At 71.5% G+C, this 114,762-nt stretch carries 99 protein-coding genes, 3 pseudogenes and 3 riboswitches (1 of these 105 only partly in view); of the genes and pseudogenes, 64 read left to right on the forward strand and 38 right to left on the reverse strand.

The features are described 5' to 3' along the window. Window positions 1-1,109: 1,109 nt before the first annotated feature. On the reverse strand, window positions 1,110-2,351 hold the full coding sequence (locus AQJ64_RS00005; RefSeq protein ID WP_055638935.1) for an IS701 family transposase: 1,242 nt from the start codon (window positions 2,349-2,351) through the stop codon (window positions 1,110-1,112). A 105-nt stretch (window positions 2,352-2,456) separates the two neighbouring features. Continuing rightward, window positions 2,457-2,909: a hypothetical protein gene (locus tag AQJ64_RS00010; RefSeq protein WP_055638934.1), complete on the reverse strand. Its 453-nt coding sequence runs from the start codon at window positions 2,907-2,909 to the stop codon at window positions 2,457-2,459. Window positions 2,910-2,943: 34 nt separating this feature from the next. Between AQJ64_RS00010 and AQJ64_RS48840 the strand changes: the two genes are divergently transcribed. Continuing rightward, window positions 2,944-3,573: a hypothetical protein gene (locus AQJ64_RS48840; protein ID WP_157881203.1), complete on the forward strand. Its 630-nt coding sequence runs from the start codon at window positions 2,944-2,946 to the stop codon at window positions 3,571-3,573. A 137-nt stretch (window positions 3,574-3,710) separates the two neighbouring features. Here the strand turns inward: AQJ64_RS48840 and AQJ64_RS00015 are convergent, their stop codons facing one another. Next, window positions 3,711-4,241: a TerD family protein gene (locus tag AQJ64_RS00015; protein WP_055638933.1), complete on the reverse strand. Its 531-nt coding sequence runs from the start codon at window positions 4,239-4,241 to the stop codon at window positions 3,711-3,713. A gap of 153 nt (window positions 4,242-4,394) precedes the next feature. Between AQJ64_RS00015 and AQJ64_RS00020 the strand changes: the two genes are divergently transcribed. From AQJ64_RS00020 to AQJ64_RS00030, 3 genes are all read left to right on the forward strand, one after another. After that, the gene (locus AQJ64_RS00020) at window positions 4,395-5,000 is read left to right on the forward strand and encodes a YdbC family protein (protein WP_059202291.1); all 606 of its coding nucleotides are present in this window, start codon (window positions 4,395-4,397) and stop codon (window positions 4,998-5,000) included. Window positions 5,001-5,130: 130 nt separating this feature from the next. After that, a complete protein-coding gene (locus AQJ64_RS00025; protein WP_055636198.1) occupies window positions 5,131-5,814 on the forward strand; it encodes a histidine phosphatase family protein in 684 nt (227 codons plus the stop codon). Beyond that, entirely contained in the window at window positions 5,804-6,709 is a 906-nt protein-coding gene (locus AQJ64_RS00030) for an ADP-ribosylglycohydrolase family protein (protein ID WP_055636197.1), read from the forward strand. The genes AQJ64_RS00025 and AQJ64_RS00030 overlap by 11 nt, the downstream gene beginning before the upstream one ends. Window positions 6,710-7,051: 342 nt before the next feature. Here AQJ64_RS00030 and AQJ64_RS00035 read toward each other — a convergent pair whose 3' ends face one another. Then, window positions 7,052-8,599, reverse strand: coding sequence for an MFS transporter (locus AQJ64_RS00035; protein ID WP_055636196.1), 1,548 nt, complete (start codon window positions 8,597-8,599; stop codon window positions 7,052-7,054). A gap of 189 nt (window positions 8,600-8,788) precedes the next feature. Between AQJ64_RS00035 and AQJ64_RS00040 the strand changes: the two genes are divergently transcribed. The 3 genes from AQJ64_RS00040 (at window position 8,789) to AQJ64_RS00050 (ending at window position 10,902) form a co-directional block, all read left to right on the forward strand. Continuing rightward, window positions 8,789-9,412, forward strand: a complete 624-nt coding sequence (locus AQJ64_RS00040) for a TetR/AcrR family transcriptional regulator (protein ID WP_055636195.1) — start codon at window positions 8,789-8,791, stop codon at window positions 9,410-9,412. A gap of 93 nt (window positions 9,413-9,505) precedes the next feature. Beyond that, entirely contained in the window at window positions 9,506-10,207 is a 702-nt protein-coding gene (locus AQJ64_RS00045; RefSeq protein ID WP_055636194.1) for a ribonuclease HII, read from the forward strand. Between the two features lie 68 nt (window positions 10,208-10,275). Further along, entirely contained in the window at window positions 10,276-10,902 is a 627-nt protein-coding gene (locus tag AQJ64_RS00050) for a hypothetical protein (RefSeq protein WP_079061378.1), read from the forward strand. 374 nt (window positions 10,903-11,276) lie between these two features. Here the strand turns inward: AQJ64_RS00050 and AQJ64_RS00055 are convergent, their stop codons facing one another. Further along, entirely contained in the window at window positions 11,277-11,897 is a 621-nt protein-coding gene (locus AQJ64_RS00055; protein WP_055636192.1) for a hypothetical protein, read from the reverse strand. Window positions 11,898-12,154: 257 nt separating this feature from the next. Then, window positions 12,155-14,320, reverse strand: a complete 2,166-nt coding sequence (locus tag AQJ64_RS00060; protein WP_055636191.1) for a RecQ family ATP-dependent DNA helicase — start codon at window positions 14,318-14,320, stop codon at window positions 12,155-12,157. A gap of 131 nt (window positions 14,321-14,451) precedes the next feature. On the opposite strand from AQJ64_RS00060, the gene AQJ64_RS00065 reads away from it, so the two are divergent. The 7 genes from AQJ64_RS00065 to AQJ64_RS00095 all read left to right on the forward strand — a co-directional run bounded on the left by AQJ64_RS00065 (window position 14,452) and on the right by AQJ64_RS00095 (window position 25,722). Beyond that, the gene (locus tag AQJ64_RS00065) at window positions 14,452-16,089 is read left to right on the forward strand and encodes a DUF4192 domain-containing protein (protein ID WP_079061379.1); all 1,638 of its coding nucleotides are present in this window, start codon (window positions 14,452-14,454) and stop codon (window positions 16,087-16,089) included. A gap of 497 nt (window positions 16,090-16,586) precedes the next feature. After that, window positions 16,587-18,512 carry a glycogen debranching N-terminal domain-containing protein gene (locus AQJ64_RS00070; protein WP_055636012.1) on the forward strand — a complete coding sequence of 642 codons (1,926 nt, stop codon included), beginning with the start codon at window positions 16,587-16,589 and terminating at the stop codon, window positions 18,510-18,512. A gap of 132 nt (window positions 18,513-18,644) precedes the next feature. Then, a complete protein-coding gene (locus AQJ64_RS00075; RefSeq protein ID WP_055636011.1) occupies window positions 18,645-19,403 on the forward strand; it encodes an NUDIX hydrolase in 759 nt (252 codons plus the stop codon). A gap of 143 nt (window positions 19,404-19,546) precedes the next feature. Next, window positions 19,547-21,658: an ABC transporter ATP-binding protein gene (locus AQJ64_RS00080; protein ID WP_059202292.1), complete on the forward strand. Its 2,112-nt coding sequence runs from the start codon at window positions 19,547-19,549 to the stop codon at window positions 21,656-21,658. Window positions 21,659-21,821: 163 nt separating this feature from the next. Beyond that, the gene (locus AQJ64_RS00085; RefSeq protein ID WP_079061380.1) at window positions 21,822-22,709 is read left to right on the forward strand and encodes a FadR/GntR family transcriptional regulator; all 888 of its coding nucleotides are present in this window, start codon (window positions 21,822-21,824) and stop codon (window positions 22,707-22,709) included. A gap of 434 nt (window positions 22,710-23,143) precedes the next feature. Further along, the gene (locus AQJ64_RS00090) at window positions 23,144-24,691 is read left to right on the forward strand and encodes an RNA polymerase sigma factor (RefSeq protein ID WP_055637825.1); all 1,548 of its coding nucleotides are present in this window, start codon (window positions 23,144-23,146) and stop codon (window positions 24,689-24,691) included. Window positions 24,692-24,867: 176 nt separating this feature from the next. Further along, window positions 24,868-25,722, forward strand: a complete 855-nt coding sequence (locus tag AQJ64_RS00095; RefSeq protein WP_055637812.1) for a S1 family serine peptidase — start codon at window positions 24,868-24,870, stop codon at window positions 25,720-25,722. A gap of 165 nt (window positions 25,723-25,887) precedes the next feature. On the opposite strand, the gene AQJ64_RS00100 is transcribed toward AQJ64_RS00095, so the two are convergent. Beyond that, entirely contained in the window at window positions 25,888-26,118 is a 231-nt protein-coding gene (locus tag AQJ64_RS00100) for a DUF7455 domain-containing protein (protein WP_030790025.1), read from the reverse strand. Window positions 26,119-26,562: 444 nt separating this feature from the next. Between AQJ64_RS00100 and AQJ64_RS00105 the strand changes: the two genes are divergently transcribed. The 6 genes from AQJ64_RS00105 to AQJ64_RS00130 all read left to right on the forward strand — a co-directional run bounded on the left by AQJ64_RS00105 (window position 26,563) and on the right by AQJ64_RS00130 (window position 33,598). Continuing rightward, window positions 26,563-28,686, forward strand: coding sequence for a DNA gyrase/topoisomerase IV subunit B (locus AQJ64_RS00105; RefSeq protein WP_055637813.1), 2,124 nt, complete (start codon window positions 26,563-26,565; stop codon window positions 28,684-28,686). A gap of 321 nt (window positions 28,687-29,007) precedes the next feature. After that, the gene (locus tag AQJ64_RS00110; protein ID WP_055637814.1) at window positions 29,008-29,532 is read left to right on the forward strand and encodes a DUF1453 family protein; all 525 of its coding nucleotides are present in this window, start codon (window positions 29,008-29,010) and stop codon (window positions 29,530-29,532) included. After that, window positions 29,529-30,680 (forward strand): sensor histidine kinase, encoded by a 1,152-nt coding sequence (locus AQJ64_RS00115; RefSeq protein WP_055637815.1) that lies wholly within the window; start codon window positions 29,529-29,531, stop codon window positions 30,678-30,680. The genes AQJ64_RS00110 and AQJ64_RS00115 overlap by 4 nt, the downstream gene beginning before the upstream one ends. Then, window positions 30,677-31,360, forward strand: a complete 684-nt coding sequence (locus tag AQJ64_RS00120) for a response regulator transcription factor (protein ID WP_055637816.1) — start codon at window positions 30,677-30,679, stop codon at window positions 31,358-31,360. Before AQJ64_RS00115 ends, AQJ64_RS00120 begins: the two co-directional genes overlap by 4 nt. A 79-nt stretch (window positions 31,361-31,439) precedes the next feature. Beyond that, a complete protein-coding gene (locus AQJ64_RS00125; RefSeq protein ID WP_055637826.1) occupies window positions 31,440-32,009 on the forward strand; it encodes a DUF485 domain-containing protein in 570 nt (189 codons plus the stop codon). Then, the gene (locus AQJ64_RS00130) at window positions 32,006-33,598 is read left to right on the forward strand and encodes a solute symporter family protein (protein ID WP_055637817.1); all 1,593 of its coding nucleotides are present in this window, start codon (window positions 32,006-32,008) and stop codon (window positions 33,596-33,598) included. Before AQJ64_RS00125 ends, AQJ64_RS00130 begins: the two co-directional genes overlap by 4 nt. A gap of 20 nt (window positions 33,599-33,618) precedes the next feature. Here the strand turns inward: AQJ64_RS00130 and AQJ64_RS00135 are convergent, their stop codons facing one another. Continuing rightward, window positions 33,619-34,311, reverse strand: coding sequence for a response regulator (locus AQJ64_RS00135; RefSeq protein ID WP_055637818.1), 693 nt, complete (start codon window positions 34,309-34,311; stop codon window positions 33,619-33,621). A 161-nt stretch (window positions 34,312-34,472) separates the two neighbouring features. On the opposite strand from AQJ64_RS00135, the gene AQJ64_RS00140 reads away from it, so the two are divergent. The 3 genes from AQJ64_RS00140 (at window position 34,473) to AQJ64_RS00150 (ending at window position 37,298) form a co-directional block, all read left to right on the forward strand. Then, entirely contained in the window at window positions 34,473-35,288 is an 816-nt protein-coding gene (locus tag AQJ64_RS00140) for an ABC transporter ATP-binding protein (protein WP_055637819.1), read from the forward strand. After that, window positions 35,278-36,141, forward strand: coding sequence for an ABC transporter permease (locus AQJ64_RS00145; RefSeq protein ID WP_055637820.1), 864 nt, complete (start codon window positions 35,278-35,280; stop codon window positions 36,139-36,141). Before AQJ64_RS00140 ends, AQJ64_RS00145 begins: the two co-directional genes overlap by 11 nt. A gap of 101 nt (window positions 36,142-36,242) precedes the next feature. Next, on the forward strand, window positions 36,243-37,298 hold the full coding sequence (locus tag AQJ64_RS00150) for an ABC transporter substrate-binding protein (protein WP_055637821.1): 1,056 nt from the start codon (window positions 36,243-36,245) through the stop codon (window positions 37,296-37,298). A 21-nt stretch (window positions 37,299-37,319) separates the two neighbouring features. Here the strand turns inward: AQJ64_RS00150 and AQJ64_RS00155 are convergent, their stop codons facing one another. The 4 genes from AQJ64_RS00155 to AQJ64_RS00170 form a co-directional block, all read right to left on the reverse strand. Then, window positions 37,320-38,000 carry a response regulator gene (locus AQJ64_RS00155; protein ID WP_055637822.1) on the reverse strand — a complete coding sequence of 227 codons (681 nt, stop codon included), beginning with the start codon at window positions 37,998-38,000 and terminating at the stop codon, window positions 37,320-37,322. Next, the gene (locus tag AQJ64_RS00160; RefSeq protein WP_055637823.1) at window positions 37,997-39,667 is read right to left on the reverse strand and encodes an ATP-binding protein; all 1,671 of its coding nucleotides are present in this window, start codon (window positions 39,665-39,667) and stop codon (window positions 37,997-37,999) included. The genes AQJ64_RS00155 and AQJ64_RS00160 overlap by 4 nt, the downstream gene beginning before the upstream one ends. A 131-nt stretch (window positions 39,668-39,798) precedes the next feature. Then, window positions 39,799-40,740, reverse strand: a complete 942-nt coding sequence (locus AQJ64_RS00165; protein WP_055637824.1) for a ferredoxin family protein — start codon at window positions 40,738-40,740, stop codon at window positions 39,799-39,801. A gap of 189 nt (window positions 40,741-40,929) precedes the next feature. Beyond that, the gene (locus AQJ64_RS00170) at window positions 40,930-42,183 is read right to left on the reverse strand and encodes a citrate synthase (RefSeq protein WP_059202293.1); all 1,254 of its coding nucleotides are present in this window, start codon (window positions 42,181-42,183) and stop codon (window positions 40,930-40,932) included. Between the two features lie 119 nt (window positions 42,184-42,302). On the opposite strand from AQJ64_RS00170, the gene AQJ64_RS00175 reads away from it, so the two are divergent. Then, the gene (locus tag AQJ64_RS00175) at window positions 42,303-43,496 is read left to right on the forward strand and encodes a citrate synthase/methylcitrate synthase (protein WP_055638216.1); all 1,194 of its coding nucleotides are present in this window, start codon (window positions 42,303-42,305) and stop codon (window positions 43,494-43,496) included. A gap of 165 nt (window positions 43,497-43,661) precedes the next feature. On the opposite strand, the gene AQJ64_RS00180 is transcribed toward AQJ64_RS00175, so the two are convergent. Together AQJ64_RS00180 and AQJ64_RS00185 are read right to left on the reverse strand one after the other, a co-directional pair. Further along, a complete protein-coding gene (locus AQJ64_RS00180; protein ID WP_099054135.1) occupies window positions 43,662-43,901 on the reverse strand; it encodes a hypothetical protein in 240 nt (79 codons plus the stop codon). A 212-nt stretch (window positions 43,902-44,113) separates the two neighbouring features. Beyond that, window positions 44,114-44,650 (reverse strand): DUF6082 family protein, encoded by a 537-nt coding sequence (locus tag AQJ64_RS00185; protein ID WP_338060020.1) that lies wholly within the window; start codon window positions 44,648-44,650, stop codon window positions 44,114-44,116. A 342-nt stretch (window positions 44,651-44,992) separates the two neighbouring features. On the opposite strand from AQJ64_RS00185, the gene AQJ64_RS00190 reads away from it, so the two are divergent. Further along, on the forward strand, window positions 44,993-46,114 hold the full coding sequence (locus AQJ64_RS00190; protein ID WP_079061382.1) for a CobW family GTP-binding protein: 1,122 nt from the start codon (window positions 44,993-44,995) through the stop codon (window positions 46,112-46,114). Here the strand turns inward: AQJ64_RS00190 and AQJ64_RS00195 are convergent. After that, a complete protein-coding gene (locus AQJ64_RS00195; protein ID WP_055638213.1) occupies window positions 46,111-48,567 on the reverse strand; it encodes a DNA gyrase/topoisomerase IV subunit A in 2,457 nt (818 codons plus the stop codon). The genes AQJ64_RS00190 and AQJ64_RS00195 overlap by 4 nt on opposite strands. A 268-nt stretch (window positions 48,568-48,835) precedes the next feature. On the opposite strand from AQJ64_RS00195, the gene AQJ64_RS00200 reads away from it, so the two are divergent. The 4 genes from AQJ64_RS00200 (at window position 48,836) to AQJ64_RS00215 (ending at window position 53,598) form a co-directional block, all read left to right on the forward strand. After that, complete coding sequence (locus AQJ64_RS00200) at window positions 48,836-50,185, forward strand: M16 family metallopeptidase (protein ID WP_055638212.1); 1,350 nt, start codon at window positions 48,836-48,838, stop codon at window positions 50,183-50,185. Next, a complete protein-coding gene (locus tag AQJ64_RS00205; RefSeq protein ID WP_055638211.1) occupies window positions 50,182-51,570 on the forward strand; it encodes a M16 family metallopeptidase in 1,389 nt (462 codons plus the stop codon). The genes AQJ64_RS00200 and AQJ64_RS00205 overlap by 4 nt, the downstream gene beginning before the upstream one ends. Window positions 51,571-51,786: 216 nt before the next feature. After that, a riboswitch (cyclic di-AMP (ydaO/yuaA leader) is annotated at window positions 51,787-51,948 on the forward strand. 11 nt (window positions 51,949-51,959) lie between these two features. Beyond that, window positions 51,960-52,703 carry a M23 family metallopeptidase gene (locus tag AQJ64_RS00210; protein WP_055638210.1) on the forward strand — a complete coding sequence of 248 codons (744 nt, stop codon included), beginning with the start codon at window positions 51,960-51,962 and terminating at the stop codon, window positions 52,701-52,703. A 199-nt stretch (window positions 52,704-52,902) separates the two neighbouring features. Beyond that, a complete protein-coding gene (locus AQJ64_RS00215) occupies window positions 52,903-53,598 on the forward strand; it encodes a GntR family transcriptional regulator (RefSeq protein ID WP_055638209.1) in 696 nt (231 codons plus the stop codon). Window positions 53,599-53,814: 216 nt separating this feature from the next. Here the strand turns inward: AQJ64_RS00215 and AQJ64_RS00220 are convergent, their stop codons facing one another. Continuing rightward, the gene (locus AQJ64_RS00220) at window positions 53,815-54,096 is read right to left on the reverse strand and encodes an HPr family phosphocarrier protein (protein WP_055638208.1); all 282 of its coding nucleotides are present in this window, start codon (window positions 54,094-54,096) and stop codon (window positions 53,815-53,817) included. Between the two features lie 193 nt (window positions 54,097-54,289). Here AQJ64_RS00220 and AQJ64_RS00225 point away from each other — a divergent pair, with 193 nt between their 5' ends. The 4 genes from AQJ64_RS00225 (at window position 54,290) to AQJ64_RS00240 (ending at window position 59,702) form a co-directional block, all read left to right on the forward strand. Continuing rightward, complete coding sequence (locus AQJ64_RS00225; RefSeq protein WP_059202294.1) at window positions 54,290-57,112, forward strand: bifunctional acetate--CoA ligase family protein/GNAT family N-acetyltransferase; 2,823 nt, start codon at window positions 54,290-54,292, stop codon at window positions 57,110-57,112. A 75-nt stretch (window positions 57,113-57,187) separates the two neighbouring features. Next, on the forward strand, window positions 57,188-57,784 hold the full coding sequence (locus tag AQJ64_RS00230) for a DUF5998 family protein (RefSeq protein WP_055633546.1): 597 nt from the start codon (window positions 57,188-57,190) through the stop codon (window positions 57,782-57,784). Next, window positions 57,784-58,974, forward strand: a complete 1,191-nt coding sequence (locus tag AQJ64_RS00235; protein WP_055633547.1) for an alkaline phosphatase family protein — start codon at window positions 57,784-57,786, stop codon at window positions 58,972-58,974. The genes AQJ64_RS00230 and AQJ64_RS00235 overlap by 1 nt, the downstream gene beginning before the upstream one ends. A 68-nt stretch (window positions 58,975-59,042) precedes the next feature. Continuing rightward, window positions 59,043-59,702, forward strand: coding sequence for a thymidine kinase (locus AQJ64_RS00240; RefSeq protein WP_055633548.1), 660 nt, complete (start codon window positions 59,043-59,045; stop codon window positions 59,700-59,702). A 609-nt stretch (window positions 59,703-60,311) separates the two neighbouring features. Here the strand turns inward: AQJ64_RS00240 and AQJ64_RS00250 are convergent. Then, window positions 60,312-61,115, reverse strand: a complete 804-nt coding sequence (locus AQJ64_RS00250; RefSeq protein ID WP_055633550.1) for a VOC family protein — start codon at window positions 61,113-61,115, stop codon at window positions 60,312-60,314. Between the two features lie 221 nt (window positions 61,116-61,336). Between AQJ64_RS00250 and AQJ64_RS00255 the strand changes: the two genes are divergently transcribed. Further along, a complete protein-coding gene (locus AQJ64_RS00255; RefSeq protein ID WP_055633551.1) occupies window positions 61,337-62,188 on the forward strand; it encodes a sulfurtransferase in 852 nt (283 codons plus the stop codon). A 137-nt stretch (window positions 62,189-62,325) separates the two neighbouring features. On the opposite strand, the gene sepH is transcribed toward AQJ64_RS00255, so the two are convergent. The 3 genes from sepH to AQJ64_RS00270 all read right to left on the reverse strand — a co-directional run bounded on the left by sepH (window position 62,326) and on the right by AQJ64_RS00270 (window position 66,321). Continuing rightward, a complete protein-coding gene (gene sepH / locus AQJ64_RS00260; RefSeq protein ID WP_055633552.1) occupies window positions 62,326-63,363 on the reverse strand; it encodes a septation protein SepH in 1,038 nt (345 codons plus the stop codon). Between the two features lie 440 nt (window positions 63,364-63,803). Continuing rightward, window positions 63,804-65,123, reverse strand: a complete 1,320-nt coding sequence (locus AQJ64_RS00265) for a D-arabinono-1,4-lactone oxidase (RefSeq protein ID WP_055633553.1) — start codon at window positions 65,121-65,123, stop codon at window positions 63,804-63,806. After that, window positions 65,083-66,321, reverse strand: coding sequence for an MFS transporter (locus tag AQJ64_RS00270; RefSeq protein WP_055633572.1), 1,239 nt, complete (start codon window positions 66,319-66,321; stop codon window positions 65,083-65,085). The genes AQJ64_RS00265 and AQJ64_RS00270 overlap by 41 nt, the downstream gene beginning before the upstream one ends. A gap of 250 nt (window positions 66,322-66,571) precedes the next feature. On the opposite strand from AQJ64_RS00270, the gene AQJ64_RS00275 reads away from it, so the two are divergent. Together AQJ64_RS00275 and AQJ64_RS00280 are read left to right on the forward strand one after the other, a co-directional pair. Next, a complete protein-coding gene (locus AQJ64_RS00275; RefSeq protein WP_055633554.1) occupies window positions 66,572-67,699 on the forward strand; it encodes a ferrochelatase in 1,128 nt (375 codons plus the stop codon). An 8-nt stretch (window positions 67,700-67,707) separates the two neighbouring features. Next, window positions 67,708-68,523 (forward strand): inositol monophosphatase family protein, encoded by an 816-nt coding sequence (locus AQJ64_RS00280; protein ID WP_055633573.1) that lies wholly within the window; start codon window positions 67,708-67,710, stop codon window positions 68,521-68,523. Between the two features lie 86 nt (window positions 68,524-68,609). Here AQJ64_RS00280 and AQJ64_RS49500 read toward each other — a convergent pair whose 3' ends face one another. Next, on the reverse strand, window positions 68,610-68,783 hold the full coding sequence (locus AQJ64_RS49500; protein ID WP_166663599.1) for a hypothetical protein: 174 nt from the start codon (window positions 68,781-68,783) through the stop codon (window positions 68,610-68,612). Between the two features lie 416 nt (window positions 68,784-69,199). Here AQJ64_RS49500 and AQJ64_RS00285 point away from each other — a divergent pair, with 416 nt between their 5' ends. From AQJ64_RS00285 to AQJ64_RS00300, 4 genes are all read left to right on the forward strand, one after another. Beyond that, the gene (locus tag AQJ64_RS00285) at window positions 69,200-69,853 is read left to right on the forward strand and encodes a response regulator transcription factor (protein WP_003993508.1); all 654 of its coding nucleotides are present in this window, start codon (window positions 69,200-69,202) and stop codon (window positions 69,851-69,853) included. Window positions 69,854-69,858: 5 nt separating this feature from the next. Next, window positions 69,859-71,112 (forward strand): sensor histidine kinase, encoded by a 1,254-nt coding sequence (locus AQJ64_RS00290; RefSeq protein ID WP_055633555.1) that lies wholly within the window; start codon window positions 69,859-69,861, stop codon window positions 71,110-71,112. Between the two features lie 396 nt (window positions 71,113-71,508). Beyond that, window positions 71,509-71,805: a DUF4193 domain-containing protein gene (locus AQJ64_RS00295; RefSeq protein WP_003993510.1), complete on the forward strand. Its 297-nt coding sequence runs from the start codon at window positions 71,509-71,511 to the stop codon at window positions 71,803-71,805. Window positions 71,806-71,818: 13 nt separating this feature from the next. Then, on the forward strand, window positions 71,819-72,766 hold the full coding sequence (locus AQJ64_RS00300) for a hypothetical protein (protein WP_079061383.1): 948 nt from the start codon (window positions 71,819-71,821) through the stop codon (window positions 72,764-72,766). A gap of 18 nt (window positions 72,767-72,784) precedes the next feature. Here the strand turns inward: AQJ64_RS00300 and AQJ64_RS00305 are convergent, their stop codons facing one another. After that, complete coding sequence (locus AQJ64_RS00305) at window positions 72,785-73,249, reverse strand: DUF3093 domain-containing protein (RefSeq protein ID WP_055633557.1); 465 nt, start codon at window positions 73,247-73,249, stop codon at window positions 72,785-72,787. Between the two features lie 58 nt (window positions 73,250-73,307). Between AQJ64_RS00305 and AQJ64_RS00310 the strand changes: the two genes are divergently transcribed. The 8 genes from AQJ64_RS00310 (at window position 73,308) to AQJ64_RS00345 (ending at window position 81,275) form a co-directional block, all read left to right on the forward strand. Further along, on the forward strand, window positions 73,308-73,892 hold the full coding sequence (locus AQJ64_RS00310; RefSeq protein WP_055633558.1) for a PaaI family thioesterase: 585 nt from the start codon (window positions 73,308-73,310) through the stop codon (window positions 73,890-73,892). Next, a complete protein-coding gene (gene dut / locus AQJ64_RS00315; RefSeq protein ID WP_055633559.1) occupies window positions 73,889-74,431 on the forward strand; it encodes a dUTP diphosphatase in 543 nt (180 codons plus the stop codon). The genes AQJ64_RS00310 and dut overlap by 4 nt, the downstream gene beginning before the upstream one ends. A 1-nt stretch (window position 74,432) precedes the next feature. Continuing rightward, window positions 74,433-75,200: a DUF3710 domain-containing protein gene (locus tag AQJ64_RS00320; RefSeq protein ID WP_055633560.1), complete on the forward strand. Its 768-nt coding sequence runs from the start codon at window positions 74,433-74,435 to the stop codon at window positions 75,198-75,200. 208 nt (window positions 75,201-75,408) lie between these two features. Then, window positions 75,409-76,575: an alginate lyase family protein gene (locus AQJ64_RS00325; RefSeq protein WP_055633561.1), complete on the forward strand. Its 1,167-nt coding sequence runs from the start codon at window positions 75,409-75,411 to the stop codon at window positions 76,573-76,575. 174 nt (window positions 76,576-76,749) lie between these two features. Continuing rightward, window positions 76,750-79,353, forward strand: coding sequence for an ATP-binding protein (locus AQJ64_RS00330; protein WP_055633562.1), 2,604 nt, complete (start codon window positions 76,750-76,752; stop codon window positions 79,351-79,353). Beyond that, on the forward strand, window positions 79,347-80,063 hold the full coding sequence (locus AQJ64_RS00335) for a response regulator (RefSeq protein ID WP_055633563.1): 717 nt from the start codon (window positions 79,347-79,349) through the stop codon (window positions 80,061-80,063). The genes AQJ64_RS00330 and AQJ64_RS00335 overlap by 7 nt, the downstream gene beginning before the upstream one ends. 51 nt (window positions 80,064-80,114) lie before the next feature. Then, complete coding sequence (locus tag AQJ64_RS00340) at window positions 80,115-80,513, forward strand: OB-fold nucleic acid binding domain-containing protein (protein WP_055633564.1); 399 nt, start codon at window positions 80,115-80,117, stop codon at window positions 80,511-80,513. A gap of 3 nt (window positions 80,514-80,516) precedes the next feature. Continuing rightward, the gene (locus AQJ64_RS00345) at window positions 80,517-81,275 is read left to right on the forward strand and encodes a DUF3159 domain-containing protein (protein WP_055633565.1); all 759 of its coding nucleotides are present in this window, start codon (window positions 80,517-80,519) and stop codon (window positions 81,273-81,275) included. An 81-nt stretch (window positions 81,276-81,356) separates the two neighbouring features. Here AQJ64_RS00345 and AQJ64_RS00350 read toward each other — a convergent pair whose 3' ends face one another. Beyond that, on the reverse strand, window positions 81,357-82,025 hold the full coding sequence (locus AQJ64_RS00350) for a potassium channel family protein (protein ID WP_055633566.1): 669 nt from the start codon (window positions 82,023-82,025) through the stop codon (window positions 81,357-81,359). Continuing rightward, window positions 82,025-82,693: a potassium channel family protein gene (locus tag AQJ64_RS00355; protein ID WP_055633567.1), complete on the reverse strand. Its 669-nt coding sequence runs from the start codon at window positions 82,691-82,693 to the stop codon at window positions 82,025-82,027. Before AQJ64_RS00355 ends, AQJ64_RS00350 begins: the two co-directional genes overlap by 1 nt. Before the next feature lie 413 nt (window positions 82,694-83,106). Between AQJ64_RS00355 and AQJ64_RS00360 the strand changes: the two genes are divergently transcribed. The 3 genes from AQJ64_RS00360 (at window position 83,107) to AQJ64_RS00370 (ending at window position 87,793) form a co-directional block, all read left to right on the forward strand. Then, complete coding sequence (locus AQJ64_RS00360) at window positions 83,107-85,260, forward strand: APC family permease (RefSeq protein ID WP_079061384.1); 2,154 nt, start codon at window positions 83,107-83,109, stop codon at window positions 85,258-85,260. 102 nt (window positions 85,261-85,362) lie between these two features. After that, window positions 85,363-86,691, forward strand: a complete 1,329-nt coding sequence (locus tag AQJ64_RS00365; protein WP_055633568.1) for a class I SAM-dependent RNA methyltransferase — start codon at window positions 85,363-85,365, stop codon at window positions 86,689-86,691. 361 nt (window positions 86,692-87,052) lie between these two features. Beyond that, window positions 87,053-87,793 (forward strand): transposase family protein, encoded by a 741-nt coding sequence (locus AQJ64_RS00370; protein ID WP_079061385.1) that lies wholly within the window; start codon window positions 87,053-87,055, stop codon window positions 87,791-87,793. 18 nt (window positions 87,794-87,811) lie between these two features. Here AQJ64_RS00370 and AQJ64_RS52170 read toward each other — a convergent pair. Beyond that, window positions 87,812-88,456 (reverse strand): annotated as a pseudogene (locus tag AQJ64_RS52170) (NAD(P)/FAD-dependent oxidoreductase); the annotation flags it as partial. Window positions 88,457-88,624: 168 nt separating this feature from the next. On the opposite strand from AQJ64_RS52170, the gene AQJ64_RS00385 reads away from it, so the two are divergent. Genes AQJ64_RS00385 through AQJ64_RS00400 form a run of 4 tightly spaced genes read left to right on the forward strand, consistent with a single transcriptional unit; the run spans window position 88,625 to window position 94,504 of the window. Beyond that, window positions 88,625-89,935: a bifunctional glycosyltransferase family 2/GtrA family protein gene (locus AQJ64_RS00385; RefSeq protein WP_055633571.1), complete on the forward strand. Its 1,311-nt coding sequence runs from the start codon at window positions 88,625-88,627 to the stop codon at window positions 89,933-89,935. Then, window positions 89,932-92,151 (forward strand): ArnT family glycosyltransferase, encoded by a 2,220-nt coding sequence (locus tag AQJ64_RS00390; protein ID WP_059202297.1) that lies wholly within the window; start codon window positions 89,932-89,934, stop codon window positions 92,149-92,151. The genes AQJ64_RS00385 and AQJ64_RS00390 overlap by 4 nt, the downstream gene beginning before the upstream one ends. Before the next feature lie 50 nt (window positions 92,152-92,201). Continuing rightward, complete coding sequence (locus tag AQJ64_RS00395) at window positions 92,202-92,945, forward strand: response regulator transcription factor (RefSeq protein ID WP_055632048.1); 744 nt, start codon at window positions 92,202-92,204, stop codon at window positions 92,943-92,945. Between the two features lie 29 nt (window positions 92,946-92,974). Next, complete coding sequence (locus AQJ64_RS00400) at window positions 92,975-94,504, forward strand: sensor histidine kinase (protein ID WP_055632049.1); 1,530 nt, start codon at window positions 92,975-92,977, stop codon at window positions 94,502-94,504. On the opposite strand, the pseudogene AQJ64_RS50405 reads toward AQJ64_RS00400, so the two are convergent. The 3 genes and pseudogenes from AQJ64_RS50405 to AQJ64_RS00405 form a co-directional block, all read right to left on the reverse strand. Next, a pseudogene (locus AQJ64_RS50405) lies at window positions 94,454-94,692 on the reverse strand (helix-turn-helix domain-containing protein); the annotation flags it as partial. The gene AQJ64_RS00400 and the pseudogene AQJ64_RS50405 overlap by 51 nt on opposite strands. Before the next feature lie 177 nt (window positions 94,693-94,869). Next, window positions 94,870-95,523, reverse strand: coding sequence for a LysR substrate-binding domain-containing protein (locus tag AQJ64_RS52175; protein ID WP_079061386.1), 654 nt, complete (start codon window positions 95,521-95,523; stop codon window positions 94,870-94,872). A gap of 560 nt (window positions 95,524-96,083) precedes the next feature. Beyond that, a complete protein-coding gene (locus tag AQJ64_RS00405; RefSeq protein ID WP_397804560.1) occupies window positions 96,084-97,466 on the reverse strand; it encodes a hypothetical protein in 1,383 nt (460 codons plus the stop codon). Window positions 97,467-97,581: 115 nt separating this feature from the next. Between AQJ64_RS00405 and AQJ64_RS00410 the strand changes: the two genes are divergently transcribed. Continuing rightward, on the forward strand, window positions 97,582-98,811 hold the full coding sequence (locus tag AQJ64_RS00410) for a molybdopterin-dependent oxidoreductase (RefSeq protein ID WP_055632050.1): 1,230 nt from the start codon (window positions 97,582-97,584) through the stop codon (window positions 98,809-98,811). 316 nt (window positions 98,812-99,127) lie between these two features. Here the strand turns inward: AQJ64_RS00410 and AQJ64_RS00415 are convergent, their stop codons facing one another. Genes AQJ64_RS00415 through AQJ64_RS00425 form a run of 3 tightly spaced genes read right to left on the reverse strand, consistent with a single transcriptional unit; the run spans window position 99,128 to window position 101,201 of the window. After that, complete coding sequence (locus AQJ64_RS00415; RefSeq protein ID WP_055632051.1) at window positions 99,128-99,883, reverse strand: class I SAM-dependent methyltransferase; 756 nt, start codon at window positions 99,881-99,883, stop codon at window positions 99,128-99,130. Then, complete coding sequence (locus AQJ64_RS00420; RefSeq protein ID WP_055632052.1) at window positions 99,880-100,500, reverse strand: TIGR04282 family arsenosugar biosynthesis glycosyltransferase; 621 nt, start codon at window positions 100,498-100,500, stop codon at window positions 99,880-99,882. The genes AQJ64_RS00415 and AQJ64_RS00420 overlap by 4 nt, the downstream gene beginning before the upstream one ends. After that, window positions 100,497-101,201, reverse strand: a complete 705-nt coding sequence (locus tag AQJ64_RS00425; RefSeq protein WP_055632053.1) for a glycosyltransferase family 2 protein — start codon at window positions 101,199-101,201, stop codon at window positions 100,497-100,499. Before AQJ64_RS00425 ends, AQJ64_RS00420 begins: the two co-directional genes overlap by 4 nt. Before the next feature lie 115 nt (window positions 101,202-101,316). On the opposite strand from AQJ64_RS00425, the gene AQJ64_RS00430 reads away from it, so the two are divergent. Then, the gene (locus tag AQJ64_RS00430) at window positions 101,317-102,042 is read left to right on the forward strand and encodes a response regulator transcription factor (protein ID WP_055632054.1); all 726 of its coding nucleotides are present in this window, start codon (window positions 101,317-101,319) and stop codon (window positions 102,040-102,042) included. A 2-nt stretch (window positions 102,043-102,044) separates the two neighbouring features. Continuing rightward, window positions 102,045-103,154, forward strand: a complete 1,110-nt coding sequence (locus tag AQJ64_RS00435; protein ID WP_055632055.1) for a sensor histidine kinase — start codon at window positions 102,045-102,047, stop codon at window positions 103,152-103,154. Window positions 103,155-103,173: 19 nt separating this feature from the next. Here the strand turns inward: AQJ64_RS00435 and AQJ64_RS00440 are convergent, their stop codons facing one another. Then, window positions 103,174-104,187, reverse strand: a complete 1,014-nt coding sequence (locus AQJ64_RS00440) for an NAD-dependent epimerase/dehydratase family protein (RefSeq protein WP_055632056.1) — start codon at window positions 104,185-104,187, stop codon at window positions 103,174-103,176. Window positions 104,188-104,312: 125 nt separating this feature from the next. On the opposite strand from AQJ64_RS00440, the gene AQJ64_RS00445 reads away from it, so the two are divergent. After that, window positions 104,313-105,032, forward strand: a complete 720-nt coding sequence (locus AQJ64_RS00445; RefSeq protein ID WP_055632057.1) for a flavodoxin family protein — start codon at window positions 104,313-104,315, stop codon at window positions 105,030-105,032. Window positions 105,033-105,093: 61 nt separating this feature from the next. Here AQJ64_RS00445 and AQJ64_RS47595 read toward each other — a convergent pair whose 3' ends face one another. Beyond that, the gene (locus AQJ64_RS47595) at window positions 105,094-106,425 is read right to left on the reverse strand and encodes a tetratricopeptide repeat protein (protein WP_240512486.1); all 1,332 of its coding nucleotides are present in this window, start codon (window positions 106,423-106,425) and stop codon (window positions 105,094-105,096) included. Window positions 106,426-106,535: 110 nt separating this feature from the next. Between AQJ64_RS47595 and AQJ64_RS47600 the strand changes: the two genes are divergently transcribed. The 3 genes from AQJ64_RS47600 to AQJ64_RS00465 all read left to right on the forward strand — a co-directional run bounded on the left by AQJ64_RS47600 (window position 106,536) and on the right by AQJ64_RS00465 (window position 108,702). Next, window positions 106,536-107,270 (forward strand): PhzF family phenazine biosynthesis protein, encoded by a 735-nt coding sequence (locus tag AQJ64_RS47600; protein ID WP_107103373.1) that lies wholly within the window; start codon window positions 106,536-106,538, stop codon window positions 107,268-107,270. Window positions 107,271-107,510: 240 nt separating this feature from the next. Further along, a riboswitch (cobalamin riboswitch) is annotated at window positions 107,511-107,666 on the forward strand. A gap of 36 nt (window positions 107,667-107,702) precedes the next feature. Next, entirely contained in the window at window positions 107,703-107,924 is a 222-nt protein-coding gene (locus AQJ64_RS00460; RefSeq protein WP_055632059.1) for a CbtB domain-containing protein, read from the forward strand. 19 nt (window positions 107,925-107,943) lie between these two features. Then, window positions 107,944-108,702 carry a CbtA family protein gene (locus AQJ64_RS00465; protein WP_055632060.1) on the forward strand — a complete coding sequence of 253 codons (759 nt, stop codon included), beginning with the start codon at window positions 107,944-107,946 and terminating at the stop codon, window positions 108,700-108,702. A 47-nt stretch (window positions 108,703-108,749) separates the two neighbouring features. Here the strand turns inward: AQJ64_RS00465 and AQJ64_RS00470 are convergent, their stop codons facing one another. Genes AQJ64_RS00470 through AQJ64_RS00485 form a run of 4 tightly spaced genes read right to left on the reverse strand, consistent with a single transcriptional unit; the run spans window position 108,750 to window position 112,235 of the window. Beyond that, window positions 108,750-109,328: a histidine phosphatase family protein gene (locus tag AQJ64_RS00470; RefSeq protein ID WP_055632061.1), complete on the reverse strand. Its 579-nt coding sequence runs from the start codon at window positions 109,326-109,328 to the stop codon at window positions 108,750-108,752. Beyond that, on the reverse strand, window positions 109,325-110,140 hold the full coding sequence (locus AQJ64_RS00475) for an ABC transporter ATP-binding protein (RefSeq protein WP_055632062.1): 816 nt from the start codon (window positions 110,138-110,140) through the stop codon (window positions 109,325-109,327). The genes AQJ64_RS00470 and AQJ64_RS00475 overlap by 4 nt, the downstream gene beginning before the upstream one ends. Then, window positions 110,137-111,195: a FecCD family ABC transporter permease gene (locus AQJ64_RS00480; protein WP_055632063.1), complete on the reverse strand. Its 1,059-nt coding sequence runs from the start codon at window positions 111,193-111,195 to the stop codon at window positions 110,137-110,139. The genes AQJ64_RS00475 and AQJ64_RS00480 overlap by 4 nt, the downstream gene beginning before the upstream one ends. After that, entirely contained in the window at window positions 111,192-112,235 is a 1,044-nt protein-coding gene (locus AQJ64_RS00485) for an ABC transporter substrate-binding protein (protein WP_055632064.1), read from the reverse strand. Before AQJ64_RS00485 ends, AQJ64_RS00480 begins: the two co-directional genes overlap by 4 nt. A gap of 87 nt (window positions 112,236-112,322) precedes the next feature. After that, a riboswitch (cobalamin riboswitch) is annotated at window positions 112,323-112,471 on the reverse strand. Between the two features lie 192 nt (window positions 112,472-112,663). Between AQJ64_RS00485 and AQJ64_RS00490 the strand changes: the two genes are divergently transcribed. Beyond that, window positions 112,664-113,110: a molybdopterin-dependent oxidoreductase gene (locus AQJ64_RS00490; RefSeq protein WP_055632065.1), complete on the forward strand. Its 447-nt coding sequence runs from the start codon at window positions 112,664-112,666 to the stop codon at window positions 113,108-113,110. Here the strand turns inward: AQJ64_RS00490 and AQJ64_RS45075 are convergent. Then, a pseudogene (locus tag AQJ64_RS45075) lies at window positions 113,092-113,235 on the reverse strand (DUF397 domain-containing protein); the annotation flags it as partial. The gene AQJ64_RS00490 and the pseudogene AQJ64_RS45075 sit on opposite strands and share 19 nt — an antisense overlap. A gap of 230 nt (window positions 113,236-113,465) precedes the next feature. Between AQJ64_RS45075 and AQJ64_RS00495 the strand changes: the two are divergent. After that, a protein-coding gene (locus tag AQJ64_RS00495) for a TIGR02677 family protein (RefSeq protein ID WP_059202298.1) crosses the window boundary here: on the forward strand, window positions 113,466-114,762 show its 5' portion. The gene runs 281 nt beyond the window's last position; only the first 1,297 of its 1,578 coding nucleotides appear in the window; the start codon lies at window positions 113,466-113,468; its stop codon lies beyond the right edge, outside the window.

Consider the following 114,762-nt stretch of genomic DNA (forward strand, 5'->3'; position numbering starts at 1 on the left):
AAGTCTCAGACAGTTGATGGCCCTGTTTGTGATCGGTGCTATAGCCGGCCTGAGCGTTTGTGCAGTCGGTGTGGGCGCATCATGCAGATCGCAGCACGCGGTCAGGGTGATCAAGGTGACCAATGCGTGAGCTGCTATAGAGGTCAGGTGGCTTCGTGTTCTGTATGTGGGCTCGAAAAGCCATGCAAGGGCGCGAAGAGCGGTCGACCGATTTGTGCTACATGTTCACCCAAGTCTCCCGTACCTCAGGTGCCGTGTGCCGAGTGCGGTCGTGTTCGGCCAGTCACAATTCGATGGCCGATTGGGCCTGTTTGTATTACTTGCTACAAGCGAATCCGCGGCAGGGCTGCAAAGTGCCCCGTGTGCCATAACATTCGCCCTCTGATCGGTAGCACCGATGGAAGTCAGCGGTGCTGCGGGCCTTGCGTTGGGGTCGACCTGACGTACACCTGCATCAACTGTGGTGCATGCGGTGATCTCTATCGACGTGGGGAGTGCGCCAGGTGTGTACTTCGGCGTGAGCTTAATGAGTATTTTGAGCCGAGTCGCAATACTCGGCTTGCTTCCTTAGTCTCCGAGCTCGAGACAGTAGAGAATCCGCGCACCGTTCTCTTCTGGCTCCGCTACCAGCAGGGTGGAGCGCATCTATTGAAGGAACTAATGAGTTCTGGACGTCCGCTCAGTCATGAGCTCCTTGACGAATTTCCGCATAGGCAGGCAGCCACACATTTGAGGCACATCTTGGTGCATATGGGCGCTCTTCCTGCTCGGGACGAGAATGTTGCCCGGACAGAGCAGTGGGTTGAGGACTTCCTGAGTGAAGCAGAGCACCATCGGGCCGTGGTCCAACCTTATGCTCTCTGGGTTGTTCTGCGTCGAGCGCGCCGCCGAGCTGAGACGCGCGGGCTCACTCGCGCCGGGGCCAATTATGCAAGGGCCCTAATTTCCACTGCTCTAGCTTTCTTGCGATGGCTTGACGAAGAGGGGACCAACCTTGAAGCGGTAACGCAAGGAGAAGTTGATCGATGGTTGTCCGAAGGTGCCACGTCGCGATATCGGATTGCGGATTTCTTGAACTGGGCTAGTACTCCAGCCGTAGATCGTGATCTTCATGGTTGGAGTGCCGCTTGCCTCCGGTAGTGGCACTGGCGTGCACGGGCTTGGTGCCGTCGTCGCCAGTGTGACCAGCGCAGTCGGTGCGCGAGGTCGTGGACGGGGCTGACCAGGGCCGCGAACAGGTGCTGGATCTCGTTGCCGGTCAAGGGGATCAGGCCGTCGGGGGTAGGTCGGTCGCGGCGTTCAGTGGCTGCGGTGATGGCGAGGAAGGCGTGGGCGAGCATCGCGAGGGTGACCCAGCGGTGCCAGGAGGTCCAGCGGCGGACCTGGTGCTCGTCCAGACCGGTCAGGCCCTTGCCGGCCTGGAACGTCTCCTCGACCGTCCAGCGCCGTCCGGCCACCCGCACCAGCTCGGACATCGGCACCGGGCGGGGTGAGAAGCAGCGGTAGAAGGCGAGTTCTCCGGTGAGGCGGTTGCAGCGGACCAGCAACCACCAGTGGCCGGGCCGACCAGCGGGGCCGTGGATAACGATCTGTGCCCAGTCGTAGTACCGCTCGCCCTTCGCGCCCGCTCCGGCCGACAGTCGCTGCCAGGCCCGCTTCGGGACCCGCGCGGCCAGGTTCTTGGCCTGAAACTTCCCGGCGTGCGTGACGACGGGGTGGGTGCTGGAGACGGCCAGGACATAGCCGGTCTGGCGATGTTCCAGGGCAGTCCGCAGGTGCGGGTTGTCTCCGTAGACCTCGTCTCCAGCGACCCAGCGCGCGGGAGTTCCCGCGTCCAGAGCTCGTTGGACCATGCGGGCGGCGAGTTGGGGTTTGGTGGCGAACGCCAGACCATCCGGGATGCCCGCACGCCGGCAGCGGTCCGGGTCCTCGGTCCACGAGCGCGGCACGTACAGGGCCCGGTCGATGGCAGCGTGTCCGCGGGAGGCCGAGTACACGAGATAGACGGCGACCTGGGCGTTCTCGATGCGGCCGGCCGTGCCGGTGTACTGGCGCTGGACGCCGACGGTCGCCGTGCCCTTCTTCAGATCGCCCGTCTCGTCGACCACGAGCACCGCCTCCGTGTCGTGCAGGTGCTCGACCACGTAGCCGCGTATGTCGTCACGGATCGCGTCGGCGTCCCATTTCGCGCGGTGGAGCAGGTGCTGCATACCGTCCGGGGTCGCGTCACCCGCGTGCTCGGCCAGGGTCCAGCAGTTCTTCCGCGGCAGGTCCGACAGAAGCCCGGAGACCAACCGCCGCACCCGGCGACGGGGCTCAACTCGGGCGAACCGGCCCGCGATCCGGCTCATCAGAGCCTCGAACGCCGCCTGCCAGTGGGCAGGTACTACGCTGGCGTCCGAGGCCGCCACGCGATCATTGGTTGTCCACACAACACCTAATGATCAACGGCGGCCTCACCTGCCTGGACGCCACCGGAACCAGTAGTCGAGACCCTCGACCCGGTAACGGGCGCCGGCGTCGAACCGCAGCTCGCCCACAAGCCGCCTCGCGCCGTCCGGCGCCTGGCGGTACGGAGCCAGTAGCAGGGCCAGCTCGTCGTAGCGGACGTCGGTCCCACCCTGGCCCGGATGGGTTTCCGACCCCACCGTCCCTGCTTCATAGCGCTCGTTCCACCTGGCGAAGATCGCCCACTGCTCGCGCTCCAGCTCCACCGCAGCATCGCTGGCGGGCCAGACGCGGTACTCGTCCGCTTCGTCGGCATCGTCCCAGTCGTAGCCCTGGAAATAGTGGGGCCTGCCGTCGACATCGGCCAGGCCGGCGCGTGGCCCGCTGCACCACTCCAACTCGACGTACACACGCTCGAAGCCGTCCGCCATCAGCTGCACTTCGTCCCAGGTCTCAGCCACACGCGCAGGCTACCGACGAGCGGCCTCCGCATCCATGATCGCGATCTACGGCTGGAGTACTAGGCGATGTCGACTTTGTTGTGACCTGAGTGTTCCAGCCCGGGCGTCTGGCGATCCTGTGAATTTCCATTCGGAAGAGGATCAGGTCAAGCTTCTGATTCGATGTGTTCAGGACACAGAGCTACCGATGGATGTTCGGGCAGCAGGCGCGTTGGTGCTGCTATATGGGGTTCCTGTCAGTCGCATTTCTCAATTAACCGTGGATCATCTCAATAAGCGGAGTGACGGTACCTATCTGACTCTTGGTGAGCATCCGGTATTGCTGCCCCCCGCCGTCGCGAAGCTGATCATTGAACAAGCATCTCGCATCCCAAGATCAGTAGTGAGTCGAAGCGACGCGGGAATGCACTGGCTATTCCCGGGAAATCTGGCTGGCAAGGCAATTGGCGCCACTCCATTGGCGCAGAGCCTCACAAATCATGGAATTGGTGTTCGTGCGGCCAAGAACACTGCGGTTCTGTCACTCGCATCTGATCTGCCAGCTCCTGTGCTCAGTCAGATCCTCGGGGTGCACATCAACACAGCCGTGCACTGGGTTAAGTACGTGAAGCGAGACTGGGCCAGCTACGTCGAGAGCCGCAGGCATACGGCACGTCGAGAATAAGTGGTCTCCGCCAGTATCCCCGCCGTGCCGGTCAGGTCCCCGTGATCTGGCAAGGGCGGTGGAGCCGGTCCCCGGCTCCACCGCCCTCGGTGTTTCCTGCCCTCTGCTGCCCGGTGCGTTCTCTGTTCTCGACGGGATCAGGACCGGCGTACCTGGCCCATGACCCTGGTGAACGTCACCGGGTCGTCCTCGAATCCCTGGACACCCTGGTGGAACGTCCAGCCGTCGGACTCGCGCACGAACTCCGCGACCGTCGCCGCCGTCGCGCCGAGCACACCACCGAACTCGTCCTCGTCCAGAACCGTGTAGCCCTCCCGTATCCGGAAGGCGGGGTTGAGGACGCTGACGAAGGTGCGGTGCGCCGGATGCTGCTGGATGACGACACCGACCACCACGCGCGCGTACCGCGCGTCCAGCCGCTCGAGCTCCAGCGTCATGACCTCGTCCCAGCCGAAGCCCTTGCCGTCCTTGCTGTCCCGGTTGAGATAGATCGTGCCGTCCGGCGAGCGGCTGTCGAAGTGCACCACATAGGCGGGCGCCCCGGACGGATCGCTCGCGAGGTACGTCGCGGCGACGATGTCCAGATCGGTGGCCGCCTGTCCCGCCGGACTCGGGTCCCACTTCAGCGCCATCTCGACCTTGCGGATCCCCTTGTTGATGCCGCTCACGGACGTCCCTCCCCGTTCACCGTCTGACCTCACCCCGAACTGCCCGATCATCAGGGCCGGTTGTCCATCCTGCCACGCGCGCGTGGCTCACGGCATGGCTGCTCTGCGCCAGAGAGTGACCGACGCCACGCCCTGTGGCCTTACCATGGCGCGGTGCTGGTCAAGTGGATTCGCTGCACCGTGGTGGACCGCCGCGGTTTCGAACGGGGGCAGCGAAAGTGGGCGGGGCTTCTGGGGGAGCCGGGATTTCGGGGACAGGGCGGGGGCTGGAGCAGGAGCCGGCCCTCCGTCGCGCATGTCTTCGCCTTCTGGGAGAGCCGTGCCTTCTACGACTCCTTCATGGCGCGTTCCCATGACCGGCTGGCCGCGGCCCAGGCGGGCACGTTCAAGGACGCCCAGGTACGGCTGTTCGACCACCGCTTCGACGTGAAGACCGGCTTCGAGCCCCGTTTCACCGACTCCGACCTGCTGCGCGTGGCCCTGTGCAGGGTCCACGAGGAGCGCGCCGAACACTTCACCCTGATGCAGGAGAAGGTGTGGAACCCGGCCATGGCCGGCTCGCCCGGCATGATCCGCGGGCTGTTCGCCGAGGCGCCCGGCCATGAGTTCATGGTCCTGTCGATGTGGCGTTCCGAGGCCGAGCACGGAAAGTACCGCACCGAACGCGTGGAGCGGCTCGCGCTGCGCGCCCAGACGGAGGCGGACATCGCCGCTCTCACCGGTGACATCATCGAACTGGAGACGACCTGGACCGTATGAGCACTGGTCCTGACCACTTGTGGTGGAAGATGTGCACTCCTGTGACTCATGGTGCTCGATCCGTGTGACCTACGCCGTATGGGCGCCGTACGAGTATTCGATCTGCCGCATCCCGATCTAGGGTTTTGGCATGGCACGACCACGGCGCATCGTCCTTGTCCGGCACGGGGAATCAACGGGCAATGTTGATGACACCGTCTACGAGCGTGAACCCGACCACGCGCTGGCCCTCACCGACCGAGGCCGGCGGCAGGCCGAGGAGACCGGCAAAAGGCTCCGGGAGGTACTCGGCGACGAGCCGGTCAGCGTGTACGTCTCCCCCTACCGCCGTACGCACGAGACCCTCCGGGCCTTCCATCTCGATCCCGACCGCATCAGGGTGCGGGAGGAGCCCCGGCTGCGTGAGCAGGACTGGGGGAACTGGCAGGACCGCGACGACGTACGGCTCCAGAAGGCCTACCGGGATGCCTACGGGCACTTCTTCTACCGTTTCGCGCAGGGTGAGAGCGGAGCCGATGTGTACGACCGGGTCGGCGGCTTCCTGGAGAGCCTGTTCCGCAGCTTCGAGGCCCCTGACCATCCGCCGAACGTGCTCATCGTGACCCACGGCCTCGCCATGCGGCTGTTCTGCATGCGCTGGTTCCACTGGACGGTCGCCGAGTTCGAGTCGCTGTCGAATCCGGGGAACGCCGAGATGCGCATGCTCGTTCTCGGGGACGACGGGAAGTACACCCTTGACCGGCCCTTCGACCGGTGGCGAGATCCTGAGTCCTACGGGGGTCACCGGATAGAGTGGCAGGGCGATGACCGCTGACTCCTCTCCCGACGGGCGCCTGGAGCGCGCTCTCGCCAGTCTGCGCGGACTCGCGGTGGGTGACGCCCTCGGGTCACAGTTCTTCGTGCCCGCGAACTACCCGCTGCTGAAGGACCGCGCCCTGCCGCCCGGCCCCTGGCAATGGACCGACGACACCGAGATGGCCTGCTCGGTGGTGGCCGTCCTGGCCACCCACCACCGTATCGACCAGGACGCCCTGGCCCGCTCCTTCGCGGAGCACCACGACTTCGACCGAGGCTACGGCCCCGCGGTCAACCGCCTGCTGCGGCTGGTTCGCGAGGGCGCCGACTGGCGCGAACTGTCGGCGGCCCTGTTCAAGGGACAGGGATCCTGGGGCAATGGCGCGGCGATGCGGATCGCCCCCCTGGGGGCCTGGTACGCGGACGACCCCGAGCAGGCCACCCATCAGGCCGAGATCTCCTCCTATCCCACGCATCAGCACCGGGAGGCCGTGGTCGGTGCCATGGCCGTCGCGGCGGCCGCCGCGCTGGTCGGCGCGCCCGGCGGCCCGCCCGGTCCCGGGGCGCTGTTGGACGGGGTCATCGCCCTGGTGCCCAAGAGCGCCGTCGGCGCCGGTCTGCGGCGCGCCAGGGACATGCTCGACTACCGCGACGCGGGCACGGTCGCGGCCGTGCTGGGCTGCGGACGGCGTACGTCCGCCCATGACACCGTTCCCTTCGCGCTCTGGTCGGCCGCGCGCGCCCTCGGCGACTACGAGACGGCGTTCTGGACGACCGCGCAGGTCGGCGGGGACGTCGACACCACCTGCGCCATCGTGGGCGGCGTGCTGGCCGCCGGGAAGACCGGCATGCCTCCGGCCACCTGGGCGGAACAGGTGGAGGCGCTGCCGGGGTGGGTCGCCACGCCCGTCTGACCGGTCGAGCGGGGGAGGTCCCCTGCGTTTCGTGTGGCGTCTCATGGCCGATTCAGGGGCGTTCAGCCCGGGACGGCTGTCTCCCGTGTTCCGGAGTGAAGACTCTGCGTGTCCGTCGGGAACTCTGCGTAATCACTCGGGCGTTGTCCTGTCATCCGCTGTGCGGTGTGTGAAGGCACGGGCGGGTGACGGGGAGCGGCTGTTCAGGGGGTGGTGGTCATGTGGTTCAGCGTGTTCGCGCTGACGGCCGGGTCGGTGTTGTGGGCCGTCGGCGCACTGCGGATGGCCGTGGCACCGCCCCTGCGGGCCGCGCTCGGGGCGACGCCGGGCCATCCGCGCGCTTCACCCCGCCGTGGGCCCCGCCGTCCCGGACAGGGCGTCCAGATCGCTCTTGCGGACCCTGATCACGAACCAGGCCGTGACCAGGGCCATGGAGGCTATCGCGGCGGCCGGGACGAAGGCGGTGGAGATGCCGTGGGCGAGGACCTCGTGTCCCCAGGGGGCGGGCAGTTGATGCGTCTTGGCGAACTCGGCCTTCTGCTCGGCCGTTCCGTCGGCGAGGAAGCCCGGCAGCTGCTTCTCCGCCTCGTCCTTGCTGGCCGAGCCGAAGACCGTGGTCAGGATCGCCAGCCCGAGCGAACCTCCCACCTGCTGGGTGGCATTGAGCAGTCCGGACGCGGCGCCGGCTTCGTGCGGGGCGACGCCGGAGACGGCGGTGACCGTCGCCGTCACGAAGTTCAGGCCCATGCCGAAGCCGAACACCAGCATGGGGCCGAGCACTCCGCTCAGGTAGGAGCTGTCGGGGTTGATGAACGTCAGCCAGGAGAGGCCGGTCACGACCAGCGTGGCCCCGGCGAGCATGAACGGCTTGGGTCCCAGGGTGGGCAGGAAGCGCTGGGACAGTCCCGCGCCGACCGCGATCGCGGCTGTGATGGGCAGGAAGGCGAGCCCGGCGCTGATCGGGCTGTAGCCGAGCACGTTCTGCACGAAGAGGACGATGTAGAAGAACATGCCGAACATCGCCGCGGCCAGGCTCAGCATGATCAGGTACGTGCCGGAGCGGTTGCGGTCGGCGAACATCTTCAGCGGAGTGATCGGCTCTTTGGCCCGCATCTCGGTGAACACGAAGGCCAGCAGCAGGACCAGCGCGGCACCGAAGGCCACGAGCGTCAGACCGTCCCGCCAGCCTTCGCCGGCAGCCCGGATGAACGCGTAGACCAGGGAGGCCATACCGGCCGTCGAGGTCACCGCGCCCGCGATGTCGAAGCGCCCCGGATGCCGCTCCGACTCGTTGATGTAGAGCGGTGCGAGGGAGGCGATGAGCACGCCGATGGGCACGTTGACGAAGAGCACCCACCGCCAGTCCAGCCATTCGGTGAGCATGCCGCCCGCGAGCAGGCCTATGGCACCGCCGCCCGCGGAGACGGCGGCGAAGACACCGAAGGCCCGGTTGCGTTCCGGGCCTTCGGGAAACGTGGTGGTGATGAGTGCCAGCGCGGTGGGCGAGGCGATGGCGCCTCCCATCCCCTGCAGGGCTCGCGCCGCCAGCAACTGCCAGGGCTCCTGAGCCAGTCCGCCGAGCAGCGAGGCGAAGGTGAAGAGCAGGATTCCGGTCATGAACACCCTGCGTCGGCCGAGGATGTCACCTGCTCGGGCGCCGAGCAGGAGCAGACCGCCGAAGGTGAGTGTGTAGGCGCTGACGACCCAGGTGAGGTCGGTGGTGCTGAATTTCAGCGCGTCTTGAATGTGCGGGAGTGCGATGTTCACAATCGTCGCGTCGAGTACCACCATGAGCTGGCAGGCCGCGATGACGGTGAGCGCGATGCCGGGATGCCCGTCCCGGCGGGCCGCACCCGGTTTCTGGTCCTGAATCAACTGAGAGGTTGTCACTATGGGTCCCCCACAACTGCTTTAGTGAACGCTGGCGTTCACTCTCGCGTCCACGGTAGTGAGTCCCCAGTAGTGAACGCAAGCGTTCACTTTTAGGGTGCCCGTCGGCACGTCCCCCCGCTGTCGCCGCGGCCGCACCCCGCACCGCTTCGAACTCCCCGCCCCCTCTGCTCGCCTGGAGACACTCGGATGGTTACTTCGCGCTGGACGGCCGCACCTGCCCGGACGGCCTCCCCTCGCCGGCGTGGCGCCGTGCTCGAACGCGCGATTCTCGATGCCGCGCTGGAACAACTCGGCACCGTCGGCTGGAACGGCCTCACGATGGAGGGAGTCGCCGCCGGGGCCCAGACCGGAAAGGCGGCCGTCTACCGTCGCTGGCCCTCCAAGGAGGATCTCGTCGCGGACGCGCTGAGTGCCGAGCTGCCCCCGTTGGATGCGGCGCCCGACCTCGGGAATGTGCGCGAGGACCTGGTGGCGCTGTGCCGGACGGCGCGTGACGCGATGTTCTCGCGGCCTGGCTTCGCGCTGCGGGCGATCATTCACGAATGCGATCCATCGCAGTCGGAGCGGTTCCAGGCCCTGATCGTCCAGGGGGTCGTGGAGCCGGCCGTCAGGATGCTTCATGAGGTCATCACGCGTGGAATCGAGCGGGGAGAGGTACGGGCCGGAGCTGCGAACAGCTATGTCTTCGACGCCATTCCGGCCATGATGATGTACCGATCCAAGGTGTGCGGAAGTGAATGGAGTGATCAGGATCTCGAAGAGATGATTGACCGGCTCATGCTTCCGCTGCTGCGTCCGGAAGCCTCCTGACCGCGGTGGGGACGGGCCTGTCGGGGACGGACGGGCGGTCGCGGCCAACCGGGGTGTCGCGAGGGGATCTCGGCGGCGTACGCTAAGGGCGCCATGCCGTACGAACCACCCACCCACACCGTCGAGCGCTCCCTCCGCGCAACGACCGGAGCGAAGGTCATTGCCGGTGTCGACGAGGTGGGCCGCGGCGCCTGGGCCGGCCCCGTCACCGTCTGCGCGGCGGTCACCGGACTGCGTCGCCCGCCCGCAGGTCTCACCGACTCCAAGCTGCTCACCCTCAAACGGCGCACCGAGCTGGCCGAGGTGCTGCGGACGTGGGTGACGTCCTACGCCCTGGGGCACGCCTCCCCGGAGGAGATCGACGACCTGGGGATGACGGCCGCGCTGCGGCTCGCCGCAGGGCGGGCGCTGGAGGCGCTGCCGGTCCGGCCGGACGCGGTGATCCTCGACGGGAAGCACGACTACCTCGGCGCCCCGTGGCGGGTCCGCACGGTCATCAAGGGCGACCGTTCGTGCGTGGCGGTCGCGGCGGCCTCGGTGATCGCCAAGGTTCAGCGCGACAAAATGATGGCCGAACTGGGTGTCGAGCATGCACACTTCGGTTTTGCGGACAATGCCGGGTATCCGTCGCCCGTGCACAAGGCCGCACTGGAGGAGCGGGGCCCCACCCCGTACCACCGGTTGTCGTGGGCGTATCTTGATGCGCTGCCCCAGTGGCGGCACCTCAAGAAGGCCCGCAGCTGGGCGGACGGAAGCGTTCCGGAGATCGAGGGTCAGCTCGGCTTCGACTTCTGACGATTCCGCTCGCACTGATGTGCCACCCACCGGCGCGAGCCGCACCAACGTTTGATAAAAATCAGCCCATGCCTCTCATTCCCGAGGAGCCTCAGATTCACGAGAGTGCCCAGGGTCCCCGCGCCACTCCGGCCAGCGGCCGTACAGCGCCGACCCCTCGACCCGTACCCGGCCCCCGTCCCGCGGCTCCGTCGCGTCCCGGTCGTCCCGGCCCCCTTCGGCCCGCGCCGCCGGTGCAGCGCACCCCGCGTGACACCGCCCCCAAGCCCGGGCCCTCGGCCCCGGCCGCTCCCGCGCCCGCTTCGGCGACTCCCCAGATCCAGCTGATCCCGGCCTCGGCCCAGGGTGCCCTGGACGCCGCAGAGGAGGCCGTGGACCTGCTCCTGGACTCGGGACGCGCCCCAGGTGACGTACTGGTGATCACCACCGGTGAACAGCACCCCTGGGCCGTCCATGAACTCTCCTTCGGCGAGGCGTCCTACTGGGCGCAGCACGACGCCGGGGACGACGTCTTCTACACCGATGGCGCCGCTGCGGGCCGTGCGGGCGTGCGGCCCGTCGTCGTGGTCGCCGTCAACGGTGGCCCGGAGTCCGCTGCGGCGGCTCTGCCGACGGCTCGTTCCCGGGCCGGCTCGCTGCTGATCGTCTGCGGAGACCCGCAGCAGATCAACGCGGTGCTCGGCGCAGGAGTCTGAGCCGAACCCGGTGGACCAGGAGGCGCCGGGGCCGGGCAGGCCCCGCTGCCGCGGCACCTCCACGGTGTGCTTTCGCGTGCGCGGACGACGCGAGTCTCGGCGCGCGCCTCGGCATGCCCGGAATCCGGCCGTCGGGTGTGACCGCCGCCCGGCGGCAGCCTCGGTGGACGGCGGGGGCCTCGGTGGGCGCTCGCCTCGCCCCGCGGGCCTGAGGTCCGCCGGGGCCCCACGGGTCACCTGACGACATGGGACGCGGTGCGGCGGGCCGCTCCAGCGGCCGGATGCCGTTCAGGCCGGCGGCTGAGCAGCGGCATGCAGGAGGCCCACCGAGGCGGGTCCGGAGGCCGTCCGGGGCGTCGTACCCCTTGATCCGCTCAGCGGGCGGCCGCGCGCCGCAGGACCTCCGACATGGCGCCACCGGTGCGCGGCAACGGCGGCGGCGCCTCGGACAGGCCGAAGGGCTCCGGGGCGGAATCCGTGTTGGGGCGGCGACCTCCACGCCCCTCGCCGAGCACCTGCCAGCCGTCCCGGGTCAGCGTGATGTACGCCCCGCAGCGCAGCCCGTGCAGGGTGCAGGCGTCACGCAGGCCCCACATCCACGCTCCGTCCTCTTCCGTCCAGCGCGCGTCGCCCTCACGGCAGTAGAGCAGCACCGCGGTCCGCACCGGCGTACGCCGCCGCAGGTCGTGCGGGATGACCCGGCGCAGCTGGGCCAGCAGCGCGTTACGGAACATCCACCCGTCGGCGGGTACCTGACGTCGGGTGAACGACGCACTGGCGCACACCCGTTCGTCGGGATCGAGCACGGCCACGATCGCGGTGGCCGGCCCGGGCCGGTGCCGCGAGTGCAGCCCGCTGACCACTTCGCGCGGGTTGCGCAGCAAAGGGATACCGGCCGCGGACCACTCCGCGGGCTCGAGCAAACGATGGGCGGAAGCGGCGGACGTGGACGACGACAACGATGCTGCCGAGGACGGAGCGAATCCGAGGGTCACGATCCTCCCTTCGGCTACGGCCCACACTGCGGGCGGGTCGGATTGGGGGGAGCGCACGCCGCAGCAGAGCCCTACCGGACTACGGGCCAGCCGTGCGGGGAGCGGACCTCAATTCTTCCTGTCGAACTTGGATGCGGCAACGAGCAATTGGGGCCACAGACCGTTATAGGGCAGTGTGTGTCTTATATCCCTACCCAGTGATTCATGGGCGGACGCGGGGGACGGCTGTACACATCCCTTCCGCACCCGGTGCGTGATCAACCTTGTACAGCCAGCACCAGAGGCAACACCCCTTGGGCGCCAGAGCGCCGCAACATGCGCGCCGCGACCGCCAGGGTCCACCCGGTCTCGGTGAAGTCGTCCACGAGCAGAACCGGCCCCCGGGCCTCGGCCAGCGCCGAAGCGAGGGCGGGCGGCACCTCCAACAGACCGTGGAGGGCCTTCAGGCGTTGGGCGCTGTTGCTGCGTGAGACCGGTGCCGCGTCGGCCGCGTACTCCACCGCTCCCAGCAGGGGCAGCCGCCCGACCTCGGCGATCCGCGCACCCAGCGACCGGATCAGCCGCGGCCGCGTGCGGGAGGCGACGGTGACCACGCCGACCGGGCGCGCAACGGCGTCGGAGGCTCCCGAAGCCCAACCGCCGGGCCCTTTCGCCCAGTCGGCCAGTACGCCCACCACCGCCGTGGCCACATCGTCCGGTACCGGGCCGTCAGGTGCCTGCGCGGCGAGCAGCGGACGGAGCCTATTGCCCCAGCCGATGTCCGAGAGGCGGCCCAGAGCGCGTCCCGGCTGCGCCTGTTCTCCGGCCGGAATGCGCCCCTTGAGATCCATGCCGATCGAGGGAAGGCCGGTCGGCCACATCCGGCGCGGCTCGACCTCGACCCCCGCCCGCCCCAGATCCACGCGCGCGGCGTCCAGGGCGGCCGTGGACGTCTCCGCGGCGTAGCGAGCCCCCGCGCAGTTGTCGCACCGTCCGCACGGCTTGGCGTCCTCGTCGTCGAGCTGACGCTGGAGGAACTCCATCCGGCAATCGGTCGTCGACGCGTACCCGCGCATCGCCTCCTGTTCGGCCCTGCGCTGCCGCGCGACCCACTCGTACCGCTCGGTCTCGTACGTCCACGGGCGGCCGGTCGCCGTCCAGCCGCCCTTGACCCGCTTCACCGCGCCGTCCACGTCCAGCACCTTGAGCATGATCTCCAGCCGTGAGCGGCGCAGCTCGACCAGCGGCTCCAGCGCGGGCAGCGACAGGGGCCGCTCCGCGCGCGCGAGGACGTCCAGCGTGCGGCGCACCAGTTCCTCGGACGGGAAGGCCAGCGAGGCGAAGTACTCCCAGATCGCCTCGTCCTCCTTGCCCGGCAGCAGGAGCACCTCGGCGTGCTCGACGCCACGGCCGGCGCGGCCCACCTGCTGGTAGTAGGCGATGGGTGAGGAGGGCGAGCCGAGGTGCACGACGAAGCCCAGGTCGGGCTTGTCGAAGCCCATTCCGAGCGCGGACGTGGCGACCAGGGCCTTGACCTTGTTGGCCAGCAGGTCCTCCTCGGCCTGTTGCCGGTCGGCGTTCTCCGTCCGGCCCGTGTACGAGGCGACGACGTGCCCGCGCTGCCGCAGGAAGGCGGTGACCTCCTCGGCGGCGGCCACGGTGAGCGTGTAGATGATTCCGGAGCCCGGCAGTTCGTCGAGATGGTCGGCGAGCCAGGCCATCCGGTGTGCGGCGTCGGGGAGGCGCAGCACGCTCAGGCTGAGGCTCTCGCGGTCCAGCGGGCCGCGCAGCACCAGGGCGTCCGACGAACCGCCCGTTCCCAGCTGTTCGGCGACGTCGGCGGTCACGCGCGCGTTGGCCGTCGCGGTCGTCGCGAGCACCGGCACCCCGGGAGGGAGATCGGTGAGCATCGTCCGCAGCCGGCGGTAGTCCGGCCGGAAGTCGTGCCCCCAGTCGGAGATGCAGTGCGCCTCGTCCACCACGAGCAGTCCGGTCGCGGCCGCCAGTTCGGGCAGCACCTGGTCGCGGAAGTCCGGGTTGTTGAGCCGCTCCGGACTGACCAGCAGGACATCGACCTCGCCCGAGGCGATCTCGGCCTGGACGGTCTCCCACTCCTCCGTGTTCGAGGAGTTGATGGTCCGTGCGTGGATACCGGCCCTGGCCGCGGCCTCGACCTGGTTGCGCATCAGGGCGAGCAGCGGCGAGACGATCACGGTGGGGCCGGAGCCACGGGCGCGCAGCAGTGAGGTCGCCACGAAGTAGACCGCGGACTTCCCCCATCCCGTCCGCTGCACCACCAGGGCCCGCCGCCGGTCGGCGACCAGCGCCTCGATGGCCCGCCACTGGTCCTCGCGCAGCCTGGCCGCGCCCGTGGCGTCGCCGACGAGGCGGGCGAGAACGGCGTCGGCGTCCGCCCGGAGATCCGCGTTGCTCGTGTGCTCCATGCCTCCCATACAACAGGACGGCTCTGACAGACCGGGCCCGGGCGGTGCCCGAAACACCCGATTGATGTGTACCTGATCGGACTTATCCACAGGTCGAAGCGGAGGATCGCAATCCGCGAGATCGTCGGCGCATGACGAACCACAGCGAAACGACCGGCTCCTTCGAAGACGGTGACATTTCCGGATGCGACGGGCTCGACCGGCCCGTGTCCCACGCCGGCCGACCCACTCCCGGCGAGGCCTCCACCCACGGTGACGCCCCTGGCCACGGCGATACGGCCACGTACGGTGACGCGTCCGCCGAGGGCGGCGAGCAGCCGTACGACGACGGCGAGCGCCCGTACGACGGCCCCCTGGCATACATCAGCCACACCCCCTACGACGTGAGCACCCCCTACGCAGGTGAGCCCGCCGCCCACCAGGTCACCCTGCGCACCCCGGGCGAACTCGCCGACGCCCTGCCCTACCTGCTCGGATACCGGCCGGAGGACAGCATCGTGCTGGTCGCCCTCAGCGACCGGGCCGGCCGGGGCCGGTTCGGCGGCCGGGCCAGGCTCGGCATCCCCGCCCACCCCGGCGACTGGCCCGCCGCCGCCCGCCAGCTCGCGGAGGGGCTGGTGAAGGGAAGCGAGCGGCGAGGCGCCCGCCCGGCACAGATGGTCGCCTACCTCTGCCAGGACCCGGCGAAGGGCGAGACGGGCCGCGAGGTCATGGCGCGGCTGATGCCCCTGGCCCGCGCCCTGCGTGTCGCCTGCGGAAAGCTCGACGCCCCGGTCATCGAGGCGCTCTGCATCTCCGACGGCCGATTCTGGTCCTACTGCTGCCCGCGCGAGGGCTGCTGCCCGGTCGAGGGGACCCCCATGGGCCTGCCCGGCACCTCCGTGCTGGCCGCGGCCGCGACCTACGCAGGAATCCAGGTCCGGGGCACCCTGCGCGAGCTGCGCGCCCGGCTGCTGCCCCTGGAGACGGGAGTCGCGCTGGAGCAGGAAGTCGCTCTGGACACGGCGAACAGCGCGCTGGTCACGAGGATGCTCGACGACACGGGCCGGGCGGTGGTCGCCGAGGAGACGATCGAACGGGCCGGACGGCTCATCAGGCGCTTCGCCGAAGCGCGCGTCGTGCTGGGCAACGCCGAGGCGGACCGCAGGGACGACGAACTGCTCGGCTGCGACGAAGCCGCCGCCCTGATTCTCGGCCTCCAGGACCGGGTGACACGCGACCGGGCGGCGGAATGGATGGAGGGAGACGAGGCGCCGCCCGCCCTGCGCCTGTGGCGGGCGCTGGCCCGCCGCTGCGTCGGTCCCTACGGCGAACACGCCGCGGCACCGCTCACCCTCGCCGGCTGGGTCGCCTGGTCCGGCGGCGACGAGCTCGAGGCCCGCGAGGCCCTCGCCATGGCCCTGGGCGCGGACCCCGACTACCTCTTCGCCCGTCTGTTGCACCAGGCCTGCAACGAGGGGCTCGACCCGGAATCGGTACGCCGTTGTCTGCGCTCGGAGCGCGAGGGGCGTCAGGCCCGCGGCCCACGGACACGCGCGGCGGACGACCTGGCCGCCTTCAGGGACGAGAACGGCGCGTCGCAGACCGCACGGACGCGGCGCGGGCCAGGCGCGAGCGTCGGCCGTTCCCGTACGCCCTCGACGCGTCCTGCCCCCGGGAACAGGGGCGGCTCACGCCCCCGCGCCGCCGGGAAGCCATCCGCTCGGCGCCGAGGAACCTGCCCCGAAGGCGTGCGGGCCGACGGGGACGGCACCAAGGGCGAGGAGTGAACCGGCGTGGAGGCGTTGACGGCGGCGGCCCCTCCCGCCTCCCCCCGCGGCGAGCCGACGCCCGGGACCCCACCGCCGATCGGTGGGGTCCGTTCGCCAAGGCCGTGACCTGGGAGAGTCCCGCCCCGTTCACCTGAGTGGCGGTAGACCCGCACACGAAGGAACCGCCACCGCGCACCCGCATCGCCGGAGTCCGTCACCGGCCACGCCCCTGCCCGAGGCGCACAGAGAGCAGAAGAAGCCACCCCATGCACCAGCCGACTCCGCCCTCCGCCGCTCGACACACCTCGCCTGCTCGTCGGGCGGAGGACACCGCGGGCGCCTTCACCGGCCAGGGCCAGAACACCCCTGGCAGGTCCGCCGACATGGCAGCCCTCCCGCCCATCGGCGCCGCTCGCGGCCCGTCTGCTCGTCCGCCGGGAGGTGGGGGTGTGGCACCTGCCACGCCTCCCCCCGCATCGCGGCGCTCCGGAGATCTGCCGCCCACCCACACCGCGATGATCTGCGTCGCCCTGCCGGGCCTCGCCGTCTCCACCGAACAGGGACAGCTGACCGGTCGCGGTCTGGAAGGCTTCTACCGGGCCGGCAGACGCATCCTGTCGCGCTGCCAGGTGCGGGTGGCCGGCCGTGAACCGCTCGGGGTGCAGGCGCGGATGACCTCGGCCGACCGGGCGTACTTCACGGCCACGTTGCGCGTCACGCCGCACGGCGGTCCCGATCCGGACGTCGTCGTCGAGCGGAGCCGCTGCGCGGACGGCACGGAACTGATCACGCTGCGCAGCGCCGCCACACGGCACCTGCGCCTGCCGGTCGAGGTGGCGCTGGGCACGGACCTCGCCGACATCGGGGCGATCGCGGCCGGCGCCGTGGGCCCGGAACTTCCCGCCCACGTCCGTGACTCCGGCTTGTGCTGGTCATCCCCCGCGGGCACCTCGAGCGTCACCGCCGACCCGCCACCGGCCGACGTGATCGCCGCCGCGGGACTGCTGCGCTGGGACTTCGACCTGCCCCCAGGCGGCAGCGTCCGCGTGGAACTGAAGGTCCGCCCGGAAGGCGCGGGCCCGGTCCGGGCCGTCGGCCGCGTGGCCACGAGCCCCCTGTCGCCCGCCCGTGCGACCGGGGACGACCCGCGCGTGGCGGCGCTCATGGCCACGAGCGTCGAGGATCTCCAGGCTCTGCTGGTGCGCGACCCCGCCCACCCCGCGGACACCCATCTCGCCGCGGGGGCGCCGTGGCGCTGCGGTCTGGCCCCGGCCGAGGCGCTCGCCGCAGCCCGTATGACCCTGCCTCTCGGGACCCGGCTCACCGCGGGCACCTTGCGCACCCTCGCGCGCACCCAGATCGCACAACAGGGACCGCGCCACGGCATGATCCCCGGTCCGCGGCGGGACGCGGGCGGCCATCTGCCGCCGAGCTGCACCGGCACCGAGGCCACCCTGCTCTTCCCGGTGCTCCTCGCCGAGGCCCGCCGCTGGGGGCTGCCCGATCAGGACACGGAGGAACTGCTGCCGACCGCCGAGCGCTGCCTGGCCTGGCTGCGGACCACAGTGGGGGAGGGGACGTATCTGCGCGACCCCCAGCCCGGCGGGCCCGTCCGCTGCGAGACCCAGGCGCACGCCCATCGGGCGGCCCTGCTCGGCGCCGACCTGCTCGACACCTGCGGCAGGGCGAGCGCCGACGCCGGCTGGCTGCGGGAGTGGGCGCGGAGACTGCGGGCCGTCTTCCGGCGGGACTTCTGGCTCGACGACCGAGCCGGAGGCAGGCCCCCGGCCGCGCTCACCCCGGACGGGCGGCCCGTGCCCCACCTGGGCGCCACGGCGGTCCACCTCCTGGACACCGGCCTGCTCGGAGGCGGTGTCATGGCCCCCGGACTGCTCGACAAGGTGCAGACCGAGAGTCTGGCCCGGCTGCTCGGCAGCCCCGCGATGGACTCGGGCTGGGGCCTGCGGGGCATGAGCGCCAAGGAGGCGGGCCACAACCCGTTCGGCCATCGCGGCGGTGCCGTACGGGTCCACGAGACGGCGATCGCCGTCGCCGGTCTGGCCGCCGCGGGCTACGAGAAGGAGGCCGGCGGGCTGCTGGGCGGGGCACTGGCGGCGGCCGAGGCCTTCGGGTACCGCCTCCCGGAGATGTACGCCGGGGAGCAGCGCACCGAGGGAAGCGCCCCTGTGCCCCACCCGGCCGCCTGCCGCCCGGCCGCCACCTCGGCCGCCGCCGGGATCCTGTTGCTGACCACCGCGGCCGGCATCCGGCCCGACGCACCCGCCGGGACGATCACCCTGCGTCCCCAGCGCGGCGCGCCCCTGGGCGAGATCGGCCTGACCGGACTGAGGGTCGCGGGCGAGCCCTTCTCCGTACGGGTCGGCCGACTCGGTCTCGCCATGGTCGAGGAAGCGGCCGAAGGACTGCAATTGGGGGTGTGACCTGGGATGACGAGGAACAGGACGGGACCCGGAGCCGACCGGGTGACCGCGATGCCGTACCGAAGTGGATCAGCCGTCGAAGCGTCCGGCGAAGGGTGTGTTTATCGTCAGGAAGACGACTATGATCGCCGCATGCCCTACGACCCGTCAGCCTTTCCGCCCTTTGCCGTCACAGTGGACCTGGTCGTACTGACCGTGCGCCGCCATGCCCTGTGCGCACTGGCGGTGCGCCGCGGAGAGGCTCCGTTCCAGGGCAGATGGGCGCTCCCGGGCGGCTTCGTGCGGGCCGACGAGGACCTCACCCAGGCGGCGGCGCGGGAGCTGGCGGAGGAGACCGGGCTGCTGGCCCACGACCCCGACGCCCCGGCCCAGGACAACGGCGCCCACCTGGAACAGCTCGCCACCTACGGCGACCCCGGCCGGGACCCCAGGATGCGTGTCGTCAGCGTCGCCCACCTGGCGCTCGCCCCCGACCTGCCCGCCCCGCGGGCCGGCGGCGACGCCAGCAACGCGCGCTGGGCGCCGGTCGAGGAGCTGCTGCAGCAGGGCGGTTACGGCCGCGACGGCGAACCCGTCGCGCCCCTCGCCTTCGATCACGCCCGCATCCTCGCGGACGGGGTGGAGCGCGCCCGCTCCAAGATCGAGTACTCCTCGCTGGCGACCGCGTTCTGCCCCACCGAGTTCACGGTCGGGGAGCTGCGCCGGGTCTACGAGGCGGTCTGGGGCGTGGCCCTCGATCCACGCAACTTCCACCGCAAGGTCACCGGCACCCCCGGCTTCCTGGTCCCCACCGGAGGCACCACCACACGCCAGGGCGGACGCCCCGCCCAGCTCTTCCGCGCCGGGGGCGCGACGCTGCTCAATCCGCCGATGCTGCGCCCCGAAGTGTGACGCCAAGCCACCGCAACTGCTCACCCGCCCACGGGAGTCGGTTCCAAGGCTGAGAAGCGGCGGGTCGCACGCGTCCACATGGCCCGCCCCGTCGGCCATGCTGTGTCCGGAAAAACCGCATATGGCGCGCTATCTTGCTAAAGGTGATCCAGGCCTTCGGATTGACCAGTGACTCCCGCAAGGAGCTTCCAGCCGCCGTCGACGACGTCTCCTTCGAGGCAGGTGCGGGCCGCGTCACCGTGCTGCTCGGGGCGCCGGGCGCGGGAAAAAGCACGGCGCTCAGACTCATGCTCGAACTCCAACAGGGCCGTGGTCTGACCTACTTCAGAGGTCGCCCCCTGCACCGCATCCCCCACCCCTCACGCGAGGTCGGGGTCCTGCTCGGAGACGTGCCGGGGCACCCGGCCCGTACCGTCCGCGGTCATCTGCGGATGCTCTGCGCGGCCGCCGGGGTTCCGGTCCGCCGCGCCGACGAAGTGCTGGAGGTGGTCGGACTGATCAGCCTGCGGGACGAGCGCCTCGGCACCCTCTCCCGGGGCATGGACCGGCGGCTGGGGCTCGCCTGCGCCCTCCTCGCGGACCCGCACACTCTCGTGCTCGACGAACCGGCCGAGGGACTCTCCGGCCGCGAAGACCGTTGGCTGCACGGCATGGTGCGTGCGCACGCGGCCCACGGCGGCACGGTGCTGATGACCACGGCCGACCCCAAGGAGGCCGTCCGCACGGCAGACCGGGTCGTCACCCTCGAACAGGGCAGACTCGTTGCCGACCAGGAGGTCGGCGACTTCGCCCGCACCCGCCTGCGCCCCCGCGTGGCCGTCCGCAGCCCGCATGCCGCCCGCCTGGCCGCCCTGCTCACCAAGGAAGCGCGCACCGGGCATCGCTCCGTCGAGGTCGTCCAGGAGGACGGCAACCGGCTCTGCGTGTACGGCAGTACATGCGCCGAGGTCGGCGAGGCGGCGTTCCGGCACGGCATTCTCGTCCACCAACTCGCCGACGAGACCGGAGACATGGGCCCGGGCGCCGTTCCCGAGCCGCGTCCCTCCGGTTCAGGGGGTTCCGGTGTCGTACGGGCGGAGAGTGTCGTACGCGCGGGGAGTGGCCTAGGGGCGGAGAGCGGCGCAGAGACGGAGGACGGTGAACCGGAGGGTGCGTTGCCTTCCGATGACGCATCGGTGTTCGAGGCGATGCCGGCGCCCGCCGCCGACCCGGCCCCGGGCCCGGACCCGGGCGGCGCCACGGCTTCCGAAGTCGCCGGCAAGCCGGAGCTCCTGCCCCTGCCGCTGGCGGTCGCCGAGCAACTGACCTTCCCCGAGCCGGCCGCCGACCCCGACAGGGACGGTCCCCGGTCGCCGAAGAAGTCCGGCCGCACCCTGCGAGGCAGGCGCCGAGCCCGCTCCGCCTCCCGGACGTCACGCTTCGCCACCATGCCGGGGAACCTCGACTCCGTGTCGGCCCTGCCGCCCCCGATCTCCGTCCGCTCCGCCCCCAGCCCCCTGCGCCCCCTCCGCTACGAACTCCGCCGTGCCGCCGGAATCGGCACCGGCTTCCTGACCGGCGCTGCCGTGCTCCTCTCCTCGGCCGTCATCGCCGTACTCCTGGCGCGTGCGGGACACACGTCGCAGGCGCGGCTGCTCGCCGCGTGGCCCGTGGAGCTGCCGCTGCCGCCGGCGGCGCTCGGCGCGGGACTGCTCGGTGCGCTCGCCTTCGGGGACGAGTTCCGCCACCCCGCCCTGGCCGCGGACCGCGGCACCGTGCCCCGCAGGCTCGGGCTGCTCGGCGCCAAGCTTCTCGTCGCCGGGCTCACCGCGCTGATGCTGGCCTTCCTCACCGTGGGCTGCGACGCCGAAATGCTCTATCTCCTCTACGGCCGGGAGCTCGCGAGGGTTCCCGCGGAGTGGGCTTCGCTGAGCGCGAGTTGGCTCGCTCTCGTGGTCGGGTGCGCCTGGGCCGGCGTTCTCGCGGCCGGTGTCTTCCGGTCGACCACGGCCGGACTCGCGGCCGTGCTGGCCGTACCGGTCGCCGTGGTGCCCGTCGCGCAAAGGGCCGCCGAGCACGCATCCGTGCGGACCGCGGCCGGCTTCTCGTTGCGGTTGCGCGAGGTACTGCTCGTCCAGTGGCCCTTCGGTGGAGAGCGCTATCTGTTCGCCGCGCTGCGGGTGATCGCCCAACCCGTGGGCGGGGCAATGGCGTTGTCGCTGGCCGTACTGCTGGGCGGGTATGTGCTGGTGAACCTGCGGAGCAGAGTCCGCTGACGACTGTTGTGCACCCATCCTGTCCTGGCGTGTGCACAACTACCCGGAGAACGCCCGTTTCTTTCCGATAAGGCGTCAATTGCGACGGAGTGAGCGATCACCCTTTCGTGTGCTTTTCACCAAAGACCTCAAGGGAGTTGGAGGCGAAGCCGACAAAGGATCCGTGAGTACCCTTGCGCACACCATGATGACCGCCGCCCGCTCCGCCGACTCCGGTCTGGCCGGCCCGGGCGAACTCGACCGCTACCCCTACGCCGACGCTCCTGTGGCCGACCGTGTGGGAACCCCCGTCTGGGAGGGCGCGGACCCCGAGCTGGGCCGCGTGGGCCGGCGCACCGCGGGCAGCCGCGGACGCGGGCTGCACGGCCAACTCGTCCAGCAGCTGGGCCAGATGATCGTCTCGGGTGACCTCGGCGCAGACCGTCCGCTGGTGCCCGAGGAGATCGGCCAGCGCTTCGAGGTGTCCCGAACCGTCGTCCGTGAGTCGCTGCGCGTGCTGGAGGCCAAGGGCCTGGTCAGCGCCCGGCCGAACGTCGGCACGCGCGTGCGTCCCGTCAGCGACTGGAACCTGCTCGACCCGGACATCATCGAATGGCGGGCCTTCGGACCGCAGCGTGACGACCAGCGGCGCGAGCTGAGCGAGCTGCGCTGGACGATCGAGCCGCTCGCCGCCCGTCTCGCCGCGGGGCACGGGCGGGACGACGTCCAGCAGCGACTGGGCGACATGGTCGAGATCATGGGACACGCCATGGGCCAGGGCGACGCGCTCACGTACTCCCGGGCCGACACCGAGTTCCACTCGTTGCTCATCCAGGTCGCCGGCAACCGCATGCTGGAGCACCTCTCGGGGATCGTCTCGGCCGCCCTGCAGGTGTCCGGAGGTCCGGTCACGGGCTGCGACCGGCCGACCGAGGCGTCCCTCGCGCACCACGCCAGGATCGTCGACGCCCTGGCCGCGGCCGACGGCGGTGCGGCCGAGGCGGCCATGCGGCAGCTGCTCACCGTGCACCCCGAGGTGGAGCGCGTCGTGCCGGCGCCGCGCGAGCACTGACGGCCCGCCGCGGGAAGCGCGACCGGGGATGTCGTTCCCCCTTTCCGCCCTCCTCGGCCGGCTCCCCGCCCTCGGTGATCGGACCCCGCAGAACCCCGCTCAGGGGCCGCGGGGTCCGACGGTGTGACACGGACCGGGGTGGATCGCGGCAACCTGGGTACGTACTACGGGTGACCACCTCTGCCCGTGTCTGGCCGCTTTTGAGCGCTTACGCGGTGTGACTCGGGCCACGAAGATTGGGCGTAACGCTTGTGGAAACAACGCGATGACCTAAGAGGTGACAGCCGAGGAGGGAATACGGACGCCGTTCAAGGCGCTGTGCATCTTCCCGGCCCCCCGCCCGCACCGTCGGTCCACCCCCAAGGCCGGTGGTCGGCTCCTGTCCGCCGTGGACGGGGCCGGAAGCCGTTTTCCAACGTTCCGAGAGGTTGTTCGTGTCGGCCAGCACATCCCGTACGCTCCCGCCGGAGATCGCCGAGTCCGTCTCTGTCATGGCGCTCATTGAGCGGGGAAAGGCTGAGGGGCAGATCGCCGGCGACGATGTGCGTCGGGCCTTCGAAGCTGACCAGATTCCGGCCACTCAGTGGAAGAACGTACTGCGCAGCCTCAACCAGATCCTCGAGGAAGAGGGTGTGACGCTGATGGTCAGTGCCGCGGAGCCCAAGCGCACACGAAAGAGCGTCGCAGCGAAGAGTCCGGCCAAGCGCACCGCCACCAAGACGGTCGCGGCGAAGACGGTGACCACGAGGAAGGCCACCGCCACCACGGCTGCCCCGGCCGCACCCGCTGTGGACGACCCGGCAGAGGAAGCCGCCCCCGCCAAGAAGGCGGCTGCCAAGAAGGCCGTGCCCGCCAAGAAGGCGGCGGCCGTGAAGAAGACCGTGGCCACCAAGAAGACGGCGGCCGCGAAGAAGACCACCGCCAAGAAGGACGACGCCGAGCTCATCGAGGACGAGGTCCTCGAGGACGCCCCCAAGGGCGGCGACGAGCCCGAGGGCGCCGAGAGCGCCGGCTTCGTGCTCTCCGACGAGGACGAGGACGACGCGCCCGCCCAGCAGGTCGCGGCCGCCGGTGCCACCGCAGACCCGGTCAAGGACTACCTCAAGCAGATCGGCAAGGTCCCGCTGCTCAACGCCGAGCAGGAGGTCGAGCTCGCCAAGCGCATCGAGGCCGGTCTGTTCGCCGAGGACAAGCTGGCCAACGCCGACAAGCTGGCCCCGAAGCTCAAGCGCGAGCTGGAGATCATCGCCGAGGACGGCCGCCGCGCCAAGAACCACCTCCTGGAGGCCAACCTCCGCCTCGTGGTCTCCCTGGCCAAGCGCTACACCGGCCGCGGCATGCTCTTCCTGGACCTCATCCAGGAGGGCAACCTCGGTCTGATCCGCGCGGTCGAGAAGTTCGACTACACCAAGGGCTACAAGTTCTCCACGTACGCCACCTGGTGGATCCGTCAGGCGATCACCCGCGCCATGGCCGACCAGGCCCGCACCATCCGTATCCCGGTGCACATGGTCGAGGTCATCAACAAGCTCGCGCGCGTGCAGCGCCAGATGCTCCAGGACCTGGGCCGCGAGCCCACCCCGGAGGAGCTGGCCAAGGAACTCGACATGACCCCGGAGAAGGTCATCGAGGTCCAGAAGTACGGCCGCGAGCCCATCTCGCTGCACACCCCGCTCGGTGAGGACGGTGACAGCGAGTTCGGTGACCTCATCGAGGACTCCGAGGCCGTCGTCCCGGCCGACGCCGTCAGCTTCACGCTCCTCCAGGAGCAGCTGCACTCGGTCCTCGACACCCTGTCCGAGCGCGAGGCGGGCGTCGTCTCGATGCGCTTCGGTCTCACCGACGGTCAGCCGAAGACCCTCGACGAGATCGGCAAGGTGTACGGCGTGACGCGCGAGCGCATCCGCCAGATCGAGTCCAAGACCATGTCGAAGCTGCGCCACCCGTCGCGCTCGCAGGTCCTGCGCGACTACCTCGACTAGACCGGATCGGTCGCACGACCCAGCTCGTGTCCGTCCGGCGCCCGAGGCCCGGTCTCCCCTCGGGGAGCCGGGCCTTCGACATGAGCGGGGGCCTTCGGCGTGGGCGCGCGGTCGCGAGGTGTCGCGCACTGGATCACTCTGGGTGTTCATCGATCACTTCGGAGTGAGGAGTGTGCATGCGTCGTCGCTTTGTCCGGGCACTGGCCCGGCCATTGGCACTGGCGGCCACCGCGGTGGCCATACCGCTGCTGTCCGCCGCCCCCGCGGCCTCCGACGTCGTCCTGGGCGGATACCCCGTCGAAGCCGCCCAGAACCCGTGGACGGTCGCGCTGTCCAGCCGTGACCGGTTCGGACGCATGAGGTCGGGACAGTTCTGCGGCGGTGTCGTGGTGGACCCCACGACGGTGCTCACGGCGGCCCACTGCATGGCCGAGGACGTCCTGGGGGCGCCGCCGGACCGGGCCCGCGATCTGAAGGTCATCACGGGCCGTACGGATCTCTACACGGACGAGGGGCGGGAGATCGCCGTCCGGGAGACCTGGGTCAACCCGGCCTACGACAGCGGCACCAACGCCGGCGACTTCGCCGTGCTCACCCTCGCCGAGCCCCTGCCCAGGACTTCGGCCATCGGTCTGGCCGGACCGGGCGACGCGGCGTACCGGCCCGGGACGGAGGCCGTGATCACCGGCTGGGGCGACACGACGGGGTTCGGCGCGTATCCGCGCCGGCTGCGGGCCGCCCATGTCCATGTGCTGGCCGACGCGCTCTGTGAGCGGGCGTACCCGGGCTCGGCCGACGGCAAGTACCTCTCGGCGAGCATGGTGTGCGCCGGGGACGAGCGTGGCGGGCGGGACGCCTGCCAGGGGGACAGCGGCGGGCCGCTGATCGCACAGGGCCGACTGATCGGGCTCGTGTCGTGGGGCAGCGGCTGCGGGAGGCCGGAGAGTCCGGGGGTCTACACCCGCGTCTCCGAGATCGTCCGGACGCTGGGCCGGGGCAGGACCCCGCAAGGGGCCGGAAAGACCCCCTGACGACGCCTGTGTCGGTTCTCCTGGCCTCCGTGGGCGGCGCGGCGCCGCCCGGGAAGCCCGTCGGCGGACCAGGAAGCCATGAGAGCGGGCGGCGGCCCCTGTTTCCAGGGACCGCCGCCCGCCTGCCGGCCTGTGCCGATGGTGGCTCGTCGTGGACGCGTCGGATCAGCGCTCTTCTTCGGAGGCGGATGCGGGAACGGTCGTCAGCCGCTCCGTCTCGTCCTGTATTTCAGCGGCGATCTTCTTGAGTTCCGGCTCGAACTTGCGGCCGTGGTGGGCGCAGAAGAGCAGTTCTCCGCCGCTGAGCAGGACCACGCGCACGTACGCCTGGGCGCCGCAGCGGTCGCAGCGGTCAGCGGCCGTCAGCGGGCTCGCGGGGGTCAGAACAGTAGTCACGTCGCCTCTTCTCTAGCTCGACGAGCTGTCGTACCAGGGTCAACATCCAACCAGCCCCAAAACGTTCCCGCTCGTGGCTTCTCCTCGAAAAAAATCTTCGAGGCGGCCGTCTGCTGCCGGTTTGGCGGCGAATGTGCCGTATTGCGTCTCGGTGGTGCTTACGGTTTCGCGCTGTCGGTCATGGTCTCGATCCTCCCCGGCTGGATTGCCGGTTTGTTCATGAGGACGTGCCCGGAGCCTAAATGGTTCATGCCTCGAAGGGAACGTGATATGTACTTCACTCCAACGAGGGATCGAACACGCATACGACCCTGGACTAGTCTGAGTTCAGACGAGGGTGGCGTGACAACGGCTCTACCAGGCCTCGGTACCCTCTTGGCGGCGAACGAAGCCGTGCCCTTACCCAGAAGGGCCCCACCTGAAATTCAGCGAGGAGCGAACCGCGTGACCGCCGAAACGTCCGTGCCGTCCACTGCGCTGCTGGCAGGAGCAGACCGGGACGGTTCCAACTACACCGCGCGGCACCTGCTCGTCCTCGAGGGCCTCGAGGCCGTGCGGAAGCGCCCGGGCATGTACATCGGATCCACCGACAGCCGTGGTCTGATGCACTGCCTGTGGGAGATCATCGACAACTCCGTGGACGAAGCCCTCGGGGGCTACTGCGACCACATCGAGGTGATCCTCCACGACGACGCCTCGGTCGAGGTGCGCGACAACGGCCGGGGCATCCCCGTCGACGTCGAGCCCAAGACCGGCCTCTCCGGCGTCGAGGTCGTGATGACCAAGCTGCACGCCGGCGGCAAGTTCGGCGGCGGCTCCTACGCCGCCTCCGGCGGTCTGCACGGCGTCGGCGCCTCCGTCGTCAACGCCCTCTCGGCGCGCCTCGACGTGGAGGTGGACCGCAGCGGACACACGCACGCGATCAGCTTCCGGCGCGGTGTGCCGGGCGCCTTCGCCGCGGATGGTCCCGAAGCGAAGTTCGAGGCCCAGGGCGGTCTGCGCAAGGCCAAGAAGATCGCCAGGGCCCGTACCGGCACGCGCGTGCGGTACTGGGCCGACCGCCAGATCTTCCTCAAGGACGCCAAGCTCTCCCTGGAGAACCTCCACCAGCGCGCCCGGCAGACCGCGTTCCTGGTGCCCGGCCTGACCATCGTCGTCCGCGACGAGTACGGCCTCGGCGAGGGCGGCAGCAAGGGCGAGGAGTCCTTCCGCTTCGACGGCGGCATCAGTGAGTTCTGCGAGTACCTGGCCACGGACAGGGCCGTCTGCGACGTCCTCCGCTTCACCGGGCAGGGCACCTTCAGGGAGACCGTCCCGGTCCTGGACGAGCACGGGCAGATGACCCCCACGCAGGTCACCCGCGAGCTCGAGGTGGATGTCGCGATGCGATGGGGCACGGGGTACGACACGACCCTGAAGTCCTTCGTGAACATCATCGCCACCCCCAAGGGCGGCACGCACGTCGCAGGCTTCGAGACGGCCGTCACCAGCACCATGAACGAGGTCCTGCGCGCCAAGAAGATGCTGCGCGTCGCCGAGGACGACATCGTCAAGGACGACGCCCTGGAGGGCCTGACCGCGGTCGTCACCGTCCGCCTCGCCGAGCCCCAGTTCGAGGGCCAGACCAAGGAGGTCCTCGGCACCTCGGCGGCCCGGCGCATCGTGAACACCGTGATCTCCAAGGAGCTCAAGGCGTTCCTGACCTCCACCAAGCGCGACGCGGCGGCCCAGGCCCGCGTCGTCATGGAGAAGGCGGTCGCCGCCGCCCGGACCCGCATCGCGGCCCGTCAGCACAAGGACGCACAGCGCCGCAAGACAGCCCTGGAATCCTCCTCGCTGCCCGCCAAGCTCGCCGACTGCCGCAGCGACGACGTCGACCGCAGCGAGCTGTTCATCGTCGAGGGAGACTCCGCGCTCGGCACCGCCAAGCTGGCCCGGAACTCCGAGTTCCAGGCGCTGCTGCCGATCCGGGGCAAGATCCTCAACGTCCAGAAGTCGTCCGTGACCGACATGCTCAAGAACGCCGAGTGCGGCGCGATCATCCAGGTCATAGGGGCCGGCTCCGGGCGCACCTTCGACATCGACGCCGCCCGCTACGGCAAGATCATCATGATGACCGACGCCGATGTGGACGGCTCCCACATCCGGACCCTGCTGCTGACGCTGTTCCACCGCTACATGCGGCCCATGGTCGAGGCCGGCCGGGTGTTCGCCGCGGTGCCGCCGCTGCACCGCATCGAGCTGGTCCAGCCCAAGCGGGGCCAGGACAAGTACGTGTACACCTATTCGGACCGCGAGCTGCGCGACAAGCTCATGGAGTTCCAGAGCAAGGGCGTCCGCTACAAGGACTCCATCCAGCGCTACAAGGGTCTCGGTGAGATGGACGCCGACCAGCTGGCCGAGACGACGATGGACCCTCGCCACCGCACCCTGCGCCGCATCAACCTCTCCGACCTGGAGGCTGCCGAGCAGGTGTTCGATCTGCTCATGGGTAATGACGTCGCGCCGCGCAAGGAGTTCATCTCCAGCTCGGCGGCGACCCTCGACCGGTCACGCATCGACGCGTAGCCGCCGGGTCCGCCCCGGGCGTGCACCGGGAGCGGGCTTTGGGCTGGCCACGGTGGACGCCGGGGCGTCGGCCCGCTGGACGATCGGCACGACGGGGGTTGGATTCCCGGGGGGAATCAACCCCCGTCGGCCTACGGTCCGGCACCGGCCCGCTCGCGTTGCTCTCGCGCCGGGCCCTCCACCCGGGGGTGGAGTTTCACGGCTGCAGGGATCCACCCCTGATCCACCCTGGCTCCGATCCGCCGACCTGCGCGAATCCGTAGCGTCGAAGGCGTCGGCAGTGCTCGCTGCCGGCATCCCTTCTCGCTCACGGAGGCCGTGATGTCCGGGCTGATCGACGCGCTGGTGATCGTGGCCGTGGCCGCGCTGGTGATCGTGCGCCAGTTCCGCGCAAGCCGTGTCGACACGGACCGGCGATGGTGGCTCCTCCCCGCGATCCTGGCCGTCGTAGCCCTGCGCGAGCCCCACCTGCTCGACGCCCGCCACGTCCTCGCGTCGGCCCTGATCCTGGGCGCCGAACTGATGGTCGGCCTGGCCACGGGAGCCGGCTGGGCGTGGACCACCCGCATCTGGGTGGAAGCCGGCGGCGCGGTGTGGAGCAAGAGCACCCGGGCCAGCGTGGGCGTCTGGATCCTCGGCATAGGCCTGCGCGTGGCACTGTTCGCCCTGGGCACGCGGTTCGGGGTCCACCAGGACGGCTCGGCCCTGCTGCTGGCGCTGGCGAGCACTCTGCTGGTCCGCTCAGGAATTCTGATCTGGCGCGCGCAGCGTCTGGACCGGAGCCCTGTGCACAGCACGGCGTACGGTGAGCAGACGGTCCGGACCACGTGGAAGGAGCACGTGTGACGGAGAACGCCTGGACGCGCTGGCCCTCTCGTGAGGCGCTGAGCCGGCAGGGGACGACGACTCCCCGGCGCCTGCTCGCGTGGGTGGTGCGGCTGATGCTCCTCGGCATCCTCCTGTGGGGCGCCTTCCACGGCAGCCGCGTGCACGGCTGGGTCGCCGTGGCCGGAGCCGTGGGAGTCCTCGTGACCGGCGGGCTGGCCTGGTGTTTCTGGCGGACCACGCTCCAGCACCGGTTCTGGCCGTCGTTGGCCGTGGTCCTGCTCCTGCTGGGGCTCGCCGTCGCGGCCCAGGCCGTGGGATTCCGGGAACCCGCCCTCGTCGTGTGGTGCGGTTGCTGTATCGCGGTGCTGGAGCGGATGCCCCTGGCGGTGGCACTGCCCGTCGCCTCGGTCGCGCTCGCCTCGTACGCGGCGGTCAACGACGACGTATGGCTGACCACGGCCGCGACGGTCGGCGGGATGGCCCTCGCGGGATACACACTGCGCCTGGACGCCGAGGCCCGCGGCAACGCCCAGCGGCTGCTCGCTCAGGAGCGCGCCGCGCGGGCCGCGGAGGCGGAGTCGGCCGCTCTCGCCGAGCGGGCCCGGATCGCCCGGGAGATCCATGATGTGCTGGCCCACAGCCTCTCGGCGCAACTGGTGCATCTGGAAGCCGCCCGGCTGCTGATCGAGAGAGGCGCGGAGCGTGAGCAGATACTCGAACGGGTGGTGGCGGCCCGGGGGATGGCCCGCGACGGCCTCGACGAGACCCGGCACGCGCTGTCCGCGCTGCGCGGCGATCTGACGCCGATCGAGGACTTCCTGACCGACCTCGTCCGGGCGGCCGACGGTGCCGAGGTCACCGTTGCGGGTGACCGCAGAGCACTGCCGGCCGAGGCGTCGCAGGCCGTGCGCAGGGTCGCCCAGGAGGCCCTGACCAACGTCCGGAAGCATGCTCCGGGCGCCAAGGTGAGCGTGCGGCTGGAGTACGAACCCCATGAAGTGGTCCTGGACGTGCGGGACTCGGGAGGCTCGCCGGGTGAACTCGCCCAGGCCGGCGGCGGGTACGGTCTGCTGGGGATGCGCGAGCGCGCCGAGCTGCTGGGCGGGTCGCTGGAGGCCGGACCGGACGAGGAAGGGTTCGTGGTGACGCTGAGGGTGCCGGTATGACGGAGACGGCGGAGCGGAAGCCGGCCAGGGTGGTGGTCGCGGACGATCAGACCGTCGTCCGGGAGGGCATCGTGATGCTGCTCGGGCTGCTGCCCGGGGTCGAGGTGGTGGGGGCCGCGGGGGACGGGGACGCGGCCGTGCGGCTCGTCGCCGAACTCGCCCCGGACGTGGTGCTGATGGATCTGCGGATGCCACGCTGCGACGGCGTGGAGGCGACCCGGCGGATCCGGGCCGAGCATCCCGGGACGCAGGTCGTGGTGCTCACGACGTACGCGGACGACGAGTCCCTGTTCCCGGCACTGCAGGCCGGGGCGCGGGGATATCTCACCAAGGACGCCGGCGGGGACGAGATCGTGCGGGCCGTGCACAGTGTGCTGTCCGGGGACGCGGGGCTGTCGCCGAGCGTGCAGCGGCGGCTGCTGGAGCGGCTGTCCGCACCCGAGCCGGAACCGGTCGCGCCCGCCGTTGCGCCGGACGGGCTCACCACACGGGAGACGGAGGTGCTGACACTGATCGCCGAGGGACTCGGCAACCAGGAGATCGCCCGTCGACTCCAGGTGTCCACGGCGACGGTGAAGACCCACATCAACAACCTGTTCACCAAGACAGGGCTCAAGGACCGTGCGCAGGCGGTGCGTTACGCGTACGCAAAGGGGCTGGTCCGGCCACCGACGGCATGAGTGGTCTTTCGTCACCTGATGGGGTGAAGCAGGCGGGGAAGGAGAACCGGGGGTCTTCGCGTTCTGTCCATCCTTGGGCATGCAGTCAAGCAATGGCCGTGCCCGCGGCGGCGGGGACGGTTCTGAGAGATCCGGCGAGCACCATCACGGCCGGGGCCCGCAGTTCGTCGAGGCGCCGGGCGAGGTGCGCTACGAGGACCCCTGGTACGACGAGCTCGCGTCGGGCTGGGGCGAACAGGGCACGACGGCCCCGGCGGGCTCGCACGGGGCCGAGGTGCCGACGGCCCGCAGGCAGCGGGAGGACGGGGCCGTGGCGGCGGCGCAGGTCTATCTCGAGGTGCAGCGCAGTGCCGCCTTCCAGGAAGTACGCAGCCGCTACCGGCGGTTCGTGGGCCCGGCGTGCGCGGGGTTCCTCCTCTGGTACGTGGGCTATGTCGTGACCGCGACGGCCGCGCCGGGGTTCATGGCCAGGCCGGTGGTGGGCGCCGTGAACGTGGCGCTGATCGCGGGGCTCGGTCAGTTCCTCACGACGTTCCTGCTCACCTGGGCCTATGCGCGGCACGCGCGGCTGCGCCGGGACCGTGCGGCGCTCGAACTGCGCTGGGACACACAGGAACTGACGCGCGGGGCGAGGAGTGGTGCGTCGTGACCGGACACCATCAGACACTGGCGTTGGCGCTGTTCAGCGCCTTCGTCGCGGTCACCCTGGGGATCACGACCTGGGTGAGCCGCAACCGGCAGGGGTCGGAGGAGGAGTTCTACGCGGGAGGACGGTTGTTCTCCCCGATGGAGAATGGTTTTGCCATCGCGGGCGACTACATGTCGGCTGCCTCCTTCCTCGGTGTCGCGGGGCTCATCGCGCTCTTCGGCTACGACGGACTGCTGTACGTGGTCGGGTTTCTCGTGGCCTGGCTGGTGGTGCTGTTCCTGGTCGCCGAACTGGTGCGCAACTGCGGACGGTTCACGCTCGCCGATGTCGTCGCGGCCCGGATGAGCGAGCGGCCGGTGCGGATCGCGGCGGGAACCTCCTCGGTCACCGTGTCCGTTCTCTATCTGGTGGCGCAGATGGTGGGCGCGGGCAGCCTGGTCGCGCTGCTGCTGGGGAACACCGGTGAGGCGGCCCAGGCGTGGGCCGTCATCGGGGTCGGGGCGCTCATGGTGATCTATGTGTCGTTGGGAGGAATGCGGGCCACCACATGGATTCAGATCGTGAAGGCGGTGCTCCTGCTCTGCGGCACGATCGCGCTCACGGTGCTCGTGCTGGTGCGATTCCACGGGGACTTCGACCGACTGCTGCTCACGGCGGCCGAGCGCAGCGGTCACGGCGCCGCGTTCCTCGCGCCCGGGCTGAAGTACGGCGGGGACTGGACCGCCCGCCTCGACTTCATCAGCCTCGGGCTGGCGCTGGTGCTGGGGACGGCGGGGCTGCCGCACATCCTGTCGCGTTTCTACACGGTGCCGACCGCGCGGGCCGCCCGGCGGTCCACGGTCTGGGCGATCGGGCTCATCGGCGGCTTCTATCTGATGACGATCGTCCTCGGGTTCGGGGCGGCGGCGATCCTCGGACCGGAGACGGTGCGCGGTTCGAACGTGTCAGGGAACACCGCGGTTCCGCTCCTGGCGCTCGACCTGGGCGGCGGAGCCGACTCGACGGGCGGCACGGTTCTGTTCGCGTTCGTGGCGGCGATCGCGTTCGCGACGATTCTCGCCGTGGTCGCCGGGATCACGCTGGCCTCCTCGGCGTCGGTGGCGCACGACCTGTACGCCTCGTTGCGCCCCAGCGGGGCGAAGGCCCGCAGCGAGGTGGCGGTGGCGCGGATCGCCGCCGTCGGCATCGGTGTGATCGCGATCGCCCTGGGGCTGCTGGCCCGTGATCTCAACGTCGCCTTCCTGGTGGGGCTGGCGTTCGCAGTCGCGGCGTCCGCGAATCTTCCGGTACTGCTGTACTCCCTGTTCTGGCGCGGTTTCACCACGCGGGGCGCGGTGTGGGCGGTGTACGGCGGACTGGTGCCGGCGCTGGTGCTGGTGGTGCTCTCACCGGTGGTGTCGGGCAGCCCCGAGTCGCTCTTCCCCGGCGTCGACTTCCAGTACTTCCCGCTCCAGAACCCCGGAGTGGTGTCGATCCCGCTGGGCTTCCTCGCGGGCTGGCTCGGCACGGTCACCTCGGCCGAGATCGCGGACGAGGCCAAGCACGCGGAGACCGAGGTCCGGTCGCTGACGGGGGCGGGCGCCGTCTGACCCGGGGCGGCTCCGGAGCGCTACGGCGCCACCCAGGCGTAGCGGTGTTCCGGGCGGCCGGTGTCGCCGTACTTGAGGGACAGGCGCAGACGGCCGGCCTGTTCCAGGTGGCGGAGGTAGCGCTGGGCGGTGGAGCGGCTCAGGCCCGTCTCGGCGGCCACCTCGTGGGCCGAGAGCGGGTGGTCGGCGCGGTGCAGGACGGTGCAGATCAGGTCCGTCGTCGGTTCCGAGTGGCCGGTCGGCAGGCCGGGGGAGGACAGGACCGGGGTGGTGCGCAGGGCGCCGAAGATCCGGTCGACCTGTTCCTGGCCGGCGACGCCCCGGCCGCCGACCCGGTCCACCGTGCGGCGCAGCGCGGCGTAGGAGTCGAGACGGGTGCGCAGAGCGGCGAAGGTGAACGGTTTCACCAGGTAGTGCAGGGCACCCAGGCGCATGGCGGTCTGCACGGTGGTGACGTCGCCGGCTGCCGTGATCATGATGACGTCGGTGCCATGGCCCTGTTCCCGCATCCGGTGCACCAGCTCCAGGCCCGTCCCGTCGGGGAGGTAGTGGTCGAGCAGGACCAGGTCGATGCTTCCGCGCTGCACGGTGGCCAGCGCCTGGGCGGCACTGTGCGCGCGGGCGGCCACCCGGAAGCCGGGAACCTTTCCCACGTACTTGGCGTTTATCTCGGCGACGCGGAAGTCGTCGTCCACGACCAGGACGTCAATCATCGGGCCTCTTTCCCTCAAGGCCTGGTGGGCGTTAAGCCCATGTTTCGGCTCCGCTGTTGTAGCGCGCGCAAAAAGAGCACAACAGCCTCTTGCAAGCAAAAGAAGCGCATGCGCCCACAAGGCTGATGCGGTGTCCCGGCTCACATCTACCGTCCCCGGCCATGAGCGCACACACCAGCCCCGCCATCGAGCTGCGGGGCGCGAGCAAGGTCTTCAGGACCCCCTCGGGAGGCCTGCACACGGCCGTCCGGGACCTCGACCTCACCGTCGGGCGCGGTGAGTTCGTGGCCGTCGTCGGCCCCACCGGCTGCGGCAAGTCGACCACGTTGACCCTGGTCAGCGGCCTGGAGGAGCCGACGCGGGGCGAGGTGCTGGTCGCCGGGCAGCCGGTGCGCGGGGTCGGCGACAAGGTCGGCTTCGTCTTCCAGCAGGATGCCACCTTCCCCTGGCGCACGGTCCTGTCCAACGTCATGGCGGGCCCCCGCTTCCGTGGCGTGCCCAAGGCGGAGGCCAGGGAGAAGGCCCGCGACTGGCTGGCCCGGGTCGGGCTCGCCGCCTTCGAGGACCGCTACCCGCACCAGCTCTCCGGCGGTCAGCGCAAGCGCGTCGCCCTCGCCGCCACCTTCGTCAACGACCCCGAGATCCTGCTCATGGACGAGCCGTTCTCGGCACTCGACGTGCAGACGCGGGCGCTGATGTCGGACGAGCTCCTGGAGCTGTGGGAGGGCACGGGCGCCTCGGTCGTCTTCGTCACCCACGACCTGGAGGAGTCCATCGCGCTGGCCGACAAGGTCGTGGTCATGACCGCGGGGCCGGCCACCGTGAAGCAGGTCTTCGACATCGATCTGCCGCGCCCGCGCAAGGTGGAGTCGGTGCGTCTGGAGCCGCGGTTCATCGAGATCTACCGCGAGATCTGGGAGTCCCTCGGCGAAGAGGTCCGCATCACCCGCGAAAGAGGTGCCGCCCATGTCGCCTGACGTCCTCAGCAGCCCCGTCGCGGACACGGTCAAGGCGCCGGATCGCGCCCACTCACGCGCGCGGGCCGCCCGCCGGCGCAAGATCGTCGTCGGGACCTCCCGGATCCTTCTCCTGGTGCTCGTCCTCGCCCTGTGGGAGGCGCTCTCCCGGGCCGAGGCCATCGATCCGTTCAACTTCTCGATGCCCTCCAAGATCTGGGACCAGATCTGGACCTGGGTCACCCACGGGACCGCGCTCGGCTCCCTCGGCGAACAGATCTGGTACACGCTCTACGAGGCACTGCTCGGCTGGGTCATCGGTGTGATCGCCGGTGTCGTGTGCGGTATCGCGCTCGGGCGGATCACCTTCCTCGCCGATGTTCTTGGTCCATACATCAAGGTGCTCAACTCGATCCCCCGTATCGTCCTTGCGCCGATCTTCGTCATCTGGTTCGGTCTCGGCCCCGCCTCCAAGGTCGCCTCGGCCGTCGTCCTGGTGTTCTTCCCCGTCTTCTTCAACGCCTTCCAGGGCGCTCGCGAGGTCGACCGCAACCTGGTCGCCAACGCCCGTATCCTCGGGGCGAGCGACCGCAGGGTGACGCTTCAGGTCGTCATCCCCTCCGCCACCTCCTGGATCTTCACCAGCCTGCACGTCAGCTTCGGTTTCGCCCTCATCGGCGCGATCGTCGGCGAGTACATCGGCGCCACCAAGGGCATCGGCCTGCTCGTCGCACAGTCCCAGGGCACGTTCAACGCGGCCGGTGTGTACGCGGCGATGGTCATCCTCGCCGTCGTGGCACTCGTCGCCGAGGGAGTGCTCACCTTCGCCGAGCGGCGCATCTTCCGGTGGAAGCCGTCGGGCTCCGACAGCTGACGCTCGCCGAACGGCCCTCTGCCGCTTCGTTGAACGATCCTCGCCGATCCCGGCCGTTTCACCCCGCACCACCACCCCTCTCACAAGGACGTGAACCCGTCATGCGCTTCTCCGCCAGACATGCCGCCCTGGCCGCCGCCGGCCTGCTCGCCCTCTCCTCCCTCACCGCCTGTGCCAACGACGCGGCGAGCACCGCCTCCACCGGCTCCGGCGGGGACGGCAAGGGGACGAAGGTCAAGATCATGGTCGGCGGCCTGGACAAGGTCATCTACCTGCCCGCGATGCTCACCCAGCGCCTCGGCTACTTCGACGCCGAGGGCCTCGACGTCGAGCTGCTGAGCGAGCCGGCCGGTGTGCAGGCCGAGACCGCGCTCGTCTCCGGCCAGGTCCAGGGCGCCGTCGGCTTCTACGACCACACGCTCGACCTCCAGGTGAAGGGCAAGGACGTCGAGTCCGTCGTGCAGTTCTCGCAGGCGCCCGGCGAGGTGGAGATCGTCTCCACCAAGGCGGAGGGCAAGATCACCTCGCCCGAGGACTTCAAGGGCAAGAAGCTCGGCGTGACCGGCCTCGGCTCCTCGACCGACTTCCTCACCAAGTACCTTGCCGTCAAGAACGGTGTGAAGGTCAGCGAGTTCACCCCGGTCGCGGTGGGCGCGGGTCCCACGTTCATCTCGGCGCTGGAGCAGGGCGCCATCGACGCGGGCATGACGACCGACCCGACCGTCGCGAACATCCTGGACAAGAAGGTCGGCAAGGTTCTCATCGACATGAGGACGCCGCAGGGATCCATGGAGGCGCTGGGCGGCCCGTACCCGTCGTCAAGCCTGTACATGCAGACGGACTGGGTCAACAGTCACAAGGACACCGTCCAGAAGTTGGCCAATGCATTCGTCAAGACGCTCAAGTGGATGTCCACCCACAGCGCCAGCGAGATCGCCGACAAGATGCCGGCCGACTACTCGCAGGGCAACAAGACGCTGTACGCGGTGGCCATCAAGAGCACGCTGCCGATGTTCACCAAGGACGGCGTGATGCCCGAGGAGGGCCCCGAGACCGTGGAGAAGGTGCTCAAGGCGTTCAACCCCGCCATCCAGAACGCCGACGTCGACCTGAGCAAGACCTACACCACGGAGTTCGTCGAGAAGGCGGCCGGCTGACGGCCCCGCCCCGCCGTGCCCTCAGGCGCGGGTCGCCCACACGTAACGGTGTTCCGGGCGGCCCGCGTCGCCGTATTTCAGGGTCAGCCGGGCCCGTCCCGTGCGTTCCAGGAGCTTCAGATAGCGCTGGGCGGTCTGGCGGCTCACCCCGGTCCGGTCGGCGATCTCCTGGGCCGACAGCGGCCCCTCGGCGTTCATCAGGGACTGGCGGACCAGCTCGGCGGTGGTGGGGGAGTGCCCCTTGGGCAGCCCGGGCTCCGAGGGGGCGGACAGCGCGCCGAAGATGCGGTCGACGTCGGCCTGTTCGGCCTCCCCGCCGCCGTCGAGCGTGCGGCGCAGATCGGCGTACGCCTCCAGCTTGGCGCGCAGGCCCGCGAAGTTGAACGGCTTCACCAGGTACTGGAGGGCGCCCTGACGCATCGCCGCCTGCACGGTCGAGACGTCCCGTGCCGCCGTCACCATGATCACATCGGTCTGGTGGCCGCGCCGCCGCATCTCCTGGACGACCTCCAGGCCCGTCTCGTCGGGCAGGTAGTGGTCCAGCAGAATCAGGTCCAGGCGCGGATGCAGCTCCAGCTGGCGCAGCGCCTCGGCCGCGCTGTGGGCCTCGCCGGCGACGCGGAAGCCGGGCACCTTCTCGACGTAGGCCGCGTTGACCTGGGCGACCCTGGTGTCGTCGTCCACGACCAGGACCTCGATCATCGCGACTCCTCCTCGCGCGTGCTGTTCACCGATGCGGTCAGCGCGGGTTCCAGGTCGGGTCCGGCCAGCGCCTCGGGAAGGACGACGGTGAACTCGGCGCCCCCGCCGACCGCCTCGCCGACCGTGGCGCTGCCCCCCTGCCGCTCCGCGAGCCTGCGGACCAGCGAGAGTCCGATGCCGCGTTTCCCGTGCGCGGGCGGCTTCTTCGTGGACCAGCCCTCGGTGAAGACCAGCTCGCGCTGCTCGGGCGGGATGCCGGGTCCTGTGTCCCGTATGCGCAGGACGGCGGTACGGCCCTCCGCGCGCAGTTCGACCTCCACGCGTGCGTGCGGGGTGCCGGCGACGGCGTCGAGCGCGTTGTCCACGAGGTTGCCGACGACCGTGACCAGCCCGCGCGGGTCGACGAGCCGGTCCGGCAGCCGGGTGCCGTCGGAGACCCACAGGGCGACCCCGCGCTCGGCCGCGACGGTCGCCTTGCCGACCAGCAGCGCTGCGAGCAACGGGTCCTCGATCTTCTCGGTCACCTGCTCCGAGGTGACGCGGTGGTCGCCGACCACCTCTCCGACGAAGTCCACGGCGTCGTCGTACATCTCCAGTTCGAGCAGACCGAGGAGGGTGTGCATACGGTTGGCGTGCTCGTGGTCCTGGGCGCGCAGCGCGTCGATCAGCCCGCGCGTGGAGTCGAGCTCGCGGCCGAGCTGCTCCAGTTCGGTGCGGTCGCGCAGCGTCGCCACGGCGCCGTCGTCGTCGGTGGGCATCCGGTTGACGACCAGGACCCGCTGTCCGCGGACGGCGATCAGGTCGGTGCCGGTCACCCGGCCGGCCAGGACGTCGGCCGTACGTCCCTCGCCGAGCGCTTCGTCGGGGGAGCGGCCCACTGCCTCGTCGCCGATGCCCAGGAGCCGTTGCGCCTCGTCGTTGAGCAGCCGGACCCGACCGCTCCGGTCCAGCGCGACGACGCCCTCGCGGATGCCGTGCAGCATCGCCTCACGCTCCGCGAGCAGGGCCGAGATATCGGAGAAGGCCAGGTCACGGGTCTGCCGCTGGACCCGGCGGGAGATCAGCCAGGCGGCCAGCGCGCCCACGGCGAGCGCACCGCCGGCGTAGGCGAACAGGCCCGGGATCGCATGGATCAGACGGGCGCGCACGCTGTCGTACTCGATACCGACCGAGACCGCCCCGATGATGTCGCCGGCGCTGTCGCGCAGGGGCACCTTGCCGCGGGCCGAACGGCCCAGGGTGCCGCTGTCGATCTCCATCACGTCCTGGCCGGCCAGCGCCTTCTGCGGATCTGTCGACACATGGCCGCCGACCTCGTCGGGGTCGGTGTGCGACCAGCGGGTGCCGTTCAGGTCCATCACGACGACGTACTCGGCGCCGCTGGCCTTGCGGATCCGTTCCGCCTCGCGCTGCACCGGGCCGTCGACCGTGGGCGGGGTCCGTCGCAGGTCCTCGGCGATCTGGGGGACCGCCGCCGTGGTCTGGGCGATGGCGAGGGCGCGGCGCATCGCCTGGTCGTCCAGCTGGTTGCTGAGCGGGGCGAGGAACAGACCGGTCGCGAGCACCACGACTCCCGCGGCGATCGCCAGCTGCATCAGCAGCACCTGCGAGAACACGCGCCGGGGCATGCCGAGGCGCAGGCGACGGGCGGGGGGAGAGGGGCTCATACCCAAGACGGTACGTGGGCGGGGCGGTGGAGCCGTAGGGGTGTGTGGTGTGGATCTCTTGACCGGCTCAAGAGGAAACGGTTCGGAGGGGCCCCGCGCGGGGCTCGGGATCCACCATGGACACGGCTGCGTCAGCCAACCGCCGCGACCGCCAGTTCGCGCACCGCCACCACGTCCATCCGCGCGGGTGAACCGAGGACCGACACCCCACAGCTCTCCTGGCGGGGCGGCCGGGACGCACCCTGGGCCACCACGACCCGCCAGTGGCGCCCGTCGGTGTGCGCGACGGTCACCTCCCAGCGTGGCGCCTCGCCGGTGGTGAGGACGACGTCGAGCGCCTCGGCGCGGTCCTCGCCGGTCGCCCGGCGCACGGCCAGCTCCGCGGCCTGCCCGGGCCGCTCCCAGGTGGAACGCCCGCGGCAGCCCTCCACGACGACCCGCCCCTCCTGGACGCCGTGCAGGACCTCCTTGACGGTGTGGGCCTCGGCGCGGCCGTACACGTAGCCGTGCGGCAGGACGAGGACCGTCGGGGAGAAGCGATGACCGCCCAGATGAGTGACCTCCCACACGCCCTGTACGCCCGAGGCGGCCAGCTCGGCCGCGAGCGGGCGGCCCAGCAGGGCGCAGCAGCGGTCGCGCTTGCCGTTGGTGCAGACGAGGGCGAGCGGATCACCGGTGTGCGGGCCGCCCCGCAGCGCGGTGTCGAAGCCGCGGTGGTCGCCCCGGCCGAGCGCGGCGAAGTCGAGGTCGAGCAGCCGCGCGGGGTCGGTGGTCGTGGCGGAGTGCAGCCAGACGTTCCCCGGCGCGGTGTGGGCCGCGTAGACCTGCCGTACGGGCGGCGGCATACCGGGGTCGGCGTGCCGGCCCGGGCGGCGGATGAGCGCGATCCGCACGCCCGTGTCCTGGGCGGCCGCTTCCAGGGCTCGGCCCAGTACGGGGTCCAGATGGCTCGAGGTGAGCGCCTTGGCACCCCACGGACCGGCCTGTTCCAGCAGGAGCCAGGTCGAGGCGGTGGCCGCGGTTCCGGGCATGGGCTCGCCGAGGTTCCGCGAGTCGGTCGCGCACGTACTCACAGAGGTGAGCCTAACCTGACTTGACGCGCCGCACCTCCCACGGCGCCTGTGGATCGCCGTGGAGTCCTCGGGGTGGGCCTGTGCGGGTGGTCTTCGCCCAGGTCACGAGCGACAACGCGGCTGGGGTCCCTCCCTCTGGGGGAGTGCGGACCAGACCCCGCGTCTGCGGCGTGACCCAAACGACAGGCCCTAGGGGAGGTGCTGGGGCGGCCTCGGTCCCACGTAGTGCCCGCTGGGACGCATCCGCAGGGGGCGTTCGCCGTACTCCTCCAGGGCGTGGGCGATCCAGCCTGCCGTCCGGGCCACCGCGAAGATCGTCTCGCCCGCCGCGGCCTCCATGCCGAAGGAGGCGGTCAGGACGCCGAGCGCGAGGTCGACGTTGGCGTGCAACGGGGAGTGGCGGGCGGTCGTGGTCACGATGTCGCGTGCCGCGGCGAGGGCGGGTGCCGCGTCCGGAATGTCCTCCAGGAGGGCGAACAGGGCACGCGCGCGTGGGTCCTCGCCGGGGTAGAGCCGGTGGCCGAGGCCGGGGATGCGGCGGCCGGCCCGCAGCTCCTGGGCGATCACCGGTCCCGCGTCGCCCAGGTCGAGGACCTCCTCCAGCAGCCGGTGCGCGAGTCCGCTCGCGGCGCCGTGCAGAGGCCCCTCGATGACGCCGAGCCCGGCCGAGACGGCCGCGTAGGGGTGCGCGCGGGCCGAGGCGGCGACCCGCACCGCGAGCGTCGAGGCGGCCAGGTCGTGGTCGACGAGCAGACCGAGCGCGGTGTCCAGGACGCGAAGCTTCGCCTCGTCGACGGGCCGCGCGGTCAGCCGTGCCCACAGGCGCCGGGCCAGGGAGCCCTCGTCGCGGTGGGTGGGCCGCCCGGGCGGGAGAGCGGCGACAAGGGTGGGGATCAGGATGCGCGCGGTGCCGAGCACGGCCTCCTCGGTGAGGTCGAACCGCAGCGGGTCGGCGACGGCCGCGGCGACGGCGGCGACCCGCAACCGGTCGGTGGGGCCGCTGTGTTCGGGCAGCGCGTCGACCGCGCGGCGGGCGGCCTCGACGGAGGCGGCGGGTGCGGTGAAGGCGGTGCCGGCGAGCAGGCGGCCGGTCCACAGCCACTCCGCGACCTCTTCGTACGGGTGCCGGGCGGCCAGTTCGGTCGCGTCGACACCGCGGTAGTAGTACCGGTCCTTGTCGATGAGGGTGAGCCGGGTCCGCACGGACAGCTCTCCGCCCGCACCGGGACTCCCGCCGCTCTCCCGCCTGTTGCGCCGCGCGAGCGCCTCGACCTCCTTCGCGTCGAAGGTGCTGCCCCGGCCGCCGGGCGTGCGTCTGCTGCTGAGCTGACCGCGGCTCACATACGCGTACACGGTCTCGGGTTTCACGCCGAGCAGTTCGGCGGCCTCCTTGGTGCTCAGCCGTCGGTCCGGGTGGCCGGGGGCGGGTTGGTGATCGCGCATGGGGGCCACCGTATCCGCAGCAGACATGTATTGATTCAATCAATATTGACAGAAATTTCGTCAATCATGGACAGTGAAATCAAGTTGAATCAAGTCGAATCAATCGCAAGGAGGAAGTCATGACCGTCACCCCGTCGGCCGCCCGGCCCGTCCACCCGTCCACGTCCGCGCCCGCGCTCCTCGACGCACCGCGCGGTCTCGCCGGTGTCGTCGTCGCCGACACCGAGGTCGGTGACGTCCGGGGGCGCGAGGGCTTCTACCACTACCGCCAGTACTCGGCCGTCGACCTGGCGCACGCCCGCCCCTTCGAGGACGTGTGGCACCTCCTGATCCACGGCGAACTGCCGGACGCGGAACGGAGCGCCGCCTTCGCCGCCGAGACCGCCGCCCTGCGACGGCTCCCACGGGCGGTGGCGGCGGCGCTGCCCGCCGTCGCCGCGGCCGGTGGGGCGAACCCCCTGGCCGGGATGCGGACGGCCCTGTCGCTGCTGGGCGCGGAGAACGGCTTCCGGCCGGTGTACGACATCGACGCGGACCGGCGCCGCGCCGACACCGTCGTGGCGGCCGCGGCCGTGCCGACCCTGCTCACCGCGCTGTACCGGCTGGGGAACGGGCTCGACCCCGTCGAGCCGCGCGAGGACCTGTCGTACGCGGCGAACTATCTCTACATGCTGACCGGGACGGAGCCCCATGCGGAGCGGGTCCGGGCGGTCGAGCAGTATCTGATCTCAACCATTGATCATGGATTCAATGCGTCAACGTTCACGGCCCGGGTGATCGCCTCGACCGGGGCCGATGTGGCCGCGTGTCTGGTGGGGGCGGTGGGTGCGCTGTCGGGGCCGCTGCACGGGGGTGCGCCCAGCCGGGCACTGGACACCCTGGACGCGATCGGCACCCCCGACCGCATCGACCCCTGGATCCGGGAGCGGGTGCTTGCCGGCGAGCGCATCATGGGCTTCGGTCACGCCGTGTACCGCACGGAGGACCCGCGCTCGCACATGCTCCGGGAGACGGCGCTGCGGTTCGGAGGGGCGCGGGTCGAGTTCGCCGTGGAGGTGGAACGGCGTGTGGAGGCGATCCTCGCCGAACTGAAGCCGGGCCGTGAGCTGCACACCAACGTGGAGTTCTACGCCGGCGTGGTCATGGAGCTGTGCGGGCTGCCCCGCGAGATGTTCACCCCCACGTTCGCGGCGGCGCGGGTGGTGGGCTGGAGCGCCAACATCCTGGAGCAGGCCGAGGATACGAAGATCATCCGTCCCATGGCGCGGTACGTGGGGCCGGGGGCGCCGGTGGCGGTGCCGGAGGCTGCCTGAAGGGGGCGCCCGGACGCTTGCACCGCAGAGAGGGCGCGGTCGCGGACAGGTCGTATCGGAGGGGGCGCGCACGGCGCACGGCGGGCGCACGCGCCGTGGGCCCGGTGTCGCGAGTGGCGTACCGGGCCCGTTGCGGGGGAGTTCGATGCTCTCCCCGAAGCCGTGTCACGCGTCCGGGATGTCGACCTTCGCGCGAATGAGGGTCTCGCGCGTGATGACGACGATGCGTTCGTAGTCGGCGCGGGAGGCGTCGGACGGAAGGTCGGGGTCCAGCGAATCCGTGGCGTCCGTGCCGATCACTGCGAAGTTCCCGTCGGCCAACTCGAAGATGTCGGGGCAGTTGCCCCCTCCCGTGCTCCCCCGCTCGGCTGGGGCCGCACCGATCCGACGGATGATCTGACTCACTGTTGCTTCCCTTGGTCCATTGGCTTGCGCACGACGACTGCTCGATGCAAGGCGGACCCTGTGGGGTGCACTCGTCATCCGGCGGCGTAGGCGACGATGGTGTGGGGTCCTCTACGCGATCAAGCGCGAGTCAACTCCCTGACGCCCCCATCAACTGCGCACTTGACCGGTTCGTTATGGGCCGTCGGCGTGAACCTCGGAGCGCGCGCCCTCTACTCGGCCGGTGGCTCGCCCACCACCCACCACTCGTCCACATCGGCCTCTTCGAGCTGACGCAGGAGTTCGTCGACCATGCGCCCCAGGTCGGCCTCGATCGAATCGGCGGGGAGAGTCGCCCGCTGGCCTTGTGTGGCGTACCAGTACTCCCGGACGACAGGGTTCTGCAGCAGACCGCGCATCCGGCCGTGGAACTCCTCGCGGCTGAGGTTGCCGATGCGGTGGTAGAAGAGCAGGTTCGTGTACAAGGCGTTGGCGAAGAGGTATTGCCGTCGCTTCTGGGGTGACGCCGGCACCTCGAAGATGTCCAGCACTTCGGCCAGCTCGGGGCTGTCGATCGCCTTGCTGAGCAGTTCCCAGTGCAGCCGCTGCTGATGGGCGAGGTTCGTGTGGGCCGGCGCCGCGACCGCCTGCTCCAGGCGCTCGAGTCGGGTGCGCAGCGCGTTGAGGGTGTTCCGCTGGACGGTCAGTGCTGCGAGGGCCCCGGCCGCGATGCCGAGGCCCGCCGCAGCGACGGGAGCGAGTCCCCGCATCCGAGACTTCCGTGTGGCCATGTCAACCCCCGAATCAGGCGGCCGTGCGCCGGTCGTCGGGGTGCGGGTGGAGTGACGGGGACCGGCGAGCGGTGGGCGGCGCTTGCCGTCTCCCAGGGTGCCGAGCCGCTCTGATCGGCGGGGGAGGCGGAGGGGAGGCGCACGGAGGGAAGCGAGGGTCGCACGCCAGGGCGCCTTGCCAGACGTCTGCCCCGCAAGTGCTGCTAACAATCGTTCACTTCGGGGGGATTCGGTGGACTCGTATCCTGGGGCGCGTTCCATCGTCGTACGCGCTCCGCAGCCGTGAGCCGGGGTGCGCGCAGGTGTCAGAGAGGTCGCACGGTGACGCAGAGCCGCACTCCGCAGCAGATCCCGGTCGTCGTACTCGCCGGATTCCTCGGCTCCGGCAAGACGACCCTGCTGAACCATCTCCTGCACCGCAGCGGGGGCAGCCGCATCGGGGCGATCGTCAACGACTTCGGAGCGATCGAGATCGACGCCATGGCCGTGGCCGGCGCACTCGGCGACTCCACCGTCTCCCTCGGCAACGGCTGTCTGTGCTGTGCCGTCGACACGAGCGAGCTCGACGTCTATCTGGAGCGGCTCGCCCACCCCGACACCGGCATCGACGTCATCGTCATCGAGGCCAGCGGTCTCGCCGAACCCGAGGAACTGGTGCGGATGGTGCTCGCCAGCGAGCATCCGGGGATCGTGTACGGAGGTCTCGTCGAGGTCGTCGACGCCGCCGAGTTCGACGACACCCGCACCAGGCACCCCGGGGTCGACCGGCATCTCGCCCTCGCCGACCTGGTCGTCGTCAACAAGATCGACCGCGCTCCGCACGCCGGGCACGTCCTGGACCTCGTCCGCTCGCTCACCGACCGCGCGGCCGTCGTCCCGGCGACGTACGGCCGGGTCGACCCGGAGTTCCTCTTCGACTGCCGGCCCAGCGAGGAGCGCATCGGGCAGCTGTCCTTCGACGACCTGCACGGGCACGACGGCCATGACGGCCATGACGGCGACGACGGCCACGACGGCGGCTACGGTCGTGACCGCCACGACGAACGGCACCAGGGGCATCTGCACGCCGCCTACGACAGCGTCTCCTTCGTCTCCGAAGTCCCCCTCGACCCCCGCCGGTTGATGGCCTTCCTCGACAGCAGGCCCGAGGGGCTCTACCGGATCAAGGGGTACGTCGACTTCGGCGCGCACGACGCCCTGAACCGCTACGCCGTGCACGCCGTCGGCCGCTTCCTGCGCTTCTACCCGCAGGGCTGGGGCGCCGCCGAGGACCGCCTCACCCAGCTCGTCCTCATCGGCACCGGCATCGACGCCGAGACCCTCGGCAAGGAACTGGCGGCGTGCAGGAGCGACGCCCCGCACGCCGACGAGCACGGCATGTGGGGCGTCCTGCGCTACGTACAGGACCCGGACGGTACGTCGGATCCCGGGGAACCGGCCTAGACCGGGCCCGCCACCACGCCCACCGTCTTCGGCAGGGAGACGCCCGAGCCGTCGCGGCGCGGGTCCATCTCGGGCAGTTCGGCCGGCATGCCGTTCTTCTGGGCGGCCTTCGCCGGGACCGGGCCCGCCCAGGCGAAGGACAGGCAGTCCTCGCCCTTCAGGAACCGCTGGCAGCGCACTCCGCCGGTGGCGCGGCCCTTGCGCGGGTACTGGTCGAACGGGGTCAGCTTGGCCGTCGTCTGGACCGAGTCGTCCAGCGTGCCGCGCGAGCCGGCGACCGTGAAGACCACCGCGTCCACCGACGGGTCCACCGCCGTGAACGAGATCACCTTCACGCCCTCGGCGAGCTTGATGCCCGCCATGCCGCCCGCCGGACGTCCCTGCGGACGCACCTGCGCCGCCTGGTAGCGCAGCAACTGGGCGTCGTCGGTGATGAAGACCAGGTCCTCCTCGCCGGTGCGCAGCTCGATCGCGCCGACGATCCGGTCGCCCTCCTTGAGGGTGATGACCTCCAGCTCCTCCTTGTTGGACGGATAGTCGGGCACCACCCGCTTGACCACGCCCTGTTCCGTGCCGAGCGCCAGACCGGGCGAGGACTCGTCGAGCGTGATGAGGCAGACCAGCGTCTCGTCGCCCTCCAGGGAGACGAACTCCGTCAGCGGGGCACCCCCCGCGAGGTTCGGCGCCGACACCGTGTCCGGCAGCTGCGGCAGGTCGACGACGTTGATCCGCAGCAGCCGGCCCGCCGAGGTGACCGCGCCGATCTCCCCGCGCGCGGTGGCCGGTACCGCCGAGACGATCACGTCGTGCTTGGCGCGCTTGCCGTCGTCGTCACCGGTGAAGGGCTCGCCGTTCGCCGTACGGGCCAGCAGCCCCGTGGACGACAGCAGGACCCGGCACGGGTCGTCCGCGACCTGCAGCGGTACGGCGGCGGCCGGGGCGCCGGACGACTCCAGCAGGACCGTACGCCGCTCGGTGCCGAACTTCTTGGCCACCGCGGCCAGTTCGGACGAGACCAGCTTGCGCAGCTCCGCGTCCGAGTCCAGGATCCGGGTCAGCTCCGCGATCTCCGCGTTGAGCCGCTCCTTCTCCGCCTCCAGCTCGATGCGGTCGAACCTGGTGAGGCGGCGCAGCGGGGTGTCGAGGATGTACTGGGTCTGGATCTCGGAGAGCGAGAAACGCTCCATGAGGCGCTGCTTCGCCTCCGCGCTGTTGTCGCTGGAGCGGATCAGCCGGATGACCTCGTCGATGTCGACGAGGGCCGTCAGCAGGCCCTCCACCAGGTGCAGCCGGTCGCGGCGCTTGCCGCGGCGGAACTCGCTGCGCCGGCGGACCACGTCGAAGCGGTGGTCGAGATAGACCTCCAGGAGCTCCTTGAGGCCGAGCGTCAGCGGCTGGCCGTCCACCAGTGCCACGTTGTTGATGCCGAAGGACTCCTCCATCGGCGTCAGCTTGTAGAGCTGCTCCAGGACGGCCTCCGGCACGAAGCCGTTCTTGATCTCGATGACCAGGCGCAGGCCGTGCGCACGGTCGGTGAGGTCCTTGACGTCGGCGATGCCCTGGATCTTCTTCGAACCGACCAGGTCCTTGATCTTGGCGATGACCTTCTCGGGGCCGACCGTGAACGGCAGCTCCGTGACCACCAGGCCCTTGCGGCGGGCCGTCACCGTCTCCACTGCGACCGTGGCGCGGATCTTGAAGGTGCCGCGGCCCGTCTCGTAGGCGTCGCGGACGCCGGACAGGCCGACGATCCGGCCGCCGGTGGGCAGATCCGGCCCCGGGACGAACTTCATCAGGGTGTCCAGATCCGCGTTGGGGTAGCGGATCAGGTGCCGGGCGGCCGCGACGACCTCGCCCAGGTTGTGCGGCGGCATGTTCGTGGCCATGCCGACCGCGATCCCGGACGCGCCGTTGACCAGCAGGTTCGGGAAGGCGGCGGGCAGCGCCACCGGCTCCTGCTCCTGGCCGTCGTAGTTCGGCGCGAAGTCGACCGTGTCCTCGTCGATCGACTCCGTCATCAGGCTCGTCGCCTCGGCCTGACGGCACTCGGTGTACCGCATGGCGGCCGGCGGGTCGTCGTTGCCCAGGGAACCGAAGTTGCCGTGGCCGTCGACCAGCGGCACGCGCATGGAGAACGGCTGCGCCATGCGCACCAGGGCGTCGTAGATCGACGAGTCGCCGTGCGGGTGCAGCTTGCCCATGACCTCGCCGACGACGCGGGCGCACTTCACATAGCCGCGGTCGGGGCGCAGGCCCATCTCGTTCATCTGGTAGACGATGCGACGGTGGACCGGCTTGAGTCCGTCGCGGGCGTCGGGCAGGGCGCGGGAGTAGATGACCGAGTACGCGTACTCGAGGAAGGAGCCCTGCATCTCGTCGACGACGTCGATGTCGAGGATCCGCTCCTCGTACGAGTCGTCGGGCGGCGGGGTCTTCGTGCTGCGGCGGGCCATCGCTGCCGGCTCCTTGCTGAGGCGTGTGACGGATTCTGACGCGGTCCATTGTGGACCGTGGCACTGACAAGACGGGCCCAGGACCCCGGCCCTCTCATGATTGCCCGCAGGGTACGTCATGTCCGTTCCGGCTCGGCGTCCCGGATTCTCGCTCTCGGCGTACGGCCCCCGGGAACTTCGCCGACCCACCGCGCGCTTGCATACAGTGACAGGACCGGCAGGAAACACGCGGTTCGCACGACCGCGTCCGCGATCGGAAGGGACGTACATGCCCATGGGTCACACGGCCACAGACCAGGCAGGCACCGGGGGCCTGACAGCGACCGAGCACCGCCTGGCCAACGGCCTTCGCGTGGTGCTCTCCGAGGACCACCTGACCCCCGTCGCGGCGGTGTGCCTGTGGTACGACGTCGGCTCCCGCCACGAAGTCAAGGGCCGCACCGGCCTGGCTCACCTTTTCGAGCACCTCATGTTCCAGGGCTCCGCCCAGGTCAAGGGCAACGGCCACTTCGAGCTGGTCCAGGGCGCCGGCGGCTCGCTCAACGGCACCACCAGCTTCGAGCGCACCAACTACTTCGAGACCATGCCCACCCACCAGCTGGAGCTCGCCCTCTGGCTGGAGGCCGACCGCATGGGCTCCCTCCTCGCCGCCCTGGACGACGAGTCCATGGAGAACCAGCGCGACGTCGTCAAGAACGAACGCCGCCAGCGCTACGACAACGTGCCGTACGGCACCGCCTTCGAGAAGCTGACCGCCCTCGCCTACCCGGACGGTCACCCCTACCACCACACGCCGATCGGCTCGATGGCCGACCTGGACGCGGCGACGCTGGAGGACGCGCGCGCGTTCTTCCGCACGTACTACGCGCCCAACAACGCCGTGCTGTCCGTCGTCGGCGACATCGACCCCGAGCAGACGCTCGCCTGGATCGAGAAGTACTTCGGCTCCATCGCCTCGCACGACGGCAAGCCCGAGCCGCGCGACGGCACCCTGCCCGACGTCATCGGCGAGCAGCTGCGCGAGGTCGTCGAGGAGGAGGTCCCGGCCCGCGCGCTGATGGCCGCCTACCGTCTGCCGCAGGACGGCACGCGCGCGTGCGACGCGGTCGACCTGGCGCTCACCGTCCTGGGCGGCGGCGAGTCCTCCCGCCTGTACAACCGGCTGGTGCGCCGCGACCGTACGGCCGTCGCGGCCGGCTTCGGGCTGCTGCGGCTCGCCGGGGCGCCCTCCCTGGGCTGGCTGGACGTGAAGACGTCCGGGGACGTCGAGGTGCCCGTCATCGAGACCGCCATCGACGAGGAGCTCGCCCGGTTCGCCGAGGAGGGCCCCACGGCCGAGGAGATGGAGCGCGCCCAGGCCCAGTTGGAGCGCGAGTGGCTCGACCGGCTCGGCACCGTCGCCGGCCGCGCGGACGAACTGTGCCGGTTCGCCGTCCTGTTCGGCGATCCGCAGCTCGCGCTCACCGCGGTCCAGCGCGTCCTGGACATCACGCCCGAGGAGGTGCGGGAGGTCGCCCAGGCCCGCCTGCGCCCCGACAACCGCGCGGTCCTCGTCTACGAGCCGACCGCCCCCGAAGCCCCCGCCGACCAGGACGAGAACGAGGAGGCGGCCCAGTGACCGAGCTCGCCACGATGGACTTCCACCCCCAGCCCCGGGCGGGCGAGGCCAGGCCGTGGGCGTTCCCGGCGCCCGAACGCGGCACGCTGGACAACGGCCTGACCGTCCTGCACTGCCACCGTCCCGGCCAGCAGGTCGTCGCCGTGGAGGTCCTCCTCGACGCGCCCCTGGACGCCGAACCGTCGGGCCTGGACGGCGTCGCCACGATCATGGCGCGCGCGTTCACCGAGGGCACCGACCGGCACTCCGCCGAGGAGTTCGCCGCCGAGCTGGAGCGCTGCGGCGCCACCCTCGACGCGCACGCCGACCATTCCGGGGTCCGGATCAGCCTGGAGGTGCCCGCCTCCCGGCTGCCCAAGGCGCTCGGCCTGCTCGCCGACGCCCTGCGGGCGCCCGCCTTCGCCGACAGTGAGGTCGAGCGTCTCGTCCACAACCGGCTGGACGAGATCCCGCACGAGCTGGCCAACCCCTCCCGCCGAGCCGCCAAGGAGCTCTCCAAGGAGCTGTTCCCGGCCGCCGTGCGCATGTCGCGGCCCCGCCAGGGCACCGCGGAGACGGTCGAGAAGATCGACTCCGCCGCCGTACGGGCCTTCTACGAGCGGCACGTCCGGCCGGCCACGTCCACCGCGGTCGTCGTCGGCGACCTCACGGGTGTCGACCTGGCCGCGCTCCTGGGCGAGACCCTGGGCGCCTGGACGGGCTCCCCGGCCCCCCGGCGGCCCGTCCCGCCGGTGACCGCCGACGACACCGGCCGCGTCGTCATCGTGGACCGCCCCGGTGCCGTCCAGACGCAGTTGCTCATCGGCCGGATCGGCGCCGACCGGCACGCGCGCGTGTGGGCCGCCCAGGTCCTCGGCACGTACTGCCTCGGCGGCACCCTGACCTCCCGGCTGGACCGCGTGCTGCGCGAGGAGAAGGGCTACACGTACGGAGTGCGCGCCTTCGGGCAGGTCCTGCGCTCCGCCCCGGACGGCTCGGGCGCCGCGCTGCTGGCCATCAGCGGTTCCGTCGACACGCCGAACACCGGTCCCGCCCTGGACGACCTGTGGAAGGTGCTGCGCACCCTCGCGGCCGAGGGCCTCACGGACGCCGAGCGCGATGTCGCCGTGCAGAACCTGGTGGGTGTGGCGCCGTTGAAGTACGAGACCGCGGCGGCCGTCGCGGGCACGCTGGCCGACCAGGTCGAGCAGTTCCTGCCCGACGACTACCAGGCCACGCTCTACCAGCAGCTCGCCGCGACCGGCACGGTCGAGGCCACCGCGGCGGCCGTGAGCGCCTTCCCGGTGGACCGTCTGGTGACCGTCCTCGTCGGTGACGCCGCGCAGATCAAGGAGCCCGTCGAGGCGCTCGGGATCGGCGAAGTCACCGTCGTTCCCGCCGAGTAGACGCCGGGAGACACGGACGTGCTGCGGCCCCGGGACGACGGAGGTGTCCTCCCGGGGTGTCGTGCCGGGGCCGCAAGATGTCCGAATTCATGCGGAGGTTGTGTGTCTGTACTGTGGCGTGCGCTACAAAAACCGTGATCCGTTTGAGGATTGATAACGGTCCCGCATACCGTCGGCCCGGCTGTTCGTCAGGCACCGCGCCGCATCCGCGGCACCGGACAGTCATCGCCGAGTCCCCGTACGGCGCGAGCCAGGGGAGCCGGGGACCCATGAAGTCCCTGGGGTGAATCGGGCGCCCGCGCGTGAGCGAGGGGGTCCGTAGGAGACCTTCCTGCTCCGAACCCGTCAGCTAACCCGGTAGGCGAGAAGGAAGGAAAGGACCGCTCGTCTTGGCGTACACCTGCGCCACCGGGAAGCATCGCCGGCCCAGCCGGATGCAGCGCACCACCGTCCGCGCGGCGGGTTTCGCGGCGCTGACCACCACCGGTGTCATGGCCACCGTCGCCTCCACCCCGGCACTCGCCGCGGAGCCGACCCCCGAGCAGACCGGGCTGATCCCGGTCGTCACCGCCGGCGAGGCCGTCGCCGAACAGGTCGACGACCAGGTCGCCGTGCAGAAGAAGGCCGCCTTCGAGGAGGCCGCGCGCGAGGCCGCCGCCAAGAAGGCCGCGGAGGAGCGCGAGGCACGCGTGCGTGCCGCCCGTGAGGCCGAGCGCAAGCGTCTGAACGCCTTCGTGCTGCCGATCACCGGCTCCTACGTCTCCACCGGCTACCACGCGAGCAGCTCGCTGTGGTCCTCCGGCAGCCACACCGGCATCGACTTCCACGCCGCCAGCGGCACCCCCGTGCACGCGGTCGGCCTCGGCACCGTCGTCGAGGCGGGCTGGGGCGGGTCGTACGGCAACCAGGTCGTCATCAAGATGAACGACGGCACGTACACCCAGTACGGTCACCTGTCCTCCATCGGGGTCTCGGTGGGCCAGCAGGTCACCCCTGGGCAGCAGATCGGCCTGTCCGGCGCGACCGGCAACGTCACCGGCCCGCATCTGCACTTCGAGGCCCGTACGACGGCGGAGTACGGCTCCGACATCGACCCGGTCGCCTACCTCCGCCAGCACGGCGTCAACGTCTGACGCCACCCGGCGACACCGCGTTTCGAGCCCCGGCCCCAGCGGCCGGGGCTTTCGCCGTTTTCGGCACCCCGCTGTCCAAAAAATATCCCTGGATTCCGGTCCGCCGTCGGAAATTCCGGCTCATTGCAATAGAGTCACGGAACACACGTCAATCGGCGGAGCTCGGCGACGTTTCACGGGGATTAAGACGGAGGCGGTCATGCGTATTCCGGCGCACTCGGTGTGCACGGCCATCCGGGACGACATCGTCGCGGGTGTCTACGAGCGCGGCAGCCGCCTCACGGAGGAACTCCTCGCCCGCCGCTACGGCGTCTCCCGCGTCCCCGTCCGGGAGGCGCTGCGCACCCTGGAGGCCGAGGGTTTCGTCGTCACCCGGCGGCACGCGGGCGCGTGCGTCGCGGAGCCGACCGAGCAGGAGGCGGCCGACCTGCTGGAGATGCGCATGCTCCTGGAGCCGCTGGGTGCCGCCCGGGCCGCCCAGCGGCGCACCGAGGCGCATCTGAAGGTGCTGCGCGGCCTCGTCCGGCTGGGCCAGGAGCGGGCCCGCAGGGGCAACAGCGAGGATCTGCGCTCACTGGGCGGCTGGTTCCACGAGACGCTCGCCCAGGCCTCCGGAAGCCACGCCCTGACGTCGATGCTCACCCAGCTCCGCCACAAGATCGCCTGGATGTACGCGGTGGAGGCGCCCGCCGACCCCGTGGAGTCCTGGGCCGAGCACGGCGCGATCGTGGACGCGGTGGCGCGCGGCGACCAGGAGCGCGCGCGGACGGTCACGGCGCTGCACACGGAGCGCGCGACGGTCGTCCACCGGCTGCGGTTCGCCGGCGGCGCGGACCGCGCCGACCGTGTGAGGACTTCGCAACCTCCCGTAAACATGACGGGCCTGCGGCATTAACACGGGAGCCGTATACAAAGAAGGGATATTCGGCGGAGCGGTATTTCCGCTGCCCTTTCCGTGCGCGCCCGAGAATTCTCGAAGGTGCGCATTCGGTGTGCCCGGATCCGGGTTTCCGGTTATGCCGCCGGTAATCTCGCGGAGCGGCCGCGGAGACAGATGTGGAAAACGGCGGGGCCGCGCCACCCTCGAAGGTGACGCGGCCCCGTGCGTGACTCAGACGGTCTCGGGGAGCTCCTCGAGACCCTCGGCGACCAGCTTGGCCAGCCGGTCCAGGGCGACGTCCGCGCCCTCGGCGTCGGAGGCGAGGACGATCTCCTCGCCCCCCTTCGCGCCGAGGCCGAGGACGGCCAGCATGGAGGCCGCGTTGACGGGGTTGCCGTCGGCCTTGGAGATCGTCACCGGGACGCCTGCGGCCGTGGCGGCTCGGACGAAGATGGAAGCGGGGCGGGCGTGGAGGCCCTCGGCCCAGCCGACGTTGACGCGGCGCTCAGCCATGTGTTGCTGCCCTTCGGGTTTCAGGTTGTCTAGACCAGTGTTGTCTAGACCAGTGTTCCACACGTGAAGCCGGTGAGGAACGGGTCCTACGTCCCGTTCCTCGCGCGGTCGCCGGATCGCGGCCTCGATCCGGCTCCCGTCCCCCACAGACTGCCTCGCGCCGTCGTCGTACGCGAGCCGTACTCTGGGCCCCATGCAGAGCGCCTCGGACCGGCACGAGTACCCCGCCCACTGGGAGGCCGACGTGGTGCTGCGCGACGGCGGCACCGCGCGCATCCGCCCCATCACCGTTGATGACGCCGAGCGCCTGGTCAGCTTCTACGAGCAGGTCTCGGACGAGTCGAAGTACTACCGCTTCTTCGCGCCCTACCCGCGACTGTCCGCGAAGGACGTCCACCGCTTCACGCACCACGACTTTGTGGACAGGGTGGGACTCGCGGCCACGGTCGGCGGCGAGTTCATCGCAACCGTACGCTATGACCGCATTGGTGCCGACGGCATGGCCGCCTCCGCGCCCGCCGACGAGGCCGAGGTCGCCTTCCTCGTCCAGGACGCCCACCAGGGGCGCGGCGTCGCCTCCGCCCTCCTCGAACACATCGCGGCCGTCGCGCGCGAGCGGGACATCCGCCGCTTCGCCGCCGAGGTGCTGCCCGCCAACAACAAGATGATCAAGGTGTTCACGGACGCCGGCTACACCCAGCAGCGCAGCTTCGAGGACGGTGTCGTCCGCCTGGAGTTCGACCTCGAACCCACCGAACGCTCCCTGGCCGTGCAGCGCGCGCGGGAACAGCGCGCCGAGTCCCACTCCGTACGACGGCTGCTGGCACCCGGCTCGGTCGCCGTCGTCGGCACCGGGCGCACCCCCGGCGGCGTCGGCCGCAGCGTCCTCGGCAACCTCCGCGAGGCCGGTTTCACCGGCCCGCTGTACGCCGTGAACCGGGCCTTCCCCGAGGACCTCAAGGACGTCGACGGCATCCCCGCCCACCGCTCCGTGCGCGACATCACCGGCCCCGTCGACCTCGTGATCGTCGCCGTCCCCGCCGAGCAGGTGCCCGAGGTCGTCACCGAGTGCGGGGAACACGGCGTCCAGGGCCTCGTCGTCCTCTCCGCCGGATACGCCGAGTCCGGCCCCGACGGCCGCGAACGCCAGCGCGCCCTCGTCCGGCACGCACGCGCGTACGGCATGCGGATCATCGGCCCCAACGCCTTCGGCGTCATCAACACCTCGCCGCAGGTACGGCTCAACGCCTCGCTCGCGCCCGAGATGCCGCGCCCCGGCCGCATCGGACTCTTCGCCCAGTCCGGAGCCATCGGTATCGCCCTGCTGTCCCGGCTGCACCGGCGCGGCGGCGGCGTCACCGGCACCACCGGAGTGTCCACCTTCGTCTCCTCCGGCAACCGCGCGGACGTCTCCGGCAACGACGTCCTGCAGTACTGGTACGACGACCCGGAAACCGACGTCGCCCTCATGTACCTGGAATCCATCGGCAACCCCCGCAAGTTCACCCGCCTCGCGCGGCGCACCGCGGCGGCCAAGCCCCTGGTGGTCGTCCAGGGCTCCGGCTCCGCCCCGCAGGGCCACGCCGTCCGCGCGACCCGGCTGCCGCACGCCACCGTGTCGGCACTGCTGCGCCAGGCGGGCGTGATCCGCGTCGACACCATCACCGAGCTGGTCGACGCGGGCCTGCTGCTCGCCCGCCAGCCCCTGCCGACCGGACCCCGGGTCGCCATCCTCGGCAACTCCGAGTCGCTGGGACTGCTGACCTACGACGCCTGCCTCTCCGAGGGACTGCGCCCGCTGCCCCCGCTGGACCTGACGACGGAGGCGTCGGCGGAGGACTTCCACGCGGCGCTCGCCCGGGCGCTGGCCGACGAGACCTGCGACGCGGCCGTGGTGACGGCGATCCCGGCGATCGGCGAGACCTCGCCCAGCGACGCGGCCCTCGCGGAAGCCCTGCGCTCGGCGGCCGCCGCGGCCCCCGCCAAGCCGGTCCTCGTCGTCCATGTGGAACTCGGTGGCCTCGCCGCCGCGCTGTCCGCCGCGACCAGCACCGCACCGCGCGCCGGAGCCGGCGCACGCGCGCGTGGCGCGACACCGTCCCGGCCCGGCGCCGCCCCCGAGGGAGCCGCCGCGGTGGAGGCCCCCGAGGGCGCCCGCCTCATCCCCGCCTACCCCGCCGCCGAACGCGCCGTACGCGCCCTCGCCGAAGCGGTGAAGTACGGGCAGTGGCGGCGCGAGGCCGCCGACCCCGGCAAGGTGCCCGAGTACGACGACATCGACGAGAAGGGCGCCGCCCGGCTGATCGACGGGCTCCTCTCGCGCGGGCAGGGCCTCACCCTCGGCACCGAGGAGACCTGCGAGCTGCTCGGCCACTACGGCGTCCACCCCCGCCGGGCCACCCCCGTGCCCACCCCCGACGAGGCGACCCGCGCCGCCGGCACCCTCGGCTACCCCGTCGCCCTCAAGGCCACCGCCCCGCACCTGCGCCACCGCGCCGACCTGGGAGGCGTCCGCCTCGACCTCGCCGACGAGGAACAACTGCGGCGGGCGTACGCCGAGTTGACCGAGCTGTTCGGCAGGCCGGAGGAGATCCGTCCGGTCGTCCAGGCGATGGCCCCGCGCGGGGTCGACACCGTCGTCCGCGCGGTCATCGACCCGGCGGCCGGGGCCGTGCTCTCCTTCGGGCTCGCCGGGGCGGCCTCCCAGCTGCTCGGCGACATGGCGCACCGCCTGGTGCCGGTGACCGACCGCGACGCGACCTCCCTGATCCGTTCGATCCGCACGGCCCCCCTGCTCTTCGGCTGGCGCGGCGCCGCCCCGGTCGACACCCCCGCCCTGGAGGAGCTGCTGCTGCGCGTCTCCCGCCTGGTCGACGACCACCCCGAGGTCGTCGCGGTCACCCTGGAACCGGTCGTCGTCGCCCGGCACGGCGTCAGCGTCCTGGGCGCCTCGGTCCGCCTCGCCCCGCCCCCGGCCCGCGACGATCTCGGCCCGCGGACCCTGCCGGCGTACTGACGGTCCCCGCGTCCCCGCGCGGCCCGGGACCGAGCCCCGACGAGCTGTGCCTCGCAGTCAGTGGGTCCCCGTAGGATGGACGGCATGGCCAAGACCAGTACGACGACCCAGGGGCTGCGCGCGGCGATCGAGCGCAGCGGCTACTACCCGGCCCTCGTGGCCGAGGCGGTGGAGGCCGCCGTGGGCGGCGAGCCGATCCGGTCGTATTTGGTCCACCAGGAGACCACGTTCGACCAGAACGAGGTGCGCCGGCATGTGACCGTGCTGGTCCTCACCGGCAACCGCTTCATCGTCAGCCACACCGACGAGCAGGCCGCCGACACCACCTCCCCGACGCCGTACGCCACGACGTCCACGGAGTCGGTGAAGCTCGGCCGGATCTCCTCGGTCGTCCTCAGCCGCGTGGTCGCGAACCCGGAGTCGTACACCCCTGGCACCCTGCCCCGCGAGGTCGTGCTGACCATCGGCTGGGGCGCCGTCTCCCGCATCGACCTGGAACCGGCCGCCTGCGGCGACCCCAACTGCGACGCCGACCACGGCTACACGGGCAACTCGACGGCGGACGACCTCAGCCTGCGCGTCAGCGAGGCGGGCGACGGCCCGGAGACGGTGCGCCAGGCGCTCGTCTTCGCCCAGGCGCTCTCCGAGGCCACCGCGGACACCTCCCGCTGATGGCCGCCCCCGCCTCCTGGGATCACCCCGAACCCCTCGCCGTCTCCTCGGCCCCCGTCCCCGAGTACGGCACCGGCTCCCTCGCCGACCTGCTGCCCACACTGGCCGCCGGCATGGGCGTACCCGGCGTGAGCGCGGCGATCGAGGAGCTCACCCCGGCCGACCGCAACTGCGTCTTCCTGGTCGACGGCCTCGGCTGGGAGCAGATCAAGGACCACCCGGACGAGGCGCCGTATCTGCACGCGCTGCTGGCCGGCTCGCGCGGCGGCACCGGACGTCCGCTCACCGCCGGCTACCCGGCGACCACCGCGACCTCCCTCGCCTCCGTCGGCACCGGCCTCCCGCCGGGCGCCCACGGTCTGCCCGGCTACACCGTGCGCGACCCGGCCACCGGCGAGCTGATGAACCAGCTGCGCTGGCACCCCTGGACCTCGCCGCACACCTGGCAGCCGTACCCCACCGTCTTCCAGCTCGCCGACCGGGCGGGCGTGCACGCCGCGCAGGTCTCCTCGCCCGCCTTCCAGAACACCCCGCTGACCAAGGTCGCGCTCAGCGGCGGCACGTTCCACGGGCGGCTCACCGGCGAGGAGCGCATGGACCTCGCCGCGGCACAGCTCGCCGCCGGCGACCGCTCCCTGGTCTACACGTACTACGCCGAACTGGACGGCGCGGGCCACCGCTACGGCGTCGCCTCCGACACCTGGCGCGGCCAGCTCATGTACGTCGACCGGCTGGTCCAGCGCCTTGCCGAGCAACTGCCCCCGCGCAGCGCGCTCTACGTCACCGCCGATCACGGCATGGTCGACATCCCCTTCGACGAGCAGCACCGCATCGACTTCGACGAGGACTGGGAGCTGCGCGCCGGAGTCGCCCTCCTCGGCGGCGAGGGCCGTGCCCGCCACGTCTACGCCGTCCCCGGCGCCGCCGACGACGTGCTGACCTGCTGGCGCGAGGTGCTCGGCGAACAGTTCTGGGTGGCCTCGCGGGACGAGGCGATCGCCGCGGGCTGGTTCGGCCCGCATATCGACGAACGCGTGTACGACCGTCTCGGCGATGTGATCGCGGCCGCCCGGGACGACGTCCTGATCATCGCGTCCGAGCGGGAGCCCAAGGAGTCGGCCATGGTCGGCAACCACGGCTCGATGACCCCTGCCGAGCAGCTCGTCCCCCTGCTCGAAGTACGCTCCTGACGCGCGCACATCCTCCCTGTCCAACGACCTCTCCGCCGGCCTCTCCACCGAAAGGTGCCCCACTCACCATGCCCGAGCTGGTGTTCTTCTCCGGAACCATGGACTGCGGGAAGTCGACGCTGGCTCTGCAGATCGAGCACAACCGCTCCGCGCGCGGACTACAGGGCATGATCTTCACCCGCGACGACCGAGCGGGCCAGGGCAAGCTCTCCTCCCGCCTCGGCCTGGTCACCGACGCGGTCGAGGTCGAGGACGGCCAGGACCTGTACGCGTACCTCGTCGACCACCTCTCCCAGGGCGGCCGCGCGGACTATGTGATCGCGGACGAGGCGCAGTTCCTCGCCGAGGAGCAGATCGACCAGCTCGCGCGCGTGGTCGACGACCTCGGGATGGACGTCTACGCCTTCGGCATCACCACCGACTTCCGCTCCAAGCTGTTCCCCGGCTCCCAGCGGCTCGTCGAACTCGCCGACCGCGTCGAGGTCCTCCAGGTCGAGGCGCTGTGCTGGTGCGGCGCCCGCGCCACCCACAACGCCCGTACGGTCGGCGGCGTCATGGTCGTCGAGGGCGCGCAGGTCGTCGTCGGGGACGTCAACCAGGCGGACACCGTCGGCTACGAGGTCCTGTGCCGCCGGCACCACCGTCGCCGTATGACCAGCGCCTCCGCCCGTGCCGGGGCGCTCTCGCCGGATGTCCTGCCGGTGGCCTCCGGCTGCGAGCTCGGCTGACCAGGGTGCGCTCCACATGCTGTGGGCTGTGAGCCGAGACGGCGCCCTCGCGGTCCCGTTGGCTCGGCGGTCGGAGGATAGATCCGCCACGGGGAGGATGCGTAGTCATGCCGCGATGTCGGCTCGTTGTGAACGCCTAGGTGGACGCTGCGGTCTGCTGCCCCTGTTCCTGTGCTGGGACGGCGGGCTGACCACCCGCGTATCCCACCGCTTCTTCGGGTCATCTCTGTCTGCCCCCCGCTCGCAACGAAGGATGCCCTTGTGTGATTCAGCCCGGGGTTGTTCAACCCCAGATCACCACGTTCCCCAACATTCAGCTCTGTCATCACGTCGGTCACCGCCCTCGCCGTCCTCGGTGTCCTGGCCGTCCACCCCGGCCAGGACACCGCGCAGCCCGTGGTCGCGGCGAGTGACTCGTACGACGGCTTCGACACCAAAGCGGCCGAGCAGCTGCGCGAGGATCAGTGTGTGGCTGCCGATGCCCTGCGGAACCGCTGTCAGTGGCCTGACGTCCTACGCGGCGTGGTGGACGAGCGGACAGCGTGCTCGGCACCTGCCAAGGCGCAAGGGGGCGACTGACCGTGAGTCGGTGGCGCGTCTGACCGAGCCTCAGCGCGGCCCCTCGATCAGCGCGAAGCGGGCACCCTCGGGATCGGTCACGGTGGCCACGCGCCCGTACGTGCTGTCCTGGGCCGGCCCGAGGACGTGCCCGCCCAGGTCGGTGACGAGCGCGAGTGCCGCGTCCGCGTCGGCCACCTCGAAGTACGTCACCCAGTGCGGTCCCCGGTCCCGGGCCAGGGCACTGCCCACCCCGTGGATGCCGGCGACCGGGTGCCCGCCGATGTGCAGGGTCACGTAGTCGAAGTCGGCGGACACCTCCGCCTCCTGTGTGTAGCCGAACACCGTCTCGTAGAACTTGGCGACACTCGCGGTCTCGAAGGTCACCAGCTCGTTCCAGGCGGGGGTGCCGGGCACCCCGGTGATGTTCGTGCCGCGATGGGCCGCCGCCTGCCAGATGCCGAAGACGGCGCCGGAGGGATCGGAACCGATCGCGAGCCGCCCGGCCTCGGCGGCGTCCAGGGGGCCGACCCCGATGGTGCCGCCGCACAGCCGCACCGTCTCGGCACTCACGTCCACGTCGTCGGAGGCGAGGTACGGCGTCCAGGCGACCGGGAGATGGCGGTCCGGGGGCAGTTGGCCGATCCCGGCGACCTCACGGCCGTCGAGGAGGGCCCGTACGTAGGGGCCGAGCTGCTGCGGACCGGGTTGGAATTCCCAGCCGAAGAGCGCGCCGTAGAACTCCTGCGTGGCCGTCAACCCATGCACCATCAGACTCACCCAACAGGGTGTACCGGGCGCGTACCGGGCCTGCGCTGCGCCGCTCGGGCCGGCCGACCCACGTGCCTCGGTCATCGTCCCTCTCTCCCCGGCCCCTCGCGGTGGCCGTGTCGCTTCCGCCCTCGGAGGATGCCTGATGGGGGGGTTCTCAGCGGTTTACACGCGGTTGTCACCGTATGTCGCTCACCTGTACGGCATGTGCTCGATCCCGTACGCCGCGTGATCGAACCTGTCCGGCCGAGCAGAGTAGCCGGAGCTGAGCGTGGGGGCCACCCCCGTGCGCGAGGATGGGGACCATGAACGCCATCATCACCGCAACCGAACTCGCCGGCGACCTGGCGGGGGAGAACCCGCCCGTCGTCCTCGACGTCCGCTGGCAGCTCACCGTGGCGAAGGCGGCGGGCGAGCCGCCCTTCGACGGCCGGGCCGCCTACGCGGCCGGACATGTGCCCGGCGCGGTCTACGTCGACCTCGACCGCGAGCTCGCGGGCGCGGACGGCGCGGCCGGCCGCCATCCGCTGCCCGACCTGGCGGAGTTCGGCGCGGCGATGCGCCGGGCGGGTGTGTCGGCCGTCCGGCCGGTCGTCGTGTACGACGGTGGGCAGGGCTGGGCCGCCGCTCGCGCGTGGTGGCTGCTGCGCTGGACGGGTCACCCGGACGTACGGGTCCTCGACGGTGGGCTGCCGCAGTGGCGGGGGGAGCTCTCGACCGACGTCCCCGCGCGCGTGGAGGGCGACTTCGCGCCGGTGGCGGGCGCCGCGGGCCTGCTCGACGCGGACGGCGCCGCCGAACGGGCACGCTCCGGGGTGCTGTTCGACGCGCGCGCGGGGGAGCGGTACCGGGGCGAGGTCGAGCCGATCGACCGGGTCGGCGGGCACATCCCGGGCGCGGTGTCGGCGCCCACCACCGACAACGTGGCCCCCGACGGCCGGTTCCTGCCCGCCGAGGAGCTGCACGACCGCTTCAAGGCGCTGGGCGCGTCCGACGGCACCGAGGTGGGTGTGTACTGCGGCTCGGGTGTCTCCGGCGCCCATGAGGTGCTGGCGCTGGCTGTGGCGGGCATCCCGGCGGCGCTGTACGTGGGGTCCTGGTCGGAGTGGTCCTCCGACCCGTCCCGGCCGGTCGCGGTGGGCCCCGACCCGCAGTGACCTGCCTCGCATCCGGGCATTCGGAAGGGCCGCACCGAGCAGGTGCGGCCCTTCCGTACGTATGCATCGTCGTGCGAACCGATTTATCTGAACCGGCGGGTGCCGGGACCGAGTTGCCGTACGGCGTCCCGGTCCCGTCACTCCTGTTTCTTGCGGCGCGTCCCGAACACGATCTCGTCCCAGCTCGGCACGGCGGCCCGGCGGCCCGGACGGACCCCGTCCGCCTCGGCCTGCCGGTCGGTGGCGCCGATCAGCCGGTCGCGGTGGCTGCCCACCGAGCGCGGCATCAGGACGTCCGCGTAGGCGGAGCCGGCGGAGGCGGCGGGCGCCGGGGGCTCCTCGGCCTCCGGCTCCTGCTCCTCGGGCTCCTCCGCGGGCTCGGCGGGGCGCTCCGGGACGACCATGTCGCCCCGGAAGCTCGGGACCGCCTCCAGCAAGCTGGTCAGCGAGTCCCGCTCCCGCTCGCCGATGCTCTCCTCGGCCGGTTCGGACGGCTGGGCCGGCAGGCTCGGGCGCTCCAGCGCACGGTCCATCGAACGGTCGCGCGGCAGCCGCGCGATGCGTGGGACGAACGGAAAGCTGGGCTCCGGGGCGGCGAGGTCGTCGGACTCGCCGATCAGCGAGCGCGCCTCGTCGTCGACGGCCTGGACCAGCCGCCGGGGCGGGTCGTAGGTCCAGCTCGCCGAGTGCGGTTCGCCCGCGACGCAGTAGACGAGCAGGACCTCCCAGGTGCCGTCGTCGCGGCGCCAGGAGTCCCACTGGACGGTGTCCTTCTCGGCGCCGCGCAGCAGCAGCCGCTCCTGGACGGCCTCGCCGAGCTGGGGCCCCGCGGCGTTCTCACCGGGCCTGCGGACGGGTGTCTTGCGGGCCCGCTCGGCCATGAAGGCGCGCTCGGCCAGCACGGGACCCTCGAAGCGGCGGACGCGGTCGACGGGGATGCCCGCCATCTGCGCGACCTCTTCCGCGGTCGCACCGGCTCGTATACGCGCCTGGATGTCTCGGGGGCGGAGATGGCTCTCCACCTCGATCTCGATCTGGCCGAGGCGGGGACGGTCGCCGCGCACGGCGGCGCGCAGCCGCTCGTCGATCGGAAGCGTGTACTCCGTGCTGTCCGCAGCCTTCAGCACCAGCCGTGTGCCGTCATTCGAGACGGCCACGACACGCAGTTCGGGCATGGGGACCTCCCGGGTGGTGCCTGCCGACGTCACGTGCGTCGCTGCTTCCGCTAGTCGAGTGTGGCCTGCCCGGGTGCAGCCTGCCACAACCTTGCCGAGTTGCCCGGCGTGTCGGGCACGGGCCCTGGATCGCCGTTATGGCACGGTTACCTATTCGCCACGCTAAGTGACCGAAGTCGTCACCCTGTGCAACTAGTCCCCTCCCGGCGGTCCAGCAAGGCCCGGGCACCCTGTGGGGAGCCCAGGCCCAAGGCTCGCAACAGTACTCCATTTGGGCCACGTGCGTGGATTGGCGCGCCGCTCAACTTCTGGCAAGAGGTGCGACTTGGCCGTCCGTTACGCGCTTTCTGTGATCTTGAAAGTGGCGCACTTCACGCATTCCCCCGAATCGGAACCATCGGGTTCGCATCATGCGTTTCCGCCACGGCGTCGGGACCCGGCTACGCCCCGAGAACCCTCCGGAGGTAGTCGTTCTGGAACAGGCGGTGGGGGTCCAGTCGGTCGCGCAGCGTGGTGAACTCACCGAAACGCGGATAGACCCGTGCGAAGTACTCCGCGTCGCGCGTGTGCACCTTGCCCCAGTGCGGCCGGCCCTCGTGCCCGGTGAAGATCCGCTCGGCGGCCGTGAAGTACCCCTGGTACGCCGTCCCCTTGACCATGTGGACGGCGATGTACGCGCTGTCGCGACCGGAGGCGGTGGACAGCGTGATGTCGTCGGCCGGCGCGGTGCGCACCTCGACGGGGAAACTGACCCTGAGGTCGGAGCGGTCGACCATCGCCTTCAGCTCGCGCAGCACCTCGGTGACGGCCGCGCGCGGGACGGCGTACTCCATCTCCACGAAGCGCACCCGGCGCGGAGACGTGAAGACCTTGTAGGGAACGTCGGTGTAGGTGCGCGCGGACAGGGCCTTGCTGGAGACCTGGGCGATCGTCGGGATCGTCGCCGGCACCGCCCGGCCGACCCACTGCGCCACCTGGAACACGCCGTTGGAGAGGAACTCGTCCTCGATCCAGCCCGAGATCTGGCTCACCGGCTTGCGCGGGCCCGCGCTGCGGTTGTTGCGCTTGGTGTTGGTGTTCCCGGTGTGCGGGAACCAGTAGAACTCGAAGTGCTCGTTCTCGGCCCACAGCTCGTCGAAGTCGGCGAGGACCTTGTCGAACGTCATCGGCTCCTCGCGCGCGGTGAGGAGGAAGACCGGCTCCACGGCGAAGGTGATCGCGGTGACGACGCCGAGCGCGCCGAGGCCGATCCGGGCGGCCGCGAAGACCTCCGGGTTCTCCTTCTCCGAACAGCTGAGCACCGAGCCGTCCGCCGTCACCAGTTCCAGGCCCTTGATCTGCGCGGCGATCGAGCCGGAGTCGCGGCCGGTGCCGTGGGTGCCGGTGCTGGTGGCCCCGGAGACCGTCTGCTCCATGATGTCGCCCATGTTGGTGAGCGAGAGGCCCTCGCGCGCCAGCGCCATGTTGAGTCTCTTGAGCGGGGTACCGGCCTCGACCGTGACGGTCATGGTGTCACGATCGATCTTGCGGATGCCGGTCAACAGTTGAGGGCGGATCAACACACCGTCCGTGGCGGCGATCGACGTGAAGGAATGGCCGGTACCGACCGCCTTCACCTTCAGACCGTCCTCGGCCGCCCGGCGCACCGCCGCGGCCAGCTCGTCGACGGAGGCGGGCATGACCTCCCGCGCGGGACGGGCGGTCACATTGCCGCCCCAGTTACGCCACGTGCCGTTCTTCCCGCTCGTTGTGGTGCTCAAGGGTGCCTCCCCGACCCGGAGCCGGCCTGCCGAGCCGGCGGTACCCGAGGAAACCGACCGCGACCGCGACGGCCCCGGACACCGCCGGAACCCCGTACCCGGCCTGTGCCCCGGCCGCGTCGATGACCCAGCCGGCGATGGAGGAGCCGAGCGCCACCCCGACCGCGAGCCCGGTGCTGATCCAGGTCATTCCCTCGGTCAATTGTGCGCGTGGTACGTGCTCTTCGATGAGGGACATGGTGGTGATCATCGTCGGAGCGATGGCCAGTCCCGCAGCGAACAGCGCCACGGCCAGAAACGGCAAGTTTCCGACCAGTAGGAGGGGGATCATACTCACGGCCATCATGAACACGCCCAGCAGCCAGCGCTTTTCCGGCGCCCCCTTGAGCCGCAGCAGGCCGAAGACGAGCCCGGCGACACAGGAACCGGCCGCGTAGAGCGCCAGCACCACGCTCGCGGCGCCCTTGTGGCCCCGCTCGTCCGCGAAGGCGACCGTCACCACGTCCACCGCCCCGAAGATCGTGCCGGTCGCCACGAACGTCGTCACCAGGACCTGAAGACCGGGCGAGCGCAGGGCGCTGCCGCCGCCGCGCTGCTCGCGCGGGTGCGGCACGGGCTCCGTGGCCCGCTGCGCCGTCAGCCAGAAGACCCCGACCGCGAGGAAGCAGGCCGCCAGCAGCGGGCCCGCCTCCGGGAACCAGACCGTGGACAGACCGATCGAGATGATCGGCCCGAAGATGAAGCACACCTCGTCCACCACGGACTCGAAGGAGTACGCCGTGTGCAGCTGCGGGGTGCCCCGGTACAGGGCCGCCCAGCGGGCCCTGACCATCGCGCCGAGACTCGGCACCGCGCCGATGCCCGCGGCGCACACGAACAGCACCCAGTCCGGCCACCGCAGGCGTGCGGCCAGCAGCAGCCCGGCAGCCGCGGTCAGCGCGAACAGCGTCGCGGGGCGCAGCACCCGGCGCTGGCCGTACTGGTCCACCAGGCGGGATATCCGGGGCCCGGCCACCGCGGCCGCCAGCGCGACGGTCGCCGACAGCGCGCCCGCGAGGCCGTAGCGTCCGGTGAGCTGGGAGATCATCGTGACCACGCCGATGCCCATCATCGACAGCGGCATCCGGCCGAGGAACCCCGCGGCGGAGAAGCCCTTGGAGCCGGGGGCGGCGAACAGGGCGCGGTAGGGGCTGGGCACGGTGTCTCCGGTCGGTCCGGTCACGCGCGCGTGGCGGCTCCGCGCGGCGAGAAATGAGAAGCGGCTCGTCGGTGCGTGCCCGGTAACGCTCGGTAAGGCGTGAAGGCAGCCCATACAGCTTACGAGTTAGGCAACCCTAATGCACCGGCGCGCACGCCCCGCGCGAGCGCCCCCGGTACGGCCCCCGGTACGACCCCGTTACGTCACCGCCGTTTCCCGGCTGTCGCAGGCGGGTGGCAGGATCGGACCCATGCCAGACGCGCTCGATGCCACCCCCTACGACGCCCTGCTCCTGCTCTCCTTCGGCGGCCCGGAAGGCCCGGACGACGTGGTCCCGTTCCTGGAGAACGTGACCCGCGGGCGCGGCATCCCGAAGGAACGCCTCAAGGAGGTCGGGCAGCACTACTTCCTGTTCGGCGGGGTCAGCCCCATCAACGACCAGAACCGCGCCCTCCTGGACGCCCTGCGCAAGGACTTCGCCGACCACGGCCTGGACCTGCCGGTCTACTGGGGCAACCGCAACTGGGCCCCCTACCTCACCGACACCCTGCGCGAGATGGTCGCGGACGGCCGCCGCCGCATCCTCGTCCTCGCCACCAGCGCCTACGCCTCCTACTCGGGCTGCCGCCAGTACCGCGAGAACCTCGCCGACTCGCTGGCCGCCCTCCAGGCCGAGGGCCTGCCGCTGCCCGAGATCGACAAACTGCGGCACTACTTCAACCACCCGGGCTTCCTGGAGCCCATGATCGACGGTGTCGTGCGGTCCCTCGCCGACCTCCCCGAGAACCTCCGCGACGGCGCCCACATCGCGTTCTCCACCCACTCGATCCCCGACGCCTCGGCCGACACCTCCGGCCCCGTGGAGGACCACGGCGACGGCGGCGCGTACGTGAAGCAGCACCTGGACGTGGCCCGCCTGGTCGCCGACGCCGTCCGCGACCGCACCGGCGTCGACCATCCCTGGCAGCTCGTCTACCAGTCCCGCTCCGGCGCCCCGCACATCCCGTGGCTGGAGCCCGACATCTGCGACCACCTCGAGGAACGCCACGCGGCCGGCGTCCCCGCGGTCGTGATGGCCCCCATCGGCTTCGTCTCCGACCACATGGAGGTCCTCTACGACCTCGACACCGAGGCCACGGCCAAGGCCGCGGAACTGGGCCTGCCGGTGCGCCGCTCGGCCACCGTCGGCGCCGACCCGAGGTTCGCCGCGGCCGTCCGCGAGCTGGTCCTGGAGCGCGCCGCCGCCGAGACCGGCCGGCCGGTCACCCCGTGCGCCCTGGGCGCGCTCGGGGCGAGCCACGACCTGTGCCCCGTCGGGTGCTGCCCGGCCCGCGCGCCCCGGCCGGCCGCCGCCGGCGCCGACAGCCCCTACGCGTGAGGAACCCCGTGACCGACCCCCTGCATCCGGAGCTGCTCGCCCTCGCCCGGGAGGCCGCCCGCCGGGCCGGCGAGCTGCTGCGGGACGGCCGCCCGGCCGACCTCGCGGTGGCCGCCACCAAGTCGAGCCCGATCGACGTGGTCACCGAGATGGACATCGCCGCCGAGAAGCTGATCACCGGCCTGATCTCCGAGCACCGCCCCGACGACGGCTTCCTCGGCGAGGAGGGCGCCGCCAGCCCGGGCAGCACCGGCATCCGCTGGGTGATCGACCCCCTCGACGGCACGGTCAACTACCTCTACGGCCTGCCCACCTGGGCCGTCTCCATCGCGGCCGAGCAGGACGGCGAGACCGTCGTCGGGGTCGTGGAGATCCCGATGCGCGGGGAGTCGTACCACGCCGTACGCGGTCGGGGCGCCCGCGCGACCGGCGCCTGGGAGGGCGAGCGGGAGCTGTCCTGCCGTGCCCCGGCCCCGCTCGACCAGGCCCTGGTCTCCACCGGCTTCAACTACGTCACCGAGGTCCGCACCCACCAGGCCGAGGTGGCCCGGCGGATCGTCCCGCTGCTGCGGGACATCCGGCGCAGCGGGTCGGCCGCCGTGGACCTGGCCGACGTGGCCGCCGGCCGCCTCGACGGCTACTACGAGCGCGGTCTGCACCCGTGGGACCTCGCGGCGGGCGACCTGATCGCCCGGGAGGCGGGCGCGCTGACCGGAGGACGCCCCGGAGAGCGCCCCTCACGTGATCTGGCGATCGCCGCCGCCCCGGCCGTCTTCGAGCCCCTCCAGCGACTCCTGGAGGACTTCGGCGCCTGGCACGACTGAGGCCCGGAGTGCGCACGCGAAGGGGCCCCGGCGCTGGATTCGCCGGGGCCCCTCCGTCACGCGTACGAACGACGCGTACCAACCGCTCAGACGCTTGTCGCGCCGACCTCCACACCATGTTCGGCGGCGAGGCGGCGCAGGTCGTCGAGCTCTGCCTGCTCCACCTCGACGAGGAAGTCGTCGCCCTCGTCGAGAGCCCTGGTCAGATCGGACTCGGTCGCCCTTATGCGCTGCAGAAGTCCTGCGGTGAATGCGTCCATGCTGCGCCCCCTCGTCCTGGGTCGTGGGTCGATGGCACGGGGGTGTGCCGGTTCGGGAAGGGGCGATCACGTCTCCAGTAGGTGCCCAGCGCTGCCCTGCCGGGCGGCGACGGTGCCGGACACCCACGCCCGCTCTGCGGCAAGCGGATCGCGGAGTACCACATGGTGTTGTGGCACATGCAGAGCGTGATCGCGGGGTGTAAAGCCGTCCTCCCCCCGCTCCCTTCCACGGAAACCTCAACCCCACGAGAAAATTTCGCATTCCCGGGGTTCATACCTGTCCTTCATCGCGCCCTCACCGTCTTACCGCCGACTTATGGCCGAAAAGGGCAGGATGGAAGCACACACCCACCAGGACCCCTGCCCACGCGCGCTCACGGAGCGCTACGCGGGTGGACACAGGAAGGACAAGCGACGTGCGCGTACTCGTCGTCGAGGACGAGCAGCTGCTCGCCGATGCGGTGGCCACCGGACTGCGCCGGGAGGCCATGGCCGTCGACGTCGTGTACGACGGTGCGGCCGCCCTGGAGCGCATCGGCGTCAACGACTACGACGTGGTCGTCCTCGACCGCGACCTCCCGCTCGTGCACGGCGACGACGTCTGCCGCAAGATCGTCGAGCTCGGCATGCCCACGCGCGTGCTGATGCTCACGGCCTCCGGCGACGTCAGCGACCGCGTCGAGGGCCTGGAGATCGGCGCGGACGACTACCTCCCCAAGCCCTTCGCCTTCAGCGAGCTCATCGCACGCGTGCGTGCCCTCGGCCGGCGCACCAGCGTGCCGCTGCCGCCCGTCCTGGAGCGCGCCGGCATCAAGCTCGACCCGAACCGCCGCGAGGTCTTCCGCGACGGCAAGGAGGTCCAGCTCGCGCCCAAGGAGTTCGCCGTCCTGGAGGTCCTGATGCGCAGCGAGGGCGCCGTCGTCTCCGCGGAACAGCTCCTGGAGAAGGCGTGGGACGAGAACACCGACCCGTTCACCAACGTCGTCCGCGTGACCGTCATGACCCTGCGCCGCAAGCTCGGCGAACCCCCGGTGATCGTCACCGTCCCCGGCTCCGGCTACCGGATCTGACGGCCGTGGCCGCCGCACCGGCGCCTCCCCAGGCGCCCCCGAAGCCCACCTGGGACCCCAGGAGGCCGCAGGCCCCCTTCCCCTGGCTGCGCCCCACCATCCGGATACGCCTCACCCTGCTGTACGGCGGCATGTTCCTGATCGCCGGCATCCTGCTGCTGTCGATCATCTACCTGCTGGCCGCGCAGGCCATCAGCACGGGCAACCAGCCGCCGTTCAAGATCGTGAGCGCCAGCAACGAGATCAAGGTCGCCAGCGCCGACTGCCCCGCGGTCAACAACGCCACCGGTCTGACGCTCACCCAGTTCAACTCGGCGATCAGCGACTGCATCGACCACTCGCGCCAGGCCGCCCTGGACAACCTCCTCAGCCGCTCGCTGCTCGCCCTGCTGGGCCTCGCCGTGATCGCCTTCGCCTTCGGCTACGCCATGGCCGGGCGGGTCCTGTCGCCGCTCGGGCGGATCACCCGCACCGCGCGCGCCGTGGCCGGCTCGGACCTCTCCCGCCGGATCGAGCTGGACGGCCCGGACGACGAGTTCAAGGAGCTCGCGGACACCTTCGACGACATGCTGGAGCGCCTCCAGCGGGCCTTCACCGCCCAGCAGCGCTTCGTCGGCAACGCCTCGCACGAACTGCGCACGCCGCTGGCGATCAACCGCACACTGCTCGAGGTGCACCTCTCCGACCCGAACGCGCCCGTGGAGCTGCAACAGCTCGGCAAGACCCTGCTGGCCACCAACGAGCGCAGCGAGCAGCTGGTGGAGGGCCTGCTGCTGCTCGCCCGCAGCGACAACCAGATCGTCGAGCGCAAGCCGGTGGACCTCGCCGAGGTCGCCGAGCAGGCCGTCGACCAGGTGCACGCGGAGGCGGAGGCGAAGGGGGTCGTGATCCGCGGCGAGCAGAAACCCGCGGTCGTCCAGGGCAACGGCGTCCTGCTGGAGCGCATCGCCCTGAACCTGGTGCAGAACGCCGTGCGCTACAACGTCCCGGAGGACGGCTGGGTCGAGGTGACCACCGAGGTCCAGCACGGGCACGCGGTCCTGGTCGTGTCCAACACCGGGCCGGTCGTGCCGGCGTACGAGATCGACAATCTGTTTGAGCCGTTCCGGCGGCTGCGCACGGAGCGCACGGGCAGCGACAAGGGCGTGGGGCTCGGGCTGTCCATCGTGCGGTCCGTGGCCCGGGCGCACGGCGGGCACATCGCGGCCCAGCCACGAGAGGGAGGAGGGCTCGTGATGCGGGTCACCCTGCCCGTCTGAGATCATGTCGCCGACACACGCGGGGATGTTCGCTTTGCGCGGAATTCTCAGGACTCGGCCCTGGCGGTCCCGTGTGTGATCGATCACAAGGGCGAATTTCCGGCCATCTACTCTCCGTGATCATGACGCCTGCCGGAAAGCCCGGAAAATCCGGGTTTTCGGGGGTCCCGATCACGGGAAGTACACGGTGAGACGCCTTTGAAGTGCGGCATCAGGACCGTGTACGGTCCCGATCGCCATCCAAGCCGATCACTCATGAGGAGTCCGGTTGGGTGTCGATTGAGTAACAGACCTTGATGTGAGGCAAAATCTCCGCCTCGAGGCGGGCACAAGTCCGGCCTCTCACGCGTTACGTGCGCTGGAGACACCGCATTCACCCAGAGGGGGAGAGGCGAAATGGCAACCGATTACGACACCCCGCGCAAGACCGACGACGATGTCGACTCCGACAGCCTTGAAGAGCTGAAGGCCCGGCGGAACGACAAGTCCGCCTCCGCCGTGGACGTCGACGAGTTCGAGGCCGCGGAAGGACTGGAGCTCCCTGGAGCGGACCTGTCCAACGAGGAACTGGCCGTCCGGGTCCTTCCGAAGCAGCAGGACGAGTTCACCTGCATGAGCTGCTTCCTGGTGCACCACCGCAGCCAGCTGGCCCGGGAGAAGAACGGTCAGCCGATCTGCCGCGACTGCGACTGAGGCGGGGTCGGCCGTGACTGGCTCGACCCCCTCTCGGAAGCGCCGCTTCCGCAAGCCGGGAGCGGACCAAGGGCCGGCCGACGGCCCTCACGGCGTGCGTGACGACGAGCGAGGCTCATCCGGCAAGGGAGTGGTCCCTGCGGGATCGGCCTCGCTCGGTACAACAGGCGACGGGGCTGACCTCCCGGTGCCTGGGCGAGGATCCGGGCCCGTCGCCTGGCGACGGGCCGCGGTGATCCGCGACAAGGCCAGGGACCTGGCCCGGGAAGGCGTCCGCAAGGGCGGGGACCGTGCCAGGGCCGGTCTGGGCTACCTCGCGGACCGGATCATCGAGATCGCCCCGAGGATCCCCGTACGGGACCTCAGGACGCTCCGCAGACAGTTCCCCGGCCTCGGGCCGGAAGAGCTCGCCGACAAGCTCGTGGCGGGCGCCGCGAACGCCACGTCCACGGTCGGCGCGGGCGTCGGCGCGGCGGCCATGCTGCCCGTGCCGCCCGCGATGCCGACCGAACTGGCCGCGGAGATCACCGGGGTGGCGGCGATCGAGCTGAAGCTCATCGCCGAACTGCACGAGGTGTACGGCCTCAGGCCGCCCGGCAACCTCAAGGACCGCTCCACGGCCTGTCTGCGTGCCTGGTCGGGCGAGCGCGGCATCGACCCGCTCAAACCGTCCTCGGTCAACTCCGCGCTCGGCGGCCAGATGAAACGCGAGCTGCGTCAGCAGATCATGAAACGGCTCGTCCGCGACCTGCCGATGCTGGTGCCGTTCCTGGTGGGCGCCGTGGTGGGCGCCGCCATGAACCGGCGCGACACCAAGAAGCTGGCCGCGAGGATCCGCGCCGATCTGCGCAAGGCCCAGGTGCCCTGGGAGGCCCTGGCGGACCTGCCGCCGCTGGAGAAACCCGAACACCCGCTGGACATGACGGAACTCCCCGGACATCCCAGGGAGCTCGGGTACTGAGCCGGGGCGTCGGGCGTCCTACACCGCGGCCTCCCGCGCCGTCCGCAGCGCCTGCGCCAGCCGCTCCGGCTCCCGCGTCGACAGATACAGGTACGGCGTCGGGTCGTCCGGATCGGTGACCTGGACCTTCAGCGCGGTGGGGATATAGGCGCGCAGCAGCAGGAACGCGCGCACGTCCGCCTTGTACGTGCGCCAGGCGCGTGCCTCCTCCGGGTCCAGGACCTCCGCCTCGCCGAGGGCCGCGACCGGGATCTTCGCCTCGCCGGCGATCAGCGCGTCGCCGACCACCCGGATGCGCACGGATCCGTACGAGCTGGCGGCGACCGCGGCGACCGCGGTGCCGCCGACCAGGCCGCCCAGCAGCGGCAGCGTGCCGAAGGGCAGCAGGATCAGGGCGAAGGAGACGCCCACGAGGAACGAGATCAGCCACCAGGTGCGGGGGGCGGTGAGACGTTCTTCGTAAGGGGTGGCGGAGAGCTGCATGGAGTCAAGCTTGGCACGGTGCCCGGTATTGGCCGACGCGCGGGTAAGGTCTGCGGCTGTGAGTGGTACTTCCGCAGCTCTTCAGCCTCCCGCCGACGCAGTGAAACCCGTTCGGCACCCCGATGCTCCCGTGCCCGGCGAGCTGCTCGGTGCCCACTACGAACAGTGTTTCGGGTGCGGCGACGGCCAGGCGCACGGGCTGCACCTCCAGGCGCGGGCCGGCGAGGGGGTCACCGTCACCGCCGAGTTCACGGTGCAGCCCGCCCACCAGGGGGCTCCGGGGCTCGCGCACGGCGGGGTGCTGGCCACCGCCCTCGACGAGACGCTCGGCTCACTGAACTGGCTGCTGCGCACCATCGCCGTGACCGGCCGGCTGGAGACCGACTTCGTCCGGCCGGTGCCCGTCGGGACCACGCTGTACCTGGAGGCCGAGGTGACGGCGGTGGCCCGGCGGAAGATCTACTCGACGGCCAGCGGACGCATCGGCGGCCCCGAGGGCCCCGTCGCGGTGCGTGCCGACGCGCTCTTCGTCGAGGTCGAGGTGGCGCACTTCGTCCACCACGGCCGCGAGGAGGAGATCCAGGCGGCCATGAGCGACCCCGACCAGGTCCGGCGCGCCCGCGCCTTCGAGGTGAACCCGTGAGCCGTGCCCCCCTGAACGTCCTGATCCGGCGCGTCCACCCCGACGTACCGCTTCCGGCGTACGAGCACCCCGGGGACGCGGGGGCGGATCTGCGGACCACCGAGGCCTGTGAACTGGGGCCCGGTGAGCGGGCCGTACTGCCCACGGGGGTGTCCGTCGCGCTGCCCGAGGGGTACGCGGCCTTCGTGCATCCCCGGTCGGGGCTCGCGGCCCGGTGCGGAGTCGGACTCGTGAATGCCCCGGGGACGGTTGATGCCGGGTACCGTGGGGAGATCAAGGTGATCGTGGTGAATCTCGACCCGCGCGAGTCCGTGCGGTTCGAGCGCTTCGACCGGATTGCCCAACTGGTCGTCCAGCAGGTCGAGAGGGTCCGCTTCCAGGAGGTCGCGGAGCTTCCCGAATCGGCACGGGCCGCGGGGGGCTTCGGGTCCACCGGCGGGCATGCCGCGGTGGGCGATGCAAGCGGTCAGGCCGCTCTGGGCGGCAGTGTGGGTGGGTATCGATACGCTTCGGTCGTATCCGACCGGGAAGGACAGTGACGTGTTCGGACGTCGCAAGAAGAAGGGTGCCGCCGAGGACGCGGCCGGCGAGGCCGAGCAGGTCGTCGACAGTGTCGACACTGAGGCGGACGAAGAGGTAACGGGCGAGCGTGAGCGCGTCCGGCTCGAGCCCGAGCCGCGGCCCGACGGACCCTGGGACAGCTCCGAGGTCCGCGACCCGGCCGAGGGCCGGGTGGACCTGGGCGGTCTGTTCGTGCCGGGCGTCGACGGCATGGAACTGCGTGTCGAGGTCGCGGGTGACGCGATCGTCGCCGCCACCGTCGTCCTGCGCGACAGCGCGGTCCAGCTCCAGGCCTTCGCCGCGCCCAAGCGCGAGGGCATCTGGGGCGAGGTGCGCGAGGAGATCGGTTCGGGCATCACCCAGCAGGGCGGGATCATCGACGAGGTCGAGGGTCCGCTGGGCTGGGAGCTGCGGGCCCAGGTCCCGGTGCAGCTGCCGGACGGCACCGGCGGCTTCCACGTCGTCCGGTTCGTGGGCGTGGACGGCCCCCGCTGGTTCCTGCGCGGAGTGATCTCCGGCCAGGGCGCGGTGCAGCCGCAGGCCGCCGGGCTGCTCGAGCAGATCTTCCGGGACACGGTCGTGGTGCGCGGCGACGGCCCGATGGCGCCGCGCGACCCCATCGTCCTCAAGCTGCCGAACGACGCGCAGATGGTCCCCGAGGGCATCCAGCAGCAGGACGAGGGTTCCCGCTTCTCCGGAGGCATGGGCCAGCTCCAGCGCGGACCGGAGATCACCGAGGTCCGCTGAGCCGAGTGCTCGGCCGGGAAGGCCGAGAAGTCGAGAAGAGCCGCACCCTTCGGGGTGCGGCTTTTTTGCGCCGGTCGGGCGAGTGCGCGTGCGGGGTGGCATGCGGGACCCCTTGACGAGGAATTGGTCTGTACCTACGGTCTCCGCTCACCGCGTCTGTTCATAAAGGCGCTTTCCGTTCACATACAAGAACGAGAGGCTCCCGCGCATGCGCAGAACCGCACTCCTCGCCGCCACCGTCGCCCTCGTCGCCGGCGCGCTCGCCTGGCCGGCCCAGGCCGCCCCCGCCGCCTTCGTCCACCCCGGCGTCACCGTCTCCTCGGCAGAGCTGGACTTCGCCCGCGAGCGGGTGAACGCGGGCGCCCAGCCCTGGAAGGGCGCCTTCGAGCAGATGCTGGCGAGCAAGTACGCCGCCCTGAACCGCACCCCCGCACCCCGCGCGACCGTCGAGTGCGGCTCCTACTCCACCCCGGACAACGGCTGCACCGAAGAACGCCAGGACGCCCTCGCCGCCTACACCGACGCCCTCGCCTGGTACATCACCCGGGACGAGCGGTACGCGAAGAAGGCCATCGAGCTGATGGACGCCTGGTCCGCCGTGATCAAGGACCACACCAACAGCAACGCCCCGCTCCAGACCGGCTGGGCGGGCGCCTCCTGGCCGAAGGCCGCCGAGATCATCAAGTACACCTACCCCGGCGGCTGGGCGAACTCCGGCCGCTTCGCGACCATGCTGCGCACCGTCTACCTGCCCGAGGTCATCAACGGCTCGAACTCCAACGGCAACTGGGAGCTGACCATGACGGAGGCCGCCGTCGGCATCTCCGTCTTCCTCGAGGACAAGGCGTCGTACGACAAGGCCATGGCGAGGTTCCGCACCCGCACCGCCGCCTACGTCTACCTCGCCTCCGACGGGGACCTGCCGAGGACCGTGCCCGGCCAGAACCTGAACACCCGGGACAGGATCGTCGCCTACTGGCAGGGCCAGGGCACCTTCGTCACCGGGCTGACCCAGGAGACCTGCCGCGACCTCACCCACACCGGGTACGGCATCTCCTCGATCTCGCACGTCGCCGAGACGAGCCGGATCCAGGGCGCGGACCTGTACGGCACCGACGTCGGCGAACGGCTGCGCCAGGCCCTCGGATTCCAGGCCAGGTACCAGCTCGGTACGGCCGTGCCGAGCTGGCTGTGCGGCGGCTCCCTGAACCTGGGGCTGGGCCCGGTCACCGAGGTCGGCCACAACGCGCTCCACAACCGGCTGGGCATCGCCATGACCAACACCGAGGCGTTGACCCGGCAGAACCGCCCGGCCGGGACGAACAGCCTGTTCGTGGCCTGGGAGACACTGACGCACGGGGACAATCCCGCGTGACGTGAACCGAAACGGGGGTCTCATCCGATGAAGCGGGTGAGAGGGGGGATGCCGATGTCCGCGTCAGGGTTGTGTCAAAGGCGTCCCCCACCGCGCCGCTCGCCCCTTTTGCCGGACTCGATGGCCGTAGGGTCGACGCTGCGTGGGCAGGAGTCACGGGAAGACAATGGGGCCATGGCGCGCGGCAAGCTTCGGATCTACCTCGGTGCGGCACCGGGCGTGGGCAAGACCTACGCCATGCTGTCCGAGGCGCACCGCCGGGTGGAACGCGGTACGGACTGCGTGGTGGCCTTCGTCGAGCACCACGGCCGTACGCGCACCGAGGTGATGCTGCACGGCCTGGAGCAGGTCGCGCGCCGCGAGCTGGAGTACCGGGGCGGCGTCTTCACCGAGATGGACGCGGACGCGGTCCTCGCCCGCCACCCGCACGTCGCCCTGGTGGACGAACTGGCGCACACCAACGTCCCCGGCTCGCGCAACGCCAAGCGCTGGCAGGACGTGGAGGAACTCCTGGCCGCCGGCATCGACGTCGTCTCCACCGTCAACATCCAGCACCTGGAGTCCCTCGGGGACGTGGTCGAGTCCATCACGGGCGTACGGCAGCAGGAGACCGTCCCCGACGAGTTCGTCCGGCGGGCCGACCAGATCGAGCTGGTGGACATGTCACCGGAGGCACTGCGCCGCCGGATGGCGCACGGCAACATCTACCGGCCGGACAAGGTCGACGCGGCCCTGTCCAACTACTTCCGGCCCGGCAACCTCACCGCCCTGCGGGAGCTCGCCCTGCTGTGGGTGGCCGACCGGGTCGACGCGTACCTGAAGCAGTACCGCAGCGAGCACCGGGTGTCGGCGATCTGGGGCTCGCGCGAGCGGATCGTCGTCGGGCTCACCGGCGGCCCGGAGGGGCGCACCCTCATCCGGCGGGCGGCCCGGCTGGCGGAGAAGGGCGCCGGCGGCGAGGTCCTCGCCGTGTACATCGCGCGCAGCGACGGACTGACCTCGGCCTCGCCCAAGGAGCTGGCCGTCCAGCGCACCCTCGTGGAGGACCTCGGCGGCACCTTCCACCATGTGGTCGGCGACGACATACCGGCCGCGCTGCTCGACTTCGCCCGGGGGGTGAACGCCACGCAGATCGTCCTCGGCTCCTCACGCCGCAAGGCCTGGCAGTACGTCTTCGGACCGGGCGTCGGCGCCACGGTCGCCCGCGAGTCCGGTCCCGACCTCGACGTGCACATCGTCACGCACGGTGAGGTGGCCAAGGGCCGGGGGCTGCCCGTGGCCCGGGGCGCCCGGCTCGGGCGGGCCCGGATCATCTGGGGCTGGCTCGTCGGCCTGGGCGGCCCGGTGATCCTCGCGCTGCTGCTGAACACCGTCCAGCTCGGACTCGCCAACGACATGCTGCTGTTCCTGACGGTGACCGTGGCGGCCGCGCTGCTCGGCGGACTGCTGCCGGCGCTGGCCTCCGCGGCGCTGGGCTCGCTGCTGCTGAACTTCTTCTACACCCCGCCCCTGCACCGGTGGACGATCGCGGACCCGAAGAACATCATCGCCATAGTGATCTTCGTGGGGGTGGGGGTGTCCGTGGCGTCGGTGGTCGACCTGGCGGCCCGGCGCACCCACCAGGCGGCCCGGCTGAGAGCCGAGTCGGAGATCCTGTCCTTCCTCGCGGGCAATGTGCTGCGCGGCGAGACCAGCCTGGAGGCCCTGCTGGAACGGGTCCGGGAGACCTTCGGGATGGAATCGGCCGCGCTGCTGGAGCGGGCGGACGACCGGGCCCCGTGGACCTGCGCGGGCCATGTGGGTCCCGGACGGCCGGTGCAGCGGCCGGACGAGGCGGACGTCGACGTGCCGGTCGGCGACCGCGCGGCGCTGGCGCTCACCGGCCGGGTGCTGCCCGCCGAGGACCGCCGGGTGCTGGCCGCGTTCGCCGCGCAGGCCGTGGTCGTCCTGGACCGCAGGCGACTCCAGGAGGAGGCCGGACACGCCCGCGCGCTGGCCGAGGGCAACCGGATCCGCACCGCGCTGCTGGCCGCCGTCAGCCACGATCTGCGCACCCCGCTGGCCGGGATCAAGGCCGCGGTCTCCAGTCTGCGGTCCGACGACGTGGCCTGGTCCGAGGAGGACCGGGCGGAGCTGCTCGAAGGCATCGAGGAGGGCGCCGACCGGCTCGACCACCTGGTGGGCAACCTGCTCGACATGTCCCGCCTCCAGACCGGGACGGTCACGCCGATCATCCGGGAGATCGACCTCGACGAGGTGGTGCCGATGGCCCTCGGCGGGGTCCCCGACCCGGAGGAGAGCGTCGAGCTGGACATCCCCGAGACCCTGCCCATGGTCGCCGTCGACGCCGGGCTGCTGGAGCGGTCGGTGGCCAACCTCGTGGAGAACGCGGTCAAGTACAGCCCGCCCGGCGAACCGGTGCTGGTCGCCGCGAGCGTACTCTCCGACCGCGTCGAGGTCCGGGTCGTGGACCGTGGCCCGGGCGTCCCCGACGAGGCCAAGGAGCGGATCTTCGCGCCCTTCCAGCGCCACGGCGACGCACCGCGCGGGGCGGGCGTGGGGCTGGGCCTGGCGGTGGCGCGCGGCTTCGCCGAGGCCATGGGCGGCACCCTCAACGCCGAGGACACCCCCGGCGGGGGCCTCACCATGGTCCTCACCCTGCGCGCGGCGGCGGTGGCGGTGCAGGAGACACGGCCGGCACCGCCCGGCGCGGACACCGCGGCAGCGCCCGCGGCACAAGGACGTTCGGTACGACCGGAAAGGCAGGCTTCATGGTGAGTCCTGCTGGGGGAACCTCCCAGACCGCCACCAGGGTGCTGGTGATCGACGACGAGCCGCAGATCGTGCGCGCCCTCGTGATCAACCTCAAGGCGCGCAAGTACGAGGTCGACGCCGCCCACGACGGCGCCACCGCCCTCAGGCTCGCCGCCGCCCGCCACCCGGACGTGGTGGTCCTCGACCTCGGGCTGCCCGACATGGACGGCGTCGAGGTCATCAGAGGGCTGCGGGGCTGGACCCGGGTGCCGATCCTGGTGCTGTCGGCCCGGCACTCCTCGGACGAGAAGGTCGAGGCGCTCGACGCGGGCGCCGACGACTACGTCACCAAGCCGTTCGGCATGGACGAGCTGCTGGCCCGGCTGCGGGCCGCCGTACGCCGGGCCGAGCCGGCCGGGGGCGGGGAGGACGACGTCCTGGTGGAGACCGACGGGTTCACCGTCGACCTCGCCGCGAAGAAGGTCCACCGGGCCGGCCGGGACGTCCGGCTCACCCCGACCGAGTGGCATCTGCTGGAGGTGCTGGTGCGCAACACCGGGCGCCTGGTCGGGCAGAAGCAGCTGCTCCAGGAGGTGTGGGGGCCGTCGTACGGCACCGAGACGAACTACCTGCGGGTCTACATGGCCCAGCTGAGACGGAAGCTGGAGGCGGACCCCTCGCATCCGAAGCACTTCATCACGGAGCCGGGGATGGGCTACCGCTTCGAGAAGTGAGCCGCGGGACGGGTTACGGCCGTGTCGGTGGACCCCGGTACGCTTTCAGACATGAGTGGTGTTCCGCGTTCCGAGAAGCCGGTGGGCCGGTTCCGGCGCATGCTCGACCGGCTTTCCTCGTCCCAGGAGGACCTGGAGTCCCAGGAGCTGCGGGAGGACGCCGAGACGGCCGGCTGCGTCCGGATCGGCGACTGCCAGGACCGGCAGATCGTCACCGTTACTGGTACCTTGCGCACGGTCACCCTGCGTCCGCGCGCCGGAGTCCCGGCCCTCGAGGCCGAGCTGTTCGACGGCAGCGCCGCGCTGGACGTGGTGTGGCTGGGCAGGCGCTCCATCGTGGGCATAGAGCCGGGGCGCAGGCTCATCGCATCGGGCCGGGTCTCCATGAGCAGAGGCCGCCGGGTGCTGTTCAACCCGAAGTACGAACTGAGACCCCTCGGTAGGGAGTAGCCGGTGACGTCGCTCGACAAGCCGACCGAAGACACGACCGCGGAGGACACCGCCGCGGCCGACGCCCGGGCGGTGACCGAGGCCGCGCTGTTCGAGGCGTTCGGCGGGCTGCGGGGCATGATCGAGACGGTCGTGCCCGGCCTGATCTTCGTCACCATCTTCACGATCAACAAGGACCTGCACATGTCCGCGATCGCCGCGCTCGCGGTGTCGCTGGTCCTGGTCGTGGTCCGGCTGGCGATGAAGGACACCGTCAAGCACGCCTTCAGCGGGGTCTTCGGGGTCGCCTTCGGCGTCGTCTTCGCGATGATGACCGGCAACGCCAAGGACTTCTACCTCCCCGGCATGCTCTACACGCTGGGCCTGGCGCTGGCGTACATCATCACGACCCTGTGCGGGGTCCCGCTGATCGGTCTGATCCTCGGCCCGGTCTTCAAGGAGAACCTCTCCTGGCGCAAGCGGAACCCGGGCCGCAAGAAGGCGTACGCCAAGGCGAGCTGGGCGTGGGGGCTGATCCTGCTCGCCAAGTGCGCGATCCTCTTCCCGCTGTACTGGTGGGCGAACACCGCGCAGCTGGGCTGGGTCCTGGTCGCCCTGAAGATCCCGCCCTTCCTGCTGGCCGTCTGGCTGACCTGGGTCTTCCTGGCGAAGGCGCCCGCGCCGATCGACGTCTTCGCCGAGATGGAGGCGGAGGAGAAGGCGGAGGCCGAGCGGAGCGCTGCCGCCGAGGCCGCCGGCGGACGGCACCGCCGGGACGGCTGAGGCCTGGGGGCCGCTGCCCCCAGACCCCCGCTTCAGGCCCTGAACGGGCCTCGTCCGCAAACGCCGGACGGGGGCCGAGAACTACTGCTCGCGCCGCACCGACAGCAGGTCCTCCAGCTGCTCCTCCCGTGCCTGTGCGGCCACGAAGAGCAGTTCGTCGCCCGGTTCCAGGGAGTCCTCCCTGGTCGGGGTGAGGACCCTGGTGCCGCGGATGATGGTGACCAGGGAGGTGTCCTCGGGCCATTCGACGTCGCCGACCTGGGTGCCGGCCAGCGCCGACTCCTCGGGGAGGGTCAGTTCGACGAGGTTGGCGTCGCCGTGGCTGAAGCGGAGCAGCCGGACCAGGTCGCCGACCGAGACCGCCTCCTCGACCAGGGCGGACATCAGCCGGGGCGTGGAGACGGCCACGTCGACACCCCAGGACTCGTTGAAGAGCCACTCGTTCTTGGGGTTGTTGACGCGGGCGACGACGCGCGGGACGCCGTACTCCGTCTTCGCCAGCAGGGACACCACCAGGTTGACCTTGTCGTCACCGGTGGCGGCGATCACGACGTTGCAGCGCTGGAGCGCCGCCTCGTCCAGGGACGTGATCTCGCAGGCGTCGGCGAGCAGCCACTCCGCCTGGGGGACGCGCTCGACCGAGATGGCGGTCGGCGCCTTGTCGACGAGCAGGACCTCGTGGCCGTTCTCCAGCAGCTCGCCCGCGATCGAGCGGCCGACGGCACCGGCTCCGGCGATGGCGACCCTCATCAGTGACCGCCTTCCTTCGGGCCCTCGGCGAACGACGCCTCGACCTTCTCGACCTCGTCGGTACGCATCATCACATGCACCAGGTCGCCCTCCTGCAGCACCGTCTGCGAGGTGGGCAGGATCGCCTCGCCGAGGCGGGTCAGGAACGCCACCCGGACGCCCGTCTCCTCCTGGAGTTCGCTGATCTTGTGGCCGACCCAGGACGGGGCCGCGTGCACCTCGGCGAGCTGGACGCCACCGGTGGGGTCGCGCCACAACGGCTCGGCACCCGAGGGCAGCAGCCGTCGCAGCATCTGGTCGGCCGTCCAGCGGACGGTCGCGACGGTGGGGATGCCCAGGCGCTGGTAGACCTCGGCCCGCCGGGGATCGTAGATCCGGGCGGCGACGTTCTCGATGCCGAACATCTCGCGGGCCACCCGGGCCGCGATGATGTTGGAGTTGTCGCCGCTGGAGACGGCGGCGAAGGCGCCCGCCTCCTCGATGCCCGCCTCGCGCAGGGTGTCCTGGTCGAAGCCGACCCCGGTGACACGACGGCCGCCGAACCCGGAGCCCAGTCGTCGGAAGGCGGTGGGGTCCTGGTCGATCACGGCGACCGTGTGCCCCTGTTGCTCCAGGGTCTGGGCGAGAGCGGACCCCACTCTGCCGCAGCCCATGATGACGATGTGCACGACCGTCCTTCCGGAAGTAAAGAAGTCAAGAAGTCAATAAATTTCTGGCGTGGCTCTGAACAGACTCTCAGACCGCCGACCAAGCTACACAGCCGCGGTCCGCGCAGGGCACCCCCGTGCACGCTTTGGGCGATCAGCGTCGGCTGATGCTCAAGAGACTGAGAACGGTAAGGATTCCGAGGCCGACGAGGGTGCCGGCGGCTCCGATCAGCTCCGCGGTCGTGTGCATGGAACCTCCGAGGGGCAGCGGCGGGACGGGGTTTGTCATATAGGCATGACGATCGGCGCGGCCATGGAATCCGCAGCCGACGCGTGGCCGATTTCACTCGTGAGGCAGACGTGGCGCTGCGTCACCCGGCTCACCCCGGGGGAGGGTGGGCGCGCCCCAGTTCGAAGGCATACGATCCTCTGTTGTGTCCAAACTGACCGACGTGCCCAAACGGATCCTGATCGGGCGCGCACTGCGCAGTGATCGGCTCGGAGAAACGCTCCTGCCGAAGCGCATCGCCCTACCCGTCTTCGCTTCCGACCCGCTGTCCTCCGTGGCCTATGCGCCCGGGGAGGTGCTGCTGGTCCTCTCCATCGCGGGCGTGTCGGCCTACCACTTCAGCCCGTGGATCGCGCTCGCGGTCGTCGTGCTGATGTTCACGGTGGTCGCCTCCTACCGTCAGAACGTCCACGCCTACCCGAGCGGCGGCGGCGACTACGAGGTGGCCACCACCAACCTCGGCGCCAAGGCAGGCCTGACCGTCGCGAGCGCGCTGCTCGTCGACTACGTCCTCACGGTGGCCGTCTCCATCGCCTCCGGCATCGAGAACCTCGGCTCCGCCATCCCCTTCGTCGTCGAGCACAAGGTGGCCTGCGCGGTCGCCGTCGTCGTCCTGCTGACGCTGATGAACCTGCGCGGCGTCAAGGAGTCCGGGAAGCTCTTCGCCATCCCGACGTACGTGTTCGTCGCGGGCGTCTTCATCATGATCGCGTGGGGTGCGTTCCGCGGGCTCGTCCTCGACGACACCATGCGGGCGCCGACCGCCGAGTACACGATCAAGGCCGAGCACCAGGGCCTTGCCGGTTTCGCCCTGGTCTTCCTGATGCTGCGCGCCTTCTCCTCCGGCTGTGCGGCGCTCACCGGTGTCGAGGCGATCTCCAACGGTGTGCCGGCCTTCCGCAAGCCCAAGTCGAAGAACGCGGCGACCACGCTCGCGGCGATGGGCCTGCTGGCCGTCACCATGTTCTGCGGCATCATCGTGCTCGCCCTGACCACCGATGTCCGCATGGCCGAGAACCCGGCCGTCGACCTGCTGAAGAACGGCGTCGGGGTCGGCCCCGACTACGTCCAGAACCCGGTGATCACCCAGGTCGCCGAGGCCGTCTTCGGCAAGGGCAGCTTCTTCTTCGTGGTCCTCGCGGCGGCCACCGCGCTGGTGCTGTTCCTCGCCGCCAACACCGCCTACAACGGCTTCCCGGTGCTCGGCTCGATCCTCGCCCAGGACCGCTACCTGCCCCGCCAGCTGCACACCCGCGGCGACCGGCTCGCCTTCTCCAACGGCATCGTGCTCCTGGCCGGCGCGGCGACCTTCCTGATCATCATCTACGGCGCCGACTCCACGCGCCTGATCCAGCTCTACATCGTCGGCGTGTTCGTGTCCTTCACACTCAGCCAGACCGGCATGGTCCGCCACTGGAACCGCCACCTGGCCACCGAGACCGACCAGGCCAAGCGTCGCCACATGGTCCGCTCCCGGGCGATCAACACCTTCGGCGCCTTCTTCACCGGCCTCGTCCTGGTCGTCGTCCTCGTCACCAAGTTCACGCACGGTGCCTGGGTCGCCCTGCTCGGCATGGTGATCTTCTACGCGACGATGACGGCGATCCGTAAGCACTACGACCGGGTCTCCGACGAGATCGCGGCGCCCGAGGGCCCGAGCGACGACAGCGTACGGCCGTCCCGTGTGCACTCGGTCGTCCTGATCTCGAAGATCCACCGCCCGACCCTGCGCGCCCTCGCCTACGCCAAGCTGATGCGCTCCGACACCCTGGAGGCGCTCACCGTCAACGTCGACCCGACGGAGACGAAGGCGCTGCGCGAGGAGTGGGAGCGGCGCGGGATCGACGTGCCGCTGAAGGTGCTCGACTCGCCCTACCGCGAGATCACGCGGCCGATCATCGAGTACGTCAAGGGCCTGCGCAAGGAGTCGCCGCGCGCCGCCGTCTCGGTGATCATCCCGGAGTACGTGGTCGGCCACTGGTACGAGCACCTGCTGCACAACCAGAGCGCGCTGCGGCTGAAGGGGCGCCTGCTGTTCACACCGGGCGTCATGGTCACCTCCGTGCCGTACCAGCTGGAGTCCTCCGAGGCGGCCCGGATGCGGGCCCGCAAGCGGCAGGAGTGGAACGCGCCGGGTGCGGTGCGGCGCGGTCCCGCGGAGCAGGGCCGGGCGAAGGAGTCTTCGGCCTCGGCGGCGGGTACCTCCGGTCCTGCTTCCAGCGGTTCCGGTTCCGCTTCCTCCGCTTCCTCCGGTTCCTCTGCTTCCTCGGGTTCCTCGGGTTCCTCGTCGGAGTCGTAGGGCCCGGCGGCCCGCTTTTGGTGAACGGCCGGACGACAGCCACGTAGACTGGTGGGCTGTTGTCCGGCCGTTCCTCGTTCGACGTTGTGGAGTCACCCCGCCATGCAGGCAGAACCGAAGAAGACCCTGGTGGGGAACGAGTACGAGGTCGAGATCGGCCCCGTCGCCCACGGCGGCCACTGCATCGCCCGCACCGACTCCGGTCAGGTGCTGTTCGTCAGGCACACACTGCCCGGTGAGCGGGTCGTGGCCCGGGTGACCGAGGGCGAGGAGGGCGCCCGCTTCCTGCGCGCGGACGCGGTGGAGATCCTGTCCGCCTCCAAGGACCGGGTCGAGGCCCCCTGCCCCTTCGCCGGCCCCGGCCGCTGCGGCGGCTGCGACTGGCAGCACGCCAAGCCGGGCGCCCAGCGCCGGCTCAAGGGCGAGGTGATCGCCGAGCAGCTCCAGCGGCTCGCGGGCCTCACGCCCGAGGAGGCCGGCTGGGACGGCACCGTGATGCCGGCCGAGGGCGACAAGCTGCCTGCCGGACAGGTGCCGCAGTGGCGCACGCGCGTGCAGTACGCGGTGGACGCCGAGGGCCACGCCGGTCTGCGCCGGCACCGCTCGCACGACGTGGAGCGGATCGATCACTGCATGATCGCCGCCGAGGGCGTCAGCGAACTCGGCATCGAGCAGCGCGACTGGAGCGGGATGGCGACCGTCGAGGCGATCTCGGCGACCGGCTCGCAGGACCGGCAGGTGATCCTCACCCCGCGGCCGGGCGCACGGCTGCCGATCGTGGAACTGGACCGTCCGGTCTCCGTCATGCGGGTCGGCGAGAAGGACGGCGGCGTCCACCGCGTCCACGGCCGCCCCTTCGTCCGCGAGCGCGCGGACGGCCGTACCCACCGGGTCGGCAGCGGTGGCTTCTGGCAGGTCCACCCGAAGGCGGCGGACACCCTGGTGACCGCCGTCATGCAGGGCCTGCTGCCACGCAAGGGCGACACGGCCCTCGACCTGTACTGCGGCGTCGGCCTCTTCGCCGGCGCCCTGGCCGACCGCCTCGGCGAGAAGGGCGCGGTTCTCGGCATCGAGTCCGGCAAGCGCGCGGTCGAGGACGCCCGGCACAACCTCGCGGACTTCCCCCGGGTCCGCATCGAACAGGGCAAGGTCGAATCCGTCCTGCCGCGCACCGGCATCACCGAGGTCGACCTGATCGTCCTCGACCCGCCCCGCGCGGGAGCGGGCCGCGCGACGGTGGCACACCTGGTCTCCCTGGACGCCCGCCGGATCGCCTACGTCGCCTGCGACCCCGCCGCTCTGGCGCGCGACCTGGGGTACTTCCGGGACGGGGGGTACCGGGTGCGGACGCTGCGGGCGTTCGATCTGTTTCCGATGACGCATCACGTGGAGTGCGTTGCGATTCTTGAGCCCGTTGGGAAGGGTCGCTGACCTGCGGTTTCGTCGAGTGTGCATGATGTGCGCCGTGGGTGTCGCGGGCGATGTCCCGACGCGTGTTCGACGCACGTGAAGCCCTTCTGGCGCACGGTTGACGCACGTTCGATGGTGGGTCAGGCCGTCGTTCTTGCAGGTGACGGTGCGTCGGGTGCGGCCTGTCGGCGTTCCGTCCTCACCGTCTCTCGGTGAGGCGCTGTCTGTTATTTTGCCGACTCGGCGTAGGCCAGGCATCGGGTCACTGAGCTTCTTCGAGCTGGCCACCGATCAGGTGACGGTCCCCGAAGCGCAACGAGCGAGGCCCCCGAGCTGTTGATCGAGATGTCTGATGTCTCAACCACGCTGCTCGGGGGCCTCGTTGGTCATCCATCCTGCCGCACTCGACCTGCCTCATGCACTCGTGGAGTGGGTCACCATGCTCGTCGTCACCCGTGAGGGCGACCGGCGCTGCAAGCTCCGCCCGTCTCAGCGCGCGATGGTGGCACTGGTGTACCTGAGCGAACACACCACCCTGGCGAAGATCGCTGCCGGGTTCGGGATCAGCGAGTCCACCGCCCACGCCTACACTATCCACCTGCTCGCCGAACGTGCGCCGGGTCTGCTGAAGGTCCTGCGCGAGGCCGATGTGGACCTCGTCCTGCTGGACGGCACGCTCGCCGAGTGCGACCGGGGCGGCGACGGACGGGCCGACTACTCGGCCAAGCACCGCCGGCACGGGGTGAACGTGCAGGTGGTCACCGATCCGGGCGTCCGATTGCTGTGGCTCTCACCCGCCTTGCCGGGCCGAGCTCATGACCTGACCGCTGCCCGCGCCCACCGGATCATCCGCATCTGCGCGCGCCAGGGCGTCCCCATCCTGGCCGATCTCGCTTACCAGGGCGGCGGCCCCTGGGCGAGTACCGGCATCAAACGCAGGCCCCTGCAGGAACTCACCCTCACTGAGAAGACCGTCAACCGGGCCCTGGCCGCGGCACGGGCACCGGTCGAGCGCGGCGTCGCGCGCCTGAAGTCCTGGCGGATCTTCCGCAGATCCCGATGCAGTCCAAACCGCATGACGTCAGTCGCCAAAGCCGTCCTCACCCTGGAGCGGCAACGCTGAAGAAGCTCACTGGTGTGGTCAGGCGGCCGCGCAGGCCGGGGCGCGATCGGTGGGCCTCTCCGTGTCCGCGAGCGTTGCGAGGCAGCGCTCGGCGTCCAGCGCTGCGGCGCATCCGGAGCCGGCGGCGGTGATGGCCCGGCGGTAGGTGTGGTCGACGAGGTCGCCCGCGCCGAAGACGCCGGGAAGGTCCGTGCGCGTCGAGGCGAGTCCACGCCCGGTCGCCTCCACTGCGCGGAGGTCGCCGGTGAACGTCTCGCGCAGGATGGAGCGGCGGTGTACGACGGTGACCGGGCGGGCAAGGGGGCACCCCCCGCTCGAGTGAAGCCGAGAGCCTGGGGGAGGGTGAGGAAGGCGGCCTCCTCCTTGGCGGTGTCGCCGCCGGCGACCACGATGCCGCGGTCGCGGAAGAGGAAGCCGTCGCAGGTCGCGCAGAAGGTGTCCTCCTTGGGCAGGCCGAGCCTGCGGGCGGGAGCCGGAGCCGGTCGCGATGATCACGGTCTTCGCCCGGTGCACCGGGCCCGCGCTGTCGGTGACGGGCTTGACGGAGCCGGTCGGATCGACGTCGACGACATCGTCGTCCAGCATCTCGGCGCCTGACTTCTCCGCCTGGACCCGCATGTCGTCCATGAGGACGGGGCCGTCCACCGCCTCGGGGAGGCCGGGGAGTCCCCCACTCCGAGATCGGCGCGGGTTTCGACCACTGATCTGACTCTCTCTCAGTTCTCGGCATCCTCCCCCCGCCCCCACAGGCGGGGCGGCGACAGTGAGGCCGCAGCCCTGGATCAGGGCCTGTGAGCCGCAGTCTGCCGTCCCCTCATGCCTGAGGAAGCCATGACTCCCACCCCCCACCTTGCCGAAATCGCAGCCCGTACGGAGCGGCCGGCCTCATTCCGGCCCGTCGACCGGGTCCTTCTCCCGGACGCCGGCACCGCTACGGTGGACATCGTCGTACCGGTCCACAACGAGGAACGCGCCCTCCCCGGGTGCCTGCGCACCCTCCACGCGCGGCTGTCCGAGGGGTTCCCCTTCCCCTGGCGGATCACGGTCGCCGACAACGCCAGCACCGACGACACCCTCGCCACCGCCCGCCGCCTCGCCGACGAACTGCCCGGGGTGGGCGTCGTCCACCTGGACCGGAAGGGGCGCGGGCTGGCCCTGCGCACCGTCTGGGGCGCCAGTGACGCGGACATCGTGGCGTACATGGACGTCGACCTGTCCACCGGCCTCGACGGGCTGCTCCCGCTGGTCGCCCCGCTGGCCAGCGGCCACTCCGACCTCGCGATCGGCTCCCGGCTGGCACCCGGCGCGCGTACAGTGCGCGGGCCGCGCCGCGAGTTCGTCTCCCGCTGCTACAACGGCATCATCCGGCTCACCCACGGAGTCCGCTTCAGTGACGCCCAGTGCGGATTCAAGGCGGCCCGTACGGAGGTGCTCCGGCCCCTGCTGAAGGTGACCCGCGACGACGCGTGGTTCTTCGACACCGAGCTGCTCCTGCTCGCCGAGCACAACGGACTGCGCGTCCACGAGGTGCCGGTCGACTGGGTCGAGGACGTCGACACCCGGGTGGACGTGGTGAGCACCGCCACGGACGACCTGCGGGGCCTGTGGCGCATGGCGCGCCTCAAGGCTTCCGGCGGCGCCCGCGTCGACGTCCGACCGCGCCCCGCACCATCCGCCGAGCACCCCGACGCCATCCTCGCACCCGCCACGGGACGCGGCGTGCTGTCGTGGGAGGTCGGCTGCTTCATCGCGATCGGCGTCGTCTCCACGGTCGGACAGGCGCTGCTGTACTGGCTGGCACGCGGCTGGTGGACTCCCGCCGTCGCCAACCTGGTCTCGCTGTTCGTCCTCACCGTCCTCAACACCGAGGCGAACCGGCGCCTCACCTTCCGGCACTCCTCCACCGCGCCCGCCCGCGCCCACCTCGGTGCCGGAGGGCTGTTCGTTCTCGGCTACCTGGTCACCTCCGGGGCGGTGCTGTGGTTCAAGTGGCTCGATCCCGGCGCCTCACCGTCCGCCGAGACCGCGGTCCTCGCCGCGGCGTCCGTCGCCGTCACCGGCGTGCGCTTCGCCACCCTGCGGCTGGCCGTTTTCGCCGGCCCCCGCAGCCGTACCAGTCGACGAGAGCGAAACGAGACATGAGCAACCACGCGCACATCACGTCCGTACCGGCGGCTTCGGAGCACGCCGGGAGGCGTACGTCCGTCCGCTCGCTGCCCACCTGGGCGGCACCCGCGGCACTCGGAGCCGTCATGGTGCTCGCGGCGATCCTGTACGGATGGGCCCCGGGTTCCCTGGGCTGGGGCAACAGCTACTACTCGGCGGCCGTGAAGTCGATGGGGAAGAGCGGGACGAACTTCCTTTTCGGCTCCTTCGACCCGGTCGGCGTGGTCACGGTCGACAAGCCGCCGGCCGCGCTGTGGCCCCAGGTGATCAGCAGCAAGATCTTCGGGCTGCACGGGTGGGCTCTGATCCTGCCGCAGACGCTCGAAGGGGTGGCCGCGGTGCTGGTGCTGCACCGCACCGTGCGCCGCTGGGCGGGTGAGGGCGCGGCGCTGGTCGCCGCCCTGGTGCTCACGCTCACGCCCATCACCGTGGCCATCAACCGGGACAACAACCCGGACACGCTGCTGGTCCTGCTGCTGGTGTCGGCGGCGTACGCGCTCACCCGCGCCCTGCAGGCCGAGGGCAGGCCCGCGACCTGGTGGCTGTGCGCGAGCGGCTTCCTGATCGGCTGCGGATTCCTCACCAAAATGCTCGCCGCCTGGATGGTCATCCCCGCGTTCGCTCTCGCCTGGCTCGTGGGAGCGAGCGGCCCCTGGATGCCGCGAGTGCGGCGTCTGCTGGGCGCGGGAGCCATCCTGGCGGCGTCCTCCCTGTGGTGGGTCGCCATGGTCGCCCTGTGGCCGGGCGAGCGCCCCTATATCGGAGGCAGCACGGACGGCTCGGCCTGGGACCTCGTGATCGGCTACAACGGACTCGGGCGGGTCTTCGGTTCCAGTGACGGAGCGCCCCAGGGAATGGGGGGCGGAGGCGGAGGCGGCGGGTTCGCCGGCGGGTTCGGCGGCGAGGCCGGCCTGACCCGGATGTTCGACACGCAGGTGGGCGGTCAGATCAGCTGGCTGCTGCCCCTCTGCGGGCTGGCTCTGGCCGTCGCGGTCGTCGTGGCGGTGCTGCACCGCCGCGGGAAGCTGCCGGCCCCGGTCCCGCTGCCGGCCTCCGGCTGGCTGCTGTGGGGAACCTGGCTGGTGGTCTGCGCGGCCGTGTACTCGACTCAGAAGGGCATCTTCCACCCCTACTACACCACCCAGCTCGCCCCGGCCATCGCCGCCTTGTGCGGCGGGCTGACGGCCGGCCTGGTCCGTGTGCACCGTGCGGGCCTCCGCTGGGCTCCGCTGGCCGGTGCGGCCGGGGTCGTGGTGAGCGTGGTCTGGGCGCTGGTGCTGGTCCGTCGTGTACCCGACTGGAACGGCTGGCTGGTGTGGCCGGTGCTGCTCGTGGGCTGTGCCGCCGTCGTCCTGCTGGTGCTGGCTCGACGGAACGCCCGGTTGCTGACGGTTGCCGCGGGCGCGGCGGTGGCGTCGGTCCTGGTGGCTCCCGGGGCCTGGGCGGTGAGCGTGCCCGGTTCCACCGGCATGGGCGGCTCCAACCCGACGGCCGGTCCGACGACGATGGGCTTCGGCGGAGGCGGCGGCATGCCCCGGCAAGGTCGGAACGGCGGAGGCCTGCCGTCGGGTATGCCGTCGGGCATGCCGTCCGGGATGCCGTCGAACATGACGGGCCTCCCCGCCGCCGGCGGGTCCTCGAGCGGATCCGGTGCACCCTCGTCCGGCGGCATGCCGTCCGGGCTGCCGTCCGGCATGCCCGCGGCGGGAGCGGGCGGCACGCCCGGTGCCGGCGCGGGAGGTGCCGCGGGCGGTCCCGGCGGTCCCGGCGGCGGGGAACTCACCGCCGACCAGCGCAAGATCCTCCGGTACGCCGTCAGGCACGCACCCGACGCACGCATCAAGCTCGCCGTCGAGGGTGGCGCCCTGTCCGCCAGCCCCTTCATCCTGGGCAGCGACGAGAACGTCATCGGCATGGGCGGCTTCACGAACAGCGACAACGCGCCGTCGGTGGCCCAGCTGAAGGAGTGGGCCGAGAACGGCGAACTGCGCTACATCCTGGCTTCCGGCACCAACGGCGGCGGGCCGGGCGGCATGTCCGGCGGATACGCCGAGCAGCGCTCCGACTGGATCGCCGACAACTGCACGAAGGTGCCGGCGTCGTCCTACGGCGGAACGTCCTCCGAGTCGGACAGCGGAGGTGTGATGGGATTCGGGGGAGTCAGCGTGCTCTACGACTGCGCCGCCAAGTAACCCGGGCCGGAGCAAGCGCCGCCAGACGGCAGAACGGATCAGCAGACGTCATGACCGACAGGTCCCCAGCAGCGAGGCCGGGACATCGGCTCCTCGTGGTCGAGGACGAGCCCAGCATCCGAACCCTGCTGGAGGCCACGCTTCGGCTGACCGGATACGAGGTGAGCAGCACCGACACCGGACAGTCGGCCCTCCTGGAGGTCGAACGCCTGGAACCGCACCTGGTGCTGCTCGACGTGATGCTGCCCGACCTGGACGGCTTCGAGGTGACCCGCAGGCTGCGGGCGGCGGGGAACGACTGTCCGATCCTGTTCCTCACCGCCCGCACCGGCACCCACGACCGCGTCAACGGCCTGCGCGCGGGCGGAGACGACTACGTCTCCAAACCGTTCAACATCGAGGAGGTCCTGCTGCGCATCGAGGCCATCCTGCGCCGAACGGCTCCGGCCATCACGGCGCGGGTGATGCCGAGCGTCCTGAGCTACGCCGACCTGGAACTCGACGAGGGCGCCCACGAGGTGCACCGCTCGGGGGAGTACATCGCGCTGTCACCCACCGAGTTCAAGCTCCTGGCCTACCTTCTGGCGAACGCCGGACAGGTGGTGAGCAAGATCCAGATCCTCGACCACGTCTGGAGCTACGACTTCGCGGGCGACGTCCGGATCATCGAGACGTACGTCCGCTACCTGCGCAAGAAGATCGACCGTTTCGATCCGCCGCTCATCCAGACCGTGCGCGGGGTCGGTTACAGCCTCCGCCTCTCCCGCGACCACGCAGGGACGCCGGAGCAGTGACCCGCTTCCTGCCCCGGCCGTCCGGATCAATGAGACGACGCCTCGTCCTCGGCGTCACCGTCCTCGCCACCGCAGCCGTCCTGGCCTCCCAGGCCCTCGGCTACGTGGTGATGCGCTCCTGGCTGCTCGACCGCGTAGACGAGCAACTCGTCGAGTTCCACCCGCCGGCGCCGGCCTTCTACGACGCTCTCGACGGGACCCTGCCGACGCCGGGGGAACAACCGGACATACTGCCCTCGGACTTCCACGTCTACTTCTACGACGCCTCCGGGCGCCTCCTGAACGGCTCGCTGGGCTCCGAAACGAAGCCAGGGCCCCGGCTGGCCGACGACGCGCAGGACCTCGGTCTGCGGGACGGGCATCCGGAAACCCTGCCTGCCACCAGCGGTGACGGCCGCTGGCGAGTGATGCTCAACCCCGGCCCCGGGGGCATGAACGCGGTGGTCACCCTGCCGCTGGACACCGTCGACGGCGCCGCCTCGAAGATCCTGTGGCTGAACGCGGTCCTGCTCGCCGTGACGATCGTCGCCCTGGTCGCCCTGGGCCGGTGGGTGGTCCGGCTGGGCCTGTTGCCCCTGACCAGGATGGAAGGCATCGCCCAGGACATCACCGCGGGCCGGCTCAACCTGCGGTTGCCCGACACCGATCCGCGCACCGAGATCGGACGCCTCGGCCGGGTTCTGAACTCCATGCTCGACCGCCTCCAGAAGGCGCTGCTGGCCCGTGAGGCGTCCGAGGCCCGGCTGCGTCGGTTCGTCGCCGACGCGGGGCACGAACTGCGCACCCCGCTCACCGTCATCCAGGGCTACGCCCAACTCGCACTGCGTCCGGAGCGACGCCCGGCGCGGGAACTGCGGGAGGCCAACCGGTTCATCGCGCAGAACGCGCAACGCATGAGCCTGCTCGTCGACGACCTCCAACTGCTGGCCACCCTGGACAAGGAACCCTCGTACCGGAGGGAACAGGTCGATCTGCTGTCCCTGGCGGCGGACGCCGTCACCGCGACCGTCGCCCACAGCGCGTCCCACCCCGTCGACCTCGGCCCGCTGCACACCCCGGCTGATCCCACCGGAGCCGAGCAGCTCGACGTCGCGGAAACCGTCGGTGACCCGCACCGGTTGCGGCAGATCCTCGAGAACCTGCTCTCCAACGCCCGCGTCCACACCCCGACGGGCACCCGCGTCCACGTCCGCGTCGGCACGACCGAGGCGGGTCCCGGAGCCGGCGGCACGGACCGACCCGGACGCTTCGCCGCTTCACCGGCCCTGCCGGAGCGCACGCCGATCAGCGTGATCGAGGTGGCGGACCACGGGCCGGGCCTCGAACCCGTCGACGCGGAGCTCGTCTTCGAGCGCTTCTACCGCGCCGACCCGGCCCGCTCCCGCCTCCACGGCGGCAGCGGCCTGGGTCTCGCCATCGCCGCGACCATTGCCGAGGGGCACGGCGGCCGCCTCGAACTCGACACGACCCCCGGCCACGGTTGTACCTTCCGCCTCGTCCTCCCCGCAGCCGGCTCTGGCCAGGAGCCTTCTGAGGTGCGTCTTCGCCGTCGACGGTGACAGCACCAGCCGTGCGGCGATCTCGTCGTTCGTGTGCCCCGCGGCCACCGACCGCATGACCTCGCGCTCCCGTTCGGTCAGACCGTCGAGCCGGGGATTCGGCCTCGGACCCTGCACCCGGCCTGCGAACTCGCGATCAGCCGCCGTGTGACCGAAGGGCTGATCAGGGCGTCACCCCGTGCGGCGACCAGTCGGACCTTCTCCGTTGCGCCGGTCCAAGGCATCGCCCAGTCGGCGGCGACGCCGCAGCGCACGACCTGACTGCACAGCCACCAGTCGCCATGCTCAGCGCCGGCCACACCCGGGGCATGAGCGGCGCCCACCACGCACGCTCCGCGCGGCGGCCTTGCACCCGACTTCGTCGATCACGCAGCTGACCTTGGGCTTTCTCCACGTGTTTCGAGTTTCAGGGTGCGCATGACCTCGTTTCGACGCTCGTCTGACGCCGATCCCGCAGTCAGTGGTGCGGTGGCGGTGACTGCGCCGTGGTCAGTCGGGTCGCCAGGGCGGTGAGGCGTTCGGCCAACCCGCCGGGGTGGGTTCTTGTCATGGCGGTGAGTTCGATGGTCGCCGTCGCGTGGCGGAGCGGCCTGAACCGGACGGCGGGGGTGACGCGGACGCGGCGGCAGGCACGACGGTGACGCCGAGGCCGCATTCGACCATGGCGATCTGTGAGGTCCCGGCCGTCCCCAGTGGTTGGGGACGGGGCTGAAGCCGGCCGCTCGGCACAGGGCCGCCATGGCGTCGTGGTAGTCGGGTGGGATATGGCGGTGCAGCCATACCCACGGAGCGCCCGCAAGGTCCGCCAGGTCCAGGGGTCCAAAGGCTTCGGCCGCTGGATGGTGGACCGGCAGGGCGGCGACGAACCGGTCGGCGTAGAGCGAGGTCGCCGTGGTGCCGCGTACGGGGGCGGTCTGGCGCACGATCGCCCAGTCGAGTGAGCGGTCGAGGAGCCCTGCCGCGGCCTCGTGGGTGTCGATCCTGATTGCGGATCTCGCCGCCCTGGACGACACCGGCACCCCTGGCGAGGCCGCACGCGACTACCGGCGCCGGCGCGCGCTGCCGGCGCTCGGCCGCGGCTTCGGCGCCGGGGCGTTCACGGTCCGGTCCGGGGCTTCGCGGAAGGGACGGGCAGGCCCCCGGCCTCGCCGAGTCCCTGCTCATTCCCGGTCGGCAGCCGAACGACGAGACCACCCGCAGGGAAGGGCGTCGAGCCGGTACGCCGACGGGCGCGACCCGGCTGTCGTGCCCCCGCCCGTCGACCGTGGTGACCGAGTCCCCGGCGCCGAGGACCGCGCGTGCCCACCGCACTTCCTCGGCCGAGGGGGCGAACCCTGCGGCCACGGGGGAGAGCGTGTCCATGTCCCGTACGGCGGTGGTGACGCCGAGGCGACGACCGGTCCGGAGCGTGCGCAGGCCAGGGCCGGGTGATCGTCCTGGCGATACCGAGCGGTCTTCGGCCTTGGGCACGGACGAGCTGCTCCGAGATCGGACCCTGCGCCGGCGCCCGAGTGCTCGCCGCCGGAAATCCCTACTGACCTGCGCATCCGGCCGGCCGCGGCCGTCGGTGCGGCCGGTGTCACCAGCCCGTCGAAAGCAGGTGGTTGAGGACGAGCGCGAGCACCGCCTGGGCGGCGAGCCAGGCGCGCGGGTGGGTGAGGAGCGCGCAGGACGGGAGCAGCCACAGGGCGAAGGGGATCCAGATGCGTTCCGTCTCCGCCTTGCTCATCCCGGAGAGGTCGGCGACGAGCAGGGCGAGCAGGGCCGCGGTCACGAGGAGGGCGAGGCGGACCGTGCCGTGTGCCGAGGCGCCCCGCCGCAGCAGGGTGGTCCCTGTCCGCCGTAGTCCCGCCGTCGTCGCCAGGCCCGTGATCAGCACCGTGCAGGCGAGATTGGCCCACACCCAGTAGCCGTACGGCCGTACTCCACCCGCTCCTTGGCGGTACCGGGTGGTCAGCAGCCGGTACGCCTCCCACCAGTCGAACCCGGCGAGCGTGAACACCGTCGGTACGACGGCCAGGCCGGCGAGCAGCGCCGGCAGCAGCACCGGCCGTTCCCGCACTCCGCGCCGCCCGAGCAGCAGCACCGCCGCGCCGATCAGCGCGAAGAGCGTCAGGCCGTAGGAGAGGTAGCAGGTCAGGCCGAACAGCAGCCCCGACGCGCCCGCCGCGGCCGGGGAACCCCTGGTGACGGCCAGCGCCAGCAGCGCCACGGTCCACGCCGCCACCGCCGCGAAGTACGCGTCCGCCGAGGTGCCCATCCACACTGCCGCCGGTGCCAGCACCAGAAAGGGCGCCGCGCGCCGGGCGAGCCCCTCCGAGGCCAGTGCCCGCACCGTGATCAGCACGGCCACGCTCGCGGTGGCCCCCATGACGATGCACCAGACTCCGGCCCAGCCGCCGCCCCCCAGCCCGATCCGGTCGAGCAGGACGAAGGTGAGCGTGGCGGCCGGGGGATGGCCCGCGATGTGGGCGGGCCAGTTGTCGGGGGAGTGCAGCAGGATGTGATGGGTGAAGTCCCTCAGGGCGGCCGGGATGTCGTGGAAGCGGTCGACGGCCCGGAGGTACTCGTGACGGGTGGTGAGCCGCCCGGCGACGCCCCGCTGCCAGCCGTCGATCAGGGCGAGACAGAAGGTCCAGGTCACCGCCGTGGCCCAGGCCGCCGGAAGCAGCGCGCGCCAGGGGAGCCGGACCGCGAGGGCGGGGCCGTACGCCACGGCGGCGGCCGCGACGAGCAGGGCCGCCGGGGTGCCGGGGCCCAGGTGCGGTCCCCAGGACGCCAGCAGCGGTGGCCAGTTGACGCGCAGCGTGCGGTCCGTGTCCTGGACGTGGCGGCCGATCAGCACGGCCGCCGTGACCAACAGGGTCGCGGCCCCGGCGGCGTACAGGTCACGGCGGAGGTCGCGGGAGGGGCGGCCGGAGCGGGGGGCGCGTGGCTCGGCGGCGGGCAGGGTGTGGGTCACACCCGCAGACGCTAGGCCGGGCGGACGTCCGCGCACGGCCGCCCGGGCCGGACGTCAGCGTTTCGTCACAGGTCGTGGGCCCGTTTCGGGGAGTGCCGGGGCCTACGGTCGGCTCATGCGAGACGATCCACGGCTCCCCATGTCCCCCCGCTTCTGGCGCAGCCCGCTGCGTGGTCCCTGGTTCACGTCCGTGCTGGGCCTGGTCCTGCTCGTCGGCATCACGGTGCTGTTCGTGACGGGCCTGGTCTCGTACGCCGCCTACAACCCGGACCTGTCGCCCGTGAACGACAAGACACCGGACAAGGGGATCCTCGGCTTCTACCTCTTCGCCTGGCCGACGCACCCGCACTGGCTGTACCGGCTCGACCAGGGCGTCCACGTCACCCTCGGCATCACCCTGATCCCCGTCCTGCTGGCCAAGCTGTGGTCGGTGGTCCCGCGGCTGTTCGCGCTGCCCCCGGCCCGCTCGCTCACCCACGCGCTGGAGCGGATCTCCCTGTTGCTGCTGGTAGGCGGCGGTCTGTTCGAGTTCGTGACCGGGGTCCTCAACGTCCAGCTCGACTATGTCTTCCCGGGCTCCTTCTACCCGCTGCACTTCTACGGCGCCTGGGTGTTCTTCGCGGCCTTCGTGGCCCACGCGCTGCTGAAGACGCCCATGGCACTGCGCACCCTGCGCCGACTCCGCGAGGAGAAGAACGACCTGGTGCCGCCGCGTCCCGCCGAGCCCACCGTCTCCCGGCGGGGCGCCCTGTGGTTCGTCGGAGGCGGCTCCCTCCTGCTGTTCCTGACGACCGTGGGGCAGAACGCCGACAGCCTGCGCCGCACCGCCCTGCTCGCACCGCACGGCGGCGCCGACCCCGGCAGCGGACCCAACGGCTTCCAGATCAACAAGACCGCCGCGTACGCCGGGATCGACGAGGCGGAAACGGACGCGGACGCCTGGCGGCTCGTCGTCACCGGACGCACCGGCACCGTCCGCCTCAGCCGTGCCCAGCTCGCCGAACTCCCGCTGTACAGCTCGGCGTTGCCCATCGCCTGCGTCGAGGGATGGTCGACGTCCGACCAGTGGTGGCGCGGGGTGCGGCTGCGGGACCTCGCCGCGCTCGTCGGGTACGACGGCGATCCGCCGGACCTGTTCGTCGAGTCCCTCCAGCGGCACGGTGCCTTCCGGCGCGCGGCCCTGCGCGCCAACCAGGCGGCCGACCCGCGTTCCCTGCTCGCCCTGTACGTCAACGGCGAGGATCTGTCCCCCGACCACGGCTACCCGGCCCGAGTGATCGTGCCCGCCGCGCCCGGCGTGCTCAACACGAAGTGGGTGGCCCGCCTGACCTTCGGAGACCTGTGATGCGCCCGCCCCGGATCCCCTTCGGCAGCCCGGTCCAACTCCTGCTGCTCGCCGCGTCGTTCCCCCTCGCGGCCTACGCGGGGGTACGCCTTCTCGCGGACGACTGGTTCGGCGTGGCGTTGTGGATCGTGGGGGCCGCGCTGCTGCACGACCTCGTGCTGCTGCCGCTGTACGCGGCCGCGGACCGGGCCCTCGCGGCCGGTCTCGGCGCGGTCGGCCGCCGGGGGCTGACGATGTACGTCCGGGTCCCGGCGGCCCTGTCGGGGCTGCTCCTGCTCGTGTGGTTCCCGCTGATCAGCGGGACGGCCGACCGGCGTTACCGGTTGGCCACCGGGCTGCCGCCCGAGGGGTTCGCCGCCCGCTGGCTGTTGATCACGGCGCTCCTCTTCGGCGGCTCGGCGCTGCTGCTGGCGGTGCGGTCGGCGACGGGGAGGCCGCGCAGGGCGACGAAGCGGCGCCCGCCGGCCGTCCACTGACCGGCCCGCTCCCAGCGGTATGCGTACCGCAGCAGGGCCGCGGTGCCGAGCCGCGCCCAGGGAAAGGGGGAGCCGATGGCGGCACGGGCGTCGGTGAGGTGGACGTGGACGCGTTCGTCGACGTCCACCGCCGCTGTCTCCGCGAGCAGCAGTCCGCCCGGCCGCAGGAGCCGGGCCGCCCGCTCCAGCAGCGCGGCGGGGTCGCCCCCGATGCCGATGTTGCCGTCCATCAGCAGGACCGTGCCCCAGCGGCCCTCACCGGGCAGCGGCTCGAAGACCGAGCGCCGCAACGCCTGTCCCCCGAGCCGGATCGTGTGGTCGACCGCGGCCTCGCTCACATCGATGCCGAGGGCGGTCCGGCCGCGCGCGGTGAGTTCCGCGACCAACCGTCCGGGGCCGCAGCCGACGTCCAGCACGGTGCCCTCGCACCGGTCCAGCACGGCCAGGTCGACCGCGTCGGCACGCGCGCACCACCGTTCCACCTCCAGTGGCAGCAGCCAGCCGTCGGCCCGGCGCAGGAACAGCGGCCCGCGTCCGGCGTGCAGGGCGGCGGCGTAGGGGCCGGCGGCCGCCCACGCGGGCACGGTGGTGCTCATCGGCGGCCCGAAGCGGTGGTGCAGCGGGCGAGGCGGGCGGCGAACCGGCCGTGCGGGGCCAGGGCGGCGACCGCGTGGGCGTCGCCGGCGGTGTCGACGTCCCGCAGGCCGGGCAGGTCGCGGACGCGCAGACCGGCCGAGACGAGCCGGTCCCGCTGCACGGCCCCGGTCACCGGCGTGGACATGGGCACTCCCCGCAGCAGCGCGGGGTCGGGCTCGGCGAGCCCCAGCGCCCAGAATCCGCCGTCCTCGGCCGGTCCGAAGCACGCGTCGCAGTCGGAGAAGTCGACGGTGAGCAGGCCGGGCGTCACCTGCGGAGTGTCCATGCCGATGAGCAGGGCCGGACCCGCGCAGCGCCCGAACGCCTCCGCGAGCCGCTCGTCCAGGCCGCCCGCGCACTGCGGTACGACATCGAAGCCGGGCGGCAGCCAGGGGCCGGTGGAGCCGTCGAGGACGAGCACCCGGCGCGTCGCGGGCGTGGCGGCCACGGCCCGCAGGGTGTCGGCGAGGGCCGCCTCCGCGAGCCCGGCCGCCTCCTCGGGCGTGAAGGGCGGGGTGAGCCGGGTCTTGACCCTGCCGGGCAGCGGTTCCTTGGCGATGACGAGCAACGTGGTCACCGTGCGCTCCCCTCACCGGCCGGGGCCTCCTGGAGAACGCGGCTCATGTCCCGTACCGCCTGCCAGGTGCCCCGCCAGGTGCCCGTCACCTTCGAGGCCCCGGAGCGCGGCAGATACGGCACGTCGTGCTCGGCGATGCGCCAGCCCGCGTCGGCGGCCCGCACGACCATCTGCAGCGGGTAGCCGCTGCGCCGGTCGGTGAGGCCCAGCGCCAGCAGCGGTTCGCGGCGCGCGGCGCGCAGCGGACCGAGGTCGTGCAGGCGCAGCCCGGTGCGGCGGCGCAGCAGACGGGCCAGCGCGAGGTTGCCCGCCCGGGCGTGTGCGGGCCAGACGCCCCGGGCACGGGGGCGGCGCCGTCCGAGGACGAGGTCGGCCGTGCCCGAGCGGATCTCGTCGACGAAGGGCACGAGCAGGGACGGGTCGAGGGAGGCGTCGCAGTCGCAGAAGCAGACGACCTCGGCGGTGGCGGCCGACAGCCCCGCGTGACACGCGGCGCCGAACCCCCGGCGGGACTCGTGCACGACGGTCGCACCGAGCGCGCGGGCGATCTCCGCCGAGCCGTCGGTGGAGCCGTTGTCGACGACGAGAGCCCGCCAGCCGGCCGGGATCCGTGAGATCACCCACGGGAGGGCCCCGGCCTCGTTCAGACAGGGCAGGACGACGTCGACGTCTGATGGTGGTGAGAGGGTCACGGCTTTCACCCTACGAATACGAAGGGGACATATCGGGCTCCCGCTCCTTACGAAACGCGGACGTCGGGGGCCCGCGCGGCCTCCGGAGGCGGTGTGCGGGACGGCGCGGTGCCAGGCTGGAGGCATGCAGCAGCCGTACGAGCCCCTGTGGGCACGAACCGGGGACCGTTCCGCACGGGTCCTGGTCGTCGACGACGACCCGACCGTCTCCGAGGTGGTCGCCGGATACCTCGCCCGCGCCGGCTACCTCGTGGACCGGGCCGACGACGGCCCCACCGCCCTCGTGCGGGCCGGCGAACACCGGCCGGACCTGGTGGTCCTGGACCTGATGCTGCCCGGCATGGACGGCCTCGAGGTCTGCCGGCGGCTGCGCCGCGGCGGACCCGTGCCGGTCGTCATGCTCACCGCCCGCGGCGACGAGGACGACCGCATCCTCGGCCTGGAGGTCGGCGCCGACGACTACGTCACCAAGCCCTTCAGTCCCCGGGAACTGGTCCTGCGGGTGGAGTCCGTACTGCGCCGCTCCCGGCCCGACGCCGGTACGGGTGCGCTCCGCGCGGCCGGACTCGCCGTCGACCCGACGGCCCGCAGGGCGACCCGCGACGGCGTCGAAATCTCCCTCACCCTGCGCGAGTTCGACCTGCTCTCGTTCTTCCTGCGCCACCCGGGGCGGGCCTTCAGCCGGGAGGACCTGATGCGCGAGGTGTGGGGCTGGGACTTCGGTGACCTGTCGACCGTGACGGTCCACGTCCGCCGGCTGCGCGGCAAGGTCGAGGACGACCCGGCCCGGCCCCGCTTGATCCAGACGGTGTGGGGCGTGGGCTACCGCTTCGAACCGGGTGGTGAGTGACCGTGCAGGACACCCTCCTCATCGCCCTGTACGCCTTCGCCGGTGCCGCTGTCACCGGGCTCGCCGGAGCCGGCGTGCTGCGGCTGACCCGGCGCCGCTCACTCACCGCCTCGCTCGCCGTGGTCGCGGCGGTCGGCGTGCTGGCCATGCTCGCGGGCACGCTCGCCGTCGCGTGGGCGATGTTCCTCTCCCCGCACGACCTGACGGTGGTGACGACCGTCGTCGCCATGGCGGCCGTGGTCTCCCTGGCCACCGCGCTGCTCCTGGGCCGCTGGGTCGTCGCCCGCAGCCGCGAACTCGCCGTCGCCGCACGCGCGTTCGCCGACGGCCCGTTCGCCGCCCCGGACGGTCCGGCCACCGCCGAACTGGAGGCGGTGAGCCGTGAGCTCGCCGCCACCAGCGCCCGGCTCGCCGAATCCCGGGAACGCGAGCGGGCGTTGGAGTCCTCCCGGCGGGAACTCGTCGCCTGGATCTCGCACGACCTGCGCACCCCGCTGGCCGGCCTGCGCGCGATGTCCGAGGCGCTGGAGGACGGGGTGGCCACCGACCCCGGCCGCTACCTCCGGCAGATCCGTACCGAGGTCGAACGCCTCAACGGCATGGTCGGCGACCTCTTCGAACTCTCCCGCATCCACGCCGGCACCCTGCCCCTCACCCCTTCCCGCGTCTCGCTCTACGACCTGATCGGCGACGCCCTCGCGGGCGCGGACCCCCTCGCCCGCGAGCACGGCGTACGGCTGGTCGGCGACCGGGTGGAGCCGGTGCCGGTGGAGGTCGACGGCAAGGAGATGAGCCGGGTCCTGGGCAACCTGCTGGTCAACGCGATCCGCCGGACACCCGCCGACGGTACGGTGGCGGTCGCCGCCGAGCGCTCCCCGGAGGGCGTGGTGGTGTCGGTGACGGACGGCTGCGGCGGTATCCCCGAGGAGGACCTGCCCCGGGTCTTCGACACCGGCTGGCGCGGCACCCACGCGCGGACGCCGCCGGCCGGCGCGGGCCTCGGCCTCGCCATCGTGCGGGGGATCGTGGAGGCGCATCAGGGCCGGGCCACCGTGCACAACATCCCCGGCGGCTGCCGCTTCGAGGTGGTGCTGCCCGCCGCAGCTTCGTGAACGCGGGCAGCACCACCGGTCAACCGCGGTCCCGGGCGCCCCGCATCCCGGCCCGCGCGAACTCCGCCATGCCCTCCTCGAACCCGACCTCCGGCTTCCACCCGAGTCCGTCCCGCAGTCGGGAGGAGTCCGCGGTGATGTGCCGGACGTCGCCCAGCCGGTACTCGCCGGTCACGACGGGCGCGGGCCCACCGTGCGCCGCGGCCAGCGCCCGCGCCATCTCGCCGACGGTGTGCGGCTCGCCGCTGCCGGTGTTGTACGCGGTGAGCGCCCCCGGTGCCGAACCGGCCTCCAGCGCCAGGGTGTTGGCCGAGGCCACATCCCGCACATGCACGAAGTCCCGCAGCTGCCGCCCGTCCTCGTAGACACGCGGGGCCTCGCCCCGGGCGAGCGCGGAACGGAAGAAGGAGGCCACACCGGCGTACGGGGTGTCGCGGGGCATCCGGGGCCCGTACACGTTGTGGTAGCGCAAGGACACCGCCGACCCTCCCGTACAGCGGGCCCACGCGGCGGCCAGGTGCTCCTGGGTGAGCTTGGTCGTGGCGTACACGTTGCGCGGATCGGCCGGGGCGTCCTCCCCGACCAGGCCGGGAACGAGGTCCTCCCCGCACGCCGGGCACAGCGGCTCGAACCGGCCCGAGTCGAGATCGCCGACGGCGCGCGGACCGGGCCGCACCACTCCGTGCCGTGCGCACGCGTACCGTCCCTCCCCGTACACCACCATCGACCCGGCCAGCACCAGACGCCGCACCCCCGCCTCCGCCATCCGGGCGAGCAGGACGGCGGTACCGAGGTCGTTGCGGGAGACGTACTCCGCCGCGTCCGCGACCCCGTCGCCGAGCCCGACCATCGCCGCCTGATGGCACACCGCGTCGACACCGACGAGGGCGCGGGCGACCGCCGCCGGGTCGCGCACGTCCGCCCCGGGATCCTCCCGGACGTCGTACACGACCGGCTCGTGTCCGCGCTCGCGCAGCACGTCGACGACCTGGGACCCGATGAACCCGGCACCGCCGGTGACCAGTACACGCATACGGCCACGCTAGGGCGACGGGTGTGCCGGATCCCGTGACCCGCCGGGCACGTCACCACTCCGTAAGACGTGCGAAGGCGCGTCGGACCGGGACAAAACGCCATGCGCGCGAGACGCTGCCCGCCATGGACGCAACCGCTCCCCACCGCTTCGACGACCTCACCGCCCTCTACGTCAACTGCACCCTCAAACCGTCCCCGCAGCTCAGCCATACCCAGGGCCTGATCGACAAGAGCCGCGCGATCATGGACGCGCAGGGAGTGACGACGGACGAGATCAGGGCCGTCGACCACGACATCGCCACCGGCGTCTACCCGGACATGACCGAGCACGGCTTCGCCACCGACGCGTGGCCGGCCCTCTACGAGAGGGTGATGGCCGCCGACATCCTGGTGCTGGCCGGACCGATCTGGCTGGGCGACAACAGTTCGGTGACCAAGAGGGTCGTCGAGCGCCTCTACGCCTGCTCCTCCCTGCTCAACCCGCAGGGGCAGTACGCCTACTACGGCCGCGTCGGCGGCTGTCTGATCACCGGCAACGAGGACGGCGTCAAGCACTGCGCGATGAACGTCCTCTACAGCCTCCAGCACCTCGGCTACACGATCCCGCCCCAGGCGGACGCCGGCTGGATCGGCGCGGCCGGCCCCGGGCCCTCGTATCTCGACCCGGGCTCGGGCGGCCCCGAGAACGACTTCACCAACCGCAACACCTCCTTCATGACCTGGAACCTCATGCACATCGCCGCCCTGCTCAAGCACGCCGGGGGTATCCCCGCCCACGGCAACCGGCGCTCGGAGTGGGACGCGGGGTGCCGGCCGGGCGCCGACAACCCCGAGCACCGCTGAGGCCGGGAGCCGGACGCCCGGGGTTCCCTCCCCTGCGCATTCGGAACGGCCTCCGCGCTTCTCACAACGTGGCGGCGAGCCGCTGCCGGAGCGTCGCGGCGTGGGGGCTGCCGAGAGAGTCGAAGATCTCAAGGGCCTCGCTCCAGTAGGGCGCGGGGTCCTCTTCGCCGGTCATGCCGACGGCCCGGCCGAGGAGGTCCAGGGTCTGGGCCTGTCTCCTGCGGTGGCCGGTGGCGCGGTGCACGATCAGAGCCCGGTGCGCGTGGCCGGCCGCGACGGCGGGTTCTCCCCGTTCCAGGCCGGCGCGGGCCAGAGCGGTCAGCGCCTCGCCCTCCACCAGGCGGTATTCCGTGCGCCGGGCGATGTCCAGCGCCTCGTCGGCCTGTTCCCGGTCCAGGGGACGGCACAGGGAGGCCAGTCCGATCAGGGAGCGGGCCTCCAGGTCGTGGGCGCCGCGTTCGCGGGCGAGCTTGAGCGCCTCCCGGTAGGCACCGGCGGCCTCGTCGTGGCGGCCGAGGGCGAGCAGCACGCTGCCGAAGGTGATGCGGGCGGCGGCGCGGAAGTACTCGTCGCCGTCCTGGTCGCTGAGGGGGGTGGCGGTCCGCGCCAGCGCCAGGGCGCCGGTCAGGTCGCCGGCGTCCCGGCGGACCGAGGCCGTCAGCCGGAGTACGTATGCCTCACTGCCCACGTCGCCCCAGTCCCTGGCCATCGCCAGCGCGGTCCGCAGGTGGTGCGTCGCGCCCGCGGGGTCGCCGAGCAGATGCCGGGTGCGGCCGAGGTTGGCCTGCCGGTGCAGCCGGTTGTGCTCGTTGTCCAGGTCCGCCGGGAGACGCTCCGCCCGCAGGAAGCAGTCCAGCGACTCGGGCAGACGGCCCAGGTCACGCAGGACGTTGGCGAGGTTGCCGAGGACGGCCGGGTGCCCGTCCGGCAGGCCGCTCAGCCGGTCGAGTTCCATGGCCCGCTCCAGGTGATCGGCGCTGCGCCGCAACCGGCCGCTGATCCGGGTGACCATGCTGAGGTTGGTGTGTGCGGTGGCGGCGCCCTCCGGCCAGCCGGCGGCTTCGGCGAGGGCGAGGAACCGCTCGAAGTGGGCGATCGCGGTGTCGGGGCGGCTCTGCTGGGTGTACGCGATGCCGAGCAGGTTGTGCATGGCAGCCTCGGCCCGGGGCTGTTGCGCGGCGCGGGCGGCGGCCAGGGCGGCCTGGCCCAGGGCGGTCCAGTCCACGGCGTTCTTACGGGTCCAGGAATGGCCGCGCAGGGCGTCGGCGAGCAGCCAGGCCGCCGGACGGCCCGCGGCGGCGGCCTGGTGGACGGCCCCGGAGAGGTTGGCCAGTTCGGCGTCCAGCCAGCGGATCGCCGCCGTGCCGTCGGCGACCTCCGGAAGCGGGGCCACGGCATCGCTCCCGGCACCGTACGCGTCACCGGGCAGGAGCTGTTTCATCCCGGGGTAGAGCAGGTACGCACAGCGGTTCACCGCGGCCAACAGCCAGCGAGTCGGTCTTCCTGGCCGGGGAGGAGACACCGGACGGCCCGGTCTGGCAGGCGCGGGTCTTCGACCTCGCCGAGGAGCTGGACTTCGCCGGACATCCGGTCATCGGCGCCGCCTGTGTGCTGCACGCCCTGCACGGCTCCGGCGAGCGCGCGAGCTGGACGCTGCGGCTGAAGGCCCGCACGGTGACGGTGGCGACGAAACGGCGCGGCCCCGGACGGTACGCGGGCGTGCTGGACCAGGGCCGGGCGGCCTTCCTCGGCCGTCCGGACCCGGCGCGGGCGGCGGAACTCGCCGCCTGGTTCGGCCTGGATGCCGGTGACCTGGACCCCGACCTGCCCCCGGAGGTCGTCTCGACCGGGCTGCGCTATCTCGTGCTCCCGGTCCGTGCGGGGGTTCTGGCGCGTGCCCGTATCGCCTCGGACATCACCGGGCGGCTGGCCGCCCTCGGCGCCCGGTTCGCGTACGTCCTCGACGTCACCGGCCTGGAGGCGCGGCACTGGAACAACGACGGGCTGACCGAGGACGTGGCCACCGGCAGCGGGGCGGGATGCGCCGCCGCCTACCTGCGCCGGTACGGCCGTATCGGCGACGGGGAGGCCGTGACGCTGCGGCAGGGCCGGTTCACCGGGCGCGGCGGTGAGATGACGATCAGCGCCCGCGGCCACGGCGAGGACATCCCCTCCGTCCGGGTCGGCGGCGAGGTCGCCTTCGTCGGCGAGGGACGGCTCCGGGCGCTGCCCCGATGACCGGGACACCCGCCGACGCCGGGACGGCGATGTGCAGGTGAAGCCAGCTGGCTGCCGGGCCGGGAACGGGGCGGCCAGGTCACCGGAGCTCGGGCGCGAACGTGGCGAGGGACCGGGCCGGGGCGAACCGCGGCGCCGTGTTCTCGGAAGTGCCCGGATTCCGTTTCGCGCGTCCGGGACGGAGTGGCCGGAGCGGCCGGAGCGAGGAGAGCCGGATCACGTCGGACCGTGCGCTATTGGCCAGTTCGGCGGGGCACGGTACCGTCACTCTGATATCGACGACGGAAACACGGAAGCCGGTGGAAGTCCGGCACGGTCGCGCCACTGTGAACGGTGCGCTCCCTCCCCAGGGGGCGGGCCGCGAGTCAGACCCGGGGCCGTCGTCCTGTGCACCACCGAGATGGGACGCGAACTCCCAGAGGAGGCCCTGCCATGGCGCAGCACGTCGCTCAGCCGACCACCGCCGCACCCGCCGTTCCCGCCAAGCTCCCGCTCAAGGACATCGCCCCCTGGGCGGTCTTCTTCGGCATCCTCATGCTGGTCCTGCTGTACTTCGTCGGCGCCGAGCAGGGCGCCACCTCCGTCGTCTCCGGCGAGGGAGTCCACGAGTGGGTGCACGACGCCCGCCACCTGCTCGGCTTCCCCTGCCACTGACGGGGGGCGCCGCACCGCCATGAACTCCGCAACCGTGCGAAACCTTCTGGTGCGGGGCATGCTCGCCGGCCTCGCGGCCGGCGTGCTCGCCCTCGTCGTCGCCTACTTCCTGGGCGAGCCGAACGTCGACAGCGCCATCGGCTTCGAGGAGTCCCACGCCCCCGCCCACGAGCACGAGGTCGAACTCGTCTCCCGCTCCCTGCAGTCCACCGCCGGTCTCGCCACCGGTGTCCTGGTCTACGGCGTCGCCTTCGGCGGCATCGCCGCCCTCGCCTACTGTTTCGCCCTCGGCCGCGTCGGCCGCTTCGGCCCGCGGGCCACGGCGCTGCTGCTCTCGGGGGCCGCGCTGCTGGCCGTGTACGTCGTGCCGTTCCTGAAGTACCCGGCCAACCCGCCCGCGGTCGGCGACCACGACACCATCGCCCAACGGACCATCCTGTTCTTCCTGATGATGCTGCTCGGTGTGCTCCTCGCGATCGCCGCGGTGATCACCGGCAAGCGGCTCGCGCCGAGGCTCGGCACCTGGTACGCCACCGTCGTCGCGATCCTCGGCTTCATCGCCCTGATCGGGCTGGCGTACGCGTTCCTGCCCGCGATCAACGAAGTCCCGGCGGACTTCCCGGCCACCCTGCTGTGGCGGTTCCGCCTGTCCACCCTCGCCCTCCAGATCACGCTGTGGACGGGCTTCGGCCTCGTCTTCGGCGAACTGGCCGAACGGCTCCTGAACCCGAAGCCCGCGAAGGCGCCGGCGAGGGCGGCGGTGACCGTCCCGCAGTGAGCCGACCGGAATGACGGCACGGCCCCCGGATCCGTCCGGGGGCCCTGTCATGCGCCGGCCGGGTCCAGCGGCTGCCCGAGCCGCAGGTTCCACCGGCCGTCCCTTCCACTGACCGACGTGGCCGTCAACGGGGGCACGTCGAGCCGCCAGAAGGCCGCCGCCGGCGCCCCCAGCACCCGGACCACCACGGCCCGTACGATCTCCGGCTCGACCACCGCGACCGTATGGCCGTCCGTCTCCGCCGCCGCCCGCAGCCAGCGGCCCACCCGTGCGCACAGGTCCGCCACCGACTCCCCGCCGTGCGGTGCCGCGTCGGGGTCGGCGAGCCAGCGGCCCACCTCCTGCGGCTCGGCGGCGCCGGCCTCGGCGAGGGTCAGGCCGCGCCAGCGCCCCACGTCCAGCCCCGCCAGGTCCGCCTCCTCGATCCCGTCGAGACCGAGGGCGGCCGCCGTCTCCCGGCAGCGCACACTCGGGGAGAGCACGACCCGTACGGCGGCGGGCAGGGACCCGGCGGCGGCCCGCGCCCGGGCCGCCCCGCCCGCGTCGATCGAGGCCCCGTCGTCGAAGCGGGCCCGACGCAGGGAGTCGTTCATCGCGGGCGGGACGAAGCTGACACGGCTGGTCACGGGAGGGCTCCTTCGGGTGCGGTGCGGTCGGCCGGGAGCGTGCCCAGGAAGCGTATGTGCGGACGGTCCCCGGGGGCGGCCCGGGTGACGGCGGCGCGGACGCCGTACACCTCGGCGATCAGTTCCTCGGTGAGGACCTCCTCCGGGGTGCCGCCCGCCACCACGCGGCCCCGGCGCAGGACGAGGAGCCGGTCGCAGTACATCGCGGCCAGGTTGAGGTCGTGCAGGGCGACCACGCTGGTGAGCCGGAGTTCGGTGATCAGGTCCAGCAGGGCGAGCTGATGCTGGATGTCGAGGTGGTTGGTGGGTTCGTCCAGCAACAACTCCCGGGGCTGCTGGGCGAGGGCGCGGGCGATCTGCACCCGCTGGCGCTCCCCGCCGGACAGCGTCTGCCAGGGGCGTGCGGCCTTGTCGGCCAGACCGGTGCGGGCCAGCGCGGAACGGACGGCCTCCTCGTCCCCGGCGGAGGCGGGCGCCCAGGCCCTGCGGTGCGGGACACGGCCGAGGCGTACGACGTCGAGGACCGTCAACGCCACCTGGGTGTCCGCCTGCTGCTCGACCACGGCCACCCGCCGGGCGACGGCACGGCGCCCCACCCGCTCCAGCGGGCGCCCGTCGAGCGTGACGGTGCCGGAGGCCGGGGCGAGGACACCGGCGAGCAGCCGCAGCAGGGTCGACTTGCCGGAGCCGTTCGGGCCGAGCAGCCCGGTGACGGTCCCGGGACGCGGGGCGAGGCTGACCCCGTCCAGGATCAGGGTCCCGTCGGCCGACCGGCTGACCCGGTCGGCGCGCAGTCCGTCGAGGTCGCTCACCGGGTGTCCCTGCCCCGGTAGAGGATCAGCACGAACGCCGGGACGCCGATCAGCGAGGTCATCACACCCACCGGCACCTCCTGCGGGTCCAGCAGGGTGCGGGCCAGGGTGTCGACCCAGACCAGGAACACCGCCCCGGCCAGCGCGGTCGCCGGCAGCAGCCGGGTGTGCCCGGGACCGGTCAGCGCCCGGGCGGCGTGCGGCAGCACCAGCCCGACGAAGCCGATCGCCCCCGCCGAGCCGACCAGCACCGCCGTCAGCAGCGCGGTGACGCACAGCAGCACCAGCCGGGTACGGGCCACCCGCACTCCCAGCGCGGCGGCCGCGTCCTGCCCGAACGCGAACGCGTCCAGCGCGCGGGCGTACACCAGACACACGGGCAGCGCCGCCGCCAGCACCGCCAGACACAGGCCGACGTCCGTCCAGTCGGCCCCGCCGAGCGAGCCGAGCAGCCAGAACAGCACCCCGCGCGTGGTCTCCGCGTCGGCCGCCGTCATCACCACGAAGGAGGTGACCGCCGAGAACAACTGCATCGCGGCGACCCCGGCGAGCACCACCCGGTCCGTGGTGCCCCCGAGGCTGTGACTGAGCAGCAGCACCAGCGCGAACGACACCACCGCGCCCACGAACGCCCCGCCCGACACGGACACGGCCCCGCCGCCCGCACCGAGCACCACGACCACGACCGCACCGGTCGAGGCCCCCGAGGAGACACCCAGGACGAACGGGTCGGCGAGCGGATTGCGCAGCAGCGACTGCATGACCGCGCCGCACACGGCCAGCCCGGCCCCGCACACCGCCGCGAGCAGGGTGCGCGGCAGCCGCAGATTCCATACGATCCCGTCCCTGATCGGCGACAACCGCCCCCGGCCCCAGCCGAGATGGGCCGCCACCGTCGCCCATACGTCACCGACGGCGATGTCCGCCGGGCCGATGGTGATCGCCACCGCGACGGAGCCGCACAGCAGCGCGAGCCCGGCCGCCCACAGCAGCGCGCGCCGCAGCGCCACCGGGACCGCGGCCGACGGGACCGCCGCCGTCGGGACGTCGCTCACCCCGCGAGGCCGTACGCGCGCAGCGCCGCCGCCACCTTCTCCACGCCCTCGACGGTCCGGATCGTCGGGTTCATGGCCTGCCCGGAGAGCAGCACGTACCGCTTCTTCCGCACGGCGGTCATGTTCCTGGTGACCGGATCGGACTCCAGGAAGGCGATCTTCTTCGCCGCGGTCTCGGCGGTCTGCTGTCTGCGGGTCAGATCGCCGACGACGAGGACGTCGGGGTCGCGGTCGGCGACGGTCTCCCAGCCGACCTGGGGCCACTCCTCGTGGGTGTCGGCGAAGGCGTTCTCCGCCCCGGCCTCGCGGGTGATCACGCCGGGCGCGCCGCAGCAGCCGGCCAGGTACGGGGACTGGGAGTTGGCGAACCAGTACAGGACGGTCACGCCCCGGGCGTCCAGGCCCGAGGTGGCCCTGTCGAGCCGCCCCCTCAGTTCGGCGACGAGCGCACGGCCGCGCTCCTCGACGCCGAAGATCCGTGCCAGGTCGGTGACTTCGCCGTAGATCGCGTCCATGGTGAGCGGCTCGGTGCGCGAGCCGTCGCCGTCGCCGCCGTTGTCCTTGCCCACGCAGTCGGAGGGGGAGAGGTAGGTGGGCACGCCGAGCTTCTCGAACTGCTCGCGTGTGGCCACCCCGCCCGTGCCGAGGGTGGAGGCGAAGGAGGCGGCGACGAAGTCGGGTTCGGCGTCCAGCACCTTCTCGAAGGACGGGGCGTCGTCGGCCAGCCGTCTCACCTTCGCGTCGGCCTTCTCCAGGCCCTTGGCCACCGGGTCGGTCCAGGTGGCGGTGCCTGCCATACGGTCGGCGAGACCGAGCGAGAGCATGATCTCGGTGGTGCCCTGGTTGAGGGAGACGGCCCGCTCGGGAGCCCGCTGCACGCGCACCTTCCGCCCGCAGTTGTCGAGGGTGACCGGGTGGCCGGCCGACGCGCCCCCGGGCGATGAACCGGGCTTCCCGGACGAGCCGGCGCAGCCGGTCAGCAGCAGAGCGCCGGCCAGCAGCAGAGCGGCGGCGGGACGGACGGGGCGTGCGAGCGGCACGGAACATCCTTCGGCGTCGAGGGCTCATGCGCGAAGCCCGGTCGTGCGGTTGCTCCCCCGGCGTCTTTCCGCCGCCGGAGGCCGCCAGCAGGTCTTCGGACTCGGGGTCACCCGGACGGGGCGCCTTCCCGGACCGCTCCGCCGTCCAGTGGCCGTTGCCCCGCCCGTCGCCCTCACCGCTGCGCGTCAGCTCCGGATTCGCACCGGATTCCCTGACCCGTCGTGCGTACAGGTACGCACAGGGGTACGACTGGCTTCGGCAAGCTACCACAGGCCCCGACGGCGGACCGGCCTGGTCGTCCGGTCGCAGATGCCCATGATTCACGCCCTCGGACATGGCACACACGAGCCGTAGGGCGGGAAGAGGATGGCACATGCGTTTGCGTGCGCCACCTGTCCGGGTACGGTCACCCGGGAGGTGATGGCCCATGCCCCAGACGGACGTCGTGCTCGCCGGTGACCTGGCCCGGCCCACCCGGCTCACCGTGGCCGATCTGCTGACCTGGCCCCAGCGGCGGGCGGCGGTCAGCTTCGAGTGCGCCACCAGCGGCGTCCAGCACCACCGATTCACCGGCCCGCTCCTGCACGACGTGCTGTCGGCGGCCAAGCCCGGCTTCGACCCCGCCCGGCGCGAGGACCGGCTGCGGTTCCTGGTCGCCGTGCACGGGGCGGACGGCCATCACGCCGTGCTGTCGTGGGCCGAGAGCGACCCCGACTTCGGCAACGCCGCCGTACTGCTCGCCACCACCGTCGACGACACCCCGCTCGACGGGGCCGGCCCCCAGCTGGTCCTGCCCCAGGACCGCTGCGGCGCGCGGCACATCAGCGGCATCGCCACGATACGGGTGGACGGCGGCTACCGCGTAGGGGCGTGATCACCGCCGACGAACCCCGCCCACGCCGCCCGCGACACACGGACGACCGGTCCGGGCGCGGCTCTGGAGTCCCGGATGTGTACGGCTTCCGTGGTGGCGGCGACTTCGACGCACCGACCGCCCTCGGTGCAACACCGCCTCGTTCCTCACGAACCCCAGTGGTGGCGCATCGAGGTCACCGCCGATGACACAGGCGGCCGGGGACTGCGTCTCGTCGCGGGCCTCGCCGCCCGCTGGGACTGGCACACGCGGTCCGACGGTCCGGGCAGGACGGTGCGGGCAGCGTGCGCCCTCACCCATGAAAACCGGACATCACGTCCAGGTGGGGCCACAGGTCCGGAAGAATGGACCCACGATGACATCCCAGACCTCGGCACCCTCTGAGCCGGCAGAGCCCCCCGCCCCACCTCCCGTCGACTACACCCCTTTCACCCACCTCACCGTCCCCAACGCCCCCCTCTACCGCCAGGTGACGCGCGCGTTCCTCGTCGCCAAAGAGCGGTTCGCGGTGCATCTGCGGCCGGAGGACGTGCACGCCGCCCTGGATGCGGACACGCGGCCGGCCGACATCGAAGCCGTGGTCAAGGCACTGGACAGCCTGGTCGCCTGGGGGAATCTGCGGGCCGATCCGGACCACGCCCGCGTGACAGCCGTCGAGGACTTCTACCGCAGACGGTTCATCTACCAGCTCACGCGGGCCGGAGAGGCGGCGGAGGCGGCGCTCGGGACGTACGACGAGGCGCTGGGACGGCGCGGGGAGCTCCAGGCCGTCGCGCTGCATGACATCGTCACGCAGCTGCGGGCTCTGCTGGTGATCGTGGCGGAGGACGAGCCGGATCCGGCGAAGGCGTACGTCGCCCTGTCCGTGCTGACCGCGCGCTTCACCGACCTCGCGGACAACGCCCGCGCCTTCATGGGATCGCTGCAGCGCACCATCGACCTGCACGACATCGAGGTCGAGGCGTTCCTCGCGTACAAGGACCGGCTGATCCAGTATCTGGAGCGCTTCATCCAGGACCTGATCACCGTCGGCGGGCGGATCGCCCTGCTCATAGGGGAGTTGGAGCAACAGGGGCGGGTGGGACCGCTGCTGCGGCTCGCCGCCGTACGAGAAGCCGCCGACGCCTCGCCCGAGGACGCCGAGCACGCGGAGGCGGTGGCGTACGAGAGGTGGGCCGGACGGTGGTCCGGGCTCGCGCAGTGGTTCGTGTCGGGGGAGGGGCGGGAGTCGCAGGCCCGGCTGCTGCGGGGGCGGGCCCTCGGGGCGATTCCGCAGCTGCTGGCCGTCGTACGGCAGTTGAACGAGCGGCGGGCCGGGCGCTCCGACCGCTCCGCCGACTTCCGCACGCTGGCGCGCTGGTTCGCCGAGGCGCCCGATGACGAGGCGCGGCACCGGCTGTGGCGGGTGGCGTTCGGGCTGTACTCCTCCCGGCATCTCACCGTCGACGGGGACACCCTCACCGAGCGGACGGCCGCGCCCGAGCCGGCCTCGACTCCGTGGGGCCGGTCGCGTCCGCTGCGGATCAGTCCTCAGCTGCGCCGTACCGGCAGCTATGAACGGCGGGGCAAGCCGCGCCGGGTGGCCGACCGGGGCGAGGCGAGGCGCAGGCTCGCCGAGATCGCCGCCCGGCAGGCGGGGGAGGTCAAGGAGG

The organism is Streptomyces griseoruber (assembly GCF_001514205.1).
In the GTDB taxonomy this organism is placed as follows: domain Bacteria; phylum Actinomycetota; class Actinomycetes; order Streptomycetales; family Streptomycetaceae; genus Streptomyces; species Streptomyces griseoruber.

Bases quoted from the DNA above. Each gene is read 5' to 3' on its own strand.
- AQJ64_RS00005 (WP_055638935.1), bottom strand. From the start codon at position 2,351: ATGAGCCGGATCGCGGGCCGGTTCGCCCGAGTTGAGCCCCGTCGCCGG.
- AQJ64_RS48840 (WP_157881203.1), top strand. From the start codon at position 2,944: ATGATCGCGATCTACGGCTGGAGTACTAGGCGATGTCGACTTTGTTGT.
- AQJ64_RS00025 (WP_055636198.1), top strand. From the start codon at position 5,131: ATGGCACGACCACGGCGCATCGTCCTTGTCCGGCACGGGGAATCAACG.
- AQJ64_RS00030 (WP_055636197.1), top strand. From the start codon at position 5,804: ATGACCGCTGACTCCTCTCCCGACGGGCGCCTGGAGCGCGCTCTCGCC.
- AQJ64_RS00040 (WP_055636195.1), top strand. From the start codon at position 8,789: ATGGTTACTTCGCGCTGGACGGCCGCACCTGCCCGGACGGCCTCCCCT.
- AQJ64_RS00045 (WP_055636194.1), top strand. From the start codon at position 9,506: ATGCCGTACGAACCACCCACCCACACCGTCGAGCGCTCCCTCCGCGCA.
- AQJ64_RS00050 (WP_079061378.1), top strand. From the start codon at position 10,276: ATGCCTCTCATTCCCGAGGAGCCTCAGATTCACGAGAGTGCCCAGGGT.
- AQJ64_RS00060 (WP_055636191.1), bottom strand. From the start codon at position 14,320: ATGGAGCACACGAGCAACGCGGATCTCCGGGCGGACGCCGACGCCGTT.
- AQJ64_RS00065 (WP_079061379.1), top strand. From the start codon at position 14,452: ATGACGAACCACAGCGAAACGACCGGCTCCTTCGAAGACGGTGACATT.
- AQJ64_RS00070 (WP_055636012.1), top strand. From the start codon at position 16,587: ATGATCTGCGTCGCCCTGCCGGGCCTCGCCGTCTCCACCGAACAGGGA.
- AQJ64_RS00075 (WP_055636011.1), top strand. From the start codon at position 18,645: ATGCCCTACGACCCGTCAGCCTTTCCGCCCTTTGCCGTCACAGTGGAC.
- AQJ64_RS00095 (WP_055637812.1), top strand. From the start codon at position 24,868: ATGCGTCGTCGCTTTGTCCGGGCACTGGCCCGGCCATTGGCACTGGCG.
- AQJ64_RS00110 (WP_055637814.1), top strand. From the start codon at position 29,008: ATGTCCGGGCTGATCGACGCGCTGGTGATCGTGGCCGTGGCCGCGCTG.
- AQJ64_RS00120 (WP_055637816.1), top strand. From the start codon at position 30,677: ATGACGGAGACGGCGGAGCGGAAGCCGGCCAGGGTGGTGGTCGCGGAC.
- AQJ64_RS00125 (WP_055637826.1), top strand. From the start codon at position 31,440: ATGCAGTCAAGCAATGGCCGTGCCCGCGGCGGCGGGGACGGTTCTGAG.
- AQJ64_RS00135 (WP_055637818.1), bottom strand. From the start codon at position 34,311: ATGATTGACGTCCTGGTCGTGGACGACGACTTCCGCGTCGCCGAGATA.
- AQJ64_RS00140 (WP_055637819.1), top strand. From the start codon at position 34,473: ATGAGCGCACACACCAGCCCCGCCATCGAGCTGCGGGGCGCGAGCAAG.
- AQJ64_RS00145 (WP_055637820.1), top strand. From the start codon at position 35,278: ATGTCGCCTGACGTCCTCAGCAGCCCCGTCGCGGACACGGTCAAGGCG.
- AQJ64_RS00150 (WP_055637821.1), top strand. From the start codon at position 36,243: ATGCGCTTCTCCGCCAGACATGCCGCCCTGGCCGCCGCCGGCCTGCTC.
- AQJ64_RS00155 (WP_055637822.1), bottom strand. From the start codon at position 38,000: ATGATCGAGGTCCTGGTCGTGGACGACGACACCAGGGTCGCCCAGGTC.
- AQJ64_RS00160 (WP_055637823.1), bottom strand. From the start codon at position 39,667: ATGAGCCCCTCTCCCCCCGCCCGTCGCCTGCGCCTCGGCATGCCCCGG.
- AQJ64_RS00170 (WP_059202293.1), bottom strand. From the start codon at position 42,183: ATGCGCGATCACCAACCCGCCCCCGGCCACCCGGACCGACGGCTGAGC.
- AQJ64_RS00175 (WP_055638216.1), top strand. From the start codon at position 42,303: ATGACCGTCACCCCGTCGGCCGCCCGGCCCGTCCACCCGTCCACGTCC.
- AQJ64_RS00185 (WP_338060020.1), bottom strand. From the start codon at position 44,650: ATGCGGGGACTCGCTCCCGTCGCTGCGGCGGGCCTCGGCATCGCGGCC.
- AQJ64_RS00195 (WP_055638213.1), bottom strand. From the start codon at position 48,567: ATGGCCCGCCGCAGCACGAAGACCCCGCCGCCCGACGACTCGTACGAG.
- AQJ64_RS00200 (WP_055638212.1), top strand. From the start codon at position 48,836: ATGCCCATGGGTCACACGGCCACAGACCAGGCAGGCACCGGGGGCCTG.
- AQJ64_RS00215 (WP_055638209.1), top strand. From the start codon at position 52,903: ATGCGTATTCCGGCGCACTCGGTGTGCACGGCCATCCGGGACGACATC.
- AQJ64_RS00220 (WP_055638208.1), bottom strand. From the start codon at position 54,096: ATGGCTGAGCGCCGCGTCAACGTCGGCTGGGCCGAGGGCCTCCACGCC.
- AQJ64_RS00225 (WP_059202294.1), top strand. From the start codon at position 54,290: ATGCAGAGCGCCTCGGACCGGCACGAGTACCCCGCCCACTGGGAGGCC.
- AQJ64_RS00230 (WP_055633546.1), top strand. From the start codon at position 57,188: ATGGACGGCATGGCCAAGACCAGTACGACGACCCAGGGGCTGCGCGCG.
- AQJ64_RS00235 (WP_055633547.1), top strand. From the start codon at position 57,784: ATGGCCGCCCCCGCCTCCTGGGATCACCCCGAACCCCTCGCCGTCTCC.
- AQJ64_RS00240 (WP_055633548.1), top strand. From the start codon at position 59,043: ATGCCCGAGCTGGTGTTCTTCTCCGGAACCATGGACTGCGGGAAGTCG.
- AQJ64_RS00250 (WP_055633550.1), bottom strand. From the start codon at position 61,115: ATGACCGAGGCACGTGGGTCGGCCGGCCCGAGCGGCGCAGCGCAGGCC.
- AQJ64_RS00255 (WP_055633551.1), top strand. From the start codon at position 61,337: ATGAACGCCATCATCACCGCAACCGAACTCGCCGGCGACCTGGCGGGG.
- sepH (WP_055633552.1), bottom strand. From the start codon at position 63,363: ATGCCCGAACTGCGTGTCGTGGCCGTCTCGAATGACGGCACACGGCTG.
- AQJ64_RS00275 (WP_055633554.1), top strand. From the start codon at position 66,572: ATGCCAGACGCGCTCGATGCCACCCCCTACGACGCCCTGCTCCTGCTC.
- AQJ64_RS49500 (WP_166663599.1), bottom strand. From the start codon at position 68,783: ATGGACGCATTCACCGCAGGACTTCTGCAGCGCATAAGGGCGACCGAG.
- AQJ64_RS00295 (WP_003993510.1), top strand. From the start codon at position 71,509: ATGGCAACCGATTACGACACCCCGCGCAAGACCGACGACGATGTCGAC.
- AQJ64_RS00305 (WP_055633557.1), bottom strand. From the start codon at position 73,249: ATGCAGCTCTCCGCCACCCCTTACGAAGAACGTCTCACCGCCCCCCGC.
- AQJ64_RS00325 (WP_055633561.1), top strand. From the start codon at position 75,409: ATGCGCAGAACCGCACTCCTCGCCGCCACCGTCGCCCTCGTCGCCGGC.
- AQJ64_RS00330 (WP_055633562.1), top strand. From the start codon at position 76,750: ATGGCGCGCGGCAAGCTTCGGATCTACCTCGGTGCGGCACCGGGCGTG.
- AQJ64_RS00335 (WP_055633563.1), top strand. From the start codon at position 79,347: ATGGTGAGTCCTGCTGGGGGAACCTCCCAGACCGCCACCAGGGTGCTG.
- AQJ64_RS00340 (WP_055633564.1), top strand. From the start codon at position 80,115: ATGAGTGGTGTTCCGCGTTCCGAGAAGCCGGTGGGCCGGTTCCGGCGC.
- AQJ64_RS00350 (WP_055633566.1), bottom strand. From the start codon at position 82,025: ATGAGGGTCGCCATCGCCGGAGCCGGTGCCGTCGGCCGCTCGATCGCG.
- AQJ64_RS00365 (WP_055633568.1), top strand. From the start codon at position 85,363: ATGCAGGCAGAACCGAAGAAGACCCTGGTGGGGAACGAGTACGAGGTC.
- AQJ64_RS00385 (WP_055633571.1), top strand. From the start codon at position 88,625: ATGACTCCCACCCCCCACCTTGCCGAAATCGCAGCCCGTACGGAGCGG.
- AQJ64_RS00390 (WP_059202297.1), top strand. From the start codon at position 89,932: ATGAGCAACCACGCGCACATCACGTCCGTACCGGCGGCTTCGGAGCAC.
- AQJ64_RS00395 (WP_055632048.1), top strand. From the start codon at position 92,202: ATGACCGACAGGTCCCCAGCAGCGAGGCCGGGACATCGGCTCCTCGTG.
- AQJ64_RS00400 (WP_055632049.1), top strand. From the start codon at position 92,975: ATGAGACGACGCCTCGTCCTCGGCGTCACCGTCCTCGCCACCGCAGCC.
- AQJ64_RS00410 (WP_055632050.1), top strand. From the start codon at position 97,582: ATGCGAGACGATCCACGGCTCCCCATGTCCCCCCGCTTCTGGCGCAGC.
- AQJ64_RS00415 (WP_055632051.1), bottom strand. From the start codon at position 99,883: ATGAGCACCACCGTGCCCGCGTGGGCGGCCGCCGGCCCCTACGCCGCC.
- AQJ64_RS00430 (WP_055632054.1), top strand. From the start codon at position 101,317: ATGCAGCAGCCGTACGAGCCCCTGTGGGCACGAACCGGGGACCGTTCC.
- AQJ64_RS00440 (WP_055632056.1), bottom strand. From the start codon at position 104,187: ATGCGTGTACTGGTCACCGGCGGTGCCGGGTTCATCGGGTCCCAGGTC.
- AQJ64_RS00445 (WP_055632057.1), top strand. From the start codon at position 104,313: ATGGACGCAACCGCTCCCCACCGCTTCGACGACCTCACCGCCCTCTAC.
- AQJ64_RS00460 (WP_055632059.1), top strand. From the start codon at position 107,703: ATGGCGCAGCACGTCGCTCAGCCGACCACCGCCGCACCCGCCGTTCCC.
- AQJ64_RS00465 (WP_055632060.1), top strand. From the start codon at position 107,944: ATGAACTCCGCAACCGTGCGAAACCTTCTGGTGCGGGGCATGCTCGCC.
- AQJ64_RS00490 (WP_055632065.1), top strand. From the start codon at position 112,664: ATGCCCCAGACGGACGTCGTGCTCGCCGGTGACCTGGCCCGGCCCACC.